General features: G+C 51.3%; 81 protein-coding genes and 2 tRNA genes. 38 read left to right on the plus strand and 45 right to left on the minus strand.

Features of this window, described 5'->3' with window-relative positions:
- Positions 1-912 precede the first annotated feature (912 nt).
- Entirely contained in the window at positions 913-1,644 is a 732-nt protein-coding gene (locus HK11_RS04950) for an SDR family NAD(P)-dependent oxidoreductase (protein WP_086554245.1), read from the minus strand.
- Positions 1,645-1,665: 21 nt separating this feature from the next.
- Positions 1,666-2,577, minus strand: coding sequence for an N-acetyl-gamma-glutamyl-phosphate reductase (gene argC, locus HK11_RS04955; protein WP_086554246.1), 912 nt, complete (start codon positions 2,575-2,577; stop codon positions 1,666-1,668).
- Positions 2,578-2,802: 225 nt separating this feature from the next.
- Between argC and mazG the strand changes: the two genes are divergently transcribed.
- Entirely contained in the window at positions 2,803-3,675 is an 873-nt protein-coding gene (mazG, locus tag HK11_RS04965) for a nucleoside triphosphate pyrophosphohydrolase (protein ID WP_233133322.1), read from the plus strand.
- An 8-nt stretch (positions 3,676-3,683) separates the two neighbouring features.
- Here the strand turns inward: mazG and HK11_RS04970 are convergent, their stop codons facing one another.
- Both HK11_RS04970 and htpG read right to left on the minus strand, forming a co-directional pair.
- A complete protein-coding gene (locus tag HK11_RS04970) occupies positions 3,684-4,919 on the minus strand; it encodes an MFS transporter (RefSeq protein WP_086554249.1) in 1,236 nt (411 codons plus the stop codon).
- A 180-nt stretch (positions 4,920-5,099) separates the two neighbouring features.
- A complete protein-coding gene (gene htpG, locus HK11_RS04975; RefSeq protein ID WP_086554317.1) occupies positions 5,100-6,956 on the minus strand; it encodes a molecular chaperone HtpG in 1,857 nt (618 codons plus the stop codon).
- Between the two features lie 251 nt (positions 6,957-7,207).
- Between htpG and HK11_RS04980 the strand changes: the two genes are divergently transcribed.
- Positions 7,208-8,086, plus strand: coding sequence for a glycosyltransferase family 2 protein (locus HK11_RS04980; RefSeq protein ID WP_086554250.1), 879 nt, complete (start codon positions 7,208-7,210; stop codon positions 8,084-8,086).
- Positions 8,087-8,089: 3 nt separating this feature from the next.
- On the opposite strand, the gene HK11_RS04985 is transcribed toward HK11_RS04980, so the two are convergent.
- Positions 8,090-9,007, minus strand: a complete 918-nt coding sequence (locus HK11_RS04985; RefSeq protein ID WP_086554251.1) for a LysR family transcriptional regulator — start codon at positions 9,005-9,007, stop codon at positions 8,090-8,092.
- Positions 9,008-9,161: 154 nt separating this feature from the next.
- On the opposite strand from HK11_RS04985, the gene HK11_RS04990 reads away from it, so the two are divergent.
- From HK11_RS04990 to HK11_RS05005, 4 genes are read left to right on the plus strand one after another with little or no spacing between them, the layout of a single operon-like run.
- A complete protein-coding gene (locus tag HK11_RS04990; protein WP_086554252.1) occupies positions 9,162-10,811 on the plus strand; it encodes an MFS transporter in 1,650 nt (549 codons plus the stop codon).
- Between the two features lie 18 nt (positions 10,812-10,829).
- Positions 10,830-11,906: an HlyD family secretion protein gene (locus HK11_RS04995; protein WP_086554253.1), complete on the plus strand. Its 1,077-nt coding sequence runs from the start codon at positions 10,830-10,832 to the stop codon at positions 11,904-11,906.
- Complete coding sequence (locus tag HK11_RS05000) at positions 11,893-13,455, plus strand: efflux transporter outer membrane subunit (protein WP_086554318.1); 1,563 nt, start codon at positions 11,893-11,895, stop codon at positions 13,453-13,455. The genes HK11_RS04995 and HK11_RS05000 overlap by 14 nt, the downstream gene beginning before the upstream one ends.
- Positions 13,456-13,474: 19 nt before the next feature.
- Positions 13,475-14,215, plus strand: coding sequence for a pirin family protein (locus HK11_RS05005; RefSeq protein ID WP_086554254.1), 741 nt, complete (start codon positions 13,475-13,477; stop codon positions 14,213-14,215).
- Here the strand turns inward: HK11_RS05005 and HK11_RS05010 are convergent.
- Both HK11_RS05010 and HK11_RS05015 read right to left on the minus strand, forming a co-directional pair.
- Complete coding sequence (locus HK11_RS05010; protein WP_086554255.1) at positions 14,212-15,516, minus strand: histidine-type phosphatase; 1,305 nt, start codon at positions 15,514-15,516, stop codon at positions 14,212-14,214. The two genes, HK11_RS05005 and HK11_RS05010, sit on opposite strands and share 4 nt — an antisense overlap.
- A 2-nt stretch (positions 15,517-15,518) precedes the next feature.
- The gene (locus HK11_RS05015; protein WP_086554319.1) at positions 15,519-16,868 is read right to left on the minus strand and encodes a hemolysin family protein; all 1,350 of its coding nucleotides are present in this window, start codon (positions 16,866-16,868) and stop codon (positions 15,519-15,521) included.
- 514 nt (positions 16,869-17,382) lie between these two features.
- Between HK11_RS05015 and HK11_RS05020 the strand changes: the two genes are divergently transcribed.
- From HK11_RS05020 to fdhD, 3 genes are all read left to right on the plus strand, one after another.
- Positions 17,383-17,799, plus strand: coding sequence for a glycine zipper family protein (locus HK11_RS05020; RefSeq protein ID WP_086554256.1), 417 nt, complete (start codon positions 17,383-17,385; stop codon positions 17,797-17,799).
- A 78-nt stretch (positions 17,800-17,877) separates the two neighbouring features.
- Entirely contained in the window at positions 17,878-18,495 is a 618-nt protein-coding gene (locus HK11_RS05025) for a molybdenum cofactor guanylyltransferase (protein WP_086554257.1), read from the plus strand.
- Entirely contained in the window at positions 18,485-19,294 is an 810-nt protein-coding gene (gene fdhD, locus HK11_RS05030) for a formate dehydrogenase accessory sulfurtransferase FdhD (RefSeq protein WP_086554258.1), read from the plus strand. The genes HK11_RS05025 and fdhD overlap by 11 nt, the downstream gene beginning before the upstream one ends.
- Here the strand turns inward: fdhD and HK11_RS05035 are convergent.
- The 11 genes from HK11_RS05035 to trpB form a co-directional block, all read right to left on the minus strand.
- Complete coding sequence (locus HK11_RS05035; RefSeq protein WP_086554259.1) at positions 19,291-20,946, minus strand: OprO/OprP family phosphate-selective porin; 1,656 nt, start codon at positions 20,944-20,946, stop codon at positions 19,291-19,293. The two genes, fdhD and HK11_RS05035, sit on opposite strands and share 4 nt — an antisense overlap.
- Positions 20,947-21,092: 146 nt before the next feature.
- A complete protein-coding gene (gene pstS / locus HK11_RS05040) occupies positions 21,093-22,109 on the minus strand; it encodes a phosphate ABC transporter substrate-binding protein PstS (protein WP_086554260.1) in 1,017 nt (338 codons plus the stop codon).
- A 109-nt stretch (positions 22,110-22,218) separates the two neighbouring features.
- Entirely contained in the window at positions 22,219-23,481 is a 1,263-nt protein-coding gene (locus HK11_RS05045) for a cell wall metabolism sensor histidine kinase WalK (RefSeq protein ID WP_086554261.1), read from the minus strand.
- A gap of 28 nt (positions 23,482-23,509) precedes the next feature.
- Positions 23,510-24,205 (minus strand): phosphate regulon transcriptional regulator PhoB, encoded by a 696-nt coding sequence (phoB, locus tag HK11_RS05050; RefSeq protein WP_086554262.1) that lies wholly within the window; start codon positions 24,203-24,205, stop codon positions 23,510-23,512.
- Between the two features lie 230 nt (positions 24,206-24,435).
- Complete coding sequence (locus tag HK11_RS05055; RefSeq protein ID WP_086554263.1) at positions 24,436-26,049, minus strand: Hint domain-containing protein; 1,614 nt, start codon at positions 26,047-26,049, stop codon at positions 24,436-24,438.
- 462 nt (positions 26,050-26,511) lie between these two features.
- The gene (locus tag HK11_RS05060; RefSeq protein WP_086554264.1) at positions 26,512-27,801 is read right to left on the minus strand and encodes an adenylosuccinate synthase; all 1,290 of its coding nucleotides are present in this window, start codon (positions 27,799-27,801) and stop codon (positions 26,512-26,514) included.
- Between the two features lie 72 nt (positions 27,802-27,873).
- Positions 27,874-29,031 (minus strand): ATP phosphoribosyltransferase regulatory subunit, encoded by a 1,158-nt coding sequence (locus HK11_RS05065; protein WP_086554265.1) that lies wholly within the window; start codon positions 29,029-29,031, stop codon positions 27,874-27,876.
- A 73-nt stretch (positions 29,032-29,104) separates the two neighbouring features.
- Positions 29,105-30,583: an ATP-binding protein gene (locus HK11_RS05070; protein ID WP_086554266.1), complete on the minus strand. Its 1,479-nt coding sequence runs from the start codon at positions 30,581-30,583 to the stop codon at positions 29,105-29,107.
- A gap of 22 nt (positions 30,584-30,605) precedes the next feature.
- A complete protein-coding gene (locus HK11_RS05075) occupies positions 30,606-31,865 on the minus strand; it encodes a TIGR03862 family flavoprotein (protein WP_086554267.1) in 1,260 nt (419 codons plus the stop codon).
- A gap of 5 nt (positions 31,866-31,870) precedes the next feature.
- Positions 31,871-32,701 carry a tryptophan synthase subunit alpha gene (trpA, locus tag HK11_RS05080; RefSeq protein WP_086554268.1) on the minus strand — a complete coding sequence of 277 codons (831 nt, stop codon included), beginning with the start codon at positions 32,699-32,701 and terminating at the stop codon, positions 31,871-31,873.
- A complete protein-coding gene (gene trpB, locus HK11_RS05085) occupies positions 32,698-33,924 on the minus strand; it encodes a tryptophan synthase subunit beta (protein ID WP_086554269.1) in 1,227 nt (408 codons plus the stop codon). Before trpB ends, trpA begins: the two co-directional genes overlap by 4 nt.
- 403 nt (positions 33,925-34,327) lie before the next feature.
- Between trpB and rho the strand changes: the two genes are divergently transcribed.
- Positions 34,328-35,623: a transcription termination factor Rho gene (gene rho, locus HK11_RS05090; RefSeq protein WP_086554320.1), complete on the plus strand. Its 1,296-nt coding sequence runs from the start codon at positions 34,328-34,330 to the stop codon at positions 35,621-35,623.
- Between the two features lie 64 nt (positions 35,624-35,687).
- On the opposite strand, the gene HK11_RS05095 is transcribed toward rho, so the two are convergent.
- Positions 35,688-35,909 (minus strand): sulfurtransferase TusA family protein, encoded by a 222-nt coding sequence (locus tag HK11_RS05095; protein WP_086554270.1) that lies wholly within the window; start codon positions 35,907-35,909, stop codon positions 35,688-35,690.
- Positions 35,910-36,154: 245 nt separating this feature from the next.
- On the opposite strand from HK11_RS05095, the gene HK11_RS05100 reads away from it, so the two are divergent.
- From HK11_RS05100 to HK11_RS05115, 4 genes are all read left to right on the plus strand, one after another.
- Positions 36,155-36,577, plus strand: a complete 423-nt coding sequence (locus tag HK11_RS05100; RefSeq protein ID WP_233127613.1) for a transcriptional repressor — start codon at positions 36,155-36,157, stop codon at positions 36,575-36,577.
- Positions 36,574-37,434 (plus strand): GNAT family N-acetyltransferase, encoded by an 861-nt coding sequence (locus HK11_RS05105; protein ID WP_086554272.1) that lies wholly within the window; start codon positions 36,574-36,576, stop codon positions 37,432-37,434. Before HK11_RS05100 ends, HK11_RS05105 begins: the two co-directional genes overlap by 4 nt.
- 41 nt (positions 37,435-37,475) lie before the next feature.
- Positions 37,476-39,107 (plus strand): apolipoprotein N-acyltransferase, encoded by a 1,632-nt coding sequence (gene lnt / locus HK11_RS05110; protein WP_086554273.1) that lies wholly within the window; start codon positions 37,476-37,478, stop codon positions 39,105-39,107.
- 78 nt (positions 39,108-39,185) lie between these two features.
- Positions 39,186-39,674 (plus strand): helix-turn-helix domain-containing protein, encoded by a 489-nt coding sequence (locus HK11_RS05115; RefSeq protein ID WP_086554274.1) that lies wholly within the window; start codon positions 39,186-39,188, stop codon positions 39,672-39,674.
- A gap of 65 nt (positions 39,675-39,739) precedes the next feature.
- Here HK11_RS05115 and HK11_RS05120 read toward each other — a convergent pair whose 3' ends face one another.
- Complete coding sequence (locus HK11_RS05120) at positions 39,740-40,540, minus strand: DUF2076 domain-containing protein (protein WP_086554275.1); 801 nt, start codon at positions 40,538-40,540, stop codon at positions 39,740-39,742.
- Positions 40,541-40,816: 276 nt separating this feature from the next.
- Here HK11_RS05120 and HK11_RS05125 point away from each other — a divergent pair, with 276 nt between their 5' ends.
- Positions 40,817-41,701 (plus strand): glycine--tRNA ligase subunit alpha, encoded by an 885-nt coding sequence (locus HK11_RS05125; RefSeq protein WP_086554321.1) that lies wholly within the window; start codon positions 40,817-40,819, stop codon positions 41,699-41,701.
- Between the two features lie 2 nt (positions 41,702-41,703).
- Entirely contained in the window at positions 41,704-43,764 is a 2,061-nt protein-coding gene (gene glyS / locus HK11_RS05130) for a glycine--tRNA ligase subunit beta (RefSeq protein WP_086554276.1), read from the plus strand.
- 53 nt (positions 43,765-43,817) lie between these two features.
- Here the strand turns inward: glyS and HK11_RS05135 are convergent, their stop codons facing one another.
- The 9 genes from HK11_RS05135 to HK11_RS05185 form a co-directional block, all read right to left on the minus strand.
- The gene (locus HK11_RS05135; protein WP_086554277.1) at positions 43,818-45,446 is read right to left on the minus strand and encodes a carbohydrate porin; all 1,629 of its coding nucleotides are present in this window, start codon (positions 45,444-45,446) and stop codon (positions 43,818-43,820) included.
- A 230-nt stretch (positions 45,447-45,676) separates the two neighbouring features.
- Positions 45,677-47,005 (minus strand): MFS transporter, encoded by a 1,329-nt coding sequence (locus tag HK11_RS05145; protein ID WP_086554279.1) that lies wholly within the window; start codon positions 47,003-47,005, stop codon positions 45,677-45,679.
- 1,090 nt (positions 47,006-48,095) lie between these two features.
- Positions 48,096-50,648, minus strand: coding sequence for a TonB-dependent siderophore receptor (locus HK11_RS05155; protein ID WP_233133323.1), 2,553 nt, complete (start codon positions 50,646-50,648; stop codon positions 48,096-48,098).
- Between the two features lie 178 nt (positions 50,649-50,826).
- Positions 50,827-51,843, minus strand: a complete 1,017-nt coding sequence (gene holA, locus HK11_RS05160; protein ID WP_086554281.1) for a DNA polymerase III subunit delta — start codon at positions 51,841-51,843, stop codon at positions 50,827-50,829.
- 43 nt (positions 51,844-51,886) lie between these two features.
- Positions 51,887-52,531 (minus strand): LPS assembly lipoprotein LptE, encoded by a 645-nt coding sequence (locus HK11_RS05165; RefSeq protein WP_233133324.1) that lies wholly within the window; start codon positions 52,529-52,531, stop codon positions 51,887-51,889.
- Between the two features lie 44 nt (positions 52,532-52,575).
- A complete protein-coding gene (gene leuS, locus HK11_RS05170; protein WP_086554283.1) occupies positions 52,576-55,215 on the minus strand; it encodes a leucine--tRNA ligase in 2,640 nt (879 codons plus the stop codon).
- Between the two features lie 48 nt (positions 55,216-55,263).
- Positions 55,264-55,809: a DUF3576 domain-containing protein gene (locus HK11_RS05175; protein ID WP_086554284.1), complete on the minus strand. Its 546-nt coding sequence runs from the start codon at positions 55,807-55,809 to the stop codon at positions 55,264-55,266.
- A 174-nt stretch (positions 55,810-55,983) separates the two neighbouring features.
- Entirely contained in the window at positions 55,984-56,964 is a 981-nt protein-coding gene (locus HK11_RS05180) for a lytic transglycosylase domain-containing protein (protein WP_233133325.1), read from the minus strand.
- Between the two features lie 77 nt (positions 56,965-57,041).
- Entirely contained in the window at positions 57,042-57,578 is a 537-nt protein-coding gene (locus tag HK11_RS05185) for a DUF721 domain-containing protein (protein WP_086554286.1), read from the minus strand.
- A gap of 10 nt (positions 57,579-57,588) precedes the next feature.
- Between HK11_RS05185 and mutY the strand changes: the two genes are divergently transcribed.
- Both mutY and hemH read left to right on the plus strand, forming a co-directional pair.
- On the plus strand, positions 57,589-58,653 hold the full coding sequence (gene mutY / locus HK11_RS05190; RefSeq protein ID WP_086554287.1) for an A/G-specific adenine glycosylase: 1,065 nt from the start codon (positions 57,589-57,591) through the stop codon (positions 58,651-58,653).
- Between the two features lie 59 nt (positions 58,654-58,712).
- Positions 58,713-59,750: a ferrochelatase gene (gene hemH / locus HK11_RS05195; RefSeq protein WP_086554288.1), complete on the plus strand. Its 1,038-nt coding sequence runs from the start codon at positions 58,713-58,715 to the stop codon at positions 59,748-59,750.
- A 101-nt stretch (positions 59,751-59,851) separates the two neighbouring features.
- Here hemH and nth read toward each other — a convergent pair whose 3' ends face one another.
- Positions 59,852-60,544 (minus strand): endonuclease III, encoded by a 693-nt coding sequence (gene nth, locus HK11_RS05200; RefSeq protein WP_369822919.1) that lies wholly within the window; start codon positions 60,542-60,544, stop codon positions 59,852-59,854.
- Positions 60,545-60,763: 219 nt separating this feature from the next.
- Between nth and HK11_RS05205 the strand changes: the two genes are divergently transcribed.
- Positions 60,764-62,572 carry an ABC transporter ATP-binding protein gene (locus HK11_RS05205; protein WP_086554290.1) on the plus strand — a complete coding sequence of 603 codons (1,809 nt, stop codon included), beginning with the start codon at positions 60,764-60,766 and terminating at the stop codon, positions 62,570-62,572.
- A 55-nt stretch (positions 62,573-62,627) separates the two neighbouring features.
- Here the strand turns inward: HK11_RS05205 and pgm are convergent, their stop codons facing one another.
- The 4 genes from pgm to HK11_RS05225 all read right to left on the minus strand — a co-directional run bounded on the left by pgm (position 62,628) and on the right by HK11_RS05225 (position 68,092).
- Positions 62,628-64,274, minus strand: coding sequence for a phosphoglucomutase (alpha-D-glucose-1,6-bisphosphate-dependent) (gene pgm / locus HK11_RS05210; protein WP_086554291.1), 1,647 nt, complete (start codon positions 64,272-64,274; stop codon positions 62,628-62,630).
- Positions 64,275-64,449: 175 nt separating this feature from the next.
- Positions 64,450-66,825, minus strand: a complete 2,376-nt coding sequence (locus HK11_RS05215) for a TonB-dependent siderophore receptor (RefSeq protein WP_233127612.1) — start codon at positions 66,823-66,825, stop codon at positions 64,450-64,452.
- Between the two features lie 191 nt (positions 66,826-67,016).
- On the minus strand, positions 67,017-67,436 hold the full coding sequence (locus tag HK11_RS05220) for a helix-turn-helix transcriptional regulator (RefSeq protein WP_086554292.1): 420 nt from the start codon (positions 67,434-67,436) through the stop codon (positions 67,017-67,019).
- Entirely contained in the window at positions 67,433-68,092 is a 660-nt protein-coding gene (locus HK11_RS05225; RefSeq protein WP_086554324.1) for a peroxiredoxin, read from the minus strand. The genes HK11_RS05220 and HK11_RS05225 overlap by 4 nt, the downstream gene beginning before the upstream one ends.
- Before the next feature lie 196 nt (positions 68,093-68,288).
- On the opposite strand from HK11_RS05225, the gene HK11_RS05230 reads away from it, so the two are divergent.
- The 8 genes from HK11_RS05230 to arsC all read left to right on the plus strand — a co-directional run bounded on the left by HK11_RS05230 (position 68,289) and on the right by arsC (position 77,176).
- Entirely contained in the window at positions 68,289-69,215 is a 927-nt protein-coding gene (locus HK11_RS05230) for an MBL fold metallo-hydrolase (protein ID WP_086554293.1), read from the plus strand.
- 24 nt (positions 69,216-69,239) lie between these two features.
- A complete protein-coding gene (locus HK11_RS05235; protein WP_086554294.1) occupies positions 69,240-70,028 on the plus strand; it encodes a sulfite exporter TauE/SafE family protein in 789 nt (262 codons plus the stop codon).
- A gap of 229 nt (positions 70,029-70,257) precedes the next feature.
- The gene (gene cydD / locus HK11_RS05240) at positions 70,258-71,949 is read left to right on the plus strand and encodes a thiol reductant ABC exporter subunit CydD (protein ID WP_158092783.1); all 1,692 of its coding nucleotides are present in this window, start codon (positions 70,258-70,260) and stop codon (positions 71,947-71,949) included.
- Complete coding sequence (gene cydC, locus HK11_RS05245) at positions 71,946-73,631, plus strand: thiol reductant ABC exporter subunit CydC (protein WP_086554296.1); 1,686 nt, start codon at positions 71,946-71,948, stop codon at positions 73,629-73,631. Before cydD ends, cydC begins: the two co-directional genes overlap by 4 nt.
- Positions 73,632-73,681: 50 nt before the next feature.
- Complete coding sequence (locus HK11_RS05250) at positions 73,682-75,280, plus strand: cytochrome ubiquinol oxidase subunit I (protein WP_086554297.1); 1,599 nt, start codon at positions 73,682-73,684, stop codon at positions 75,278-75,280.
- Positions 75,281-75,308: 28 nt separating this feature from the next.
- Complete coding sequence (gene cydB, locus HK11_RS05255; RefSeq protein ID WP_086554298.1) at positions 75,309-76,448, plus strand: cytochrome d ubiquinol oxidase subunit II; 1,140 nt, start codon at positions 75,309-75,311, stop codon at positions 76,446-76,448.
- Between the two features lie 11 nt (positions 76,449-76,459).
- Positions 76,460-76,651 (plus strand): hypothetical protein, encoded by a 192-nt coding sequence (locus HK11_RS05260; RefSeq protein ID WP_086554299.1) that lies wholly within the window; start codon positions 76,460-76,462, stop codon positions 76,649-76,651.
- Between the two features lie 162 nt (positions 76,652-76,813).
- Positions 76,814-77,176, plus strand: a complete 363-nt coding sequence (gene arsC, locus HK11_RS05265) for an arsenate reductase (glutaredoxin) (protein WP_086554300.1) — start codon at positions 76,814-76,816, stop codon at positions 77,174-77,176.
- 73 nt (positions 77,177-77,249) lie between these two features.
- Here the strand turns inward: arsC and HK11_RS05270 are convergent, their stop codons facing one another.
- Positions 77,250-78,365, minus strand: coding sequence for an S-(hydroxymethyl)glutathione dehydrogenase/class III alcohol dehydrogenase (locus tag HK11_RS05270; RefSeq protein WP_086554301.1), 1,116 nt, complete (start codon positions 78,363-78,365; stop codon positions 77,250-77,252).
- Between the two features lie 218 nt (positions 78,366-78,583).
- On the opposite strand from HK11_RS05270, the gene HK11_RS05275 reads away from it, so the two are divergent.
- Positions 78,584-79,186 (plus strand): GcrA family cell cycle regulator, encoded by a 603-nt coding sequence (locus tag HK11_RS05275; protein WP_086554302.1) that lies wholly within the window; start codon positions 78,584-78,586, stop codon positions 79,184-79,186.
- Between the two features lie 58 nt (positions 79,187-79,244).
- Here HK11_RS05275 and HK11_RS05280 read toward each other — a convergent pair whose 3' ends face one another.
- On the minus strand, positions 79,245-79,949 hold the full coding sequence (locus HK11_RS05280) for a polymer-forming cytoskeletal protein (RefSeq protein WP_173559115.1): 705 nt from the start codon (positions 79,947-79,949) through the stop codon (positions 79,245-79,247).
- 200 nt (positions 79,950-80,149) lie between these two features.
- Between HK11_RS05280 and HK11_RS05285 the strand changes: the two genes are divergently transcribed.
- Entirely contained in the window at positions 80,150-81,148 is a 999-nt protein-coding gene (locus tag HK11_RS05285) for an adenosine kinase (RefSeq protein WP_086554303.1), read from the plus strand.
- Positions 81,149-81,180: 32 nt separating this feature from the next.
- Here the strand turns inward: HK11_RS05285 and rnd are convergent, their stop codons facing one another.
- Positions 81,181-82,380: a ribonuclease D gene (rnd, locus tag HK11_RS05290; RefSeq protein WP_086554326.1), complete on the minus strand. Its 1,200-nt coding sequence runs from the start codon at positions 82,378-82,380 to the stop codon at positions 81,181-81,183.
- 125 nt (positions 82,381-82,505) lie between these two features.
- On the opposite strand from rnd, the gene queF reads away from it, so the two are divergent.
- Positions 82,506-82,976, plus strand: coding sequence for a preQ(1) synthase (gene queF / locus HK11_RS05295; protein ID WP_086554304.1), 471 nt, complete (start codon positions 82,506-82,508; stop codon positions 82,974-82,976).
- A gap of 70 nt (positions 82,977-83,046) precedes the next feature.
- Here queF and atpC read toward each other — a convergent pair whose 3' ends face one another.
- The 6 genes from atpC to HK11_RS05325 form a co-directional block, all read right to left on the minus strand.
- On the minus strand, positions 83,047-83,460 hold the full coding sequence (gene atpC, locus HK11_RS05300; protein ID WP_086554305.1) for an ATP synthase F1 subunit epsilon: 414 nt from the start codon (positions 83,458-83,460) through the stop codon (positions 83,047-83,049).
- A 27-nt stretch (positions 83,461-83,487) separates the two neighbouring features.
- Positions 83,488-84,960, minus strand: coding sequence for a F0F1 ATP synthase subunit beta (atpD, locus tag HK11_RS05305; RefSeq protein ID WP_086554306.1), 1,473 nt, complete (start codon positions 84,958-84,960; stop codon positions 83,488-83,490).
- A gap of 32 nt (positions 84,961-84,992) precedes the next feature.
- A complete protein-coding gene (locus HK11_RS05310; protein WP_086554307.1) occupies positions 84,993-85,880 on the minus strand; it encodes a F0F1 ATP synthase subunit gamma in 888 nt (295 codons plus the stop codon).
- Between the two features lie 13 nt (positions 85,881-85,893).
- Positions 85,894-87,429, minus strand: coding sequence for a F0F1 ATP synthase subunit alpha (gene atpA, locus HK11_RS05315; protein ID WP_086554308.1), 1,536 nt, complete (start codon positions 87,427-87,429; stop codon positions 85,894-85,896).
- The gene (locus HK11_RS05320; protein WP_086554309.1) at positions 87,429-88,049 is read right to left on the minus strand and encodes a F0F1 ATP synthase subunit delta; all 621 of its coding nucleotides are present in this window, start codon (positions 88,047-88,049) and stop codon (positions 87,429-87,431) included. Before HK11_RS05320 ends, atpA begins: the two co-directional genes overlap by 1 nt.
- A gap of 299 nt (positions 88,050-88,348) precedes the next feature.
- A tRNA-Gly gene (locus HK11_RS05325) sits at positions 88,349-88,422 on the minus strand.
- A 224-nt stretch (positions 88,423-88,646) separates the two neighbouring features.
- On the opposite strand from HK11_RS05325, the gene HK11_RS05330 reads away from it, so the two are divergent.
- The 3 genes from HK11_RS05330 to nusG all read left to right on the plus strand — a co-directional run bounded on the left by HK11_RS05330 (position 88,647) and on the right by nusG (position 89,585).
- Positions 88,647-88,723: transfer RNA gene (locus HK11_RS05330), tRNA-Trp, on the plus strand.
- 127 nt (positions 88,724-88,850) lie between these two features.
- Complete coding sequence (gene secE / locus HK11_RS05335; RefSeq protein ID WP_086554310.1) at positions 88,851-89,045, plus strand: preprotein translocase subunit SecE; 195 nt, start codon at positions 88,851-88,853, stop codon at positions 89,043-89,045.
- Between the two features lie 9 nt (positions 89,046-89,054).
- The gene (nusG, locus tag HK11_RS05340; RefSeq protein WP_086554311.1) at positions 89,055-89,585 is read left to right on the plus strand and encodes a transcription termination/antitermination protein NusG; all 531 of its coding nucleotides are present in this window, start codon (positions 89,055-89,057) and stop codon (positions 89,583-89,585) included.
- Positions 89,586-89,682: 97 nt separating this feature from the next.
- On the opposite strand, the gene HK11_RS05345 is transcribed toward nusG, so the two are convergent.
- Complete coding sequence (locus HK11_RS05345; protein WP_086554312.1) at positions 89,683-91,674, minus strand: prolyl oligopeptidase family serine peptidase; 1,992 nt, start codon at positions 91,672-91,674, stop codon at positions 89,683-89,685.
- 175 nt (positions 91,675-91,849) lie between these two features.
- Between HK11_RS05345 and HK11_RS05350 the strand changes: the two genes are divergently transcribed.
- Positions 91,850-92,512 (plus strand): DedA family protein, encoded by a 663-nt coding sequence (locus HK11_RS05350; RefSeq protein WP_086554313.1) that lies wholly within the window; start codon positions 91,850-91,852, stop codon positions 92,510-92,512.
- Entirely contained in the window at positions 92,509-93,459 is a 951-nt protein-coding gene (locus HK11_RS05355) for an SDR family oxidoreductase (RefSeq protein WP_086554314.1), read from the plus strand. Before HK11_RS05350 ends, HK11_RS05355 begins: the two co-directional genes overlap by 4 nt.
- Here the strand turns inward: HK11_RS05355 and HK11_RS05360 are convergent.
- Positions 93,440-95,839 (minus strand): helicase-related protein, encoded by a 2,400-nt coding sequence (locus HK11_RS05360; protein ID WP_086554315.1) that lies wholly within the window; start codon positions 95,837-95,839, stop codon positions 93,440-93,442. The genes HK11_RS05355 and HK11_RS05360 overlap by 20 nt on opposite strands.
- A gap of 298 nt (positions 95,840-96,137) precedes the next feature.
- Here HK11_RS05360 and HK11_RS05365 point away from each other — a divergent pair, with 298 nt between their 5' ends.
- The 3 genes from HK11_RS05365 to HK11_RS05375 form a co-directional block, all read left to right on the plus strand.
- The gene (locus HK11_RS05365) at positions 96,138-97,052 is read left to right on the plus strand and encodes a ferredoxin--NADP reductase (protein ID WP_369822918.1); all 915 of its coding nucleotides are present in this window, start codon (positions 96,138-96,140) and stop codon (positions 97,050-97,052) included.
- A 49-nt stretch (positions 97,053-97,101) separates the two neighbouring features.
- Positions 97,102-98,499: a glutathione-disulfide reductase gene (gene gorA, locus HK11_RS05370; RefSeq protein WP_086554316.1), complete on the plus strand. Its 1,398-nt coding sequence runs from the start codon at positions 97,102-97,104 to the stop codon at positions 98,497-98,499.
- 42 nt (positions 98,500-98,541) lie between these two features.
- Positions 98,542-99,355: amidohydrolase family protein (locus HK11_RS05375; RefSeq protein ID WP_143216351.1), on the plus strand; the 814-nt coding region annotated here is incomplete at its 3' end.

A 99,355-nucleotide genomic window follows, 5' to 3' on the forward strand; every position in this document is an offset into this window, starting at 1 on the left:
GACATGGTAGGGGTCGTAGGTTCAATCCCTGCTGCGCCCACCATTCCTGTCGCAGAAAACTGGGTATTTTTAAGACATTCCCCAAAAATTTATTACCAATACTAACCTAAATTCATTCATGGCTATTTGGTATCATATGAAATGACTGACTGATGACGCCATGTTTGGTTCTGCCTTTGCAAAAACAAGAACCGGGTCATGCAGAGATTCCGCCTTCCCGGCGACTTTCAGTTTTGTATCTCAGTGTTGTCTGCCGTGTTGTCTGCCGTTCGTAATTTCTTTATTCCATCCGCGAAAATATCATCCTCTCTCAGCAAACATATCCATCGTCTTGAGGCATTCGTCCAACACAACAGCACGAGCCCTCTTTCAGCCCGATACTTCCCCGCTCCGCGGCCTCCTCAACTCTTAAGACTTAATAAGAAAGAACCCTTCTGCTTTAAAATTGCGCGTCTTTACACAGAGATTAAGGCCGGGCATTTATAGAACCTTGAGTAGTAGATCATAGTAACTACTATAAGGATAAATCCAAAACCTGAATGGCTAGTGCCATGTTATTGTCGAGGCTATCACGTATTCAGTTTCTTAGTATCAAACCGACTTTACAGCCTGCAAACAAAAACCAGGAATAGAGCCTTTTTTATCGGGACTTGAAAATTAATATTTTCTCACATCAGATTACGAAGTAATTATAAAGAATATCAGAAGGCGGGCTATTAAATCTCATCTGGTTATTCTTCTATGACCCGCGAAACGTATATTATGGGCGCATATACATCATTACCACTTTGATCATTATAAAGCTACACACAGGGGTGTGTTTTTATATTTTTAAACTTAATGAAGCAAAAACTCAGCACATACCACACTCAATAAACAGGGGCGGCGCGTGACCACCCCTGACAAATATGCTCAGGCTTCTAAACCACCATCCACTGGCAGGGCTGCACCCGTAATATAACCGGCTTTAGGGCTGGCCAGGTAAGACACCATGTCAGCAATGTCCTGCACCGTGCCATAGCTGCCAGTTGCTGTAAAACTGCCAATCAGCCTGGCAGACTCACCTGTAGCCGGGTTCAGATCTGTGTCAATCGGGCCCGGCTCAACCACATTGACTGTAATACCGCGTGGCCCGAGGTCACGGGCAACACCCTGTGCAAAACCGCGCAGCGCAGCTTTTGTCGCCGCATAAAGTGAAACACCAGGGAAAGGCGCACGCGCACCAAAAGCAGAGCCAATGTAAATAAGGCGACTGCCTTTTGTCATGTGCTTCACAGCTTCTGATGTTTCAACCATCACACTGCGCACATTCAGGTTAAGCACCTGCTCAATCTGCTCAACGCTCATTTCATCAATCGGACCATAAGGATAAATACCGGCATTACACACCAGCACATCAAGACGACCAAAGATTTTCACTGTCTCAGCAATAACGTGCTTATTGCCGGCTACTGAGCCACCATCAGCCTGGACAGGAACAATTTTACGGCCCGTAGATTTCAGCTGTTCAACTGTCTCCAGCGCAGCTTTTTCATTGCGGGCATATGAAAAAGCGACATCATACCCATCTCTGGCCAGCTGCCCGACAATGGCTGCGCCAATACCACGACTACCACCAGTCACCAGGGCTACGCGTGTTGTCATTTTCACTCTCCTTCGAAACGATTACAGGCCAAGCATCAAAGCAATATTCTGCAAAGCAGCACCCGATGCACCTTTACCAAGATTATCCAGACGTGCCGTCAGCACAGCCTGCCGGCTATGCGTGCTGCCATGCACACGCAGCTCCATGCCGTCATTGCCCGCCAGTGCGGAAGCCGACAAAGAGCCCTCAGCCGGCAAAACCTTAATTTTATCCTGTCCGGCATAATGAGCCATCAGAGCTGAGTGCAGATCTTCAGTTGTCACATGGCCTTTAAGGTCATCAAGATGCAGCGGCACTGACACAATCATGCCACGTGGAAAATGCCCAACTGACGGTACAAACACAGGGCGGCGCTTCAGCCCTGCATGAAGGTGAATTTCTGGCACATGCTTATGCTCAAGCCCCAGACCATACAGTTCAAAAGCCGGGCCGCCCTCCTGCTCATGCGCCTCAATCATGGCCCGGCCACCGCCTGAATACCCGCTGACAGCATTAATACTGACAGGATAATGAGCATCCAGCACACCAGCATCAATCAGCGGGCGCAGCAGAGCAATCGCTCCGGTTGGGTAACAGCCGGGATTTGAGACACGCTGTGCCGAGGCAATTTTTTGTGTCTGACCTGGCGTCAGTTCAGGCAGACCATAAACCCAGTCAGACGCTGTACGAAAAGCAGAACTGGCATCAAGCAGACGTGGTGCACCTGCACCCTCCTCTGCCATCATCTCCGCAGCTTCGCGTGAGGCTGCATCAGGCAGACACAACACAACCAGCTCTGCCGCCAGCATCGCCTCCTTGCGGGCTGCCGGATCTTTACGATGTGCCGGGTCTATCGTGTGCAGCTGCACAGGCAGGTCCACAAGGCGCTGTCTGATCTCAAGGCCTGTTGTGCCAGCTTCACCATCAATAAAAATAACCGGATTCTGCGTCATGCCGTATGTCTCTGTGAGGTGTGTCGAAAAAAAACCCTCATACTCTGCTCAGCATCAGGATCGTTGTCTTGTCGGCAGACTATTCGTCATGCATCTTCCTGGCATTATAGGGTGTGACGCTCCACAGATGAAGAGGGCAACGGAAATAAGAGCCATCTGCACAATGCAAAGGGCTACAGCCCTCGGGAGCTTGCACAAAGTATCATGAGAGGAAAGGCACTCTTTATGGCGTCAGAACACTTACCTGCCTCTGCCAGCGAAGCGGAGCAAACTGCTGCACAGGAAATAACACGTCTGGCAGCGTTAATGGCACGACTGCGTGACCCGCAGGGCGGCTGCCCATGGGACCTGGAACAAACCCCCCTGACCATTGCCCCCTATGCTATTGAAGAAGCCTATGAGGTACTCGATGCCGTTGAACGGCAGGACTGGCCTGCCTTTGCTGATGAACTGGGAGACCTTTTGCTTCAGGTGGTCTATCAGTCCCGCCTGGCAGAAGAAGCTGGTCTGTTCTCGCTGGCCACAGTAGCCCGCTCTGTCACTGAGAAAATGATCAGACGCCACCCTCATGTTTCCTTCAGTCGCGATGTACTGGGAAAGGAAGCTTTTGAGGAAACCGATACAAAACACAGAGCTGACACTGACCTGCCTGCTCAATGGGAGAGTCTCAAAGAGCTGGAACGCCAGAAGCAGGGCGTGTCATCCGGTGCGCTGGCAGGTGTGCCGCCGGCTCTGCCTGCTTTACTGCGCGCCTCAAAAATTGCCGGGCGGGCCGCACGCGTCGGGTTTGACTGGCCGGATGTCGGAGGTGTTGTCGCCAAGGTTCATGAAGAAATGGATGAATTTTCGGTTGAAATGGCAGCCGGTGACAAAGATCGTATGCAGGATGAACTGGGAGATGTGCTGTTCTCTCTGGCCAGCCTGGCCCGCCGCCTGAAGCTCGACCCTGAAGCCTGCCTGCGCCAGGCCTGCGATAAGTTCACACGTCGTTTTGAAGCCGTTGAAGCCAGGCTCTCAGCCCGGGGGCTGTCTATGCAGGACAGGCCGGTTGAGGAACTGGATGAGCACTGGCAGGCCGTAAAAAAAGAACAGGGCTGACACACAAATTATATATCTGTGCGCACCTCTGACTGACCGCTTCTTTTAAGCAGCAGCAGCGCAAAGAGAAAGACTGCTATACCACCGAGAGAGAGTAACGCCCCTCCCTGCCCCAGCGCACCATAACCAAAGTGCCTGGCCAGCAGGAAACTGCCCATTGAGGCACCAAGTGCATTCGCGATGTTAAAAGCGGAGTGGTTAAGCGATGCGGCCAGTGTCTGGGCATCTCCAGCAAAATCCATCAGACGGGTCTGCAAAGCAGGTCCCAGCCCGTTCACAAACACCGCAATTGCCAGCATATCCACCAGCAAAGCAAACTGGTTATGCAACACAAACGGAAACATCACCATAGCCACGGCACTACCGGAAAGAGACAATAAAGCTGCAAAATTAATACTGCGGTCAGCCAGCCATGCCCCAAAATTTGTGCCGCTCAGCATAGCAACACCCCAGGCGACCATAAAGCCCATCACTTCCCACTCTGGCACGTGTGTCACCTCAACCAGAACCGTTGTCAGATAGGTGTAAATACCAAACATGCCTCCAAACCCGATCGCCGCTGTCAGCAGGGTCAGCATAACCTGCACATTACGCATCACGGCAATTTCACGCAGTGGAGAGTTTTTCCGGTTTGGCCAGTCAGCAGGAATACAAAACCACACGCCGGCAAATATACATAAACCCAGCAGGCCTATTACCAGATATGAAACCCGCCAGCTGGCATGATTAGCCGTAAATGTTGCCAGCGGAGCCCCAATAAGCGTTGAAATCGCAATACCTGACAATACCTGCCCTACGGCCTGACCGCGCTTTTTACGCTCTGCCATAGAAGCGGCAACCAGAGCCGAAATACCAAAAATAGCACCATGAGGCAGACCGGTAACAAAACGTGCAGCCATGACAGCCGAAGGCGATGAAAGAGACACGCACAGAATATTACCAAACGCAAACAGCAAGAACAGCAAAAGCAGCAGTTCCCTGCGCGACAGGCGCGCGCCAAGAATGGTGATCAGCGGAGCACCAATGACAACCCCTATTGCATAAGCCGTGATTGCATACCCGGCTGATGATGCAGAAAGTCTGAGGGATTCGGCAAATTCCGGCAGCATGCCCATAATGGCAAACTCACCTGTGCCGACAACAAAAGTGCCTGCCGTCAAAATCAGCATAGCCACTAATCTGCCATGAGGGGCCTCAACAGGAGGCATAGCACTACTGATGGGCGGTATCGGTTCTGAGGACATAAACAGAGCTCTGATGACATAAAAAGAAGCGGCAGCTCAAAATATATTACTGCCCGCCACAAAGAAGGGCTGTGTGCCTATCATCTTTTTCGTCACCATTCGAGTCTGAGACGTAACGAAAAATGCCCGGCCACAACAGACCGGGCATTTTTACAACATTTTTCCTGACAATTAAAAAACTTAGACTGCTTTTTTAGCAAGATAACCCACCAGACGACGAGAAAAAGCATTCACGTCTTTAGGAGGTTCACCGTTCTGGATGCTTGCAACATCAAGCAAAATCAGTGCCAGCTCATCAACCGACTGACCCGCCTTAGCCATATCTGCCAGATGATGCACTACAGGATGTGTTGGATTCAGCTCAAGAATCGGCGTCACACCGGGCATACTCTGATTGCTGCGCTGCATCAGTTTTTGCAGCTGCAGGTCAGGTCCTCCTTCAGGGGCTGTCAGCACCATCGCGCTGTCAACCAGACGGTTCGTCGCTCTGACATCTGAAACCGCTTCACCCAGAGATGCCTTGAGAGCCGGAATAAGGGCTTCCATTTCAGCTTTCTCAGCATCACTCTCAGCTGGTGCACCAAACTTCTCAAGGTCACTCTGCCCCTGCGCCACATTACGCAGCGTTTTTCCTTCATAAGAGGACAAACGATCAGGCCAGAATGAATCTACAGCATCAGAAAGCAGCAGAACCTCAATACCACGCGCCTTGAAACCCTCGATCTGAGGTGAGGTCTCAAGAGAGGCTGCACTATCACCTGTCAGATAATAAATTGCTTCCTGCTCAGGCTTCATGCGACTGATATAGTCATCAAACGAGGTCAGCCCCTCAACAGCACTGGAACGGAAACGACACAGTGCTGCAACTTCATTACGATGCACCGGGTCATCCCACATGCCTTCTTTCAGAACCGGACCGAAGTTCTCCCAGAAAGAGGCATAAGACTCGCTGTCCTTCGCGCGGGTTTTCAGCTCAGACATAACTTTGCCTGTGACTGCTTTGCGAATACGGACCAGAACAGGTGTTGCCTGCAGCATCTCACGTGAGACATTGAGAGGCAGGTCTTCTGTGTCAACCACACCCTGCACGAAGCGCAGCCAGGGCGGAAGAATCTCTGCTTCATCCGTAATAAACATACGGCGCACATGCAGTTTCACGCGGCTTTCGCGGGTCTGTTCTGCAAATTCAAAGGGGCGGCTGCCTGGCACAAACAACAATGCTGAAAATTCAATTGTACCTTCAGCACGCCAGTGCAGGGTGTCCCACGGTGTGTCGAAATTATGCGTTGTATGGCGGTAAAAGTCGTTCAGCTGTTCCTCAGTAATCTCGCTGCGTGGCTTCAGCCACAGCGCGGTTCCTTCGTTCGCTGCTTCTTCTTTCCCTTCACGCATAATGGTCACAGGCCATGAAATGTGATCAGACCATTTTTTAATTATGCTCTGCAACCGCCATGGATCAAGAAACTCGTCCGCATCCTCTTTAATATGGAGCGTAATATCTGTGCCGGGCTTATCTCGCCTAGCAGGAGAGAGCGTATATGCGCCCTTACCTTCTGAGGTCCAGCGCCATGCCTCGTCAGAGCCGGCACGGCGTGACACAACATCAACCTTATCTGCCACCATAAAGGCTGCATAAAAGCCAACACCAAACTGACCAATCAGACTTGGGCGATCTTCTGGTTTTGCATTAGACAACTGGGCACCAAAAGCGCGTGTGCCAGAACGGGCAATAGTGCCAAGGTTGGCAACCAGCTCGTCGCGGGTCATACCGGTGCCATCATCGCTGATAGTCAGCGAGCGGGCCTCTTTCTCAGGGTTAATGCGAATACCTGCGCCGTCTGGCAGGGAAAGAGCACCATCTGTCAGAGCTTCAAAGCGACGCCGGTCAGTGGCATCAGCCGCGTTAGCGACCAGTTCGCGCAGAAAAATCTCACGCTCTGAATAAAGTGAGTGAACAACGAGGTCGAGCAGGCGCCCTACTTCTGCGCTAAATTCCCGTGTTTCGGTTCCTGCTGCGCTGCTGGCTGCATCTGTCATAATCATAGATCTCCGCGTTTTGCGTCCTGTATGCATCACAAGCACAAAAGCCCCTGCCCGCAGGCCAGAAGCTTTCACCTTCTGCATCACAGGCAGAGATGAGGAGAGAAAAGAGAGTTTTCAATATGCCTGTTTCATGTTTCTCTGACTTTATTCTCTTTTAGCCTGCTCTGCCTTTATATGAGGCCAGCCAGGGCAAAGAGTAGCACGCAAAAACAGAGTAGATCAGCCCAGACATTAAAGGCCCGAACATGCTGCAACATCTCAAAGCTCTGGTGCACAAATGGTTTCGAAAGGCGACGGGCCGTAATCCTTCTGCCGCAGGCAACCCTCCACTGGCCGTTTTTACAATGGCTTATAATGAGCATGATATGCTGCCCCTGTGGGCACAACATTACATCCGTCAGGTCGGGGCAGGACACGTCTATATTCTTGACCACGGAAGCGATCATTTACCGCCTCTGCCCGGATGCAGTGTTATAACACTCAAACGGGATGAACTGGATGAAATTGAACGCACAAAAATCGTTGAAAATTTTCAGCAAAAACTTCTTCAAAACTATCGCTTTGTCCTGTTCACTGACTGCGACGAATTTCTGATTGCCCGGCCTCAACAGTACCTCTCTTTGCGCGATTATGCACAAAACTGCCCTTACAAAACGGTACAGTGCGTTGGTGTTGATATTATACAACAGGAGGCGGATATGCCACCTGTCCGGTGGCATCAGCCAGTCCTGCACCAGCGCCCTTATGGCGCCATACGCCCGTGGTCATGTAAGCCCTTACTGTCATCTGTACCTTTATCCTGGCAACCAGGTTTTCACACATGCGATCAGCCTGCGACACTCGACACCAGTCTCTGGATGATACATTTAAAATATGCTGATCAAAAAAGAACATTGCAGAGGTTATCTCTGACACGATCTCTGCAATGGAGCCAGCAGGCAATCCGACTCAGGCACGGAGACTCTCACCGCATCAGCGATGAGCAACTTATTGATTTTTTCAATATTTTTCAAAAAAATAAATCTGAAAAAAACCTGGATAAACTTGACCTCAGAAATATTATACAGTCCGGCCAGGAAAGCAGCCTTTACCGCATTCCCCATGAATTTATAAATTCACTATAAAAATTATCCGATATTATCTATCTTTTTTGCTACTTTATATACCGTCTCTCTCAGCCAGCTATGCACGGGGTCATTATCCCGTCGAGGGTGCCACGCCTGAAACGCATCAACATAGGGCAGCGCAAAAGGATAATCAAAAGTCGCCAGTCCCGTTTCTGCTACCGGGACATGATTAATAACCATATCGGGTAATGTTACAATCAGATCAGTATAACGGATGCTATCAACCATCGCTTTGTAATTTGGCACAACAAGAACAATGCGTCGCATTAAGCCATATTGCTCCTGCAATATTTTATCTATCGGGCCGCGGGCACGCCCTCTGCGTGACACACTGATATGATCATAATGTGTCAGGCTTTCAGGTGTAATTCCTTCTTTAAAAATGGGATGATCCTTACGCACAAGCGCCTTCATCATATTATGAAAAAGTGTCTGACGTCTTATCTCTGATTTGAGCATATCTGTAGCTCCGATATAGAGATCTACAGAATCCTTACGCAAGGCAAGGTCGGCCTCATCATCAAATTCAGGAGCAAAAACCAGCTCGCAGTTCGGGCAGTCACGCCGCAGGGCTTCAAGCAAAGGCAGCGCCAGGACAGAAATCACCACATCATTCGCCCGAATAACAAATTTAGGCGACATAAGGTGAAGGTTATCAAGCACACGGGTTTCAACCAGTGTATCTGCAGCTCTTACAACCTCCTGCACCCGGTTTAAAATACCCAGAGCAAAGGCGGAGGCAATCAGATGTCGTCCGCAGGGCACCAGAAGGGGATCACCAAACACAACACGCAACTTAGCCAGGTGACGGCTCATAGCCGGTTCGCTGACGTTCATACGCTGTGCTGCCACAGAAACACTCTGTTCTTCTATCAGAACCTGAAGGAAGCGCAGCAAATCAAGATCATATCCTCGCATGCCGGCACCTTATCATTACACCTAACGAAAATGAAATTTATAATCATTCCGGAAAGTGGAATCCTGAAATAATCAGAATGAGGGTTTTCTTCATTTAAGTTCCAGTGATTATTCCACCATCTCTCTTCAGACCACCGGAAGCCGGAAAATCACTATGGACGCAGCTACAACACATATCAGTCCTGCCCCTGAGGCTGCTGCGCCTGTTATCCATGCGGCCCCTCCTGTGCCCTCCTACATCCCGCCTTTTGGGCTGCGTACTGTTATCGGGTGCCTGGGGGTACTGATGGCAGTACATATTGTAGGGTTTAACGAACACGTCACACAAATCGGCCTAGCAGATATCAGGGGAGCCATGCACATAGGCCACGACGAGGGCACATGGTTTATCACTATATACGAAGCCTTTAATATTGCCTCTATGGCCTTCACCCCATGGTTTTATGCAACTTTTTCTATTTATCGTTTTGCCATTTTCATGACGGCGATTGCCGCTTTACTGGGCATCCCGGCCCCGTTTATGCCTGATGTCACCTCGCTGTGCGTGCTGCGTGCCTTTCAGGGGCTGGCATCAGGTTGTCTGCCCCCCATTCTCATGACGGTCATGCTCAAATACCTGCCACCTCAGATCAGAGTATTCGGCATTGGTGGCTATGCCATGAGCGCAACATTTGGCCCCAACCTTGGTCTGCCTCTTGAGGCATTCTGGTTTGAGCATGTTGGCTGGCACTGGCTGTACTGGGAGGTTATTCCTATGTCTGCCGTCGCTGTTGCAATGATGGCTTATGGCCTGCCCCGTGACCCGGTGCACCTGGAACGCTTTGAAAAATTCAACTGGCTTGGTGTGTTAACCGGCCTGCCTTCCATCTGTGCGCTGGTCACAGTGTTGTATCAGGGTGATCGGCTTGACTGGTTTCGTTCCCCGCTGATTATCAACCTGACATTCTGGGGTATGGCCGCTTTTATTGTTTTCGTTATTAACGAAGCCTATCACCCCAGCCCTTTCTTTAAGGTGCAGTACTGGAAATCCCGCAATATTCAGTCTGCTCTGCTGTCGCTGGTCGGTATCCTTGCTATTTGTAGTCTCCTCTCAGAAATACCGGCGACATACCTTGAAGAAATAAGAGGCTACAGACCTATTCAGACTGCCCCGATTTCTCTGGTTGTGGCTCTGCCACAGCTGATTATGCTGCCTCTGATTGCCGCCATATGCAACAGTCGCAAAGTAGACTGCCGCTATATTCTGGCAGGTGGCATGCTGTGCTTAGCCGCAGCATCATGGCTGGGTACCTGGCTGACACCTGACTGGGTGCGTGACAATTTCTACATTATCCAGATCCTGCAGGTCTTTGGTCAGCCTATGACTGTCATCGCTACACTGATGCTGGCAGCACTAACCCTGGGGCCGGCAGATGGTCCTTACATTTCGGGTATGGTGAACATGCTTAAAGGGCTGGCTAATGCCGTGGCTTTTGCCATTTTCTCAGTCATGACACGTCGTCGCGAGCAATATCACTCTGCCATGCTGCTCGACCATCACGGGAATAATGGCCTGGCTTTACAGGGTATGGGCAACCCGATTGGTCAGCAGCTTTCAAATACATCGCCCGATGCAGGGCATGTCACCCACAATACACTGGAGGTTTTTCATACCTTCATCCACGAGCAGGCACTCGTGCTCGGACTGGCAGATATTTACTATGTCCTTATCTGGGTCTGCCTGTTCTTTGCTGCGCTTAATCTCATCCTGCCGCGCCGCATTTACCCGCCCAGCGCCCCTGCTGCGACGGCCCCTGCACACTAACTTTTGCGGAACAGACACATGCTTTATAAAAAACCTCTGCTTTATGCTGGTGGTGCGGCAATCGTGCTCACTGCCGCCGCCTGGGGCGGTGCCCGCCTGGTAACGGGCAATGGCGTTGACCAGTATACAAATGATGCCTACATCACTGCCGATTTTACGGCCGTTGCCCCTAAAGTCGCAGGGCGTATTGACCGCGTTCTGGCTGAAGACAACGAAGCCGTTAAAGTTGGCCAGGAACTCGCTCATATTGAAGATGATGACTACCGGGCAGCTCTTGAGGCAGCGCAGGGCCGCCTGAAAGCCGCTCAGGGTTCTGTTGATAACCTTAACGCTGAGCTGACACAGCAGGATTCTATCATCGCTCAGGCAAAAGCTGCCGTTCAGGCTGATGAAGCGACTTTGCTGTTTACACGCCAGAATATGACACGGTACCGCACCCTTTCATCAGGTGGTGCAGGTACAACTGAGCAAAAACAAGCTGCTGAAGCCCATGAAAAAGAAGCTGAAGCCACCCTGCTGCGCGACCAGGCTGCCACGACCAGTGCTATCAGCCAGATTGACGTTTTAAAAGCACGCCGCACACAGGCTGAGGGGGAGCTGCTTCAGGCGCAGGGAGACGCGCATCAGGCTGAGCTGAATCTGTCTTACTGCACCATCCCGGCTCCTGTTTCAGGCATTGTGGGTGAGCGTGGCGTACGTGTAGGGGCATATGTGCACCCGGGCACTGCAATTCTTGCCATTGTACCCACAGATAAAGCCTATGTTCTGGCAGATTTTCAGGAAACACAGCTTACTCACGTGCAAACGGGGCAAAGTGCAACAATATGGGTTGATACCTTCCCTGGCCATCCGCTCAAAGCACATGTTGACTCCCTTGCCCCGGCAACCGGCGTCGCCTTCGCGCCTATTCAGCCCGACAACGCCACCGGCAACTTTACAAAAGTTGTGCAGCGTATTCCGGTAAAGCTGACATTTGACGATGGCCAGCCCCTCGCCTCCAAAGTGCGCGTAGGTATGTCAGTCGAAGTCAGCATTGATACTGCTTCTACCCCTTCAGGTCCTCATGCCGGTGATGCTCGCTATGTCTGGCACTGATTTTTCTCATGCACAGCGCAGTGTGCGCCTGCCACTGCGTTATGCCCTGGCCTCTGTCTGTCTGGCAGCTTTAAGCGCCTGCACAGTTGGCCCTGACTATCACAAAACAGCTATTAAAACGACGAACGCATGGCACCAGAGTGTTACTCCGCAAAACAGCCATCCCGTCACAGCATCTGCTGACCCGCAATGGTGGAAAGAGTTTAACGACCCTACCCTGACAGCACTGGAGCAGGAGGTTGCCAGCGCTAACCTTGACCTGCAGGTTGCGTCTCTGCGACTGCAGCAGAGTGAAGCTGAACGCAAAATTGCGAGTGCGGCACAAATGCCCCATCTCGGTGCAAATGCGTCTTATGCCCGTGAGCGCGCCAGTAGCAATGGTATTCTTGGTTTGCTGGGAAAAATGGAGCAATCCACTCCTGGTGACATCGCCAGCGGAGCCCAGGGCTTTGGCCCCGCAGCACTGCCCGGCAGCGTTGGTAATCCCTCATTCAATCTGCCGCAATATGGTATGAATGCCTCGTGGGAGGTCGATCTGTGGGGACATGTACGCCGACAGGTCGAGGCAGCAACAGCAGCCCTGCACGCAAGCGAAGATATGCGGCGTGACGTGATTGTCTCACTGATGGCGGAAACGGCACAAAATTACATAGACCTGCGCGGCGTACAAGCGCAGATGGCTATTCTTGACCATAATATCAATATTGCCCGCAACAGCGTGAAACTCACGAACATGCGGTTTGCACAGGGTGCTGCAACCAGGCTGGATGTCGCGGATTCAACCGGGCAGCTCCGTGGATTTGAAGCCCGGCGTGCTCCGCTTGAACGCCTGCAGGTGCATCTGCTCAACGCACTAAGCTTTCTGGTCGCACGCGAACCAGGCACTCTGAACGAACGCCTTGGCAAAGCCGGGCCAATTCCGCCTGTTCCTGCAAACCTGCCTGTGGGCCTCCCCTCTCAGCTGGCAGAAAGACGCCCTGACATTCGTATGGCAGAAGAACGCCTGCATGTTGCTACCGCCAGCGTTGGCGTAGCCGTCGCTGACTTCTTCCCCCGCATCACGCTGTCAGGCAGCCTTGATATACAGGCTCTGCAATTTAGCGGCCTGGGGTCATGGGCTTCACGTCAGTATGGGTTTGGGCCAACGGCAACTTTCCCGATTTTTGAGGGTGGACGCCTGCTGGGTCAGTACAGACTACGTAAAGCACAGCAAAGAGAAGCTGCTATTATGCTGCACCGCACCGTGCTGAAAGCATGGGAAGAAGTGGATAATGCCATGGCTGACCTTGCCACAGCGCAGTCTGAACGGGACAGGCTACGCGAAGCAGTAGCCCAGAACGAAATTGCCGTTGAAACAGCTCAGGCACAGTATAAAGCTGGTTCTTCAGACTTTCTGTCTGTGCTGACGGTGCAAAATCAGCTTCTGGCCTCACAGGCCCGCTTTGTTGAAGCCACCACCGAAATTTCACGCTCAGTCACCCGGCTCTACCGTACCCTTGGCGGTGGATGGGAAAATGCTTTTCCTGTCACCCGGTCTTCACACAGCTAGGTAAAAAGGATCATACCTCATGTTAAAAGTCAGGCGTGCAGAAACACTTGGTCAGGTCACAGATGGAGAAGCACACCTGCACTGTCACTTCGCATTCGGAGCGTATAACGACCCCGCACATATGCACAATGGCCGGTTACGGGTAGTAAACCAGATCAGCCTGCCTGCTCAGGCACAGTATGTGGCGGGCCCCGAGAAAAATGTTGATATTGTAACCTGGGTTACGCAAGGCTCAGTTACAACACAGTGCGAGCACTTTCACGCTGAGACCATCAACAAGGGTGATATACAGGTGTTGTGTACTGCTACCGGGTGCACCGGCCTGAGCTGGAAGGCTGGTGCAGAAGCAGCACAGCTCCTGCAGTTCTGGTTTTTGCCTGACTGTAAAGGCGGCATCCCCATGCAGGAAATCCGGAATACCAGCGGATATCCTGACACAACAGGGTTTCGTATTATTGCCTCCGGTTTTCCCGATGACGACCCCGAAGAAGAAGAAACGATCAGAGATGGTGCACCAGCAGCCTTACTGGGCAGCGGGCGCCTTTTGCACACCACTCTCAGCGCCGGTGAGGGGGCCCGCTACCAGACCACACCAGGGCGCTCGCTCTTTCTGCTCGTTGTCAGCGGGACTGTCACACTTGAAGGTACCACACTTGATGCTGGTGACAGCGCCGCCATTTCTGAGCAGCAGGAGCTCCTCATCATAGCACAGAGCGATGCCTCCGTGCTGCTTGCCGACACAGCATACGACGCTTCTTAACCGGCGTGCGCGATATGACGGGCCAGAACCTCTGGTGTACAAACGGTCTCAGCCTGGCAGAGCCTGCTCTGCAGCACCTGAGGCTGACCATGATCTGCCCTGTCTGCGACCGGTAAAGTTTCACGCAGCTGCTTCAGGCTCTGATGGAAAATAACGAATTTAACCTGATTTTTTCCATCTGGCATCTGCCAGAGTTCAAACCCCAGAACAGTGTCTGGTGCTGTTGGGTCAGGCTGATCTTTAAATGACCAGTCAAGGCCAAATAGAGCTGACAGCATATCAAGTGTGGTATCATGCCCCGCAAAAACAACAACTTTTGCATCCTGCGGGAAAACTGCCTCAGCAGGCGACGGCGGCACTTTATTATCGAGCAGAGCAAGAATGGCTGAAACCAGAAACTGACCACGACGCGCAGCCAGGGCCGGCATACGCCTTATAGTTTCACTCTGATAATTATGAGCTGGCAACACCATGTTAAGCAAAGCAATCTGACTATCATCAGATGATGAGGCCGGCAGGCTGACCGTTGCAGGCAAACCCTGTGCGTATTCTAACAGCAGATTTTCAGAAACTGTTGCTGAAAGTGCCAGACCACCAGAGGCGTGAGGGGCACCTTTTTTCCAGGTCAGGCGTGCAGGAGCTGTAAAACATATAGCTGGCGTATGCCCGCACCCTTCAGGATCAAAGAGCTTTTGCAGCGTCTCCTCAGCCTCTCTGACATCCTGGGGTAAAGCACCAGCCTCATCATGACGGTAAACTGCCTGTAAAATGGCAGAAATATTATGCTGATCAGCATAAGCATGACCGCTTGCCAGGGCATTAAACAACGGATCTTTCTGACCCGGAGCCAGAGAATGTGCCTGGGAAACACATCCGCCGCTCATACTCTGCGCAAGAATATCTCCTGTTTGACGCGTACGGGTATCCGCCGCATCAGCCCAGACAAAAAGTGATGATGTGTGCGGGCATACCTGTTTTTCTGCCCCACCCAAACCAGAAAACGGGGCATAATAATGCCTGATAAAATCACCCATCAGGTGCAGGTCTGCCCGGCCATGGTCCGTCAGCTGCCCTGGAGGCACAGGCCAGGGGCTCCATGAACGACCGGTTTTTACGTTAAGCGTCTCAATTTTTTGTGTCGGGCTGCGAATACCATGGCGGGCCACCAGTACAACACGCTTAAGAACCGCTCCGGAAGGCGGCGCACTCTGCTTACTGGCAGCAGCGGACGACACTGATAAAACAGAAAAAAGGGCAGCACACAGAGCGCCCTGTGAAATACGAGAGAAAAAAGCAGACAAATTCAGCCCTTCGGAAGTGCCCGGGCAGCCTTCTCGCTCAGGCGTGTCACAAGCAACTGGTTAATACGAAACCCTTCAACATCGACAACTTCAAAACGATAGCCAGCCTGGTCCACTCTGTCCGTCTTGCGTGCCATGCGCCGCAGACGGTGCATAACAAACCCGCCTATCGTATCAAACTGTGTGCTGTCGGGCAGATCTGCCAGATGGAGCTCACGCATGACATCACCAATCGGGGCAGCGCCGTCAATCAGCCACGAGGTTTCATCACGACGCACGATGGCCTGCTCGTCAAACGGGTTAGCCAGACCGTCCATCAAAGCACCCATAATATCTTTAAACGTGATAAGCCCGACAACCAGGCCATATTCATTCACGACCAGAGAAAAACCGACACCATGCGTATCAAACTGCGCAAGCGTGTCCCACAAATTCAGGGTTTCAGGAACAGAGAGGACATCACGGCGCATTCTGAAGATCGGATCAGCCGGTATTGTCTCCCCCGGAACCGGAGGGATTGTCGGGTCAACGACTGAGGCCAGAACGTCCTCCGAACGGATAGAACCGACAACCTTATCAAGCCCGCCATTACATAGCGGGTATCGCGAATAAGGCTTTGCTCTTACTTTTTCATGGTTACTACGGGCAGTGTCCTGCGTATCGAGAAAAACAATCTCATCGCGCGGGGTCATTGCTGATGTCACGGAGCGATCCTGCAAACCCAGCACATTTTCAATCATCTGATGTTCCTGCTCAAGCAGAACACCCGAAGCCGTACCAGCGGCTAAAATAGCGCGTAAATCTTCAGGTGTGACAGGTTCAACAGCAGAAGCTGCCGGAATTTTAAGAGCACGCAAAACCGCATCAGAAATTTTAGAAAAAATCCAGACAACCGGATAAAGAACACGCAGGGCAAATTTAGGAAACCAGCCTATGCTCAAAGCAACTTTATCAGGAGCATTCATTGCCACACGTTTTGGCAGCAGGTCAGCAAACAGAACAAAAACACCAGTAACAAAAATAAAACTGGCAGCAGAACCAAGCTTTTCAGCAAGCCCTGGCCCGACACCCCAGTATGTCAGCAAAGCGCCAAAGGGCGGAGACAGCATTTCTGAGCTGACAATCCCCCCCAGAATACCAACACCATTAAGACATATCTGCAGAACCGTCATGACCTGTCCGCTATTGCGGCGCAAAGCAAGAAAAGCCTGAGCCCGATGATCACCTGCCTCAGCACGCGAGCGCAGCCTGACCTCACGCGCAGCAGCGAACGAAATCTCAGACAGAGAAATCAGAATACTAACCGCAATAAGAAGAAAAAGGGTCAGAAGCCCCAGTAAAAAAAGGATCAAAGGAATGCTCTGGATAAGATAATGCACGAAGTGCTTCGCGGCTGACTATACCCTTTATAACCTGTAATGCCTAGGCTTATGACCTGCGAGACAAATGAGTTGTTAAGCAGTCAGGCATCATGTTTTTAATATACGAAGCATGTTACGAAACAAAATTACACAGGATATAAACCATAAATGATAAAAAAAATATAACAGAATAAAACGATTTAAAATATAAAATTAATAATAACCTCTTTTAATTTATAAAAATCAAAATAAATATATAAATATTAAGCCATAAATAAAAATATAAACTTCATAATTTATAATTATATTATTTTTTTTGATTATTTTTAAAAAAAATACCAAAAAAAACCACAATATAAGAAATTGTTATTTTTTATAACAGGTTGCACTGTTTTCTTTTTTGCTTATGGCTAATAAGCATGGTTTTATGCAATAGTCTAAGAATTAGTTCAGTCACCAGCTGTCATACCAAAGGGATGGCAGTCACAAAACCAGAGAGTCGTCTATGAAGCTGAAACAACTCCCTCTCCTCATGGCCCCTGTTCTGATGCTGGCCGCCTGTGCGCAGACGCCCATGGGACCAACAGTGATGGTACTGCCAGGCAAAGATAAGTCTTATGCAGAATTTGCTCAGGAGCAGTCCTTCTGCAAATCGCAGGCAAACTCTGCTGTAAGCGGGCAGGCTGAAAACCAGAACCATCGCGCCCTGTTAGGTGGCCTTGCCACAACCGCACTGGGTGCTGGCCTTGGTGCTGCTATTGGCGGCGGCTCAGGCGCTGCTATTGGTGCTGGTGCAGGCGCACTGGGTGGCGGCCTTGGTGGAAGCATGTACACCAACAACCAGCAAGGCGGCATTCAGACCCAGTACAACAATGCCTATGCACAATGCATGGTTGCCTATCACAACGTACTCGGCCAGTAAGTCGTCAGTATAACAGAGCAGGTACAAAACCTGCTCTGTCTCTCCCGGTAATTCCGGCCGGGAAAGGCTCTTTACCCCATGCCCTCCTCCTCTTCTGTTGCAGCTGTTATTCTGGCGGGTGGCCATGGAACCCGCATGGGCGGGTGTGAAAAGCCCCTGCTATCCCTACAGAGCACACCAGTACTCTCCGTCATTCTCAGGGCGTTACAATGCTCTTTACCTGCAAGCTCCATAGCACTCAGCACTAACAGCCCGGCCTCGCTATATGCCGCATGGAAGTTACCTTTGCTGCGGGATGATACAACAGATACCGGCCCTCTGAGCGGACTTCTGGCAGGATTAAAATGGGCGAGACAATCAGGCGCTGATACATTAGTGACAATACCGGGTGATACACCCTTTATTCCTGACACATTAACCTCTGACCTCACTCCCGCTCCGGCGGCGGCTATATCTGATGGCCGGCGGCATCACCTGGTTGCTTCATGGCCCGTAAGCTGTGTCGAAAATTTACAAAACTGGCTTTCAGACAAAGAGAATAAATATAAACGCCGCGTACGCCTGTTTGCAGATACCCTCGGCATGAAAGAGATTTCTTTCTCTGCTTCACCTTATGATCCATTTTTTAACATCAATACACCCGATGATTATGCAACAGCATGCCAGATTATGCAGAGTATAAAAAATGATTTCTAAATCACTTGTTTTTTCATGGGATACGAAAAAAATTACAGGTCATGGCGTTTCAGAGCACTCTTTAAAACTGGCAGATGAAACACCCGTCACTTTTATTATCAACAGCATTTCTTATGCAACAATGATGATAACAGCTGAAAATATTGAAGATTATAGTTACGGTTTTTTAAAAACAGAACGCCTTGTTTCCTCACCGGATCATATTCGCTCGCTAACCATAGATACAACAGAAAATGGCATAACAGTTAACGTGCTTATAAAAGGAAGCGATTTTAAAAAAATCCTTCAATTACAAAGAAACATGACAGGACGCACCGGTTGTGGCGTTTGCGGCACGCAGGATCTTGAAACACTGCACACGAACCTTCCTTCCGTTGCACAAAAACCACCTGTAACGCAGGCTGCTCTGCTTAAAGCACTCAATGAGCTCCCTCACCTGCAAATATTAAACAAAGCTGTGCATATGGTTCATGGTGCCGCCAGATGCAGCGTAAATGGTGATATCCTTGCCGTACGCGAAGATATTGGCAGACACAACGCACTGGATAAGCTGATCGGAGATGGTTTAAGAAATAATATTGATTTTTCAGAAGGGTTTTGCCTTATTACAAGCCGCTGCTCATATGAAATGGCACAAAAAGCCATTATTGCCGGCTTTACAACACTGGTTGCCATCTCTGCACCAACTGTGCGTGCACTACACCTGGCACAACAGGCTGGCCTGACACTCATCGGGCTTGCCCGACCAGAAAGCCAGTTTATCTTTACACAGCCTGAGGCTACTCACCCACCAGCTTAAAATGCAGCCTGAAGGCGCGTCACAACAGAATTCCCATTACGACCGGATATATTATAAGGCAGCTGATTTCGTGTCACAATAAAATGGTTATAATCAAGCATAACCCTGAAGTGACGATTAGGGTACCAATTCACACCACCAGCCCATACTGTTTGCTTTCCCCCTCTTATACCAGCCGATAAATCATTAAGATCTGCGACACTATATCGCCCTGACACCTCAAGCGCGCCCCACTGACCATGCTGAGGATCAAAATCTGCCTCAACACCAGGAGCAGAAAAAGCTCCCTGCCTGATGTCATAAGCACGCGGCTTACCCAGTATAGTATAAGTTACTTCACCATAGTACCCGTCAAAATTAACGACAGGCAGACCACGCTCGCTGCGCTGTACACCAATATGATAGTACTCCCCTATCATAATCAGTCGTCGCCAGCGCAGGCCAAGCTCCGGGCCTGCCGCCCAGACAGGCCCTGTATTACTAACCGTAGCAGAAATAAGCTTTGTACCTGTCAGACCTGCCTCTGTCGCCTCTCCCGGAGAGTAACGTCGGCCGGCAGAGTTTTGTGTCGTTTTAAATGCACTCAGTGCTGAAATTCCAATATGTATATCGACATTTTTTGAGATATAAGGACGGCCGGCTACACGCAGGGTTGCACCAGTCTGGCTGTCAGAAACTGTAGAATCGTTCCCTCTGGTTCCATAACTCTGACCCGTAAAATATCCTGCTATCCACCAGCGTTTTTCATAGTGCAAAGCTCCCGCACTAAAGCGGGAATCTCCTGCAGCTATGTTACGCACAATATTAGTAATGCCCGGCCGCTCAAGCATCTGAAAATTGTTGGAACTTTGTGAATCATAAAATGTGACGCGTGGCTGAAAATAGCCAACTGTTACATAAGTATGAGAAAAACCTGTATAATTTATATTTGCTTCATATAAACTGACTTTTCCGTCTGAACTGCTTGATCCCCAGTCGGGAGTAACATTCGCTATCCAGTTTTTATATCGAAAAGAAACTGGCAGCCTGAGACGACGTAAATTTTGTGTCAGTCCAGGAAAATTTCCCTTCGTTTCACCAGGGCGCGGAGACATACCAAAAAAACCACCAATATCTTCATGCAGGGCGAGCCCCACTGAAAAAGCATAAGCGGCATCAGCAGAAGCAATAGTAAACCGCCCACGAGGAAAACCTATAATCATGCCTCCCACGCGTACGTTTTCATCTTTCTGTGTAGCCCAGTGAAAATGCTTCCACGACTCAACAACACCACGGTCAGAAGGTGGCGTACCAATTTCAGATAAACGCAGAATATTATACTGTGAGGCACTATCAGAAAATTTTATTGCAGGGTCAGATGGGCCAGACACGACATGACGCACTTTTTGCTCAGACAACTCAGCAGCCGGGAGCGGAGCAGCAGGTGCCGCTATTTTTTTCTGATTATTACGATTAGTCCGGGCTTCACTTTTTGCCAGACGCACTTTGAGCGATGAGATCTGCCCCATCAGCTCACGTCGCATAGCAACCATCTCACGTCTTAACTCCTGTATCTCAGCAGCATCAGAAGATGCAGCCAGAGCCGCTGACGCATTACCTGTTGCCAGACATGAGAACAAAAAAAAGCCTGAAGAGAATACTGTGCGGCGCATCAGACACCATTGTAATTACAAAATCACCTCTTCTTTCGATTATAAATGAAATTTATTTTATTTATATATAATTTTGGTAACTTTAATATAAAAATGGCTCGCCTTTGCAGGCGAGCCACACAGTCTCATGCAATCTTAAGTTTAACTTACTTCCATGAAGACAAAATAGATGTTTTTACAGCCGGTGGCAAAGTTACATAGTCCAGCCCGGTAGCAAGGCTATCGCCTTTTTCAAAACCCCAGGTGAAAAATTTCTTCACAGCTTTACTACGTGCTGCATCAGCCGGAGCAAGCGGCACCAGAACATACGTTGCAGAAACAATCGGCCAGGCACCTTGTCCGGGAGTGTCAAGCAGATCAACCGCGAAATGATCAGCATGCTGCCAGTCTGCTGAAGAGGCTGCCTGGGCAAAGCTCTTCTGGCTGGCTTCTACATTTTCACCGGCATGATTACGCAGCAATACGGTCGTCAGGTTATTTCTGCTGGCGTAAGCAAACTCAACATACCCGATTGCGCCTTCTGTGTTATGCACCGTAGCCGCAACCCCGTCATTACCGCGTGCGCCCAGACCACCAGGCCATGAGATTGACGTCGCTGCCCCCTGATTTTCTTTCCAGCTGGCAGATGACCGTGCGAGGTAAGACGTAAAAACAAACGTTGTTCCTGAACCATCAGCACGGTGAATGGGAGCAATAGCCATGTCAGGCAGCTTCAGACCTGGATTCAAAGCTGCAATTTTCGGATCATTCCAGTCCGTAATCTCACCGGCATAAATACCGGCAAGCACCGGTCCACTCAGCTTAAGGGTCGCTGTTTTAACGCCAGGCACATTGATAACAGGAACAATGCCACCCATTACGGTAGGAAACTGAAACAAATGTGCTGAAGCAATTTTGGCCGGAGCAAGCGGAGCATCAGATGCGCCAAAATCAACCGTACCAGCCATAACCTGATTTTGCCCGGCACTTGAGCCAACGCTCTGATAATTAACACTCAGTCCTGTTGCGCTGGCAGCGGCATCACCCCATGCCTGATAGATAGGAGCAGCAAAGCTTGAGCCCGCACCGGTAATGCTCTCGGCCAGCGCCGTACCAGAGCATAAACTACCGGCAAGACCGGCTGCTGCCATCACTGCAAAACATGACCGTAATGAAAAACGCATCTATCTACTACCTTCTGAGTATCAGCTTTTAACCAGAGCCATAACACTCTTTATTTTAGCCTGCTGCTGCAAAGACTATCATAATCTGCTCTTAAGTTGCATGACTGTTTCATGACACATGAGCAGGTAACCAGATCAGGCAATCCGTGCCCTGACCAACAACACTCTCGATCCTGAAGCGCCCGCCATGACGAGCTATAATATGCTGCACGATCGCAAGCCCGAGACCACTCCCCTGCACGACGGCAGATGTCCTGGGCACACGATAAAACCTCTCTGTCAGACGCGGGAGATGGCGGGCAGCTATACCCGGACCATTATCTGACACCCTGATTTCCACACCGGGATGTCCCGGCCACCCTTTACCAGGCTCTGCATCCCTGCAGGTCACTGTAATTTCAGGTTTATGGTCCCGCGGCAAATCAGAATCCTGTGTGGCATATTTCAGCGCATTTTCAACCAGGTTCATCAGCACCTGCACCATCTGATCAGTATCACCGGCAACAGACTGTACTGACAGGTCAGACACTACAACATGCAGTTTTGTTTTTTGCCGGCGACACAGCACCGAAGCCTCACGCTCGAGCTTACGACACAACTCCTCCAGGACAATCTGCCCCCGAGGACGCTGATGCTCAAGCATCTGCACCTTTGAAAGATAAAGCAACCCATCGAGCAGACGCTGCATGCGCTGCCCCTGCTCTGCCATAATGGACAAAAACTCTTTCTGCGCATCAGGATCGCCTGCAGCAGGCCCCTGAAGGGTCTCTATAAACCCAAGCAATGCAGCAAGCGGTGTACGAAGCTCATGACTGGCATAAGCCACAAAGTCCGCATGCTGACGCTCTGCCATCTCCATTTTTGTTACGTCGTGCAAAACAACAAAAGTCAGAGCAATATCGCGTGCAAAGCGCTTTTTTCGGTTCTGATCAACGGCGAGAAAATAAGGCGAAAAAACATGCCGTTGGAACAACGCTCTGACAACACGTCGCACAGGTACGTCCTGAACAATCAGAGCCTCTTCCGGCGCCGCATTTCTGGTAGCGTCTTTTTCCTTCAGTCTGTCGAGGCTGCTCTGGAAAGCGGGATGACGCTCTATCGCATTCAGCCCGCCTGAGAACTCTGCCTCAGCATAGGGCGATGTATGCACTATACGACGTTCAGAATCGAGAACGACCATCGCCACCGGCAGGGCAGCCGCAATCGGCTCAATAACAGCCAGCAGCCTTGACTGCGACATTGGCCGCAAAAAGCGGTCAGATTTCGCACCGGCCCGATGACGGGAGCGCAACATAAGGGCCGTTACGATACCAGTGATACTGCTCCCGGTGACAACACCTCCCGCAGCGTACAGCAAAGCAGCAGAAAGCATCTGTCACCCTTTTGTCAGAAGCACATTCTCAGGCAAACGGAAGATCAAGGGAATAGCCCCGGGCTCTTACCGTTCTGATCAGGTCCTGTTCACTCTCATCATCATTGAGAATCCGCCGCAGACGCCGGATGTGCACATCAACTGTACGAAGCTCTACACAGGAGCTGCGTTCCCACGCGTGCTCCAGAAGTTCCTCACGCGAGAAAACCTGCCCGGGATGCATCATCAGGAACTCAAGGAGACGATATTCCGTTGGTCCGAGAGACAGTTTACGCCCGTTACGCTCAGCCTTATGCTCGACCCGGTCAATGACCATATTTTCAAAGCGCAGTGTTTTGTCTGGCGGCGGCAAACGACGCAGCAGGGCCTTAACACGCGCCAGCAGGGCCTCCATACCAAAAGGCTTAATAAGATAGTCATCAGCACCCGTATCAAGACCACAGACACTATCTGTGTCCTCACCGCGTGCGCTCAGCATAATAATTGGTAAAGATCGGGTTTTAGCCTGACCGCGTACACGGCGGCACACTTCAATCCCTGAAACACCAGGTAACATCCAGTCAAGTAAAACCAGATCAGGCAAACGTGCAGCAATATAATCAAGTGCTGCCTGACCGTCTGCTACAACGTGCACCTCATAACCCTGCTTATCAAGATTGTATGATACGAGGCGAGACAGCGCCGGATCATCTTCCACAACCAGAATATGTGTTTTATGCGTCATAACCTGCTCAACTGCTATTTGGGCGAATCATACGCGTTTATGTCAGGCAAACACAACTCTGGTATGAATAAGTACAAAATTTCATGAAACCAGAGAGAAACATCATAACATATTGATAAATATGTATAATATTTCTGCTTCCCTCCTTTACTGTTTCATGACAGTTTTATGAAAAACATCCGCAGGCTACCTCTCTGCCATGCATAAAACATGACAGAGAGAAGTCAGCATCAGGCACCACAGCAAATAACAAGGTTGTCGTTGTTGGCATCATACAGCAGATAAGGCCCTGCAGCGAGCACCTGCACTGCAAGCATAGCAACAGAATTTGCTTTACGCTCACCCAGAGAAAGGCAGGCGTTACCTGTTGTCCACCGGCAATTCACCTCCTTACGTGTATCCCAGCCTTTAAGCTCACCACTCTGCAAATGTTCGTCGATAACACGCGTATCATTAAGCTGAAACAAACGAATGTCACCAACGAGAACACCAAGGGAACGACGATCATCAACAAACGCACCAATGGCATCACTTGGACGACTGGCACGCGATACCATACGCACATCTGTAACATCCGGCGGAATCATAAAGACATGGTATCCGTTAGCCTCGCGCACTTTGCGAAGTGTTGCCCCACATTCTGAAACAAGATGGAAAGCAGAATCATCTGTCGTAATATGCTGAAGCGGCCTGGAGACACCAATCCCCTCCCGAACAGCCCGTTGCTCAATAGCACGAAAAATAGGCTCAACATGCTCACGCGTCGTTGTCAGTGGCGCTGCTGCATCTTCATCCCAGCTTCTGACGTCACCCCGCTCCATTGTCAGAAGGTTACCATACTGAACAAACAATGAACGGTTACCGGTATCAAGATAGCTTTCCGTCAGCATACCATTCGCCCAGATAACAGAATGAGACTCAGTTTCGATGTGATAATAGGTATAGCCCGTCAGAGAGTGGTCGTAGAATACTGAACGGCCATTAACGAGCATCCGAACCGGTACAAAATTCCCGTCAAAGAACATGCAGTGTTCACCCGTCACCAGCAGATCTTTATACGGCACACCCGGCGCAATAGCATCCTTAAGCACCCTTACCGGATAGCCCGCAAGATCTTCTGCCAGACCGGGACGGACAAGCATATCTTTCTGCCCGGCCCAGGTAATTTTGCTTGTGCAGATTTTACCGGTCTCATGGTCAAAAACATTAACGATGTCACCGGGCCTGAGTTCTTCAACTGCACGATCACCCTCGGGTGTCGCGATCATAGAACCCGCAAGAAAGCAGACCTCAAGCAACAAATAACCATTAGCTGAGTTTGAACTTAAAGAAACACCGGAAGCTTCAATGCCAGTAATATTCAGAACAAAACTTGTTCCATTCTGAAGTGACAGCTGAATCTGATCAGCAGACGGAAAGCTCATTGCAACAATATCTGACTGCAACACGCCGGCAATTTCAATACGATCTGAATCTCCTGAACCATGGCCATTAAAGCCCGATATGACAGTCGAAGCAGTACCGCCACTGGCCAGCCCTGAAATAATCAGCCCGCTGTTATTGCTCCCATCCATATAGACTGTCCCGCCACCATCAGGCCAGATGAAAAGCTTTCCACCCTCATAAACTGTATTGACCCCTGAAAGAACAGACCCGCTATCCATGACAACAATGCCACCACTACTAACGGATGCATCTCCGAGAGTGCTGCCTGACTGCATAATAACCTTAATACCGTAACTAACCGGCGCATTCAGAAACTTACTTCGGTCACCATAAACCATCGTAAGCGGATCACTGCCGTCTGCCGGATTTTCTTTATCATCATTATTATAGCTTGACATAACTTCCACACCACAACTGCCAGGAAAACCAGAATTATTTCCATTATTCCATTTAATGAAATTAAAGTTAATATGTTTTTTATTTATATGTCAAAGTTTATACTTATTAATAAAATATATATTAAGTTGTTATAAGAAAACATTTTTATATATTTATTAACAAACACATTAATTTTAAATAGTTTTAATAAATAATGAAATTTAATATAAAATTAATACATTTATTTACAAAAAGTTATTATTATTTACAAATAAATTCAATAAATACAAAAACTTAAAATGAATTATGGCAATGAGGATTATAAAAAATAATATATAACTTTTCTATCGTGAAAACTATAAAGATAAAAAATGGATTATTAATAAATATAAGAAAAGTTATAAATAAATACATAAAAAAAGCCGGTACATAATGCACCGGCTTTTTTTAGTCATCAAAAATCTCTGCTGCAGAAATTCTTTTTAGCCCTCGAACGGGTCACGTACCAGAATGGTATCATCACGATCAGGGCTGGTTGAAAGCAATGTAACCGGCGCCCCGACCAGCTCTTCTATACGGCGCACATATTTAATAGCCTGAGCAGGCAGATCAGCCCAGCTGCGGGCACCCCGGGTCGTTTCTTTCCAGCCTTCAATCTTTTCAAAAACCGGCTTTACGCGCGCCTGTGCACCAGGAGCTGAAGGAAAACGATCAATCTGCTGACCATCAAGCTCATAGCCTGTACAAATGGCAATTTCATCCAGCCCGTCAAGCACATCAAGTTTTGTCAGGGCAAGACCGTTAACGCCACCAACCCGCACTGCATGGCGCACGAGAACAGCATCAAACCAGCCACAACGACGCGGACGCCCCGTCACCGTACCAAACTCATGACCACGCTCGCCAAGCTTACGGCCAGTGTCATCAAACAGCTCTGAAGGGAAAGGCCCTTCACCCACACGCGTGCAGTACGCTTTAGCAATACCAAGAACAAAACCAGCAGCAGCAGGCCCCATACCTGAACCCGTACCTGCATTAGACGCTACAGTGTTTGAGCTGGTCACAAACGGGTAGGTGCCATGGTCAACATCAAGCATCACAGCCTGTGCACCCTCAAACAGAATCCGGCTGCCAGAACGACGGGCATCATCGAGAATATCCCATACAGGCGCCATATAAGGGAGCACCTTCGGAGCAATATCTGTCAGAAACGCCAGAAGTTCCTCTTTACTGAAAGTCTCTGCATTCAGCCCTTTGAGAAGAGTGTTATGATGCAGCAGCAGCTCATCAAGCTTCCAGTCCAGTGTTTCCGGTTCGGCGAGATCGCACAGGCGAATAGCACGGCGTGCGACCTTATCTTCATAAGCCGGACCAATACCGCGACCGGTTGTGCCAATTTTACGCTCACCACGAGCAGCCTCACGCGCACGATCCAGCGCACCATGGACAGGCAGAATCAAAGGCACATTTTCAGCGATTTTGAGAGTCTCAGGCGTAACCTTCAGCCCCTGTTCCTGGATACGGCCAATCTCAGACAGCAGGGCCTGCGGGTCAACGACCACACCATTGCCGATGATACCCAGCTTACCGTTTACAACACCTGAAGGCAGCAGAGACAGCTTATAAACCTGGTTACCGACAACCAGCGTATGCCCTGCGTTATGACCACCCTGAAAACGCACAACAACGTCAGCGCGGCTGGCCAGCCAGTCAACGATCTTGCCTTTACCTTCATCGCCCCACTGCGACCCGATTACAGTGACATTAGACATAACACTCTGCTCCTGGAAAAAACCTGCCTGTCATCGTCATCGGCAAACATGAACGATGAAGAGAAATAAACCTCAAACCAGCTCGATGCAGCTCGCATCGAGAAGAATATGACTACACCCAAGGCGCCGTGCCTCAGCATAATAAACAGCCTCACCCTCTGCCGGAGCACACAGGCTGTTAATTGCAGCAACGCCGCGCCCGCGCAGGGCATCTGCGACATCTGTGCTGGCACCCGGGGCAACATACACGCGCTGCATCACCGGCACATTAGGCACAAGGCGAAACAACACATCAGGACGAAACGTCAGGCCACAGGCCGGCTCGTCATCATTACACAGATAACGCCCGCCACGCCCCAGCTCTTCAGAGCAGCCCTGTGCAAACACCGTAACACATACGCCGGTATGGTATTTCCAGCCTCTGAACTCAACCGGATCAATCGTCAGGCGCAGGTCAGGTGACTGAGCCTTAATAGCCGCAACAACTTCTGTCAGACGCTGCAGCGCAGCGCGCGCGCGCGCAGGCAAAGATACCCGGGCCAGCAAAGGCAGCACTCTGTCAGCCGGGCCTGCGGCCTGCAGAAGGGCTGTCAGGATCTCTGACAACCTGCCTCCCAGAGCAGACACCGCAGCGGCGTCTTTACGGTCAAGTGCGCGCATAAGAGCCGGACGCTCCGCCTCTGGCACCGCTGCCTCTTCAAGCAATGCGGGAATCAGGGACGGCATAGTCAGATCAAAGGACACGCCGGGAATGTCGAGCTGCTCAAGAGCTTCAGCTGCAACGCAGATCACCTCAGCATCAGCCTGGGGGCTGTCAGGGCCGATCAGCTCTATGCCAGCCTGCATGATCTGGCGGCCACTCTCATCAGCTGCTGATGGCAGCACAACAACGCATGACCCGGCATAAGACAGACGCAGGGGGCGCGGAAGACGCTGCAGACGAGTCGCAGCCATACGCGCAATCTGCGGTGTAATGTCAGGGCGCAGCACCATCATCCGCCGGGTCTCAGGGTCCATCACGCGAAAACTCTGATCCGCCAGGGAGAGACCTGATCCACTGAGAAGCGTTTCTTCAAACTCCATCAGAGGCGGGCGCACATGGTCATAACCATATGACGCAAACACGCGCACAAGAGCTGCAACGCCCTCAGCCTCGGTCCGTGCCTCGGGAGGGAGCAGATCAACAAAACCGGTCGGCAACAAAGCCGGGCTATATGGGTCTTCCGTCATAAGGGCCTCTATACATTGCCTGTGACACCCGTCATACCCGCAGGCACTCACTTTTCATACACTCAACAGTTAATTATGCCTCACCTGGCAGGGTTTCCCACCCGGGACCAATCACTGTAAGAATTCTCCGCTCCACGCCATCTTTGCGCAACACAATGATATTGCGGTCTTCAAGCCACTCGAGCACACGCCGTGCGCGCCCCTGTGACACCGTACCATAAACCCTGGCAATTTCTGCATCAGCCGGACAAGGCTGCCGGGCAATAGCCGCACGTGCAAGACACAGAAACACGGACTGAACATCCTCAGGTAAAGCCTGAGCCAGAGACTGAGCCTCCTGCCATTCAGGCGTGACACTCATATCCTCGCTTACACCGCTCCGTGCCGTAGCCAGTGCACGGTTAAACCTCTTAAGGTCAAGCGCGTTGCGTCCAAGGCCCGCTATACGGCAGCGCACCAGAAAGTCCTGATACAACACAGGAGCAGGCCGAAACGTGTTCTCTGCACTCTCAAGCATTTCACGCAGCACGGCCATCATACGGGCTTCCCGCTCCTGCTGGCTCTCAGGCGTTTCTTCCTGCTCAGGCTCTGTGCGGGCCGCAGCCTGTTGCTGGGCCTCACCATGCGCGGCAAGACTTGAGAGCAGATCAGGTGGCGGGGCAGCGGCAATTTTCGCAGGCCGGGAAGCCACCTCAAACGTAGTAAGAGGAGCAAGAATCAGGTCATGCACCGGTGCTGATGGCGGCTCAAACGGCGCCAGAACAGGCCCGGCAGAACGACTTTCTGTTTCAACTGCACCGATTCTGACAGAAACAGGGCGACGACACAAAGCCGGACCCAGTGCAACAAATGTGCCTCGTGCAAGGTCACGGAAAGCCTCAGCCTGCCGGCGCTCCATCCCCAGAAGGTCAGCAGCACGGGCCATATCAATATCAAGAAACGTACGGCCCATCAGAAAATTAGAAGCCTCAGCCGCAACGTTTTTTGCAAGCTTGGCCAGACGCTGGGTCGCGATAACTCCAGCCAGCCCTCTTTTACGACCACGGCACATCAGGTTGGTCATCGCCCCGAGCGAAGCTCTGCGCGCCTCATCTGATACCTCGCCCGCTGCGGCAGGCGCGAAAAGCTGCGCCTCATCAACCACAACAAGCACAGGGTACCAGTATTCACGCGGCACCTCGAACATGCCGCCCAGAAAAGCTGCAGCCCATTTCATCTGCTGGTCTGCATCAAGCCCTTCCAGATTCAGGACGACAGAAGCACGATGCAGGCGCATACGCTCACCAGCAGCGTGCAGCTCCATCTCTGAATACTCAGCACCATCAATAACCAGGTGACCAAATTTCTCCGCCAGGCTTACGAAATCACCTTCAGGATCAATAATCGCCTGCTGCACGAGACGCGCCGACTGTTCAAGCAACCGCCTGAGCAGATGTGACTTACCTGAACCCGAATTGCCCTGCACCAGAAGACGGGTCGCAAGCAGCTCCCCCAGATCCATCTGTGCCGGACCACCGCCGGGTACATCGCCGATTGTAATCATATTGCTCATGAAAGAGCAGATACCGTCAGGATCATGGTTGCTGCAACCACTCCAGCACACCTTTTGCAGCTGCACGCCCTGTTGCGAGGCAGGCATGCAACAGATAGCCGCCTGTCGGGGCCTCCCAGTCGAGCATTTCACCTGCGACAAAAACACCGGGACGGGCTGTCAGCATAAAATGTTCATCACACGCGGTATGCATCACACCACCCGCAGTCGAAATAGCCCTGTCGCGTGATTCTGTGCCGACCAGACGCACCGGCACAGCTTTAAGACGCGCGGCAAGCTCTTTTGATGTTGCAGGTACATCACCAGTCTCGCGCAGTAATGCGCCGGCCAGCGGAGGCAGGCGCAATGCCTTGCGCAAACGATTGGAAAGACTCTCACGCTGGCGCACGGCTGAAAGGCGGGCAGTCAGGTCCGCCTCACTCATCCCGGGCCTGAGATCAAGCATCAGCGTAGCAAAGCCATCGCGCTGTATGGCCTGACGCAACGGTGCTGAAAGCGCATAAAGCGCCCCCCCTTCGAGGCCCGTCGCGGTTACCACGATCTCACCCTGCACGGTACGTCCATCAAAGGTCAGGGCAACAGGCTTAAGCGGCGCGCCCGCAAAACGCTCACGAATCACCTCAGACCAGGCGACCTGAAAGCCGCAGTTAGAGGGCACCAGCGGTGCAAGCGACACACCCTGCCCTGCCAGAACAGGTGCCCACGCACCATCACTGCCAAGGCGTGGCCAGCTTGCCCCGCCTGTAGCCAGCACAACAGCATCAAACTGAAAAGGAGAAGCAAGCTCTGGTGACAAAGAATGTCCGGGACGCGCAGAGCTGAAAACCGGCTGCCCCTGAGCATCCCAGCCTTCCCACCTTGTGAGCGTATGCAGCTGCACACCCTGCGCACGCAGGCGGCCAAGCCATGCCCGTAATAAAGGGGATGCCTTCATCATCTCAGGGAAAATACGCCCTGAAGACCCTGTAAAACTCCTGATACCCAGCCCCTGCATCCACTGAGTGATATCTTCAGTAGTCCATGCAGCAAGCGCAGGTGCCAGCCAGGGAGCAGCCTCTGCATAGCGCGTCAGAAACACATCTTTTGCTTCGGAATGGCTGATATTTAACCCGCCACGGCCCGCCATAAGCAACTTACGCCCCGGGCTTGGCATCTGCTCTACAATATGAACCTGACACCCCGCCGCAGACAAATACTCCGCCGCAGCCAGGCCGGCAGGACCACTGCCAGCCACACACACACGGGCTGTCTTTGTACCTGCTTTTTCTTCTGAAACAGACACCCGGCTCAGCCTGCGCTACCAGCTGCCCGCACAGCAGCGGCCAACTCTCTGATCTGCTGTAAAACACGCGGCAATGTCTGCTCTGTCGCCCTGCCTTCTGCATCAAGAGTATCTGCCAGCGTTGCCAGCAGCGCTGATGCAACAACTGCTCCGTCAGCAATGCTGGCAGCAGTTGCGGCCTGCTCTGGCGAGCGAATACCAAAACCAATAGCAACCGGCAGTTTTGTTGCCGCACGCAGGCGCGGCAGCACCTCACGCAGGTCAGCAGCACTTGCGGTACGCGTACCGGTTATGCCCGTAATACTGACATAATAAACAAAGCCTGATGCATGAGAGAGCACATAGCGCAGACGTTCATCTGACGTGGTCGGTGCAACCAGACGAATAATATCAAGACCGGAAGCATCAGTATGAGGTTCAATAACGTCAGCTTCTTCAGGTGGCAGATCAACAATAATCAGACCATCAACACCCGCGTTAGCCGCATCCTTACAAAAACGTTCATAGCCGTACGTTTCAATCGGATTGAGGTAACCCATCAGGATAACCGGCGTGTCCTGATCTTCTTCTCTGAACTGCGCCACCATTTTCAGCACGCCGGTCATTGTTGAACCGGCCTTAAGGCCCCGCAATGCTGCCTGCTGAATAACCGCCCCGTCAGCAGAAGGGTCAGAGAATGGCACACCAATCTCAATCAGGTCGGCACCGGCAGCCGGCATCGCCTTAAGCAATGCCAGTGCTGTATCATAATCAGGGTCAAATGCCTCAAGATAAGGAATGAGCGCACCACGCCCCTGAGTGGCGAGAGAAGCGAAGCGGGCGGCAATACGGCTCACAGTTTTACTCCCAGATAATCAGCAACAGTAAAGATGTCTTTATCACCCCGGCCGGAAATATTGACGACCAGAAGGGTATCTGCAGAAAGTGTCGGAGCCATTCGGGCCGCACAGGCAATCGCATGCGCTGACTCAAGAGCCGGAATAATACCCTCAGTGCGGGTACAGAGCTGAAATGCGTCGAGTGCCTCCTGATCGGTAGCACCTACATATTCAGCACGACCAATGTCATGCAGCCATGAATGCTCAGGCCCGACACCGGGATAGTCAAGCCCGGCACTGATCGAATGTGCCTCGGTGATCTGACCATCTGAATCCTGCATCAGATATGTACGGTTCCCGTGCAGGATGCCAGGACGCCCACGCTCAATAGAGGCAGCTGTCTTGCCACTGTCGAGTCCGTGCCCGGCGGCCTCAACGCCAATCAGCCGCACAGATGCATCATCAAGGAACGGATGAAAAATACCCATCGCGTTGGAACCACCACCAATAGCGGCAACGATCAGATCAGGCAGACGCCCTTCGGCAGCCATAATCTGCTCTTTGGTTTCATCACCTATGACACTCTGAAAATCACGCACCATCGCCGGGTAGGGATGCGGTCCGGCCACCGTACCAACGAGAAAATACGTGTCCGCTACATTTGCCACCCAGTCGCGCATCGCTTCATTCATAGCGTCTTTCAATGTGCCGGCGCCGGCTGTAACTGGCACCACCTCAGCGCCGAGCAGACGCATACGAAATACATTAGGCTGCTGACGCTCAACATCGGTCGCCCCCATGTAAATCACGCATTTCATGCCAAAAAGCGCACAGACTGTGGCCGTTGCCACCCCATGCTGACCGGCGCCGGTTTCAGCGACAATACGCTTGCGCCCCATGCGACGGGCCAGCAAAATCTGCCCCATAACGTTATTAAGCTTGTGCGAGCCTGTATGATTCAGCTCTTCACGCTTCATATAAATTTTTGCGCCACCCAGCTCTTCAGTCATGCGGCGGGCAAACCACAACGGACTGGGACGACCGACGTAATCCTTCAGATAATAAGCCAGCTCTTTATGAAACTCAGGGTCAGCTTTCGCAGTATTATAGGCCTGGTCCAGCTCAAGCAGCAGTGGCATCAGGGTTTCAGCCACATAACGTCCGCCATGCCACCCACCAAAGTGCCCGCGTTCATCAGGGCCCTGCCGGAGGGAGTTCGTCTGTGCTGCATCTGCTATCATCTGGATTCTGCCATCTACTGTCTGTGCATGCTGCTCACGAAGCCATAAAACTCCGGGAGCAGGTTCTCTGGCTTACCAGATTCTGCTGGTATTTGCACAGAGGCCTGCAGACTGTTTCAGCATCAAGTGAGGTCACTTCATGAGAATACATATAATTTCAGGCAAAACAGTTCTTGCGGATGATTGACAGCGTTTAGCGATAGCTCTACATAGTTCAGTCAGTTACTGGCTGACTTCACCTGCCCAGTACTCTCCCCGTCCTTTTATAGTCAGGATCTTCCTGCGTCGGTTTTTGCAGAGTATCTGCATCACTGGTGTTTTAAATACCCTGCCCGTCACAGGATCTTTATTACGATCCCGGCTTCCCTTTTCTGCTCACCTTGCCAACTCAGGGCATCTTTATATGCAGCTTGCAGAACTCAAGGCCAAATCTCCGGCCGATCTTCTGGCATGTGCCGAAGACCTTAATATCGAAAATGCCTCCTCTCTGCGCAAACAGGATATGATGTTTGCCATCCTCAAAGCTCTGGCCGATAACGACCAGGCAATTTATGGCGATGGTACACTTGAAATCCTGCATGACGGATTTGGCTATCTTCGCTCTCCGGAATCGAACTACCTGCCAGGACCGGATGATATTTATATCTCCCCTCTTCAGGTACGACGCTTTGGTCTGCGCACGGGCGATACAGTTGAAGGCCAGATTCGCGCACCACGTGATGGCGAACGCTACTTCTCACTGCTCAAAATCAACAGCATTAACTACGAGCCTCCCGAGGCCGTTCGCCACCGTATCAACTTCGACAACCTGACACCGCTCTACCCTGAGCGTCGCCTGCAGATGGAAGTTGAAAACCAGGCTCCTGCTGTCAGCGAAACCAGGGGTAAAAAAGGCAAAAGCACGCAGGATTTTACTCCGCGCGTCATTGACCTGGTAACGCCCATTGGTATGGGCCAGCGTGCGCTGATTGTTGCACCACCCCGTACCGGTAAAACCGTCATGCTGCAAAGCATTGCGGCATCAATCTCAGCAAATCATCCTGATGTCTTCCTGATTGTTCTGCTGATTGATGAACGCCCTGAAGAGGTCACTGACATGGCTCGCTCTGTACGGGGCGAAGTGATTTCTTCCACCTTTGATGAACCAGCACACCGCCACGTGCAGGTGACAGAAATGGTGCTGGAAAAAGCCAAACGCCTGGTTGAACATAAGCGTGATGTTGTTATTCTGCTCGACTCAATCACGCGCCTGGCCCGCGCTTACAACACTGTTGTGCCATCATCAGGTAAAGTGCTGACAGGTGGTGTGGATGCTAACGCCCTGCAGCGCCCCAAACGCTTCTTTGGTGCCGCCCGTAATATCGAAGAAGGCGGTTCACTGACCATTATCGCCACCGCTCTGATTGATACCGGCAGCCGTATGGACGAAGTGATTTTTGAAGAGTTCAAAGGCACAGGTAACTCTGAACTGGTACTTGATCGTAAGCTGGCGGATAAACGTACGTTCCCCGCAATCGACATTACCAAAAGCGGCACCCGTAAAGAAGAACTCCTTGTTGACCGCGCCACCCTCTCTAAAATGTGGGTTCTGCGTCGCATCCTGGCCCCTATGGGCACGATGGATGCCATGGACTTCCTGCTTGATAAGCTCAAATACAGCAAATCAAACAATGACTTCTTTGAAGCCATGAACAACTGACGGCTTTACAGCTCTGAGGTTACAAAAACAGGAGGCCTGGGGCCTCCTGTTTTTTTATAAACGGTTATCCGCCAGCTTTCTGAATACGCAGCACAACCACATCTTCTGCCTCACTATGCTCATCTAAAACCTGATGACCAAGCTGCCGCACAGAACGAGTGACATTAGTATAAGTCTCCCCTGCTTTAAGGCGCACCTGCAAATGTCCCCCCGGCGCCAGAGCGTCAAGTGCAAGGCGGGTTCTTACAAATGTCATGGGGCATTTTTCCCCGGTAATATCGAGCATTATATCCTCTGCGGTTATAAGTCAGGAAGGCGATTTCCTGCCATCCTGGCGAACTGCCACACATCAGACCACTTAAATTTTACGCAGCAAAACATGTGGAAAAGGTAAAATTGGACAAACACCGCCAAATTCGGCTACCTGATGAAGAATAACGCAGGTGATCACAAACAGGATTTTTACCTTTGAAAGCGCAACCGGCAGAAGAGTCACGTATCGCACAGCTCTGTATTGAACGCGGCCTGAAAATGACAGGGCAACGCCGGGTTATAGCACGCGTATTATCGGACGCAGATGACCACCCTGATGTCGAAGAGCTTTATCGTCGTGCATCTGTACTCGATTCACGCATTTCAGTTGCTACTGTTTATCGTACCGTTCGTCTTCTTGAGGAAAAAGGTATTCTTGAACGTCGTGACTTTGGTGGCGGTCGTGCACGCTATGAAGCAACCGAATCAGGACGGCATCACTATCATCTGATTGATGTTGATAACGGGAAGGTTATTGAGTTCGAAGACCCTGCCCATGAAGAATTTATGCGGCGCGTGGCTGAGCGTCTTGGGTTTGAGTTCGTCTCTATGAGACTGGAGCTCTTTGGTAAAAAGCTCAGAAGCCCGGCCAGCACTGATAAAACAACCCGGCATGACAGGGAGAAGGAAAAACACTCATGAGTTCAGTTCTCAGACCTGGCAATACCTCTCTCTCCACTCTCGAACTGGAGCGCAATGGCTTTCCTGAGCTGCGCGGGGGCAACCTCAGCGTGCGTCTTGCCACGACAGATGCTGAACGTGATGCAGCTCATGCGCTGCGCTATAAAGTTTTTTACGAAGAAATGGGCGCAAGCCCCGATGCCGAAACCTTACGGCTGAAGCGCGACACTGATAAATTTGATGCCGTGGCAGACCACCTTCTGGTCATTGATAATGATATCGCTTCTGACGCACGCGGAGTTGTTGGCACCTATCGCCTGGTGCAAAGTGAGGCTGCCGCTAAAATTGGTCATTTTTACTCCTCGAGTGAATATAATATCTCCAAACTAACCGACTTCCCGGGGCGCTTGCTCGAAGTTGGCCGCTCGTGCGTTGATAAAAACTATCGGGGGCGGGCAGCCATGCAGCTCTTATGGCGCGGCATTGCCTCCTATATTTTCCTTTACCGAATCGATATTTTGTTTGGATGCGCCAGCCTGCCGGGCACCAACCCTGACAATATCAGCAATGAACTAACCTATCTTTACCACAACCATCTGGCCCCTCCTGCCCTGCGCGTTGAGGCCTTATCTGAACGCAAGGTCGAAATGCTGCGTGCAGACCCGCAAGCACTAAACTACCGTGCCTGCCTTGCCGGCCTGCCACCTCTTATCAAAGGGTATCTGAGACTTGGCGCGTATGTGGGAGATGGTGCGGTGATTGATCCGCAGTTTAACACGACGGATATTGCAATCATCGTCAAAACAGAACTTATGGCTGATAAATATTACAGACATTATGAGCGCCGTCTGCGTGATGCGCTGGATGAAAGAGAATAAACTCTGATACGACCAGCCAGGCCAGCGCACGTGATACTCAGATGAAGTATTTTGCCTTTTTGCGCAAACTTCGCCCCCGACATCTTATTCCCCGACATACGGGCATAATGCTGAGTGCCGGTGCTCTCTCTGCACTGGCCTTACCGCCGGTGCACTGTCTTTTTGTACTACTCCTGACTTTTCCTCTCCTGGCCCGCACAATCGACAAAAGCTCTGACTGGAAACGAGCAGCCTGGGCAGGGGCAATGTTCGGATTTGGGTTTTACGCCACAAGTCTTTACTGGCTGGTCAACGCAGTAATGATCCGCGCAGCCGATTTCTGGTGGTTTGTGCCCTTTCCCTCTCTGGGGTGCGCTCTCATTCTCGCTCCGGTTACAGCCGCACCAGCCGCTTTGTGCCGGTTAATCAGACCAGGCCCGCTACGTATGATCGCTCTGGCCGCAGGCTGGACACTATGCGACATGGGGCGTGTTTTTATCTTTAGCGGCTTTCCCTGGAACCCCCTGGGCAGTGCACTGGCTATACCCGGCAGCGCAGGGGATATACTGATACAACCTGCCGCATGGATGGGTGTGGACGGCATGACATTTGTCATCGTTCTTCTCAGCCTGTTCTGCGGTGCCGCTTTGCAGGATGGCTGGCGGCAGCGCCACAACAAAAGCGTTTTGCTGCAACAGGCAAAAACCAGATACCGAACTTTACTCGCTGGCAGTCTGTTTATCATAACCTGGGTAAGCGCGAGCTTTCTCAGACTTCACACTGTGCACCCTCAGGGAGTAAACGGCCCGATAGCCGTTATTGTACAGGGCAATATTCCCGAATCAGAAAAAGTGGAAAATCTGAGCCCCCAGAGTATTTTTGAACGCTACCTGACACTAACCCGTCAGGGTGTGCAGCAAGCACTGATGCAGCAGAAATCAAACCCTGGCGCGACAAAAGATCCGGTAGTTTTTTTATGGCCTGAAACATCATTCCCTGGCTACACCCTGCTACAGGACAGTCCCCGTGCCCGTCAGATTATTATGGCCTGGGCCGAGGGTGCTCAGGCAGGCCTGATCGGTGCGCTGCGCGAAGACCAAAACGGGCAGTACCGCAACTCAGTCATGGCCCTGTCACCTGATGGAGCTATTGCAGCAACCTACGATAAGGCAAAACTTGTACCTTTTGGTGAGTACCAGCCCGCCTTTATCCCTCTTCAGATTGTACCCGGTGGCGGTATAGCTCCCGGCCCTGGGCCACAAACCTGGCACCTGGACAATGTTCCTGCCACAGGCCCTCTCATTTGCTATGAAGTCATTTTCTCAGGTGATGTTGTTAACCAGCATGATCGCCCCCGCTGGCTGGCGAACGTGACGAACGACGCCTGGTTTGGCAACAGTGCCGGCCCGCGTCAGCACCTCTCCTCCGTCAGGCTACGCGCCACTGAAGAAGGTCTGCCTGTCGCCCGCGCTGCCAATACAGGAATTTCTATAGCCTATGATGGCTATGGCCGTGAAATAAAACACCTGGGATGGGATAAGACCGGTTTTCTGGTTGTTAATATTCCGCCGGCACTTCCTTCAACACTTTTTTCAAAAGCAGGAAGAATTTCATATTTTTCATTGATTTTATTGATTTTCATTAGCTGTTTAATTATTTCTAAAATAGATAATAAAAATAAACATCTTAACTAATTTATTACCAAAATATTTTTTATATGCCATTAGATAAATAATAATATATTTTATCTAATCTAAGCACTGGGTATAATTGTGACAAATTCTAAAAAAGCTCCCTGCGTTCAGGACGAAGTACGTTCTACTGTCTCTCGTGCAACTTCTACCGATGCACATGTTGGTAAACGTATTCGCCTGCGTCGTACATTACTTGGGTTCTCGCAGGAAAAACTCGGTGAGCTTATAGGCATTACATTTCAGCAAATTCAAAAATATGAGCGAGGCACCAACCGCGTCGGTGCCTCACGCCTCTATGACATTGCCAGAGCACTGGAAGTCCCGATTACTTTCTTCTTTGAAGACCTTACCCCACCTCAGCATGCAACATCTTCCGCCCGGACATTTGGCTTTAGTGAGACACGATCACCTTTTCACAGAGAATATGCCAATGCTTCACCGAACAGGGGGGCTCCGGACCTTTTATCAAGCAAAGAAACGACTGATCTTATCAGGGCTTACTACAGTATTACGGATATAAAAGTTCGAAAAAACGTTCTCGAACTTATCCGCTCAATGAACAACTAACCGACATAAAAAAAGCGGGGCACATTATTATGCCCCGCCATAATCTTCAGCCTCAGAAGCACAGATCAGAAAGAACTGTCACCCCAGTCACCGCCACCAAAATCATCACCACCGCCGGCATCCCAGCCGCCATCATCCGCCGGGCCGACATCAAAATTCGAATCGGCTGCTGTACCAGCACCAGAAAACGGGTCAGAATTATCCCCGTAGTAGTTATTAATAGTCTCGCTTTGTGGCACACCTGCACCAAACCCGGCACCACCCGCATCATGATGACCACTAAACAGACTGGTCAGAGCATTAGCCGCCAGCATACCACCAGCCACACCTGTTGCCGTTGTCAGGGCTGAACCAAGAAAACCTGTACCACTGCGCTGGAACATGCCAGGCTGCATACCATAAGGCATCTGCTGATACTGCGGGGGGGCAGCCTGATATTGTGGCGCGCCCCCAGCCGGGCGGCTGCCACCCCAGCCCGGAGGCGGAGCCCCCTGTGGTGGCTGCTGCTGCTGAGCACCACGGCCACCGCCGAACAAGCCCCCCAGGAAACCACCACCTGATGATGGCTGCGATGACTGCTGCTGCGCCTGCTGTAAAGCCTGCTGGGCCTGCTGAAGCTGAAACTGAAGCTGCTGAATACGATTTTGCGCCTGAACCAGAGCCGCTTCCTGCACAACTGCCATCTGCGTGATGCGATAACGGGCTTCAGGATATTGCTGAAACTGCTGCCCGATAAACTGGTCTGCCTCAGGGTCAATAGCAGGCAGGGCGGGCTGTGTGTTTGGCACACTGCCAAAACCACCCTGCCCCTGGCCGCCTACCCGCGCGACAAATTTCGAAATCAGATCGCGTTCTTCGTTGTTCATTGCCTGCCTTCCTGCTTCTGATTACTTCGCCTGGCCCGAAGCGCCGTTACCTGACGCTCCATCTACTGCTTCTCCAGACGGTAAACATACTTTCTGACCAAGATGTGGCGTACCACCCGGGCTCTTACAAGAAGTAACACACACACCAGACAAGTTAATTTCCTGCCCTTCCTGTCAGGTCCATACCGCTGTATGGTGCAGCGCATATGCACAGGGGTTCTGCTTCTGCTGCTTTTTTCTGTTCTGACCTTATTTATTGCGGAGTTTCAGTCTGATATGGACCCGGTGTCTTCCCGGCCAGCTGAGCGGCCACTTTCTTTTCAGGATCTCATCCTGACTCTTCACCAGTTCTGGTCTCAGCAGGGATGCGCCATACTCCAGCCTTATGACCAGGAAATTGGTGCTGGCACACTTTCCCCGCACACGACTCTGCGGGCATTAGGCAACACACCATGGAAAGCAGCTTATGTACAGCCATGCCGCCGCCCTTCTGACGGGCGCTATGGTGAAAACCCAAACCGGCTTCAGCATTACTACCAGTACCAGGTGCTGCTCAAACCCACACCTGAAGAAAGCCAGAAACTGCTGCTCGACAGCTACCGGGCTATTGGTATTGACCCGGACCTGCACGACATCCGCTTTGTTGAAGATGACTGGGAAAATCCGACCATCGGGGCCTGGGGTCTGGGCTGGGAAGTCTGGTGTGACGGAATGGAAGTCACACAATTCACTTATTTTCAGCAGGTCGGCGGTATTCCGGTTACGGTCCCCTCAACTGAGCTGACATATGGCCTTGAGCGTCTGGCTATGTATGTGCAGGGTATCGAGAACGTCTATGACCTCGATTATAACGGCACAGGCCTGACCTATGGCGATGTATTTTTGCGTGCTGAACGCGATTATTCACGTCACAATTTCGAGCTGGCTGATACTGACCTGCTTTTTCTTCACTTCGCTAATGCAGAAAAAGAAAGCGCAGCCCTGGCTGAAGCCGGCGTGGCCCAGCCTGCCTATGACCAGTGCCTGAAAGCCAGTCACCTGTTTAACCTGCTCGATGCACGCGGTGTTATCAGCGTAAGCGAGCGTGCCTCTTACATTGGTCGCGTAAGAACTCTGGCAAAACTCTGCTGTGAAACATGGCTGGCCGGAGAGGATAAATAATTATGCCTGAATTACTGACAGAACTGTTTTCTGAAGAAATTCCAGCCCGTATGCAGGGGCAGGCCGGCGAAGCCTTTCACCGCCTGATGAGCGATATGCTCGCTCCGCTCACACCACAGGACATAAAAATCTTCACCGGCCCGCGCCGTATTGCCCTGAGCTGCCAGATTAACACTCAGGTTCCTGGCCGGGTTATCTCCGAACGTGGCCCGCGCGAAACAGCACCGGAAAAAGCCCTTGAAGGCTTCACCCGCAAACATGGTGTCACCAAAGACCAGCTGACCCTGCAAAATGGTTTCTGGGTGCTTGAGCGCAACGAACCTCCGGTTGATGCTGCCACTCATATTGCAGCACAGCTACCCGACCTGTTGCGCCGCTTCCCCTGGCCACGCTCGATGCGCTGGGGCTCTGGCAGCGGTTTTACCTGGATCCGCCCTCTGCGCCGCCTGCTTTGCGTATTTGATGGCAAAGTCGTACCCTTCTCTCTGGCACAGGACAATGACAACGGTCATCACCTGAGCAGTGATGCCATTACCGAAGGCCACCGCTTTATGGCCCCGGGCCCGGTAAGCGTCAGCAACACGGCAGAATGGCTTGATGCGCTGCGAAGCCGCTTTGTTATTCCTGAAGCCTCTGAGCGCCGCACACTCATCAGTGAAGGGCTTGAGCGCCTCGCCACTGAAAAAAACCTGACCCTGGTGCCTGATGCCGGTCTGGTCGATGAAGTCTCAGGCCTGGTGGAATGGCCGGTGCCTTTTCTGGGGCAGATCGACGACCAGTTTATGGACCTGCCCGCTGAGGTGATGCAGGTGTCAATGCGCATCAACCAGCGCTATTTCGCCCTGAGAGGCACTGACGGCAAAGCCGCTCCCTGGTTTGGCTTTATTGCTAACATTGCCCCCACCGATGATGGCTCACTGGTGGTTGCCGGTAATGAGCGCGTCCTGCGGGCCCGCTTTGCCGATGCGCGTCATTTCTGGGATCTGGACCGCAGGAAAACCCTCGCAAGCCGACTGCCTGCACTGGATAACATTACCTTCCACGCAAAGCTTGGTTCACAGGGTGAACGCACACAACGTATGATGCGTCTGGCCGGGCTGATTGCTGACATGACCGGAGCAGACAAATCTGCCGCCATACGTGCCGCAGAGCTGAGCAAAACAGACCTGACAACGGGCATGGTTGGCGAGTTCCCCGAACTTCAGGGCATTATGGGGGGATATTATGCCCGCCATGATGGCGAAAATGATGCTGTCGCCCAGGCCATAACCGAGCAGTATCAGCCACGTGGCCCAGGCGACGATGTACCGACAGCACCAGTGTCTGTTGTTGCTGGCCTGGCAGATCGTTTTGACATGCTGACGGCCTTTTTTGCAGCTGGCGAAAAACCATCAGGCTCGGGCGATCCGTTTGGTCTGCGTCGTGCAGCGCTGGGCATTATCCGCCTGATTCGTGAAAACGGGCTGCGTCTCGACCTGGTGAAGATCTTCACCCTCGCCGCTGAAGCCCTGCCCGCTGATCTGCAAAATGCACCTGACCTCGATTTGCTGCCGCAATTTATTGCTGAGCGTCTGCGCGTACAGCTACGCTCTGAAGGGGCACGTTACGACTGCCTGGCGGCGATTTCGACCGGTAACACCGACACGGATATTGTGCGCCTTCTGATGCGTGCACAAGCCCTGCAGGACATGCTGGAAACAGAAGATGGTAAAAACCTGCTGGCTGCCACACGTCGCGCTGCCAATATTCTGCGCATTGAAAACAAAAAAGACGGTCCGCACGAAAAAACACCGCAGACCACGCTTTATGCTCAGGCTGAAGAACGCGCACTGGCAGACGCACTGGATAAAGTTGAACCTGCAGTTGAGGCTGCCTTTGCCAGGGAACATTTTGCCGATGCGATGAAAGACGCAGCCAGCCTGCGTGGCCCGCTCGACAGTTTCTTTGAAGAGGTCACGGTCAACGCACCTGAACCAGACTTAAGGCTGAACCGCCTTTATCTGCTGGCACGTCTGGAGCGTATGATGCGTCTTATTGCTGACTTCAGTCAGATCGAAGGGTAACTCCTTCACGATGCAGGCCTGTTACACACGTAACAGGCCTGCATAACGCCACATTATAAGGTGGCCATAACTTTCAGACCCAATAACGCTGCATCGGGAATTCTGGATGTTTCGCCCGGGCGAAACATATATTCAAACACAGGCTGGGCTACGAGACCCGGTATAACCGGAATACCGTAATAGACCTCAAGTGTTGCAGTATGGGTCTGCGGGCCATTTACAAAAGCTCCCATAGACATACCCGCATCACGACGCAGTCTCTGCCCTTCTGACAATCTGTTACTCAGTTTATAGTAAGAATACATCACACCAAAGCGATCAAATGGCCGGTAAGGAATAATACCGAGCAAAGATGCACCCACATAAACCTGGTCAGAAAACACCGAAACGCTGGGTGTATTATGAATATACCCGGCCATCAGATAGCCACCTGCCATCTGATGATTACCCTGTTTACGGTAAATCATCTGATCAGCTTCAATATAAAACGTATCGCGCGGCCTCGGTTTTAACACTTTCATACTGTTACGCAGCGCAGGTGGAAGAGTGCCAATCAGATCAGCATAAGGGCTGGTGTCGTGCGCAAAGCCAACCTTATAATGGCCGGGTAGTTTTCTGCGCCCAAAAAACGGCTGCCAGGTCAGCTCGACTGGCAGCATAACGCCCGTACCGTGCTCTGCCCCCCAGGCCCAGCCACTGGGATTCTCCGCAAGAGGAGAAGACTGATACACGCCGGTAATCAGCACCAGGTCACGCGCTGGCCTGACACGAACAGTGCCACCCCAGGTCGCTTTTGGGTAAACACTCCAGCCCTGTTGTGACTTAATACCAACAGGGGCAGAGCACTGAATAATAAAGGTGCACAGCAACACAGATGTTGCATAAGTATGCGTAAGCGTTATACGGCCGGCGTGAACATTCACCCGATTATGAAAAAACGTTTTCTCAAGATACATATCGGCCAGATGCGCAGCAACACTGCCTGAAAGGCTATACACCTCAGACAGCAAAATACGATGTTCGCCGACATAGTCATAAGAAACCTGACGGCCTGCCCGCTCAAGCATAACGGCATTAAAATACCAGCCACTCAGGTCAAACAGCTTACCCAAATCAAGCCGGGTAATCAGCGTAATTTCATGTGCATAATCCATACCACGGCGCACCCCGCCGGCAACATTGGCTATTCCCTCCCCTTTATAAGAAAGCTGGAGAGAGATGCCTTTATTCTCAAGCCATTTTCGTGGCCCATCGAGCTGTGGCACAAGATGACCAAAAGTCTGTGCTGGCACATAATATCCCGCCGAGACATCACTGACACGCAACGCATCGACTGAGCTGTTCAGAAGTGCCGAAATACTCTCAGTCTTAAACAGGCTTTCAAGCGTTGGCGATGTCACCTGCACAGATGTGACTTTAGCCTTATTTGCAGGTGAGTGTCCCGGATCAACACGAGCCTGCTCAGTTACCGGCTGCGCAATATGTGAAGAAGCAGGAGTATCCTGGGCACAGGCTGGGTACGCTGCCACACAACACACTGCACTCACGACAAACCACACCAGACAGCACCTGCCTCTGATAACAACAGTCCGGGCTGATATAATGAGGAACGATACGACGAAACAAAGCAACAGGCGCAGCCCCTCGGGAACCGCGACCGTAAGGTGCAGGTTATAAGTCATAAGAAAGATCCGTCTGCTTTATAGATTTTTTATTTTTTGAGTCAGAACGAAAAAATCTTTTATTATAATTCAAAGCATTAGGCCAGTCACAAGAGCGTATTCCGGTTTCAAAAATACAAACTGCTCCTGAGGTCATAAAAAAAGGCCGCCTCTCCTGCTGGAGAAACGGCCGTAAAAAACGTCTGCTCTGAAAGCGCACAGGGAAGCACCCTGGCGCTCAGATGAAGTTTTTAGTGCGAAAGCACCATATCTGCATTTTCGCGCTCTTTGCGATTACGCGCTTCGAGCATTTGCGTATGGCGGTGCGCTTCAGGAGAAATGCTCAGGCACAGTGTCAGCACTGCTGCAATGAAATACAGACCAACAAAAGTCCAGATCACACCCTCAAGACCCATGCCAAACGTTGCTTCACATATAGCCACGACTGCAGGACCGAACCATGTGCTGGCACCAGCACCCAGACCCAGAATAGACAGAGCGGCAGCTTTCTCTTTCGGGCAGATCAGCGGCATCAGGCCAGACATCGGGACGAACGCAGCAACCGTACCGCCATAGATAAAGCCTGCCAGCATAGCCAACGGGAAGTTACCCGGATACCAGATGGGAACATAGTAAAACATCGGAATGGTAAGGCAGCAGCCCAGACCGCCACCAACAGCCACAACGAAGCGATGCCCCAGACGGTCAGCTATCATACCAGCAACAAGGTTGAAAAGGATGTTGCCCAGGAAGATCACAGACAAAAGGTCAAGCCACTGCCCCTGTGAGAAATGGAGTTCATCAACAAAGAAGGCCGGCATAATAGCCAGAAACGCATATTCTGAAGACGTGTTAATAGTACGGATAACACCAGCAACAAGCGTTTTTGGCTCACGCCACATGATGCTGATTGAGCCAAAGAAAATAGCTTTTTTATCAGCATGTGCCGGTGCCAGACGTTTGCTGCCTGTTGGCTCACGCACAAAGAGCAGAGCAACCAGACCACCCAGAATAACCAGCCCGAGAGAACACCAGAATGTTGCCAGCTCACCAATCGCAGGGATGGTATAGCGCGCAAACTGCGAACCAAGAGTAGGCAGACCGGCAGAGAACGAGAACCAGAACCAGCCGGCAGCCGAACCCAGCATACGTGCGGGCGTTGCAGCAGCGATCCAGACCAGGAAGCCATAAGCAAACAACGGATAAGCAAAACCACGCAGCGTATAAAACAGCAGCGTCATAGTCAGATTATCAGGACCAAGGCCAAATGTAAGAAAACCGACCTCCAGCACAGCCCACAGCAGCAAACCAGCCCACATTGTGCGGCGTGGCCCGAACAGGTCAGATAATGGCCCTGACAACCAGGCAGAGATCATAACAGTCACACCATAGGTGGTGAACATCAGGTTCACATCACCCTGGGTATGACCATGGTGGAGCATATATGTATCAAGATACCCTGCTTCTACACCGTCACCGACCATAAAAAGCAGCAGGCCCACAAAGCCAAAGAAAAGAGGCTGAGGAATACCGAGAAGGCCAGCAAGCCCGCGCCGCTGACCGGAGGACGTCTCTGACAAGACACAATCTCCCTAACATCTGGACAGCAGCCCACAGAGCATAAAAAACCCTGAAAAAACGGGATAAGGACTGCGTCATGCATGATCCCTACGAGAGCGCTTGGGATCATTTGGACAGGCGCGCGAACGAGGCTTCGCACGCAACGAAAATATAGACATATATAAGGTGATGCCTGACACAGTACTACCAGAGAATTTCCATATTTTCAACCGTATATTTTTTCATTTTGTCAATATTGATTTACAAATAAAAATAAAATATTCAGATCATATTCTCATATTTTACTTTTATTTAAAAAAAACATACGAAATAATTCATAAGAAAAATAAAATTTTTTCAGAAAATGTTATTTTTTTATGAAGATGTATTTATTTTGTTTTTTTTATTATTTTATAAGAGGGTATCTTTTGCCCTCCTTTCAACCGGCTGTATCCCGCAGTATTCTGCGCTTTTAAAATAATCAGGCTAACAAAAATCTGCCTGCCGCTTTTTACCTGCAGCCAAACACATAAAGCATTTTCATTTTGAAACAGAAAAGTGACAGAATACCTGATTCTGCACGCTCTATTACAAACAGAGTCCCGCCTGAATTACAGCACATATACTGACCGTATTTTATAGTTTCTGCAGACGTAATTATAAAATTATCTGCATGGCTTTTTCCAGGACCAGTTTTCTCAGTCTGTATCCGATCAAAACTTTAAGGAAAAAGGTATGTCCGCGGCGGGATTCGAACCCACGGCCCCAGGATTCATACCACTTCGGTTTTCACCGCCACCTGCGGCGCAGATGTTCGTGGTCTGGACTGTCCCTTTGCCCTGGGTATGGCTACCTTTAGGCACCGCCCATCCAGTCTCTACACCTTCCGCTCTCCATACAGAGAACGGCTTGGCTCGGGATTGGCACGGTCATAGCAGACCGGAGCGTTCCCCGAATTTGAGCGGATACACCATGCAGTTTCCCGACATGGCGCCCAATTGCATTAGGAATCCTGTGCTCTATCCTGCTGAGCTACGCGGACATACTAGCCCTCTTTTATACTGCAACACTCACACAGAGCAAGTGCAGAAATTGAAGAGAAACAACACCTCAGAATGTAATATCCCCACGCAGATAGTAAAAGCCACCATTAATACCAAGCTGAGATGTGCTCATATAATACTGCGGCACACCCAGGTAACGATTACCGTCAGGGACACGGCGCGGCATGACATTAAAAAGGTTGTTTCCACCAATCGTCAAAGCCAGATGCGGCGTTGCACGATAGGTAACTTCCATATTCGTAATAAACTTTGGTGTATTCTGAAACTGTTTGTACACAGTATTCGACAGCGAGTTTGTGTACCCTGCGCCACCATAATACGTAACCTGCGACGTAACCTGCCCATATCGTATTTCATGCAGGCCGACCGTCCATTTACCGCTGGTCAGGCGTCCGCCGAAAATAATCTTACTTCTGGGATAAGCTGTGGTCATATACGCGACACTCTGCGCATTAAGTAAAGGCAGGCCATTAGCCCCCATTGTCTGATGCGAAAGGCGGGTACGGTTAAGATTCATCGCCACATCCCAGTCAATACGACCAATGTCACCAAGACGGGTCATGTAAGTCGCTGTCAGGTCAAGGCCCTGCGTGCGGGTGCTTGCAACGTTTGCAAACCAGTTGGCAGAAATAGAATGCTCAGACCATGAATGATAATCTGACGGCAGGGTAAAACCATTCATCTGCAATGCGCTGGCAGCCTGCGCCCCATACACCTGGCCGCCTGGCATGATCTGATCGCGCAGATTAATCTGATACACATCCACCGTCACATGCAGCCTGCGTACAGGCTCAAGCAAAATACCACCGCTGATATTTGTTGAACGCTCAGGTTTCAGCTGGCTGGCACCATTAGCCAGAGCCCCCGGTGAGCTTGATGCAATCAGACCACGTGCCGCAGTCGGAGAAACGGGCAGTGAGCTATAGTGCATCTGCGCCAGGGTAGGCGCATGAAAACCATTAGAAATTGTTGCTCTGAAGGACAGACGTGACGATACATCATAGCGCATGGCGACTTTACCCGTCTGGGTATCACCCACATCAGTGTAATGTTCATAACGCCCGGCAAGATCGACCTGCCAGTGCTTTGTAAGGTGGGTAGAAATATCAAGGTAACCAGCGACAACATCACGACTGTAATTGCCGGCATTACCCTTATTGGTGCCAGAAAGTGCATCTGACCCGCTGCCAGCTGTTGAGTCAGGCGAGCCGGTGCCAATCGAATAACTCTCATAACGATAGGCCGTGCCAGCCGCTACGTTAACGGAATGTGGCCAGCCAGAGAAACGAAACTGACGCGAAATATCGAAGCTACTGCTCCACTGAGAGTCATTAAAACCCTGAACCTGATTAAACTTCGTGGGGGTGCGCCCCTCTGTTTTTTCAAGGTAGGTATTAGCTGAATTTTTCAGTCCGATATTATCGTAATCGCGCCCGTAAACGGTTGCGAGATCCCAGTTCCAGCCATAAAAAACGCCTTTAACGCCGGCTGTCAGCCCGAAGTCATTTTCATCAAGCGTTTCAAGGGGTGAATATCCCCATGGATAAATAGCCTGATACCCCGGATACCCGCTGAGCGATGAAGGCAGGCGGTAATTCTGATATGATTCAGCGTGCCTGTGCGCATAGGTCGCTGTAGCATACGCCTGTATGGTGTCCGTAATATTATAACCGGCATTTACCGCTATACTACCACGGGTCTGCTCTGGCTGACCAAGCACATGGTTGATCTTACGACCAACACGGGCATCCGGGGCACTGCGATATGTATGATCTGTATGAAAATAATCACCGCTCAGATGCACGAAGCCGCGCGAACCGAGCTTCATGCCGCCATCCATATAAACGCCTTGCTGAAACCCGTCACCCGCAGCCGTAATGCCGGTTATAGACTGCGCGTGAAAACCATGATCCTGTTTTTTGAGAATGATATTCACCACACCGGCTACAGCATCTGACCCATACTGTGCTGAAGCACCGTCACGCAGCACCTCGACATGATCAATCGCCGCCATGGGAATCATATCAATGTCGACCGGGGTTGAGCCTTGCTGTGGCCCCGGATTAGCATAAATATTAGCCGTTGTGTGCCGGCGCTTACCATCGACCAGCACCAGCGTCTCATTTGGGTTTAACCCGCGCAGACTGATCGAATCTGTCAGTGCACCCGTATCAAACCCTGCTGTAGGCACAGTCAGTGACGGAAGAAGCTGTGCCAGAGCATCACGCAAAGTCGGCTGCCCTGTCTGACTCAGCTGTTTAGCTGTTACCACATCGATGGGTGATAAACTCTGGCGGGCTTTGCGCCCTGTTTCACGGGTGCCAGTAACAATAACACTCTCTTCGCTCGTGCTTTCTGTTTCAGCCTGATGCGGCGCTGCCACTGAAGCAGATTTGACTGCTACCCCCTTAACAGGCGGATGTGATGTTTTCTTTTTTACAGTGTGTGCCGCACCTGCCGCAGCATGCCTGACATTGACAGACTGCGCCTGTGCAAAACCTGCCTCAGAACAAAAAACAAGCGCCAGAGAAGCAAGACTAAAATGCACTTTCTTATTTTGTACTAATTTAGTTTTACCATAAAAATCAATGTTTCTCATATGAACGCCCAATAAAAACAGCCAACACATGTGAAATAATGACAGATATCGTTCAAAAAAGAACGCATGGTTTTTGTACAACATGCATGTTTCGTCACACTGTTGTACGAATAACGCAATCGTACAATCATTACGATACCAATACAATCTATTTTTTAGCTAAAAAAGACCCGTGTTCTCAGCGACGTCTGGCGGCCTGAGCCGCCCTCGCGGCCAGTGTAGCGACATAACGCTTACACAGCAGCTGGTCAGGTGCTCCGGTCTGCTTACAGGCAAGTTCAAGAGCCTGCGTCTCTCTCAAAGCCTCAGCCAGAGCTGGCAATGACCAGACATCAAGCGAACGGTTGAAGTCAGCAGTACGTTTAAAAAATACCGGCGGGCGCAGCAGCTTTAATGCATCAGCCCGGTTTGCACCCTCTCTGATTGCCGCCTGTACACGCTGCAGACGATGTAGATGACTTAAAAAAGCCCTTGCCAGAGAAACACAGTTTGTCCCCTCAGCCAGAGCCCGCTCTGTTGCAAGGTCGGCTTCTGCACGCCGTCCTGTTGTCGCAGCAAAAGCAGCATCCTCAGCCGATACGCTGGCTGCATCACCAATACAGGCCTGAATATCATGCAGGGTAAGCTTACCTGTATCAGCTGCATAAAGCGCGAGTTTTTCAACTTCGCTGCGTGCCGCTACACGGTCAGCACTCAACTGCCCTGTCAGCCAGTGCAGGGCATCACGGTCAATGTTGATTTTATGCTGCGCCAGAATGCGCGTAATAGTTGCCTCAAGCGAACGCCCCTCCTCAGGGTAACAGCCAAGGCTCGCACAGTCAGGGTGCTTTTCAATAAGAGCTCTGAGACGCGAACGTGAAGGCAGGCCTGGTGCCTCCAGAACAACCAGCGTGTCAGTTTTCATCTCAAGCAGGGCCGTCACAGCCTTCAGTAACGTGTCACCGGCTTCACGCACGCGAACAACCCGCCGTCCCCCCATAAGAGAGAGCGCAGCAGCCTCTTCCTCCAGCCTGTCATGCACAGATTTATCAAGCACAGCAACCAGAAACGGATCATCAACACTACCGGCAACCTGGCGTGTAGCATTCTGCGCATGTTCATAAATCATACCGGTATCTTCACCGTGCAGCAAAATCACACGCCATGCGCCTGGATTGTGCGTAACACGGGAGAGAGAACGTGCATCAATCTTCAAACTGAACGTCTTTCCGGTACAATAACACTCTCAGATATCATAGTTACTGGCTGTTGCCATTGGTTGGTGAACGCCCTGTTGCCATGTTCGGGATAGCGTCAGCACCTGCCTCCTCCTGCGGGTCGCCCTGATCCGAATTGTTAGGCATTGTATTGACCAGAGGATAATAGGTTTTTGGTCCCTGCTGAGAAGCACCCTGAGCAGGCTTTGTCTGCGTACGAAACCATATTGCAACCTGCTGGGTAATCTGATCACCCAGAGCCTGCGCTACGCGTCCCAGGGCTGTTTCATTATTCATGGTCTGAGCAAAATACTGCTCATAAACAGTGGTATAACCATCGAGTGATGTCGCATCACCCTGAGCCAGCAAAACCGGATGCTCAGCAACCGTCATAAGCTGCCAGTGCGCGTGCGCGTTGATACGCGTGCGCCCTGAGGTATTATCCGCATGGATATCAATCGCCTCCTCTCCGAAATATGGCGAAACATACAGCGTATAACCATCAGGGGCCTCAGGGCCGGCTCCTGCCATATTCTGCTGCAGGGCCAGACGAAGCTGCTGACCCGTACGCTCAGGAATATTCGCAACGTAAACACGCTTCAGCTCAGCGCTGACATCTGCCGCCCCTTTCTGGCTTTGCTCCCCATACAACGGCTGAAAACCACACCCGTTAAGGGAAAAAATCATGCCGGACAGAGCCAGCGCGGAGCAAAAGAGACGGAGATTACGCATTAGCCTGCCGTTACAAAATTGACGATACGATTAGGAACATGCACCCGCTTAACAATACGCTTGCCCTCAAGCAGACGAGCCACATTAGGCTCTGCTTCAGCACGGGCAATCACATCATCTTTATTTTCATCAGGAGCAGCCTCAATCGTGCCACGCAGTTTGCCCATAATCTGCACGGCAATAGTCACCTGCTTTGCTGTCAGCAGCTCCGGGTCGGCTTCCGGCCAGGGCTGAGTTGCCACAACCGGGCTGCCAGGCTCAAGCTGAACAAACATTTCTTCTGCAAGATGCGGCATCATAGGTGCAGACAGGAAACACAGCACACGAGCGGCTTCGCGGCGGGCATAGGCCATACCAGGCATATCAGCGGCTTTTTCAGCATCAGCCAGAGCTGACGTCAGCTCATGAATACGCGCCACAGCGACGTTAATCACGAATCCTTCAAGCGCTTCTGTTACCGCCGCAACCGTACGGTGTGTCACACGGCGCAGATCATCAGCCTGTGCAGCAATTTCACCCGGAATATCAGCCTGTACCGGAACAGTCTGCGCCACTGTGCTGACAATGCGGAAAAGACGCTGAGCAAAGCGTGCAGCCCCGGCCACACCGGCTTCAGTCCATTCCATATCCCGCTCAGGCGGGCTGTCAGACAGCACAAACCAGCGTGCCGTATCTGCCCCAAAGCGCTCAATAATGGCTGAAGGAGCCACGGTATTACGCTTTGATTTTGACATCTTCTCAACACGGCCAACCGTTACAGGCTCACCGGTCTCGCGTTTCACTGCACCCTGCCCTGTGATCTCAACCTCTTCAGGATAGAGCCAGTGACCTGAAGCATCCTTATAACTTGCATGACTGACCATGCCCTGAGTGAACAGCCCTGCAAAAGGTTCGCTCAGATTCAGATGCCCTGTTTCTTTCATGGCACGCGTAAAGAAGCGGGCATAAAGCAGATGCAGAATAGCATGCTCAATGCCACCAATATACTGATCAACTGCCAGCCAGCCATCTGCTGCACTGCGCACAGTCGGGGCCTCAGCATGAGGGGCTGTAAAGCGGGCAAAATACCACGAACTGTCTACAAATGTATCGAACGTATCCGTCTCGCGCGTGGCAGGGCTGCCGCAGTGCGGGCAGTCAACATGCTTCCATGTCGGGTGATGATCCAGCGGGTTGCCTGGCTTATCAAAGGAGACATCCTCAGGCAGTCTGACCGGCAGCTGAGCATCTGGCACAGGTACAGCACCACAGCTTTCACAATGAATAACAGGTATAGGGCAGCCCCAGTAACGCTGACGGGAGATACCCCAGTCGCGCAGGCGCCAGTTCACCACACCTTTACCAACGCCCATACCTTCAAGGCGGGCTATCGCTTCACGGCGGGCATCCTGTGTGCTCAGCCCGTCAAGAAAGCCTGAATTAATCATTGTGCCATCGCCGGTAAAGGCATGAGCCGCAATACTAAAATCAGCCTGGTCTTTACCTGCTGGCAGCACAACGGGCACAACGGGCAGGTTATATTTATGAGCAAAGTCAAGGTCGCGCTGATCGCCTGACGGGCAGCCAAACAACGCACCGGTGCCATAATCGGTCAGTACAAAGTTGGCGATCCAGACCGGAAAATCTTTATCCAGAAACGGGTGTTTAACCCGCAGACCCGTATCAATACCGCGTTTTTCAGCTGTTTCAACAGCTTCTGCTGATGTGCCGAGACTGTGACATTCTGCAATAAAGGCCGCAGCATCCGTATTACTCTGTGCCACCCATGTTGCCAGCGGATGATCGGGCGCAATCGCAAGGAAAGACATCCCAAACAATGTGTCAGGCCGGGTTGTGAATACCTCAACCGCATTCAGGTTGGTGTCGAGACCGGCAGGAGGCGCATGCAGAGCAAACGTCACGCGCGCGCCCTCCGAACGACCAATCCAGCGCTCCTGCATAGTGCGCACACGCTCAGGCCAGCGATCAAGAGTTTGCAGCTCGCTAAGCAGGTCATCGGCAAAATCGGTAATTTTAAGGAACCACTGTGACAGCTGTTTTTTCTCAACAGGAGCACCTGAACGCCAGCCCTTGCCATCAACCACCTGCTCATTTGCCAGAACAGTCTGATCAATCGGGTCCCAGTTCACCCAGCTTTCGCGACGGTCAACCAGGCCAGCTTTCATAAAATCAAGAAACAGCTTCTGCTGCTTACCGTAATATTCAGGCAGGCAGGTCGCAATTTCCCGGTCCCAGTTCAGCGAAAAGCCAAGACGCTGAAGAGTCGTGCGCATAGTCGCAATATTTTTCAGCGTCCATTCCTGCGGGTGTACACCGCGCTCACGCGCTGCATTTTCAGCCGGCAGACCAAAAGCATCCCAGCCCATAGGGTGCAAAACCGCATATCCTCTGGCGCGTTTATAGCGTGCCACCACATCGCCAAGAGCATAATTGCGCACATGCCCCATATGGAGCTGCCCTGACGGATACGGGAACATCTCCAGAACATAATATTTAGGTTTATCGGCCGGAGGGGTATCCGGCACGCTGAAAACATCACCGCTGTTCCAGACCTGTTGCCAGTGTGGTTCAACCGTTTCAAAATTATAGGAGATGGCAGAAGAAGCCTGAAGGTCAGATTTGCTGGCGGACTGTGTCATGGAACTCGTACAGATTATCAGAGAAAGAAAAGAGAACGACCTGAGCCGTTAGTTATCGTTATTACCGTTATTTGCGCGCAGTTTACGGGCACGCGCGAGAATACGCGCAGCAATATCTGACGCTGTATTGCCGGCAGCAGGTGTATCAACCCACTGACCATCCTGCTTAATCTGTCGGAAAACTGACAAACGCAGCGCATCAGAGCGAAGGCGGCGATCAAGAATAAACGCCGTAATTTTAAAACGCTCATCCTGAGTTGCGGGCGGCGTGTACCAGTCTGTCAAAATAAGACCACCCTGTGCATCGGCCGTAGCAATAGGCATAAAGGAGAGCGTATCAAGTGAGGCGCGCCACAGATACGCATTCACACCACCTGCCCTGAGCGTATCTTCTCCCCCCGATGCACCACGGTCTTCCATCGCAAGGTGACTGCGTGGTGACGCAAGGTCACTGGCATTTTTAGGTGAATCTGAGCAGGCCGGCAATGTAGCCAGAGCCAGAAAAGAGGATGCGAGCACCCATGATGAGGCTCTGCGCGGGCTCAGAAAAGCACGACCTGAAACAAGTGAACTGGGCATGAGACGACGGGGCATTGTGTTAATACGGCTCCTTCGGCGCGAGGCGTCGATAGTTCAGGGCCTGCCCTGTAGAATGAAGCAGGCACCGGTTTATGATCACAAGCATAGGCTCATAATGCCTTTCTTACCGTGTCGGAGCAGTCCCGCCAAGCATATGATGCAGTAAGACTGGCCAGGGACAGGATTTTTTCACGGCTGAGAGACAGGTATACACGCTATGCTACGGCGATGCAGAGCCGCACAGACTGAACTAATCTGCGCCGCTGGCACACCAACAAAGCGCACACGCCACACAGCAGAGCCGGAGAGACGCTCAATGCGCGTAGCGCTGCCTGCAAGAGCGGGGGCACAGCGACGCGCAAGGTTACTCACAGCCACAGCCCGCTCCTGCGTTGAAAAAGCACCTGCCTGCACAATGCCTGACTCTGAGCTGACAGCAGCCCAGCTGGCCGAAGACGATACAGCCCGGGTCACTGCGACCGGAACTTCAGCTGACGTATACCCGCCTTTAACCGGAGCGGGCGGTGGTGGCGTATCATCTGGCAATGCCGGCGCTACGCCGTAGGCACTCTGAGACGAAGTACGGGCTGATGCTGTATCTGACACCACCTGCACCGGCATAACCGGCGCCGCAGGAAAAGACAGCGAGGCAGGCTTTAACATAGCCGGGATAGGGTCATTCAGATGAGGTTTAATGGATGCCATGTAATGCCGGGCATAATCAGGCAGAGAGCTGCCCCGTGACCGGTGATTCTCTGCACATTGTGGCCCGCAGTTATAAGCCGCCAGAAAAAGCGGAGAACCAAACCGGTCTGATAATTCACGAATATAGCCGCTGCCTGCCATAATATTATCATGCGGGTCGTACGGGTCAGAGCCAAGGTGATAACGTCGTGCCAGCTCATGATAAGTATCAGGCTTAATCTGCATCAGTCCCACAGCACCATGCACTGAGCGAATTTTACGCCCGTGCAGATACTGATGACCACCCGACTCCTGCTGCATAACAGCTCTTATCCATGATGGAGGAACAGAGAATCGCTGTGACGCATCAAGAATATACCCGTTCCAGTGATCAACTGCAGACCCGGCTGAGGAACCAGAGGAAGTATTATACTCTGATGTCGTGCTGCGATGCCCCGCACAGGCCGAGAGTAAAGCCAGCGACACAAAGCATAGCAGCCGGAATATACCTTTTTTACTACAAAAAAAGTCCGGCAGTTGTGGAGGAGCTGGCATGCAGAGTTTCAGCGCCTGTTATCCTGCAATACGCGCGCTCCAAGCGCTTCAAGTGCTGTACGCAAAGGCCCCTCCTCCATATCCGGCAGCTCATAACGTGGCGGCGGCCGCAGGGAAAATTCAGGGAGCGCCGCAGAACGAGGCTTTTCTGGCTGGGTATCCTGCACAAAACGCAAACGCGATACCAGTGACTGCCCACACCAGGTATTAATACGCGATATCAGACTATCACTCATATACTGCAACTCCATCGCGACAGGCCCTGCGCAGGAAATAACCAGTGTACCTGCCGTAAGACGCTGCGGCCTGGTACGTGCAGCATATGCCGGACCAATAATTTCAGCCCAGTCCGTTATCAAACGCATATTTAAAGAAGAATGACGACGCAAAACAGGCTCTGTCACTGCGGGTAAAAGCGCTGCAAGGCTACGCGCTTTAAATGCCCGCCTTACAGGCTGATCAGCTTTTGGCTCGGCATACCAGCGCGAAGACGTTTTTGTAAAACGTACGGCTTTGGTCTTGTCGGCAGAACTGTCCTTCGTCATAACACTCTCCGTGCAAATACCATCCGCTTATGCCCTCCTTGACTGGTACGACCGTCACCGGCGCACCCTCCCCTGGCGTTCTGGCCCTGGTCAGAGTGCTGACCCTTATCATGTCTGGCTGAGCGAGATTATGCTGCAACAGACAACCGTCAAGGCGGTTATACCCTATTACCTGCGTTTTCTAGAAAAATTTCCTACTATTGAAGCCCTGGCCGCAGCGGAGCGTGATGATGTGCTGGCCGCCTGGGCCGGACTTGGCTATTACTCACGTGCTCGCAACCTGCATGCCTGTGCCGCTGCTGTTGTAGCGCTCGGGGGTTTTCCAGACACCACTGAGGAGCTGCTGAAACTACCCGGGGTGGGATCATATACCGCGGCAGCCATAGCAGCCATAGCATTTAATGTGCCGGTAGTACCGGTAGACGGAAATGTTGAACGCATAACCTCCCGTCTGTTCGCTGTAGAATCCCCCCTGCCAGGAGCGAGAAAAGAGCTCACCCGCCTGGCACGCGAACTCAACAATGCACAGGAAGCGCAGCAACGCCCCTCTGATTTTGCACAGGCCTTGTTCGACCTCGGTGCCTCTCTGTGCTCACCCCGCTCTCCAGCCTGTGGCCTGTGCCCCTGGCAACCGCACTGCGAGGGGCAGCGTACAGGCCTGGCTCCGTCCCTGCCCCGGCGTGCTGCCAAAAAAGACAAACCTGTGCGCTATGGTGTGCATTTTCTCGTGCTCGATAATGCTGGCAATATATTACTACGCAAACGCCCTGAGACCGGATTACTTGCCGCAATGACCGAGCTGCCTGGCACAGACTGGCTGACAACCCCCTGGACCTGGCCTGAAGCTGTCAGGCATGCCCCCCTGGATACCGGGTGGAAAAAAAGTGATGACGTACAACATGTTTTCACACACTTCACGCTACATCTTCATGTTTATGCCGCACATATAGACAAATTTTCCAACTCGTCCTTAAAGTCAGGGTTTCTGGCACAAAAAAATATGCTTGCTGATGTATCATTGCCATCTGTGATGATGAAATGTATCAGATCCGGGTTAAAAGTTCTCTCACCATAAGTGACATCAGATAACAACCGACACGCGATGTGTCATGCCGTCACAGTCAGGAGGGTTTTATGGTTTTTCACTATATTCCATCACGCCGCACGCATGACCATGCAGACGCGTCTCCCCGGAAACCAGGAATTTTGCTCCTCAACCTGGGAACACCCGAAGATACAGATTATCGATCTGTACGCCGTTATCTTTCAGAATTCCTCTCTGACCGCAGAGTTATTGAAGCCTCTCCTGTCGTATGGAAGCCCATTTTGCAGGGTGTAGTACTGACTGTACGACCAGGAAAAAGCGGTAAAGCCTATAAACGCATATGGGATAAAGAAACCAATGAAAGCCCGCTGCGCCGCTATACGCGCGATCAGGCTGAGGCTCTTGCCAGACGTTTTGAGGCCGATAATGTGCCGGTAGTGTGGGCTATGCGTTATGGCACACCATCTGTCGCTCAGGGGTTAAAAACCCTGCTTGAGCAAGGGTGTGATCGTATTCTGGCTGTGCCGCTTTATCCACAATACAGCGCAACCACGACAGCCACCGCGAACGATCAGTTTTTTCGTGCACTTATGCGCCTGCGCAATCAGCCTGCGATAAGAACGCTGCCCGCCTTCGCAGACCACCCGACCTATATAAAAGCCCTGGCTGACTCTGTGCGGGATACAATAAGCAAACAGACTGAAGCCCCGCAAATGGTTGTGGCGTCTTTTCATGGTCTGCCCAAAGCCTATATCAACAAAGGCGACAGCTATCTGACTGACTGCATACGCACAATGACAGCCCTGCGCGAAGAACTGGGTATGACCGAAGACATGCTGCCAATGACGTTTCAGTCACGCTTTGGGCCGGCCAAATGGCTGGAACCTGCCACGGCCAGTTTTATTGAGGAACTTCCTGCCAGAGGCATTAAAAATATTGCTGTTATTACACCAGGTTTCATAACTGACTGCATCGAAACCCTGGATGAAATTGGCAATGAAGTATGTGAAGAATTTATGGCTAAAGGTGGAGAGCAGTTTACGCTCATCCCCTGTCTCAACGATAGTCCTGCCTGTATTACCTTACTTGAAGAACTTACCAGGCAGGAGCTGCAAGGCTGGCTTTAAAAATACTTTCACACTATTTGGACAAAAACAGCCTGCCTTTTTCAGGCAGGCTAAATCAGACAAACGTGAAACTCTTATACATTATCAAAAAAGATTAATAACTATATTTCCGGCCTGTCAGTTTTATCAGGATAAAGACAGTCATTCGCCGCAACGCAACGCCAGCATTCCGGCTTGCGTGCTTTACACACATAACGCCCCTGCAAAATAAGCCAGTGATGAGAGTCACGAATCATCCGGGTCGGAATAACTTTTTCAAGCTTCTTCTCAACAGCCTCTACGGTTTTTCCACGCCCAAGCCCTGTACGGTTAGCCAGACGAAAAACGTGAGTATCAACCGGCACAGTTGGCTGATGAAATAAAACACTCAGAATAACATTAGCTGTTTTGCGGCCTACACCGGCAAGAGCCTCAAGGTCATCACGCGTGTCAGGCACCTCTCCCCCATGGCGCTCAACCAGCTGACGTGAAAGCTCAACAATATTCCTGGCCTTATTACGCCACAGCCCGATAGTGCGAATATAAGCTCCGGCCTCCTCTTCACTCAGCTGCATCATCACCTGCGGGGTCGGGGCAGCTGCAAACAAGGCAGGAGTCACTTTATTAACGGAAGCATCGGTTGCCTGAGCGGAAAGAACCACTGCGACCAGCAAAGTAAAGGGAGTAGTATAATGAAGCTCAGTCTGCGCATCTGGCCAGGCCCCCTCCAGGTCTTTTAAAAAAACCAGTCGCTCCTCAGCCGTCATGTCACGCGGAGCCTGCCCGGCCTGTGGTTTGCTTTTTACCACTTTCATTTTACGGGCACTCACAGCAGAAATTTCCTTATTCGCAGAAACTGCACGCTTACGGGGAGAGGAAGGAGATCGGGCCATACCCTCTTTCTATCGTGCTCTGTCACAAAGTGCCATCATGTGTTGCTTTGTTTGCTAAAAATACTTTTTCTGGTTAGAATTTATATTCATTATGCTCTGACACGCCCCTGCTGTGCGTGACCATTACCTCGGAATTTTGTCATGAATACCCCCTCTTCTGCGGATAATAAAACCGCAGGGAAGCAAAGTCTGTTTGTCGATGTCCTGAAATTTGTCATGCGGCGCTGGCTGGATTTTCCCTGGCCACTCTGGGTCACTGTCATCGGCATTATGTTTGCAACTGTACTTGATGTTCTGATGCCCGTTCTTGCCGGACGCCTGGTCTCTGACGTCGCGCAGCCTGCGGCACAATCCTCCCTCACCCATGATGCTTTATGGATGCTGGTTGCTATGGCAGGTTGCGGCATAGGTAATGTGCTGGGCAAACGTGCGGCCTATCTGGGCATTACCCACCTGACAACACGCGTTATGCAGAAAATTGTTATTGAAGCCTTTGCGCATGTGCAAAGGCTTTCAACCGAATGGCATGCTAACAGCTTTGCAGGTTCGACTGTCAGAAAACTGACACGCGGCATGTGGGCCGTGGATATGCTGAATGACACGCTGCTGCTTATGCTTATTCCTGAAGCTGTACTGCTGATCATGACAACACTCGTGCTTGCCTGGCACTGGCTGTTTATGGGTATTGTGCTGGGAGTGATTGCCGCCCTTTTTATTGCTTCATCGTGCCTGCTGACACTCAATTATGTTGCCCCCTCTGCCCGTACAGCCAACCAGTGTGACAGTCGCGTGGGTGCTGCTCTGGCAGATGCCATGACCTGCAATGCTGTTGTTAAAGCCTTTGGCGCAGAAACACGTGAGGAAACACGCCTGGAGACAGCTGTTGCAGAATGGAAAAACGCCACATGCCAGACATGGGTACGTGGCACAAACAGCGCCGGCATTCAGAACCTTCTTGTCACCTTAATGCGTATTACACTGGCCGGTGCCTCTGTCTGGCTATGGCTGACAGGCCGGGCCGGGCCGGGTGACGTAGCTTATATTCTGACCATGACGTTTCTGGTGCAGGGCTATCTGCGCGATATCGGGCAACAGGTTTCCGTTGTTCAGCGTTCAGTCAATGAGATGGAAGAACTGCTTATGCTGTGGCGTATGCCGCCTTCGGTGCAGGACGCCCCACACGCTCTGCCCTTTAAAGCAAAGGCTGGTAAAATTGAATTTGAGCACGTCAGATTTCTTTATGCGGCACAGAAAAAAGAAATTTTTTCTGATCTCTCCGTCACGATTGCGGCCGGAAGTCGTGTCGGGCTTGTTGGCCCGTCCGGCTCTGGAAAGTCAACTTTTACCCGTTTACTGCAAAGGTTATACGAACCCGATAGCGGACGTATTCTGATTGATGGAATTGATATTACCACAGTGCAGCAATCAACCCTGCGCGCAGAAATTGCGATTGTTCCGCAGGAGCCTATGCTGTTTCACCGCACTCTGGCAGAAAATATTGCCTATGGCCGCCCTGATGCAACACAGGCTGAAATTGAAGAAGCAGCCCGCCTGGCCAATGCCTCTGACTTCATTGCCCGCCTGCCTGATGGTTATAATACTCTCGTTGGGGAGCGTGGTGTTAAACTCTCAGGCGGCGAACGCCAGCGTGTCGCCATTGCCAGGGCTTTTCTGGTCAATACACCTGTGCTGATTATGGATGAAGCCACAGCCAGCCTTGATTCCCGCTCTGAAGTTCTGGTGCAGGAGGCCATGCACAGGCTTATGCAGGGGCGCACTGTTGTGGTCATTGCACACCGCCTCTCTACCGTTGTGGATCTGGATCGTATTCTGGTGTTTGAGCATGGTCATATCGTTGAAGATGGCAACCATGCTCAGCTGATTCAGCAGGAAAACGGGCTATACCGCCGCCTGTATGAACTCCAGTCTCTGGAAGTGGACCAGCAATAACAAAAACGATAAAATACTGACGGTGCCACCAGTGAACACCGTCAGTTTTATATAATCAGGCTGACAGAACCTTTGTAATGACAGTCTGAGCCTCTTCCTGAATTTCTTTTAAATGTTCAGGACTTTTAAAGCTTTCAGCATAAATTTTATAAACATCTTCTGTGCCGGAAGGACGTGCCGCAAACCAGCCATCAGCTGTTGTTACTTTCAGGCCACCAATCGCGGCACCATTACCTGGTGCTCTGGTCATTCTGGCAGTAATCGCTTCACCTGCGAGGGTCTCACCCGGATATTGCTCTGGCGAAAGTTTAGACAGCCGCACTTTCTGATCGGGCGTCGCTGGCGCATCAATACGCTGATAGTACGGCGTGCCAAGGCGCGCGGTCAGCTCATGGTAATGCTGCACCGGGTTTTTGCCGGTTTTTGCGGTAATCTCCGCAGCCAGAAGGCTAAGGATGATCCCATCTTTATCGGTTGTCCAGACCGTACCGTCACGCCGCAGGAAGGTCGCTCCTGCACTTTCTTCCCCTCCGAACCCCAGAGAGCCATCCATCAGACCGGGCACAAACCACTTCAGCCCAACCGGCACCTCAACAAGTTTACGACCCAGCTCAGCGGCAACACGATCAATCAGACTACTGCTGACCAGTGTTTTACCAATACCCAGTTTCGGGCTCCACTCAGGCCGGTTTTGATAAAGGTATGAAATCGCTACAGCCAGATAATGATTAGGGTTCATCAGCCCGTCAGGGCGGGCTACGATACCGTGGCGGTCAGCATCAGTGTCGTTTGCAAAAGCCACATCAAACTTCTCACCCATAGCAATAAGACGCGCCATAGCATAAGGCGACGAGCAGTCCATACGAATCTGGCCATCCCAGTCGGCTGTCATAAAGCCAAACTGCGGGTCTACCTCATTACTAACAATCGTCGCGTTCAGAGCATATGCATCGACAATGCGCTGCCAGTAGCCAACAGCAGCCCCCCCCAGCGGATCGATGCCAATTTTGATACCTGATTTGCTGATTGCCTGCATATCGATAACAGATTCAAGGTCAGCAACATAAGGTGTGACAAAATCATAACGTGTGACACAGGGCTGCTTTACGGCCTCATCATAAGGCAGGCGTTTAACCTCTTTGAGGCCATTTTCCAGAAAACTGTTAGCCATATCCTGAATGGCTTTTGTAATAGCTGTATCAGCCGGGCCACCATGTGTCGGATTATATTTAAAACCGCCATCAGCCGGTGGGTTATGCGAAGGTGTGATAACAATACCATCAGCCAGACCAGTTGTGCGGTCCTTATTATAAGTCAGAATAGCGTGGGATATAACGGGTGTTGGCGTATAGCCATCATCCTTATCAATGTGCACTCTGATCCCGTGAGCGGCCAGCACCTCAAGCGCTGTGCGCTGTGCCGGTGCTGAAACGGCGTGGCTGTCGATGCCCAGAAATAACGGGCCATCAATACCCTCAGCCTTACGATGACGAGCAATTGCCTCGCACATAGCCAGAATATGATTTTCATTGAAACTGCTGTGCAGCGCACTGCCCCGATGGCCTGATGTTCCGAAAGCAACACGCTGTGTTGCCACTGACGGGTCAGGTTTGCGGTCATAATAAGCCGCAAGCAGAGCTGAAATATCTGTCAGATCTGACGAAGGAAGACACTTTCCTGCCTGTGAACTGATCATGACCATGGGTGTTATAATCCTTAACTCAGAGTAGAATAACCTGAGTGTGATAGAAACACCCCGCAGCCCGGCGGTCTACCCCTCTTTGCACACAATTTTACAGTAATAAAAACGAAACAAAGCAAAAAGCAGATTTTGTATGAGAGGTTTACAATCCCCTCATACAAAATAACGGACTGTTTTAGTAAGTAAAACTCACCTCTCCAAGGAACATACGCCCGGCTGACGGCGTAGCCCTGTTCGAGAACAGGCTCTGATAGTTCAGTCTGTTTGCGAGGTTATACCCGTTCATTGAAATCTTCCAGTGACGGTCAAAGCGGTGAGAGATCATCGCACTGAAATCAAGGTTAGCCGGCACTTTTGCCGTGTTCGTGTTATTCAGCCAGACGTGCTGGCGCCAGGTTACACCACCGCCGATCATGATATTATAAGGCTTATTAGCGAACGCGTTATACGCCGTCCACAATGTTGCCTGATTATGTGGCACATATTGCAGATTTTTACCGACTGAAGCAGCCGTAGCGGACGACATAACCTTACTGTCATACAGGGCATATGTTGCTGAAATATTCCAGCCTGGCAGAATAATACCACCCACAGACAGCTCCATCCCCTGGTTTCTCAGGCGGTCTGATGAGCCACTGACATTACCAGTCACCGGGTCTGTATAATACGCATTGCCTTTATCAAGACGGAACAGAGAAACTGAAGCGCCAAGCCTGTCATGCAGCAGGCTGTACTTTGCACCTACTTCATAGAGCTGCGCTTTTTCAGGTGCTGCAAAAGAGCTGGTACCCGGACGAATAGGCACAGACCCGTTTGTTACATACATACCTGTAGGAGTGGTCGAATTTGCCCAGGTGAAATAATAGGTCTGATGTGCATCAGGCGTAATAATCAGGCTCGCGTTAGGGTTAAAGACCCCTTCAACACTACGCATGTGCTTGTCGGGATATTTAGCCGTATCGCCACCTGTCAGACTGTACGCCGTCTGCCAGCGGTCCCAGCGGAAGCCGCCTTTAACAGACAGCCAGTCTGTAAACCATATCTGGTCATATAAAAACAGACCCGTATCAAAACCATAACCATTACTATGTGGTTTTGCGCCCAGACCATTAAGGTTTACAAGCCCGCCAGGGTTTGACTCACCGGGCACAAGCCCAAGGTTACCAACATAAGGGTTAGGGTTAACCAGGCTGGCATAGGGCTTTGCTTTTGTATAGGTCGATTGTGAGCGCACATCGTTCACGCGCTCAATATCAACACCCGCAACAACCTGATGCCTTAAGAAGCCCGTATGAAAATTGGCGAGCATAGAAGCGACGTTCTGCACAGACCAGCTTCTCTGCTCATAAGGCAATGGGGCGTAAAATGTACCGGCACCCAGGCCGGCACCGGCTCCCGTCGGGCCTGAACGCGCAACAAGAGCGGCCGCCGGGTCACCATTGAAATAATTATTCACACAGGTTGTATCGCAGGTCGCCTTAGACGCTGCGAATGTACGATAATACTGGCCACCACGCAGATCGTCATAAAAAGTAATATGACGATTAAGCTTATAGGTAAAACGTGCTGTTTCCATATTATCATTGGTCGCATTCTGATCGTTATCAGTGCCATACCAGTTCGTGCGTCTTATACCGTATTCAGTAATCGGCTTAGCAACAGATGTTCCCGGTTTTGTAACAACAGGAACACCAAAGTCAGGAATAGAATTTTCCTGCTGGTGCATATACTGCAAAATCAGCGTTGCGCGCTTACCAAGACCAAATGCTATTGATGGCGCAACACCCCAGCGATGTGAATAAATGAAGTCACGCCCGACAACATTATTTTCGCTGCCCATACCCGTGATACGGATGGCTGTAGAATCATCAAGCTTCTGGTTAAAGTCGAGCGTGCCACGGTAAAAACTGCCTGAACCGCCTGTAAACTCTGCTGCGTAACGGTTATCAAGGCCTGGGGTTTTAGTGGTCATGTTAATAGCACCACCTGTCGTGCCATTACCAAACACTTCAGAAGACGGCCCCTTAATCACCGACACCGATTCATAATCAAATGAATCACGTGAATACACACCGAAATCTCTCAGACCATCTTCATAAATATCATTCTGAGCCTGGAAGCCTCTGATCAGAAACTGGTCGCCATTCATGCCACCCGCACCCTCACCGATAGAAGCTGTAACGCCGGGTACATTACGCAGAGCTTCAGTCAGTGATTTAACGTTTTGCTGACGCATCAGCACCTGAGGCACCACGTTAATGTTTTGTGGTGTATGCATCACATCCTGCGGGAGACGGGACATCCCGAGAGACTGATGCATCGTATTAAAGCCGTGCCCTGTGACAGTCAGCCTTTCTTCTTCACCGGCAATACCTTCTTCCTGCGGGGCAGCTACATTTTTTTTTGCAACTTTGTGAGCATGGGCGCGTTTAACATCACGCTTTTTATCAATTTTTGCAGCATCATTGCTGGCAGCTACAGCCTGCACAGAAAACAAAAGGGCACCAATACACGATACTGGTGCCAGATAACCCCGTTTTATCTCACTCATTCTACCCGCCTCAGAAAGCAAACACATCTCTAATTTCTGATGCAGGCCTTAGCAAATAATGATAATCATTTGCAACTGGCGGAGTTGAGAGTTTTTCGCAGAAACTAAACTTCCACCACAATCCGTTGCAAAATTAACACGGCTATCACTGACCTGGCAGATTTATCTGAATATCAGCAGAAACTGACAATTCATTTTTTAGAAGGAGAGCAAATATATGCAAACTGCGCCCCTCCTCCGCCATTTTTATGAACTGACTGAGTGGCCGGCATCGCAGGAGAAGTTGCCGGCTGAACCTGCGGCAAAACCGTATCCTGATCAGCTCGTAAAAGACCAATCAGGGCGCGCGCCCTCCGCTCTTCCTCTCTGCTGGCCAGACTATAATAAATAGCCCTGGACTCACGACGCGGCACTATAATGTCCGCCCGACGCAATGTACCCAGCTGCTGGCTTAGCGTCGGCTGGCCTATACCAGTGCGTACTTCAAGTTCACTTACAGCAAGGGGACCTCCTCTAAGCAGTACATCGACAATAATGAGGCGCTGTGGCTGAGCAAACAATTTAAGACGCTCGACAACAAGCCTGGCTTCTTCCAGCAGCAGCGGTGTCATTTTTTCTGTTCCCCTTCCATTTTCATAAACCATTCCGGGCCGATAGCTGTGATGTCCTGCTGCACCTGAACCTGCGGCTGCAAAACATCATCTCCGGGCTGCCAGCCTTCAGGTGTCAGAGCATCCCCTCCGGCGACCCTCTGCAAAGCCTGCAAAAGCCGCAGCATCTCCTGCACACAGCGCCCTACGGCATAAGGGTACCATGTCATAGCCTGCACAACGCCATCAGGATCAATCATATAAACCGCCCTGACCGTAACACTATTCTGTGATGAGCTATCAAGCATGCCATACGCGCGGGCAATCGCCATTGAAGGATCTTCAATGATAGGAAATGGAATCTCCACCCCAAAACGTTCTCTGATCGATTCGACCCACGCAATATGCGAAGGAAGACTATCAACAGAAACACCAAGTAATACACAGTTAAGAGCAGAGAACTGCGGCGTCATACGCGCCAGAGTAATAAACTCACTTGTGCAGACAGGGGTAAAATCAGCCGGATGCGCAAAAAGCATCACCCATTTCCCACGCAATGCGCTTAGCGTAAGCTGGCCATGATTGGTTCTGGCAACAAAATCCGGTGCCAGCTCACCTATTCTGAGAGACGAGCCTGAATGATAAAGAGGGCATGTGTCCTGTAAACTGTCATTCATACGGCGTCCTTCGTTCATCTTAAACTTAATATCTTTTAGCTTTTACTCAGGAAGTGTACCATCACAAGAGATTTTCTGTATATTGCTACAGGAGATTTTCTTAACCATCATAACATCTCCTTGACGGAGCATGTTTTACTCTTTAAAAACACCAAAATACATACTTAATTTAATTCTTTAACTAAGGATGCTTCTGATGACAGATACCTCTCTGAATTTAGCAGCCAGCCAGATTCTTAATGCACTTGCAAACAATGAGCTGCGCCCGGTTGTCAGAACATTCTTTGACCAGGCAACATTTACAGCCAGCCACGTTGTGCACGACCCGTCAACAAAATCTGCAGCCATCATTGACAGCGTACTCGACTATGACCCCGCTTCGGGGCGCACCAGTTTCAGTTCAGCACAGAATATTGTCAGCTACGTCAAAGAAAATGACCTGCACGTTGAATGGCAGCTCGAAACCCATGCCCACGCAGACCACCTTTCAGCAGCCCCCTGGCTGCAGGAGCAGCTTGGCGGAAAACTGGGAATAGGCGCTCAGATCATCACCGTTCAGGAAGTATTTGGTAAAATCTTTAATGCTGATACGCGCTTTGCACGCGACGGCTCTCAGTTTGATAAACTATTTCATGATGGCGATCAGTTCAGAATTGGCAATCTGAATGTTACCGTTCTGCACGTTCCGGGTCATACACCAGCAGATATGGCCTTTGTTATTGGCGATGCCGCTTTTATTGGCGACACTCTGTTTATGCCTGATTATGGCACTGCCCGCGCGGATTTTCCCGGAGGCAACGCGACGACTTTGTTCCGCTCCATCCGCCGCCTGCTCTCTCTGCCCGGTAAAACCCGTGTTTTTCTATGCCATGATTATAAAGCTGAAGGCCGTGATCAGTTTGCCTGGGAAACAACAATTGAGGCAGAACGGGCACACAACATCCATGTGCACGACGGCATTACGGAAGAAAATTTCGTTAAAATGCGCACTAACCGCGATGCTACACTCAACCTGCCAACCCTCATCATGCCCTCAGTCCAGGTGAATATACGCGGCGGTCATATGCCTGAACCAGATGATAACGGCACCAGCTATATCAAAATTCCTGTTAATAAACTTTAATTTCAAGAACTATATACCGTTAGCATGACCGCCCCCTTCTTCCATATTCTTCTTGAAATTTTTTCAGGAACACTCGTTGGATTCACCCTGGGACTCATCGGCGGAGGCGGCTCAATTCTGGCTGTCCCGTTAATGGTTTACCTTGTCGGAGTCTCAAACCCGCACGTTGCCCTGGGCACCAGCGCGCTTGCCGTAGCGCTTAATGCTCTGGTTGGCCTCGCACAGCATGCAAAACAGGGCACCGTAAAATGGCGCTGCGCTGCGATCTACGCATCATGCGGCATCCTTGGTGCTTTTGCAGGAGCAGCGGCAGGAAAAGCCGTTAACGGGCAACACCTTCTGCTCTGCTTTGCAATACTTATGGTGATCGTTGGCGGCATCATGCTGCACGGCAGACGCAAAACCGGCACCCCGGGAGCAAGCTGCAACCGCCATAATATCGGGAAAGTTGCCGGATTTGGTATTGGCACAGGCATACTGTCTGGCTTTTTTGGTATTGGCGGCGGCTTTCTGATTGTTCCTGGCCTGGTGGCCTCAACAAATATGCCTATTCTTAACGCTGTTGGCACATCTCTTGTCGCGGTGGCTGCATTTGGGCTTACAACCGCTGTCAGCTACATGCTCTCAGGCTACATAGACTGGCAACTTGCAGCACTCTTTGTTCTGGGGGGTGCACTTGGCAGCGTTGGCGGAATGCGCCTTGCCAGACGCATGGCCGGCAAAAGCGGGCAACTGACAACATTATTTGCCTGTATTATTTTTATGGTTGCAGCCTACATGATCTGGCAGGGCGTAAGTGCATTATCATTTTAATTAACAATATGTTACACTTTACCTTACTGCACTTTAAAAACAAAAATAGTACTTGCATGTAACCAAAAAACTTAACAAAATAATAAAAGTCGATTTTTTATCGAAACATTAGCCCCTGGCAACAGTTTATGACAGCGCCTGTCTGGCCGTTAATTTTTAATTATTTTATTTATTTATTTATTTATTAAATTATAATACCATTATGGTCTGTTTTACAGGATGGCTCTCCATGCAAGCGACTCAGCAACAAACAGGATCATATCTCAAAGACCTGACACGCCGGGCCCGCACATGGCTGATGCTTTCTGCTGCAACCAGCAGCATTGCCTGTATACTCTTCATTTTACAGCTCTGCGATCTTGCCGCTCTTGTCGATAATCTGACATTCAAAGGGCAGCCTCTCGACACATCAGTTACAGACTGCATCATCATTCTTGCTCTCTCTGTCAGCAGTTTTATTTTTCAGTGGCTGGCAGATATGACCGGCAAAGAAGGAGGGCTGCACATCAGCGCTTCCGTTCAGCGCGATGCCCTCATTCATCTGACCAAAGCCGGCCCTGCAGGGTGCGCCAAACAGCCAGCCGGGCAGCTTATCACCACCATGACAGAAGCTGCCGAAGCGCTTGAGCCTTATTTTTCACAATATATTCCACGCGCGGTCATGATGGTCGTGCTCCCCATCGTGATTCTTGGCATTGTGTTTCACTTTGATATCTGGAGCTTTGCAATTCTGGCCTGCACCGGGCCCCTTATTCCTTTTTTTATGGTTCTGGTCGGCTACAACGCACAAAGCATAATGGACCGCCAGTGGACACAGCTTGTGCTGATGGGGTCATCCTTCCTTGACTCTTTGCGGGGGCTCATGACCCTGCGCCTGAATGGACAGACAACAAACAGTATCACCCGTCTTGAACGTCAGACCGAAGCACACCGCCACGCAACATTTTCTGTCATGCGCGTCGCTTTTCTGACATCTGCAACTCTCGAATTTTTTGCCAGCCTTTCTGTTGCGATGGTTGCAGTTATCTTTGGCTCTCGCCTGCTGGCCGGCACTGCTGATTTTCGTTCAGCCTTTATTGTTCTGGTCCTGGCACCTGAATATTTCATTCCTCTGCGCAATTTCTCATCCAGCTATCACGCCAGACAAAATGCTATGGCCGCAGCAAAACAACTCCAGACCCTTTTTACTCTGCCTGAATATGCGGTCGCGCGTCAAAGCACCTCAGAACCTGTGTCATCAGCAGCACCTGTTACGATGCTAAAGCTTAATGATATTTCTGCATCTTATGAAAAAGCACTTATCCTGAAGCAGATCAGTGCAGAAATAAGAAAAGGACAGCTCACTGCAGTGAGTGGCGAAAGTGGCAGCGGTAAAACCACATTACTCTATACTTTAATGGGTTTTTTACCTCTCCGTTCAGGTTCTGTTGCAGCATACGATGCTGGAGGGGCACAACACCCCCTGACAGAAGAAAACATAGCATGGGTTCCCCAGCGCCCGCTTATGGCCTTTGGCAGCATTGCTGACAACCTGCGCCTGGGCGCACCGGAAGCCACTGATGATGACCTGAAAAATGCCATGCGGCAGGCTGGGATTTTCGATTTCATCATGACACTGCCAGAAGGCTTTAATACTCAGGCCGGTGAACGGGGCGCCCGTCTTTCCGGCGGGCAGATCAGACGCCTCAGCCTGGCCCGGGCCCTGTTGCGTAACCCCGATATACTCTGCCTGGATGAACCAACAGCGAACCTTGATCCCGATACTGCTGACATCATTATTGAGATGCTGAAAAGCTGTGCGAAAACGCGCATCGTTCTTGTCGCTACACATGATCAAAAACTCATTTCTGCAGCGCAGCAGGTTTTACATATCAACGAAAAGGGCAGTCTCTCCGCACTTACTGAGAGGGCAGTCGCATGACCCCCCTGCGTCGTCTGCCTTCACTCACAAAATCCGTCCGGCTTTACATGATATTTGGCATAATGCTGGCGTGTCTTGCCGCACTGGCAAGCTTTGGGCTGCTCTTTTTATCAGGGTGGTTGCTGGCCGGAGCTGCTGTAGCAGGCATAAGCGGAGTTGCTGCACAGCAGGCTTTTAATATTTTGCTACCCGCGACAGGTGTGCGCTTCTTTGCAATGCTGCGCATTCTCTCGCGCTATGGTGAAAAACTTATCACTCATGATGGTGCCTTGAGAGTTATGGGCCAGCTGCGTAGCTGGTGCTACCACTGCCTGGCACCACAGGCGCCTGCAGGGCTGCATAACCGCCGGGGAGGTGACCTGCTTTCACGCTTTGTAACTGACACAGACCTGATAGGGCAGCATTATACCAGCACTTTGTTGCCTTATATCAGAGCAGTCGTCTGCGGCAGCCTGTTCGTGCTCATAATGGCTATTTTTTCTCCACAGGCAGCGTTGTGCCTTGCAACGGGACTACTCTTCAGTGGCCTGATCCTGCCTTATATTACCGGCCTGATTTCTGACCGGCTGGCAGTCACCCTGACTACCCTCCACAGTCAGAACCGTACCGACCTGGCCGACCTGATTGCTGCAACAGGTGAATATCTGGCGCCTGCCGCCACCCGCCATCTGCACATACAGTTTACTGAAAAGCAGCTCAAACTTAATCGTTCACATCGCCTTATGGCCGCCACCGAAAGTGCCGCCCGCGGGTTAACGACACTATGCACCACGGTGACAAGCCTTGCTGTTCTTCTTGTCGCAACAAATTCTTTTCATAAAAGCTACCTGTCATTACCAGAAGTGCCCATGCTGGTTCTGGGGTGTCTTACCGCATTTGACATCATCACTCCTCTGCCTGCGGCCAGGCAACTGCTAAGCCGCACAAAGCTCGCAGCACAACGACTATATGATGCCTGTATGACCCCCCCTCTTGTGACAGCTCCCATTCACCCGGTTCATCCTGACAATGCCGATTTTCTGGAAATTTCTGATCTTTCATTCCGCTACCCCGGGTCAGAACAGTGGATCTTTCGGCATGCCAGCCTGAATATCCAAAAAGGAGAACGTGTTGCACTGATCGGCCCTTCTGGCACCGGGAAAAGTTCTCTCATTCAAATTCTTTTTCGCTTCTACCCCTTTGAAGCAGGCAGCTGTCATGTAGGTGAGCATGATATCTGCGATATGCAAAGCGAAACACTGGCTGAAAAAATCAGTGTTGCTCCACAGAATTTTCACCTTTTTAATGGCACGGTTCGTGACAACATGCTTCTGGCAAGCCCACAGGCAACCGAATCCGACATAATGCAGGCGCTGCAAACTGCAGGCCTGACAGACTGGCTTAACAATACACCACATGGACTGGAAACTGCCGTTGGTAACGAAGGTTTTCAGATATCAGGAGGTCAGGCGAGAAGGCTCTGCCTCGCACAGATACTACTGCGCAAAACCCCATGGCTCATTCTCGATGAGCCTACAGAAGGGCTTGATGCAGAAACGGAAAAGACTGTTCTGACAAACCTCATACAGGCAAGGCCGGATATGACACTGATCTGCATAACTCACAGACGATCAGTTCTGCCGTTTATGACCAGAGCGATTCAGATCAGAAACGGTCAGTTTCATCCGGCAGAGGAGATATAATCATGCCTTAAAAAATATTGTTTTTTATGATTTTTAAAGGATTTTTTTAAATGGATATGATCGACCCAACCGTTGTAGAGCTTTCACGGTTTCAGTTTGCACTTACAGCTCTCTATCACTTTATGTTTGTTCCTCTGACACTGGGACTGACATTTATGCTTGCTGCCATGGAAACTGTTTATGTCGTAACCGGCCGCAAAATTTACAAAGACATGGCAATGTTCTGGGGAAAGCTCTTTGGTATCAATTTCGCACTTGGCGTTGCTACCGGCATCACCATGGAGTTCGAATTCGGCACCAACTGGTCCATGTATTCACGATATTTTGGCGACATGTTTGGTACACCACTTGCCATTGAAGGTCTGATGGCCTTTTTTATGGAGTCTACCTTTGTCGGCATGATGTTTTTTGGATGGGACCGCCTGAGTAAACCAGCTCACCTTGCCATAACATATCTGGTTGCTTTGGGATCAAACCTCTCAGCTTTGTGGATTCTGATTGCCAATGCGAGCATGAACGTCCCTGAAGGCACGCACTTTGACCCTGAAACAATGCGTTTGCAATTCGACAGTTTTGTAAAAGTTGTTTTCAACCCTGACGCGCAGGCTAAATTTGTTCATACGTCAGTTGCTGGTTACGTATGTGCCTCCTTATTCGTCATGGGTATCAGCTCTTTTTATCTTTTACGTAAACAACACAGACAATTCGCTGCCCGGTCTTTTCGTATGGCTGCCTTGTTTGGCATTATTTCAACTGTAGCTGTAATCACTCTGGGTGATGTTCTTGGCCGCATGGATTACGAAAAACAGCCGACAAAAATTGCCGCTATTGAAGGGTTGTGGGAAACCAGCCAGCCACCTTATGCCCCCTGGCTTCTTTTTGCTTTACCTGATAATGAAAAGCAGACGAACTACCTTGAAATCGGTGTCCCATACGTTCTGACACCACTAATTACACATGAGTTTGATAAGCCGATTACCGGCATGCATGAGCTACAAAATGAAGCCGAGCCTCATATTCGCTCTGGCATCGAAGCGCTCTCGGCTTTAAAACGCTATGGTCAGACACATGATCAGACTGATCTGGATGCTTTCCGTCAGCACAAAGAAGATCTTGGGTTTGGTTTCCTGGCCACACAATTTGCACCAGGTCAGGATGTCACCAACATCTCTCCGGACGAAGTAAATAAAGTCGTAGAAGCCACAAAACCTGCTATCCTGCCTAATGTTTTTGTTGTTTTCTGGTCTTTCAGACTTATGGTTTTTCTGGGTCTGTCCTTCTTTCTTTTGTTTGCTGTGTCTGCCTATCTCAGCCTTAAAAAACAACTCGAACGCAACCGCTGGATTTTACACCTGTGCATGTGGTCTATCCCTCTGCCTGTTCTGGCTACCGAGTTTGGATGGATTACGGCTGAAGCCGGCCGTCAGCCCTGGACAGTTTTTAACAGACTGCCAACCTTTCTGTCATCATCCACGCATAGCGTAACATATATGGCCATTTCACTGGCTGGCTTTGCCCTCCTTTACAGTATCTTCATCGCGGCTGAACTTTATCTGATGTTTAAATTTGCCCGCCTTGGACCTGATGAGCACGATACACACGGCACATCTGCTCTGTCACATAACGCCGCCGCTCCCGCAGCACACTGAAAAACGTGAGAAGGGAAAGGACTTTATTATGGATATTTATACCATTCTCAAGCTGATCTGGGGGGGCATTCTGTGCCTTCTCATGATTGGTCTCGCCCTTATGGTTGGGATGGATATGGGCGTTGGCACGCTTCTGCGCTTTGTGGGCAAAGATGATGCTGAACGCCGCACGATGCTGAACATTATTGGCCCACACTGGGACGGTAATCAGGTCTGGTTTGTCTTAGGTGGCGGCGCAATTTTTGCGGCATTTCCCACTCTTTACGCCACTTCTTTTTCAGTTTTTTATCTTGTTATGATTATGCTGTTATTCAGCATGATTCTTCGTCCTGTCGCATTTGAATACCGCTCAAAAGCAGATAGCACCCGCTGGCGGGCCAGCTGGGACTGGACCTTCCTGATCTCTGGTTTCTTACCAATGTTTATTTATGGTGCTGCCTTTGGCAACATCCTTAGTGGTGTTGGTTACCATTTCAGCTGGACAGGCCAATATTACCAGGACAGCTCTTTTATTTCTTATCTGCTCAACCCTTTTGTCATTCTGTGTGGTCTGCTCTCTGTTTCTCTGAGTGTTTACCAGGGTGGCGTTATGCTTATGCTGCGCAGTAACGACCCTATTTATAGCCGGGCCAGAAATTTCTCACGGATCGCAGGTGTACTGGCAGCATTTTTATTTGCCGCCGGTGGTGTATTTATCTGCTTTATGCAGGGTTTTATGCTTACAGAACCTGTGAATACCGCCATGCCTGCAAACCCGCTGCATGGACAGCATGTTGCAAGAGCAGCAGGAGCATGGCTGCTTAACTACTCAGCACACCCTGTGCTGTGGCTTCTGCCTGTTGCAGGGCTGGCCAGCATGATATGTGGCTCGGCTTTGGTTACACTCAAAAAAACCGTTCTGGCATGGTGGTGCGGCATGAGTGCCTGGGTTGGCGTTATCGGCACTGTGGCTGCGGCAATGTTTCCGTTCCTCATGCCTTCCACAACAAAGCCTGATCAGAGTCTGACATTATGGAACAGCACCGGCAGCCTTTACGGGCTTACATGCATGTTAATTGTCAGCACCATTTTCATACCACTGATCATTACTTACACCTCATGGTGTTATTATGTCATGCGGGGCAAGGTCAGCACAGCTGAGGTCGCCAACGATCCACACAGCTATTGAGGAGACATACTATGCAATTTTTACGCCTGGCAGGTCTTGCAGCTGTTCTGGTTGTTGCACTGCTTTTTGCTGTTTTTGTAGGTGATCAGGGCCCCTGGTATTTTGCCTGGGTCATTGGCACTGTAATGATTATTCTCATCTCTGGTGCCGGCGCTATCCTGTTCGATGCTCAGGAAACCGCCTCAGATGATCAGGAGGTTTAGTAATGCTGACAGATCCTGAAAATATTATTTTCTTTATTCCTTTTCTTTATCTTTCTTTTTACGGAATCGCCTATTTTATTATGCGACGTTTTTTCCGTTAACAGTCATTCGACTCTCTGAGAGTGCGTGATATGCTGCAATGATAAAGAAGGAAAATACCTTATGACTGTTACTCTTTATCACAACCCTGCCTGCAGCACGTCACGCACCGTTCTCAACATGATACGTGAAGCAGGTACAGAGCCTGAAATTATACTTTACCTGAAAACCCCGCCTACACGCGAACAACTGAATACCATGCTGGCGACAAGCAACCAGCCGGCCCGTACATTTGTTCGCCCTAAAGGGGAGCTATATACCTCTCTGAACCTGGCAGACAAAAGCCTCTCTGATGAAAGTCTGCTCGATGCAATTGCACAACACCCTGAGCTATTGAACCGTCCTGTTGTGACAACCCCCTTAGGCACCCGTGTATGCCGCCCTAAAGAGTTACTTTTCGAAGTGCTTTCAAACGCTGAAAAATAATTTTTTTCAGATATAAAAAAAGGAAGCCCTCTTTCGGGGGCTTCCTTTTTTCTAAACTCATGCTCGCTGCGGCTTAGTACTCAACAACGGTACGAATTGTTTCGCCTCGTGTCATCATATCAAAACCCTCGTTAATCTGCTCAAGAGGGATTTTATGGGTGATAAGATCGTCAATATTGATCCGGTTTTCCATATACCAGTCAACAATTTTCGGCACATCAGTACGCCCGCGTGCACCACCAAAAGCTGAACCAATCCAGCGACGGCCTGTTACCAGCTGGAACGGACGGGTGCTGATTTCCTGCCCTGCACCGGCAACACCAATAACTGTCGAAACACCCCAGCCACGGTGTGCACATTCAAGAGCCTGACGCATCAGAGTCGTATTACCCACACACTCAAATGTATAATCAGCGCCCCCGCCGGTAATCTCGATAATATGTCCGACAAGATCACCACCAGGGCCAAGATCTGCCGGGTTTACAAACTCGGTCATACCGAATTTACGGGCAATCTCTTCACGGGCAGGGTTAAGATCGACACCGATAATACGGTCGGCACCAACCATCTTTGCACCCTGAATAACATTCAGCCCGATACCACCCAGGCCAAACACAACGACGGTAGAACCTGCTTCAACCTGCGCTGTGAACAAAACGGCACCAATACCGGTTGTTACACCACACCCGATGTAACAAACTTTATCGAAGGGTGCATCCGGGCGAATTTTAGCCAGTGCAATTTCAGGCAGCACCGTATAATTAGCAAATGTGGAACAACCCATATAATGATGAACCGGTTGCCCCTTAAACGAAAAGCGTGATGTACCATCAGGCATCAGGCCTTTGCCCTGGGTAGACCGAATTGAAGTGCACAAATTTGTTTTACGCGACAGGCACGACTTACATTCGCGACACTCGGGCGTATAAAGCGGAATAACATGATCACCGGGTTTGAGATGCCTGACACCTGGCCCGGTCTCCACAACAACCCCTGCCCCTTCATGCCCCAGGATCGCCGGGAAAAGCCCTTCAGGGTCAGCCCCTGACAAAGTATATTTATCAGTATGGCACAAACCGGTAGCCTTAATTTCAACCAGCACTTCACCCTCTCTGGGTGCACCAAGCTGCACGGTTTCAATTCTGAGTGGCTCTCCTGCCTTAAAGGCAACAGCAGCTTTTACGTCCATTATTCTACCCTTACATTCTGACAGTGTAACAAACAAAATAAACACATATTATGGCAGGTATTTTCAGCTTTGCCAGAAAACCATATATCTGTATTCTGATAACTGTCTGATGATTTTACGGCTTTCAGCTTGAAGAAAAAACCATTCTGACACTACTATGCGCTAAAGAGAAATATGTTTCTCTGTCTGGTAACACGACAATTTTAAGGTGAGCATAAATGGAGTGGACCGAGGAAACAATCTCCCGGTTGAAAGAACTTTGGACAGAGGGGCTCTCAACAGCCGAGATTGGCCGTCGTCTTTCCATCACAAAAAATGCTGTAGTTGGTAAAGCACACAGGCTTGGTCTGCCTGCTCGTCCTTCTCCCATTCGTCGCAGCGAGAAAAAACCCGTCTCTGCTTCGGCAGACGATTCAACAGCGGATAAAACAAAAACTGCTAAAGCAGCTGAACCTGCGGCTGCTCAGCCCCGGCCTGAGCCAAAAGCAGCCCCCAGGCCAGCAGCGACTGAACCAAAAGCCCCTAAAGAAATAAAACCTGCTCCCGTTGCAGCGCCTGTACAGGTCGCCGCACCTAAAGCTGTAAAGCCTGAGCCTGTACAACGTGCGCCAGTGCGCCCGGCAACAAAACCTGCGCTCAGCCGTATACCAGACCCCGATACGAAAAAACGCCGTGGTCCGTCATGCTGCTGGCCTATAGGTGACCCCGGCACCCCGGGTTTTCATTTTTGTGGTGCGACACCTTTGCCTGGCAAGCCCTACTGCGGTGAGCATGCTCAGATCGCCTATGTCAAACTCCGCGACAGGCGCGATAGTCACTAATCGCCCTTCGGACATCACCTCTTTCCTTTAAAAGGAAAGAGGTGATGCAGTCGGAATATCAGCCTGCTGAGCTATTTTTATCAGCAGAGAATGAACTTTTGCTGCTGTCATCAGACAGCATTTCCAGCTGACCTGTAATCTGACCACCGTCTTCAACTTTCAGACGACGGCAGGCTGCTTTACCCAGTAAACGGCCGGTTGCACGCAGGCTCAGGCTGCCACGTGCTGTTAATGTGCCATCAACTGTGCCTGCAACTTCAGCACTTTCAACTTCTACGCTGCCGCGAAAAAGGCCACCAGGCATAACGATCAGCTCTTTCGCTGCGATCATGCTGGATTCAACTGTGCCTTCAACAACGAGGCGTTCAGCTTCCTGCACCGTGCCCTGAACGCTGATGCCACGACCAACAACCAGCGTACGCTGTTCAACAGGTTCTTTTTTAGGCTGCTGCATCTGGCCCTGTGGCTGAGGCATACGCGATGCACCCGGAATAGGAGGAACGGCAGCGCCAGGAGAGAGCGGAGAGCCAGGAGGAAGAGGAGCACGACCCATAGGGGGTTCCTTTACTTGTTTTGAAGTAGAATCTGACGTTCCATTGCCGCCAGGGGCGTACGGCTTTGACCCGCCAGAAGGAGAAAAAATAGTATCAAAAGACCCTTTAGGCCCGCCAGGTGCAGACTGATCAGTCTGCTTATCTGTACCAGCTGTCCCTGGCCTGGTTTCTTCTGGTTTGCGTCTTCTAAACAAAAACACCCCCGCCATACTGACTGCCCGTTATCAGACAGTTTATTTCAATAAAGCCCACCGTTCCCCTGCCTGCAGAGTAAAGATGAACCTTGCTCATTTGTTATACAGCCACATACTCAGGCGGCAAGAACAGCTTACGTCTTTCTGTTGCCCTTTTTGTGGCGGCAGGTATATCGATACAAACTTTCAGCTCTTTTTCGGGATATTAGCGTATAATGAACTCAGAACAGATTAAATACGATATCCTCGGGATCGGTAATGCGATCACGGATATTTTAGGTACTGTCTCACCTGCTTTCCTCGAACAGCAGAATCTCATCCCGGGCAGCATGACGCTGATTGATGCAGAACGAGCCGATAACCTCACTGCCAGCTTTAATGCAGAACGCACTATGGGCGGTGGCTCAGTTGCTAACAGCTGCGTTGTTGCGGCGCAGCTGGGCGCAAAAGTTGCTTATCTTGGCAAAGTAGCCGGCGATACAGCCGGTGTGCAGTTTGCTAAAGATCTGAGTGAAAATAATGTCGCTTTCCCTTCAGCTCCGCTTGATGGACGGACCAGCGAAAACCTGCCTACAGCGCGATGCATTGTCATGGTTACACCCGACGGGCAGCGCACCATGGCAACTTACCTGGGGGCATGCACGCAATTTACAGCAGATGATGTATTGCCTGATGTCATCGCTGCTTCACGTATCGTTTATCTTGAAGGGTACCTGTTTGACCCCCCGCACGCGCAGGAAGCTTTTCGCCGGGCTGCTACCCTGGCCCATGAAAACAATCGTCAGGTTGCGCTTTCCCTGTCTGACCCGTTTTGCGTGAGCCGTCACAGAAAAGCTTTTCTCGAACTGGTACGTAACCATGTCGATATTCTTTTTGCCAACGAAGACGAAATCTGCTCACTTTACGAAACTGAGAACTTTGACGTTGCTGCACAGCATGTACTGAAGGATACAAAATTTGCCGCTCTGACACGCTCTGCTGAAGGCAGCGTGGTTATTCACGATGGCACTATCACCAAAGTGTCACCCGTCCCGACACAGGTGGTTGATACAACCGGTGCCGGTGATGCCTATGCAGCAGGTTTCCTGGCAGGCCTGACATCAGGCCGCACATTACCAGAGTGCGGACGCCTGGCCTCTGTCGCTGCTTCTGAAATCATTTCACATGTCGGGGCAAGGCCACTGGCCAATACCTGGCTTGATACAAGCATCTGAAGCAATCAGCCCTTTGTGATCCTTCCTTCTGTTCAGGATGAAGGATCACAGGGAATCTGAACAACTTTCCCTCCTTTAATTGCCAGGGCAACTTCACCCTGACAAAGAGAAAGAGCCGCCTCGCCAAAAATTTTACGGCGCCACCCCGCCAGTAACGGATTAGGCTGCGAGGGGTCCAGTGCCAGTGCCTCCAGCTCATCAGCAGAAGCCACAAGTCGTGGTGCAACATCATGCTGCTCACATGCCGCAGCCAGAAGGACCTTCAGAAGAGCCATAAGTGCACCGGAAGGACGATTAGAATCTTTACCACGCCCTTTAGGCAAAGATGGCAGGTCAGCATCAGGCAGTTTCTGTGCCTGTTTAACAGCCTCAATTAATGCAAGCCCGGTACGCCCTTCTGCCAGCCCGCGCGAAACACCTCTGACCCGCGTAAGTGCATCAGTTGAAAGAGGCTGCGTCGCTGCAATTTCGAGCAGGCTTTCATCTTTAAGAAGGCGCTGACGTGGCACATTAACACGTTGTGCCTCACGCTCGCGCAATGCAGCCACCGCACGTAACACGCCAAGCATACGACGGTTGCCGGTGCGGGCCCGCAAACGTTCCCACTGCTTTTCCGGGTCAGGACGAAACGTCTCAGGCAGAGCCAGCTCAGCCATTTCATCAGCGACCCAGTCAAGCCGGTCTTCATGCGTCAGTTTACTGATCAGTTTTTCATATACCAGTCGTAACCAGGTCACATCGCCTGCGGCATAACTCAGCTGAGCATCAGAGAGAGGGCGCACTGACCAGTCTGTAAAACGGTGGCTTTTATCAATACCATACCCGGTTAGTGACCCCACAAGGCTGTCATACCCCACCTGGTCACCATACCCCGCGACCATGGCCGCCACCTGCGTATCGAATACCGGTACAGGCAGAGCATCAAACAAATGGAGAAAAATTTCCAGATCCTGACGGGCAGCGTGAAACACTTTAATCACTGATGTATCAGCAAACAGCTCTGCCAGAGGCGCAAGATCTATGCCTTCAGCCAGAGCATCAATCAAAATAACTTCAGCGGCACCACCAATCTGAACAAGACATAGCTCAGGCCAGTAGGTGTTCTCACGCATAAATTCGGTATCAACCGTGAGAAAAGGCTCCTGACGCAGGCGGGCAACGGCTTCGGCCAGTTCGTCCGTCTCAGAAATCAGGCGAGGGGCAGGAAAATCAGAAACTGAAAACTTGTGCATAGCCTCTTTTCGCATAATTCATATAAAAAAAGAAGTTATGTAAGCCTCTCATTTTTCCCCGATCACGTGAAAGAGAGAGGCAATATGCGTCTTTCTGACTGAAGTAACAAAAAAGGAAATCAGTTATGTCAAACTCTGATGAAAATCACTCAGCACTGACACAGTTAGGCCGGCAGATACAGGCAGCGGCAAGCCCTGAGGAAGCTGTGCTTGAACGTGTTGCTGCACCCCACCCTGACAAGAACTATCTTGTGCGCTTTACGGCCCCTGAGTTCACTTCGCTTTGCCCCGTAACAGGGCAGCCTGACTTTGCACATATCGTTATCGACTATGTGCCGGAGCAGTGGATTGTCGAAAGCAAATCACTCAAGCTCTTTCTGACCAGCTTTCGTAATCATGGTGCATTTCACGAAGCCTGCTCTGTTCAGATCGCAACAACTCTCGTTGACCTGCTTTCTCCTGTATGGCTGCGTATTGGTGCCTACTGGTACCCACGCGGCGGTATGCCCATTGATGTTTTCTGGCAAACCGGCACCCCACCTGAAGACGTGTGGATTCCCTCACAGAATGTCCCGACCTATCGCGGCCGTGGCTAAATATTTTCAGGAAGTTATAAAAAAAGCCACCTTGCGGTGGCTTTTTTTAACAATACCAGAACGACAGACCTCAGTGAGCAGCAGAAGCTGCATCAATTTCAGCACGGGCTGAAAGAATCTGCGCCTGAAGGGCGTCGATACTCTGTGGATCATCGTGCTTATCAGAACGGCCCCACAATGTTGTCAGCTCTTCAAGACGGGCTGTTGCCTCATCCACTGAAATCTCTGAAACCGGGACTGCCCTGTCAGCCAGAACAGTGCAACGGTCAGCCGTAATGTCAGCAAAACCGCCTTCGACAAAAAAACGATCTGTCACAACACCGTTCTCATAAAGAGAAACTACACCGCCGCGCAGCAAAAGCATGACAGGAGCATGCTCTGGCATTGCTGCGATATCACCCTCTGCACCGGGGATGACAGCCATCTCAACTTCACGCGACACCAGAACTTTTTCAGGACTGATGATATCCAGCTGGACCGGCATGAGTGCGCTCCTTTCGAAGAACCGGTATTAAACCGATTCTTTCAGTTTTTCAGCCTTAGCAACAGCTTCCTCAATGGTACCAACCATGTAGAAAGCTGCTTCAGGAAGATGATCATACTCACCAGCACAAATCGCTTTGAACGAACGAACTGTGTCAGCAACGGCAACCAGTTTACCAGGAGCACCTGTAAAGACTTCAGCCACATGGAAAGGCTGTGACAGGAAGCGCTGAATACGACGGGCGCGTGCAACCAGACGTTTATCGTCTTCTGACAGCTCATCCATACCCAGAATAGCAATGATATCCTGCAGAGATTTATAGGTCTGCAGAATACGCTGCACTTCACGGGCAACAGCGTAATGCTCTTCACCTACGATTGAAGGATCGAGAGAACGCGATGTCGAATCGAGCGGGTCAACAGCAGGGTAGATGCCCATTTCAGCAATCGAACGGTTCAGAACGGTTGTTGCATCAAGGTGAGCAAAGGTTGCTGCAGGAGCCGGATCGGTAAGATCGTCAGCAGGAACATAAACAGCCTGAACGGATGTAATCGACCCTTTTTTGGTCGATGTAATACGTTCCTGCAGGGCACCCATCTCTGTTGCCAGAGTTGGCTGGTAACCCACAGCTGACGGAATACGACCCAGAAGCGCAGACACCTCTGAACCAGCCTGTGTGAAACGGAAGATGTTATCAACGAAGAACAGAACGTCCTGATTTTCTTCATCACGGAAATATTCCGCAAGAGTCAGGCCGGTCAGTGCAACGCGGGCACGGGCACCTGGTGGTTCGTTCATCTGACCGAACACAAGAGCCACTTTAGAGCCGTCTGTGTTGTTTTCTTCATCCAGTTTGATAACGCCGGCATCCTGCATTTCATAATACAGGTCGTTACCTTCACGGGTACGTTCACCAACACCGGCAAATACAGACACACCACCATGCGCCTTAGCAATGTTGTTGATCAGCTCCTGAATAATAACGGTTTTACCAACACCGGCACCACCGAACAGACCAACCTTACCACCTTTGAGGTACGGGCAGAGAAGGTCAACAACCTTAATGCCGGTCATCAGAATTTCAGAAGCAGCAGCCTGCTCTTCAAAAGAAGGCGCGTCACGATGAATAGGGGCGCGACGTGTTGCTTTAACCGGGCCTTTTTCGTCAATTGGCTCACCGGTAACGTTCAGAATACGGCCAAGCGTTTCAGGACCAACAGGCACAGAAATCTGCGCACCTGTGTTGATCACCTCTGCGCCACGTACCAGGCCATCTGTGGTGTCCATCGCGATGCAGCGTACTTCGTGCTCACCAATTTCCTGAGCAACTTCGAGCACAAGGGTCTGATCGCCAAGTTTAACATGAAGGGCATCAAGGATCTTTGGCAGATCACCTTCAAACTGCACGTCAACAACAGGACCTCTGATCTCGGTAACGCGGCCGGAAGCACTGTGTTCCTTGGCGGCAGAGGCCTGGGTCTGAGTTTTAGTATCCGACATAGGTCAGCTCCTGCGGGGCAAAATAAGCGGGCTCAGACAGCCTGTGCGCCCGAAATGATTTCAATCAGTTCGTTAGTAATATTGGCCTGGCGGGTCCGGTTATAAACCTGGCTCAGACTGTCGATAGAGCGACCAGCGTTACGCGTCGCATTATCCATCGCAGTCATACGGGCACCGTTCTCACCTGCGGCTGTCTCCAGCAGCGCAGCATACAGCTGCACCTGAAGGTTTTTAGGGAGAAGCCGGAACAGAAGAGTTTCTTCATCCGGCTCAAAGTCGTACAACGCCTTGTTCTCATCAGCGACAGCCGATGTCTCTGCAGCATCTTCCACAACCAGCGGCACCAGCTGCTGTTTTTGTGGAACCTGTGACATAGCATTGATGAACTTGTTGAACACGAGTTCACAGACATCAATTTCGCCGGCTTCGAGCAGAGCGTTGATTTTTACGCCCAGGCCTTCAGCGACAGAAAACGGAACATCTCCGGGAATACCCATGATCTTATCAACGATAAGATCAGAATACTCACGAGAGAAATAACTGATCGCACGACGGCCAACAGGCAGAAGTTTAACCGTTTTACCTTCAGACTGAAGACGGCGGATCAACCGCTCTGTCAGGCGATGTACGCTGGCGTTAAAACCACCACACAGGCCACGATCACTGGTCAAAGGAACGAGAAGGTGAATTTTATCCTTCCCTGTTCCTGTCAGCAGTAATGGACCACCTTCTTCCCCGACGGTCGCTCCCGCCAGTTCAGCCATCATACGACGCATAGCAGAAGCATAAGGTCTGGCAGATTCAGCACGGGCCTGAGCACGGCGCAGCTTTGCAGCTGCCACCATTTTCATAGCGCTCGTGATCTTCTTCGTAGACTTGATACTTCCGATTCTGGCGCGGAGTTCCTTAAGGGAAGCCATAACTCCTCCTGCCTCAGGCGTTGAAGTTACGGTTAAAGGCAGTGAGATATTCTGTCAGACCAGCTTCAGTTTCTTTTGAAACCTGGCGATCGTTGCGAATAGCATTCAGAATATCTTTTCCGCTGCTCTGCAGTTCAACAAGAAGTCTCTGCTCCCACTCCACAACTTTTTTGGTGTCAATTGCATCAATAAAGCCACGTGTGCCGGCAAACAGAACAACAACCTGCTCTTCAACTGTCAGCGGTGAAGACTGAGGCTGTTTAAGCAGCTCAACCAGACGCGCACCACGTGACAGCTGTTTTTGTGTGATCGGATCAAGGTCAGATGCAAACTGCGAAAAGGCAGCCATTTCGCGATACTGAGCCAGCTCCAGTTTAATTTTACCGGCAACCTGTTTCATTGCCTTGATCTGTGCAGCAGAACCAACACGAGACACAGAACCACCAACGTTCACAGCCGGGCGGATACCACGGTAGAAAAGGTCGGTTTCAAGGAAGATCTGACCATCGGTAATAGAAATTACGTTGGTCGGAATATAAGCGGCAACGTCACCAGCCTGAGTTTCAATAACCGGCAGAGCTGTCAGTGAACCACCGCCATGGCTGTCAGCCATTTTTGCAGCGCGCTCAAGCAGACGTGAGTGCAGATAGAACACGTCACCCGGATAAGCTTCACGACCTGGCGGACGACGCAGAAGCAGAGACATCTGACGATAAGCAACGGCCTGCTTAGACAGGTCATCGTAGCAGATCAGTGCGTGCATGCCGTTATCACGGAAATACTCACCCATTGCACAGGCTGCGTAAGGTGCGAGATACTGCAACGGAGCCGGATCAGAAGCCGTTGCGGCCACAACGATAGAATACTCCATCGCGCCTTTCTCTTCGAGAAGGCGAACCAGCTGCGCAACGGTAGAGCGTTTCTGACCTACAGCAACATAAATGCAGTAGAGAGATTTTTTGTCATCACCGAGATCATTAACGCTTTTCTGAGCGAGAATGGTATCAGTAAGAATTGTGGTTTTACCGGTCTGACGATCACCAATAACAAGCTCACGCTGACCACGGCCAATCGGCACCAGAGCGTCAATAGCTTTAATACCGGTCTGCATTGGCTCGCTTACAGACTGACGTGGCATAATGCCAGGAGCTTTGACCTCTGCACGACGCATTTCTACGTCAGCCAGCGGGCCTTTACCGTCAATCGGGTTACCAAGACCATCAACAACGCGACCAAGGAGCGAACGACCTGTTGGCACTTCGACAACGCTACCTGTGCGGGTAACCGTATCACCTTCGCGAATGTCAACGCAGTCACCGAAGATAACGACACCAACACTGTCGCTCTCAAGGTTAAGGGCCATACCTTTCTGGCCAACGGACGGAAACTCAACAAGCTCACCGGCCATGACATTCTGCAGGCCGTAAACACGGGCAATACCATCACCTACGGATAGTACTGTACCGGCTTCTACAACCTCAGATTCTTTGTCAAATGACGCGATCTGCTGCTTGAGGATATCCGAAATCTCTGCGGGACGGATTTCCATCACGCGGCTCCCTTCATGGCGTAATGCAAATGGAACAGGCGGGTCTGAATACTGGCATCGTAAAGCCTTGCACCCACACGCACGACGAGACCGCCGAGCAGAGAGGGGTCAACACTTTCACGCACCACCACCTGGGCGTAACCGGCTTGCGCCAGACTGAGTTTAAGCTGATCACGCTGCGCGTCGGTCAGAGCCTGAGCTGAAACAACTTCAGCCACGCTCTCACCGCGACGTGCGGCTGCCAGCTCACTAAATACCTCAAGAATGCGGCGCAGAATCGGAAGACGACGATTCGTCGTAACCACGCCTGCAAAATTCCTGATTGTCTCGCCAAACCCCTGGCTGGCAAGAACAGCGAAAATAGCTTTTTTCTGAACGGCTGTATCCAGCCTTGTGTCAGACAAAACCGTGCGCAGCGGCGCGCTCTCATCAATAAGGCGCGCAAGAGCGTCAGCCTCATCGAGCACTGTATCAAGCTGCTTCTGCTCTTCTGCAAGCTTATAAAGCGCTGTTGCGTAGCGGCCTTCCGGGCCGGTTGCAACATAAGCAGGAGAGTGTTCTGTCGTTACGCCTGAGGTCACCACGTCCTGGGGGTTCTTTCCATCTCTGCGCGCCGGCATTTCACGTTATGACTCCACTTTCGGGCCTGATGATTCAGACCATCAAGCATCTATCGGCGCGGCCTCTAGCATGAGACACCAACTCGTGCAACCAGCGTAACCCTCAGATCTTACACTTTTTGCAGGCTTCACGCTCGAAATCACGTATCCGCTTCCCCTGAAAAGCTCTGTTTCTCTGGCTCAGCGGGCAGAACAAACTTAAAAGCCACACACAACAGCAGAAAACCCGACAATAAAGCCGCGGCGTTAAAAAACCCATTTTTTAACAGATATGGGATTCGGCTAAATTTTGAGGATTCTGGAGCGGACGGAGGGAATCGAACCCTCCTCGGTAGCTTGGAAGGCTACAGCATTACCACTATGCTACGCCCGCGCTCCTAGAGCACTCCATACTCCCAAAATATATCTCTTAGCAACCCCCTGACCATTCTTTTTGCCGTTATAGCATGTATTAACAGCTGGCGTGATTTTTCCTCTTGACTTTATGTCGAGAAAATATTTTCTTCCGGCGTCCGCCAGACGTTAACGGCTCTGGTCATATAACCCGCTAGCGGTTATAGTACCTGGGGTCGGACACGTTTGTTGCGGCCATTTTGCAGGGGTGTAGCTCAATTGGCTAGAGTGCCGGTCTCCAAAACCGGAGGTTGTGGGTTCGAGACCCTCCACCCCTGCCATTTCGTCCTGAACGAAAGCTGATCTGTCAGAGACAGCCTTTGGTCAGTGCAAAAGGTTCAGTTTTTAGGTTATCTGCTTTGTTCCCGTTTGTGAAACGGGCCGGATAACGTGAAGAGAGGAAGTAACGTGTCGGTCAGTCCCGGTAAGTTTCTGCGTGAAGTACGTGCCGAGGCCAAACGGATTACCTGGCCCACACGACGTGCTACTCTGGTTACAACAGGTGCGGTTCTGGCTATGGCCAGCCTGGCATCGTTATTCTTTTTCGCCGTGGATCAGCTGATTGGTCTTGGTATGCGTCAATTATTCGGGCTGGGAGGCTGAGGAAGCGACATGGCCAAACGCTGGTATGTGGTCCACGTCTATTCGGGCTTCGAAAGAAAAATAGCTGAGCACATTCGTGAGCAGGCTGAGCAAAAAGGCCTGTCTGACCATATTGACGAAATTCTGGTCCCTTCAGAAGAAGTGATCGAAGTGCGTCGTGGTCAGAAAGTAAGCGCAGAACGTAAGTTCTTCCCTGGCTATGTGCTCGTTAAAATGGAAATGACCGACGAATCCTGGCATCTTGTTAAGGATACACCAAAGGTCACAGGCTTTCTGGGTAACAGAAATCGTCCTTCCCCTATCTCTGCCGCTGAAGCAGAACGGATTATCAACCAGACCAAAGAAGGCCTTGAGCACCCTCGCTCTGCTGTCACTTTTGAGGTTGGTGAGCAGATCCGCGTTGCTGATGGTCCCTTTACTTCTTTCAATGGTGTTATTGAAGAAGTCGACGAAGAGAAAGCACGCCTCAAGGTCAGTGTTTCTATCTTTGGCCGCCTTACACCGGTTGATCTGGAATATAATCAGGTCGAAAAACTCTGAACCTGATCTGATCATTCTATCAGTTTCTCAAACCAGGAAGACATTTTGTCCTCCTGGTTTTTTTATGCTCACCTGATAGCTGACAAGGCCTGCCCTCTCAGGAATGAGAGGGAGGGGTGAAGCCAAAAATACGCCCGTAAAAAGCAACTTCTTCAGCCAGAGCGATCCGCAGCGTGCTCTCCTGACGAAAACCATGCCCCTCACCCGGAAACTCGTGAAGAAAACAGGGTGTACCAGCTTCTTTCAGTGCTGCTTCCATTGCATAAGCCTGTGCGGGCGGTACTACTTTATCCTCTGCTCCCTGCAACAACAGCACGGGACTACGAATTTTTGCTGCTACAGTCAGCGGTGAACGCTCGATATAGGCCGATTCGGCTTCAGGCCAGGGACCGATCAGACCATCAAGATAGCGTGCCTCAAATTTATGCGTTTCTGCCGCCAGAGCCCGTAAATCTGTCACACCATAAAGGCTGACTCCTCCGGCAAACAATGATGACGTCGCCAGCGCCACCAGCACAGTCATACCCCCGGCGCTTGAACCACGAATACTGATACGATCCGGGTCAATTTTGCCTGTCGTGCACATAAACTGACATGCGGCAATGCAGTCTGCCACATCAACTACGCCCCATGCGCCCTTAAGGCGTTCACGCCAGGAGCGGCCAAACCCGGTTGATCCACCATAATTCACGTCTAGCACGGCAAACCCGCGTGAGGTCCACCACTGAATTTTAAAAGAAAATCCCTCCTGCGCCCTGGCGGTTGGTCCGCCATGCACAAGCACAATCATAGGTGGGCGCTCCCCTTCAGGCACTGAGGCCTGGCTGCTGGCAGGAGGATAGAAAAATGCATGCCCCACAGGCTCTCCACCGGCTTCGAGCGGAAAACGAACTGTTTGCGCGACTGAAATATCTTCGGGTGCCAGAGTAAGTGACGCCGCACACCGTAGCCTGTGCTGTACTCCCTTAGCAATAGTACCCACAACTACAGCCGGCAATGCGTCAGAAGCCACCTCAAGCCAGGCATATCGTCCGTCACTCAGCATTAACGGGCACTGCTCGGGTGACGCACTGACAGTCCTGCTCTGACCATCAGGAGCTATGAAAACACAGCGTGAACTCCCGTTCTGCACTACCAGAGCGAGAACCCCTCCATCAGGCAGAAGCTGGTAGCTACGCTGGCCAAATACCCAGGCAGGCTGACCAATCTCCCCCTCAGGCACCGGGCATCTGGTCAGTAATGTTTGTGCGACTCGGGTTTCTGCCTCCCATAAAGTCCAGGCACCCTCTCTGTCAGAAAGAACGTATAAGCGGCCATCTTTTGTCCAGCACGGTTCAAGAAGCGACTCGGGGGCACCATTTCCTGCCAGGATTTTTTCGTCACCTAACCCTGTCACATATCCATTTTCATCACGCAGCAGGCTTGCATAACAAAGTTGCGTTGCATCCCAGGGCATATCGGGGTGGTGCCACTCAATCCAGACGAGAAAACGTCCATCAGGTGAAAGAGAAGGCGATGAAAGAAAATCAGGCCCTTCCCGCAGCACAACCTCAACCGGAGGAGCGCTGTCAGGAGTAAAGTTATCAGGGACAGAGAAAGCAACCAGGGCTGCCTTTGGCTCACCCTCAGCGCGATGATCTTCTCTGACAGCAAACAACACTGTACCATCAGACGAGAAGCGCAGGTCAGCATAACGCAGCCCGTCACAACGACTCAGGCATATCGCTTCACCAACACACCCAGCGGGCTGTAACCAGAGAAAGTCTGTGCGCTTTTCAGAGAAAGCAATAACACCCTTACACACGGCATAGGGTGCGCCACCATATTCATGAACACGCGTGCCAACATCATAAGAAGCACCCAGTGCATCTGAAATACCCTGCTCATCCTGCCAGCAGCACAGAACTGTTCGTCCTTTTTCTGAAGGACGACGCTCAAGCCAGTAAACTGAAGTGCCATCGACACTAACCTCTGACAGTGCCAGAGCCTTGCCAGCAACCAGATCTACCGTAACCGGAGAGGGCCATGTGCCACACGGCAAAGGTTTCTGATGTGCCTTTTTAAGCAGGGCTTTCGGTAAATCAGACATTCCGTCTCCTCTCATGATACAAAAATCTGCTTAATTTATCACAGCCGGGCACCGTATTTCATAAGGAAACGTACTCTTTCTTACGCTCAGGCTTGACACTCAGCCAGCAAAACAGTTCCTGCTACCTCACCTTATATTAACAAATAATAACGGACCTCAGACCCTGTTACACTCTCTGCACTCTTTTTTCTCTGCTGAACATCTGAGCAGCCTTTTGTTACAGTATGGCTATGGTGCAATTGGCGTCGTTGTCATGCTTGAAAGCATGGGGTTACCTTTACCGGCAGAAACTCTGCTGATTGGTTCAGCTCTGTTTTGTGCAACCACACATAAACTCAGCATAGCCGGTGTCATGATTGCAGGAGTCACCGGCGCCATTATGGGTGACAATTTTGGTTATCTGATTGGCCGCCGGCTTGGGCTGAAACTTTTACAAAAACACGGCCCGAAAATCGGTCTGACCTCAGAGCGGCTTTTGCTGGGGCGTTACGTATTTTTTCAGTATGGCGGCCCGGTCGTATTTCTTGGGCGTTTTGTTGCTGTGCTGCGCATGTTTGTAGCTTTGCTGGCTGGTGCCAATCACATGCCATGGCATACCTTTCTTTGGTATAATGCGCTGGGTGGCGTATGCTGGGCAGGGGGATACACCCTTTGCACTTATCTTCTGGGTAACGAAATTTTCAAACTTTCCGGCCCTCTCGCTATTGTTGCGGGCTGTTGTGCCGTCATCGTAATCGGCACATCGTTTCTGTTTCTCAAGAAGAATGAAAAACGTCTGACGGAGGAAGCCTTGAAAGCAGCTGAACAAAACGAACATCTGCGGATTCCATCCGCATGAGTGTCTGGCATAAATGGTCTGTCACCTCCAGACAGCCTTCTCTGAGCGGGCGCGTTGCGCTGGTCACAGGGGGCAACAGTGGTCTCGGGTTTGAAACAGCCTGTGGCCTGGCAAAAAGAGGAGCAAAACTCCTGCTGCCGGTACGCAACCCAGCAAAAGGGGAAGAGGCTCTTAAAGCTTTATCTCAGCGTTGTCCTGGTGTTCAGGCACAGCTATTACAGCTTGACCTTGCGTCTCTCGCTTCTGTCAAAGCCTGTGCTGATTCTGTGTTTAACCACACTGAGCAGCTCGATTTTTTAATTAATAATGCCGGTGTCATGGCTCCCCCGCGCAGGCAGGAAACACTGGACGGATTTGAGCTGCAGTTCGGAACTAACCATCTGGGGCATTTTGCTCTGACAAGCCACCTGCGCCCGCTGCTTCAGGCTGCCAGAGGAGGCGGTACCGTTGTAACTGTCGCCAGCCTGGCCGCTCACAAAACGCATATTCATTTTGATGACCTGCAGTTTCGTCATCACTACAGCCCATTCACAGCCTATCAGCAAAGTAAGCTGGCAAACCTGCTGTTTGCCCGCGAACTTGCCCGCAAAGCCGGAGAGGCAGGCTGGGCACTGCATTCCCGCGCAGCACATCCGGGCTGGTCTTCAACTTCAATCATTGCCAATGGTCCGGCAGCTTCTACGCCCCCGGCTCTGAGTATACTGCAACGCACTGCCGGTGGTGCTGTGCTTCGCCTTATGGGGCAGTCAGCCGCACGCGGTGCCGAGGCCTCGCTTTATGCCGCCCTCTCTCCCGATGCCTGCGATGGTGATTATTATGGCCCGCAGGGCTCTCAGGAGCGACGCGGCCAGCCAGGGCCAGCCCGCGTGCCGGCCGAAGCACGCAAAACCAGTACAGCTGAACGGCTGTGGGATGTTTCCGAGCGCCTTACCGGCGTGGCATGGTAATTTTTTTACGGCCGCCATCTTTTGGCGGCCCGCGACGCTCACGGCTACTGGCTGTGCGGGTATGACTGTGCTGGCGCAGCACAGTTTCAATCCAATCATTCAGTTTCCGTGTCGTTTCCTCGGCCTCTTCCCGTTCAGGATAAAAATCAGGGAAGCGCAACGCCAGCCACCGCCAGGCCACAAGCCTTTTATGACGTTTTTCTGCACGCTCAAGCTCTTCACGCCCGGCGCGCTCACCCGGAACCAGATGCCCCGTGCCAGGAGGATGCACACGCCGCCCGGCAGCATGGTCAGCAGCCCAGCCAATAAGGCGCTTAATACCATTATCACGGTCATCAACCGGGCACATGGCATAAGACCAGCGCGTTACCAGGTCGAGCCCTTCCACCCCCTCAAGGGCTGAAGCAATCGCAAAAGCCTGCTCCATATCTGCCAGACGATAATTCGGGTCATCTTTACGCAATACAGCCCGATGAATACGAGCCAGCACACCGTAAAGGCTGTCTGAACCAATTTCAGCCGCCACAGCCTTAATAATATCTGCATCAGGCTGCACATAAGGGCGTAAATCATCAGGAAGCTCTGCGCCGGCTTCAAGCTGACGACGCAAAAAAGCCGGGCTACCAGCACCGGCCAGCACGGCCACCTCACCCACTTCATGTTTACCATAACGCCCGGCACGGCCACCAATCTGCTTGACTTCCTGCACACGCAGGTCACGGGTCTGGCTACCATCAAATTTCTTCAGAGCCGCAAAAATAACGCGTTTGATAGAAAGATTAAGCCCCATGCCAATAGCATCAGTGGCAACCAGAATATCTGCACCGCCCGAATTAAAACGCTGTGCCTCAGCACGACGCACTTCAGGGCTGAGTGCACCATAAACTACAGCAACCCGACGACCATGCTGCATAAGCGCAGCCCGCAGATCAAGCACCTCACGACGCGAGAAAGCAATAAGGGCATCACCAGCCACAAGATCAGCCAGCCTGACCGGGTGGCCGGAGGGGTGCAGCGGGCTTTTACGCTCAAGCGTAATTTCATCCAGCGGATCACCACACAGCTCGGCAATACGACGCACCATAGGAATACAGTCAGGCGCACCAAGCACATATAAATGGCGGGCAGGTGCACCCATAATCGCAGCTGTCCATGCCGCACCACGGTCTGTGTCAAATAACATCTGTGCTTCATCAATCACAGCCACATCGACCGGATTATGAAAAGGGCACATCTCAACCGTTGCGGCCAGGTGACGACTCCCCGGCACAACAATACGCTCCTCCCCCGTTGCCAGAGAAGCCTCTACACCGCGTGATGCCAGAGCCTCGCGGAACTCATGTGCCAGCAGGCGCAGCGGTGCCAGAGCAAGGCCGCTTTCAGCCTGAGCCAACGCGTTCAGTGCAGTGTATGACTTCCCGCTGTTCGTAGGGCCGGTCACCAGCGTAATACGCCGGTTAAGCGAGCGGGCTGTACGAAAATGCGCGGCATAGCGGTCCAGAGCCGCCACGCGGGCAATCACCGAGTTGGCAACCTTACGGCCCATATCAGGCTGCACTCTGGGGCTGCCGGCAACAGGAGAACCCTGGTCACGCCACTCACTCAGCTTATCACGCAGGACAATCAGCTCAGCAGGATCAAACTCCCACCGCTCACGCCCGCCCGATTCGCTGACCTTACGCGCAACCGGCAGACGATTCTCAGCAATCCAGCGCAAAGCCTCTTTATGCGAACACCGCAGCAGACGTGGCACGTCTTTAAAAGAGACAAGACTTGCCTCCCACTCAGCAAGACGCTGCTCTTCGCTCTGACGTCTTTCCTGAGCAGTGCGCTCAATGGCATGAGCTGCCTTCTGCCTCTGAGTTTCTTCACGGCGTACCGTTTCAAGAAATGGATCGCCGTCAGGCAGACCAAACGCAACAGCAACAGCCAGCAGCAGCAGGTCAACCTGACCAGGTGATAATACCCGCCCGGTATCAAGCAGGTCAGCCTGAATCGCATCAAATGCCTTACGCGGTGTGCTGGCATAAGCACGCAGGCGCGCCTCAGCCACCGGAGCTAATGCCCGCTCAAGGGCTGCATCGTCGGCATCAGGGTCTGTCAGTGTACTGACAGCTTCTTCTATCTCATCACGGGTGACCCAGATACGACCACTGCGACGTGTCAGATCGATCAGACGGGAGATACGCTTTTTACGTCTGACAACACACAGAATCGAGCGAAAAGCTTCATCAGAAATATCACGGGCACCGGGCTCAAGAGCCCTGGCAACGCGACGCAGAATTTCAGGTTCTTCACGGGCCTCAACAGACAGCCCTGTGCGGGACATAACCTGGACAAAAGCCTCTCGGGCGGGGGACGCATACTGTTCTGATGTCATAGATCACTCATGCGTCATCCTGACGTGAGGAACAATGCCCCTGAGCTCATGCAGGCTCTTTTTTCGAAAAAACTTCATATAAAAATGCATCTCTGGGGCCACATAACGCACACGCAACGGAGAAATTACACTTTAGGACTGGCAGAAACCCGCCTCTGCCCTTAAAAACGCCGCCAGCACCGGAAAAATACGCCCCCGGATTAAAGCTCCTGTGTCATTCGGGCGTAACTGGCCAGAACGCACAGACCAGGTAACCGGGCTTTTTCTTTGATCTGTATAAACGGAGTATAAAGCGGCCATGTCTGTCACCTCATCAGAAACACTGAGCGGACCTTCTTTTGATGCCCTGCCGAAATTCTCTGCCTCTGAAGTGCCTGATGGCGTGCTGCCCGTCGAAGGTCACGAAGGCATGTGGCACCTTGCACCACCGACCAAAGAATATGCGCATCTCTACCCTGCAAAAGTTCTGACCGTTCATCACTGGACAGAGCGGCTGTTCAGCTTCACCACGACACGTGACCCGGGCCTGCGTTTTGAAAATGGTCAGTTCGCCATGATCGGGATGGAACTCAACGGCAAGCCACTGCTGCGTGCTTACTCTCTGGCTTCTCCTAACTATGAAGACGAACTTGAGTTCCTCTCCATCGCGGTTGAAGATGGTCCTCTGACATCACGCCTGCGTCACGTTAAAGTGGGCGATACTGTTCTGGTTGGCCGCAAACCAACAGGCACGCTTATTCTTGATAACCTGCGCCCTGGCCGCAACCTGTATTTCCTTTCAACCGGCACGGGCCTCGCTCCTTTCATGAGCCTGATCAAGGACCCAGCCTGCTATGAAAAATTTGACCGCGTTATTCTGACCCACACCGTGCGCGTGTCAGGCGAGCTGGCCTATGCCAACCACATTCGCCACGAGCTGCCACAGCATGAGTTCCTCGGGGAAGATATCGCCGCCAAACTGCTCTACTATCCGGCTGTAACCCGTGAAGACTTTGCCGTGACCGACCGTATCACAACACTGATCGAAAACGGGCAGATCTTCCGTGATCTCAACATTCCTGAGATCGACCCGGAGCATGACCGCGTCATGATCTGCGGGTCACCGGAAATGCTGGCTGACACCGAGGCCCTGCTTGAGGCACGCGGCTTTGACGAAGGCAACATGTCTAACCCTGGTTCTTACGTGGTTGAAAAAGCGTTCGCAGAACGCTGATAAGCTGTTTTTACCCTGCTACATCTCTGCTGCATAAGGAGCTCACACCATGCCCCACGATTTTGACCTTCTTGTTATTGGTGCCGGATCAGGCGGTGTGCGGTGTGCTCGCATAGCAGCAGGGCATGGTGCCCGTGTGGCGGTTGTTGAAAGCCGCCACTGGGGTGGCACATGCGTTAACCTGGGCTGTGTGCCCAAAAAGCTCATGGTGCAGGCCAGCGAATATGGGGCACTCGTTGACGACAGCGCAGGCTTTGGGTGGTCAAACACCCGGGGCACACACGACTGGAGCAAACTGATTGCCGCTAAAGACAAAGAGATTACACGTCTGAACGGTATCTATATCTCTATGCTCGAAAAGGCTGGCATTACCCTGTTTACGGGTCATGCCCAGTTTGAAGATGCACATACTGTGCGCATCATGCCTTCGGCCCTGGCCCCTGACGCTAAGGCGCAGGCTGTGAGCGCAAAAAAAATTATCATTGCAACAGGCTCAGAACCTGTCAGAGCCGACATTCCCGGTGCTGAGCTGGCCATTACCTCTGACGAGGCTTTCTACCTGAAAGAAAGACCCGAATCCGTCGTTATCATCGGTGGCGGTTATATTGGCCTCGAATTTGCCGGTATTTTTGCGGGCCTGGAGTCACAGGTTGACCTGGTCTACCGTCAGCCTGAACCGCTGCGCGGGTTTGATCAGGATATGCGAACGGCGGTGAAAGAGGCGGTTAACGCAAAGGGGATTCAGCAACACCCCTCCGCCTCACCGCAGGAAATCATACGAACCGGCACCGGATACGCCGTAACCCTGGATAATGGCACAACACTCAAAGCAGACTGCGTGATGTTTGCCACCGGCCGACGCCCTAAAGTTGGTAATCTGGGGCTGGAGAAAGCCGGCGTTAAAACAGAAAAAAGCGGTCGTATTATTGTCGATGATACGCAGGAGACCTCTCAGCCTGGTATTTATGCCATTGGCGATGTGACTGACCGCATTAACCTTACACCCGTTGCCATTGCTGAGGGGCACAATCTGGCCGACAGGCTGTTTGGCAAAGACCCGGCCCGTACATGGTCAATCGACACCACCCCTAAGGCTGTGTTCTTCACCCCTCCTCTGGGTTCTGTCGGACTGAGTGAGGAAGAAGCCGCACGCAATGGTGCAGTTGATATTTATCTCTCGCGTTTTACCCCCATGCGCCACACGCTGAGCGGACGCAGAGAACAGAAAACCGTTATGAAACTGGTGGTTGATCAGGCCAGCCAGAAGGTGGTCGGCGTGCATATGCTGGGCGATGATGCTGCTGAAATTATGCAGGGCTTTGCCGTTGCTGTAACTGCAGGCCTGAAAAAGATCGATTTTGACCGCACGGTTGGCATCCACCCGACCTCGGCAGAAGAGCTGGTAACCATGCGCACCCGCACGCGTGAAACACCACACACACCCTGAGTTATTCTGCCCACCCTTTTTCTTTTTTTCAGGAGCAGCAGCATGCCTCTCTCTCATAGTCATTCTGACGACACCTATGATCTGGTGCTCAAAGGTGGCAGCGTTGTGCTGCCCGATGCCACAGTTATCACCGACATCTATGTCAAAAATGGCCGTATCGCCCGTATTGGTGGCCAGGGCAAAGCTGCCCGTGTGCAGGACTGCACAGGTCTGACCGTTTTACCCGGTGTCATTGATACCCAGGTACATTTTCGTGAGCCCGGTGCGACCGAGAATGAAGACCTCGAATCTGGCAGCCGTGCTGCTGTGCTCGGCGGAGTTACCGGCGTTTTTGAAATGCCCAACACAAAACCCACCACCTCAACCCCTGAAGCCATTGCTGACAAACTCAGCCGCGCGCGTGAACGGATGTGGTGTGAGCATGCTTTTTATGTCGGGGCTACGACAGATAATGCTGATCTGTGTGGTGAGCTTGAAAAATTACCCGGCACAGCAGGCATTAAAATCTTCATGGGGTCATCAACCGGCAACCTGCTGGTGTCAGATGACAGCATTCTTGAGCGGATCATGCGTTCTGGCTCACGTCGCATTGCTATTCATGCTGAAGATGAGGAACGCCTGAAAGAACGACTCGATATTCGTGTCTCAGGTGATCCGTCCTCTCACCCTGTCTGGCGTGATGATGAAACCGCATTACGCGCCACAACCCGTGCTTTGCGTCTGGCACGTAAGACAGGCCGCAGAGTTCATATTCTGCATGTTACCACCCCGCAGGAGCTGGAACTGATTTCGCAGCATCGCGACATTGCCAGCTGTGAGCTTACCCCTCAGCATCTGACACTGGCGGGGGAAGAAA

Origin of the sequence: Acetobacter sp. DmW_043 (assembly GCF_002153485.1) — a bacterium.
Lineage (GTDB): Bacteria > Pseudomonadota > Alphaproteobacteria > Acetobacterales > Acetobacteraceae > Acetobacter > Acetobacter thailandicus.

Excerpts from the sequence above, each read along its gene's own strand:
- HK11_RS04950 (WP_086554245.1), bottom strand. The coding sequence starts at position 1,644 with ATGACAACACGCGTAGCCCTGGTGACTGGTGGTAGTCGTGGTATTGGC.
- argC (WP_086554246.1), bottom strand. The coding sequence starts at position 2,577 with ATGACGCAGAATCCGGTTATTTTTATTGATGGTGAAGCTGGCACAACA.
- mazG (WP_233133322.1), top strand. The coding sequence starts at position 2,803 with ATGGCGTCAGAACACTTACCTGCCTCTGCCAGCGAAGCGGAGCAAACT.
- HK11_RS04970 (WP_086554249.1), bottom strand. The coding sequence starts at position 4,919 with ATGTCCTCAGAACCGATACCGCCCATCAGTAGTGCTATGCCTCCTGTT.
- htpG (WP_086554317.1), bottom strand. The coding sequence starts at position 6,956 with ATGACAGATGCAGCCAGCAGCGCAGCAGGAACCGAAACACGGGAATTT.
- HK11_RS04980 (WP_086554250.1), top strand. The coding sequence starts at position 7,208 with ATGCTGCAACATCTCAAAGCTCTGGTGCACAAATGGTTTCGAAAGGCG.
- HK11_RS04985 (WP_086554251.1), bottom strand. The coding sequence starts at position 9,007 with ATGCGAGGATATGATCTTGATTTGCTGCGCTTCCTTCAGGTTCTGATA.
- HK11_RS04990 (WP_086554252.1), top strand. The coding sequence starts at position 9,162 with ATGGACGCAGCTACAACACATATCAGTCCTGCCCCTGAGGCTGCTGCG.
- HK11_RS04995 (WP_086554253.1), top strand. The coding sequence starts at position 10,830 with ATGCTTTATAAAAAACCTCTGCTTTATGCTGGTGGTGCGGCAATCGTG.
- HK11_RS05000 (WP_086554318.1), top strand. The coding sequence starts at position 11,893 with ATGTCTGGCACTGATTTTTCTCATGCACAGCGCAGTGTGCGCCTGCCA.
- HK11_RS05005 (WP_086554254.1), top strand. The coding sequence starts at position 13,475 with ATGTTAAAAGTCAGGCGTGCAGAAACACTTGGTCAGGTCACAGATGGA.
- HK11_RS05020 (WP_086554256.1), top strand. The coding sequence starts at position 17,383 with ATGAAGCTGAAACAACTCCCTCTCCTCATGGCCCCTGTTCTGATGCTG.
- HK11_RS05025 (WP_086554257.1), top strand. The coding sequence starts at position 17,878 with ATGCCCTCCTCCTCTTCTGTTGCAGCTGTTATTCTGGCGGGTGGCCAT.
- fdhD (WP_086554258.1), top strand. The coding sequence starts at position 18,485 with ATGATTTCTAAATCACTTGTTTTTTCATGGGATACGAAAAAAATTACA.
- HK11_RS05035 (WP_086554259.1), bottom strand. The coding sequence starts at position 20,946 with ATGCGCCGCACAGTATTCTCTTCAGGCTTTTTTTTGTTCTCATGTCTG.
- pstS (WP_086554260.1), bottom strand. The coding sequence starts at position 22,109 with ATGCGTTTTTCATTACGGTCATGTTTTGCAGTGATGGCAGCAGCCGGT.
- HK11_RS05045 (WP_086554261.1), bottom strand. The coding sequence starts at position 23,481 with ATGCTTTCTGCTGCTTTGCTGTACGCTGCGGGAGGTGTTGTCACCGGG.
- phoB (WP_086554262.1), bottom strand. The coding sequence starts at position 24,205 with ATGACGCATAAAACACATATTCTGGTTGTGGAAGATGATCCGGCGCTG.
- HK11_RS05055 (WP_086554263.1), bottom strand. The coding sequence starts at position 26,049 with ATGTCAAGCTATAATAATGATGATAAAGAAAATCCGGCAGACGGCAGT.
- HK11_RS05060 (WP_086554264.1), bottom strand. The coding sequence starts at position 27,801 with ATGTCTAATGTCACTGTAATCGGGTCGCAGTGGGGCGATGAAGGTAAA.
- HK11_RS05065 (WP_086554265.1), bottom strand. The coding sequence starts at position 29,031 with ATGACGGAAGACCCATATAGCCCGGCTTTGTTGCCGACCGGTTTTGTT.
- HK11_RS05070 (WP_086554266.1), bottom strand. The coding sequence starts at position 30,583 with ATGAGCAATATGATTACAATCGGCGATGTACCCGGCGGTGGTCCGGCA.
- trpB (WP_086554269.1), bottom strand. The coding sequence starts at position 33,924 with ATGATAGCAGATGCAGCACAGACGAACTCCCTCCGGCAGGGCCCTGAT.
- rho (WP_086554320.1), top strand. The coding sequence starts at position 34,328 with ATGCAGCTTGCAGAACTCAAGGCCAAATCTCCGGCCGATCTTCTGGCA.
- HK11_RS05095 (WP_086554270.1), bottom strand. The coding sequence starts at position 35,909 with ATGCTCGATATTACCGGGGAAAAATGCCCCATGACATTTGTAAGAACC.
- HK11_RS05100 (WP_233127613.1), top strand. The coding sequence starts at position 36,155 with ATGACAGGGCAACGCCGGGTTATAGCACGCGTATTATCGGACGCAGAT.
- HK11_RS05105 (WP_086554272.1), top strand. The coding sequence starts at position 36,574 with ATGAGTTCAGTTCTCAGACCTGGCAATACCTCTCTCTCCACTCTCGAA.
- lnt (WP_086554273.1), top strand. The coding sequence starts at position 37,476 with ATGAAGTATTTTGCCTTTTTGCGCAAACTTCGCCCCCGACATCTTATT.
- HK11_RS05120 (WP_086554275.1), bottom strand. The coding sequence starts at position 40,540 with ATGAACAACGAAGAACGCGATCTGATTTCGAAATTTGTCGCGCGGGTA.
- HK11_RS05125 (WP_086554321.1), top strand. The coding sequence starts at position 40,817 with ATGGACCCGGTGTCTTCCCGGCCAGCTGAGCGGCCACTTTCTTTTCAG.
- glyS (WP_086554276.1), top strand. The coding sequence starts at position 41,704 with ATGCCTGAATTACTGACAGAACTGTTTTCTGAAGAAATTCCAGCCCGT.
- HK11_RS05135 (WP_086554277.1), bottom strand. The coding sequence starts at position 45,446 with ATGACTTATAACCTGCACCTTACGGTCGCGGTTCCCGAGGGGCTGCGC.
- HK11_RS05155 (WP_233133323.1), bottom strand. The coding sequence starts at position 50,648 with ATGAGAAACATTGATTTTTATGGTAAAACTAAATTAGTACAAAATAAG.
- HK11_RS05165 (WP_233133324.1), bottom strand. The coding sequence starts at position 52,531 with ATGATTTTTTCCCTTAACGGGTGTGGTTTTCAGCCGTTGTATGGGGAG.
- leuS (WP_086554283.1), bottom strand. The coding sequence starts at position 55,215 with ATGACACAGTCCGCCAGCAAATCTGACCTTCAGGCTTCTTCTGCCATC.
- HK11_RS05175 (WP_086554284.1), bottom strand. The coding sequence starts at position 55,809 with ATGCCCCGTCGTCTCATGCCCAGTTCACTTGTTTCAGGTCGTGCTTTT.
- HK11_RS05185 (WP_086554286.1), bottom strand. The coding sequence starts at position 57,578 with ATGACGAAGGACAGTTCTGCCGACAAGACCAAAGCCGTACGTTTTACA.
- hemH (WP_086554288.1), top strand. The coding sequence starts at position 58,713 with ATGGTTTTTCACTATATTCCATCACGCCGCACGCATGACCATGCAGAC.
- nth (WP_369822919.1), bottom strand. The coding sequence starts at position 60,544 with ATGAAAGTGGTAAAAAGCAAACCACAGGCCGGGCAGGCTCCGCGTGAC.
- HK11_RS05205 (WP_086554290.1), top strand. The coding sequence starts at position 60,764 with ATGAATACCCCCTCTTCTGCGGATAATAAAACCGCAGGGAAGCAAAGT.
- pgm (WP_086554291.1), bottom strand. The coding sequence starts at position 64,274 with ATGGTCATGATCAGTTCACAGGCAGGAAAGTGTCTTCCTTCGTCAGAT.
- HK11_RS05215 (WP_233127612.1), bottom strand. The coding sequence starts at position 66,825 with ATGAGTGAGATAAAACGGGGTTATCTGGCACCAGTATCGTGTATTGGT.
- HK11_RS05220 (WP_086554292.1), bottom strand. The coding sequence starts at position 67,436 with ATGACACCGCTGCTGCTGGAAGAAGCCAGGCTTGTTGTCGAGCGTCTT.
- HK11_RS05225 (WP_086554324.1), bottom strand. The coding sequence starts at position 68,092 with ATGAATGACAGTTTACAGGACACATGCCCTCTTTATCATTCAGGCTCG.
- HK11_RS05230 (WP_086554293.1), top strand. The coding sequence starts at position 68,289 with ATGACAGATACCTCTCTGAATTTAGCAGCCAGCCAGATTCTTAATGCA.
- HK11_RS05235 (WP_086554294.1), top strand. The coding sequence starts at position 69,240 with ATGACCGCCCCCTTCTTCCATATTCTTCTTGAAATTTTTTCAGGAACA.
- cydD (WP_158092783.1), top strand. The coding sequence starts at position 70,258 with ATGCAAGCGACTCAGCAACAAACAGGATCATATCTCAAAGACCTGACA.
- cydC (WP_086554296.1), top strand. The coding sequence starts at position 71,946 with ATGACCCCCCTGCGTCGTCTGCCTTCACTCACAAAATCCGTCCGGCTT.
- HK11_RS05250 (WP_086554297.1), top strand. The coding sequence starts at position 73,682 with ATGGATATGATCGACCCAACCGTTGTAGAGCTTTCACGGTTTCAGTTT.
- cydB (WP_086554298.1), top strand. The coding sequence starts at position 75,309 with ATGGATATTTATACCATTCTCAAGCTGATCTGGGGGGGCATTCTGTGC.
- HK11_RS05260 (WP_086554299.1), top strand. The coding sequence starts at position 76,460 with ATGCAATTTTTACGCCTGGCAGGTCTTGCAGCTGTTCTGGTTGTTGCA.
- arsC (WP_086554300.1), top strand. The coding sequence starts at position 76,814 with ATGACTGTTACTCTTTATCACAACCCTGCCTGCAGCACGTCACGCACC.
- HK11_RS05270 (WP_086554301.1), bottom strand. The coding sequence starts at position 78,365 with ATGGACGTAAAAGCTGCTGTTGCCTTTAAGGCAGGAGAGCCACTCAGA.
- HK11_RS05275 (WP_086554302.1), top strand. The coding sequence starts at position 78,584 with ATGGAGTGGACCGAGGAAACAATCTCCCGGTTGAAAGAACTTTGGACA.
- HK11_RS05280 (WP_173559115.1), bottom strand. The coding sequence starts at position 79,949 with ATGGCGGGGGTGTTTTTGTTTAGAAGACGCAAACCAGAAGAAACCAGG.
- HK11_RS05285 (WP_086554303.1), top strand. The coding sequence starts at position 80,150 with ATGAACTCAGAACAGATTAAATACGATATCCTCGGGATCGGTAATGCG.
- rnd (WP_086554326.1), bottom strand. The coding sequence starts at position 82,380 with ATGCACAAGTTTTCAGTTTCTGATTTTCCTGCCCCTCGCCTGATTTCT.
- queF (WP_086554304.1), top strand. The coding sequence starts at position 82,506 with ATGTCAAACTCTGATGAAAATCACTCAGCACTGACACAGTTAGGCCGG.
- atpC (WP_086554305.1), bottom strand. The coding sequence starts at position 83,460 with ATGCCGGTCCAGCTGGATATCATCAGTCCTGAAAAAGTTCTGGTGTCG.
- atpD (WP_086554306.1), bottom strand. The coding sequence starts at position 84,960 with ATGTCGGATACTAAAACTCAGACCCAGGCCTCTGCCGCCAAGGAACAC.
- HK11_RS05310 (WP_086554307.1), bottom strand. The coding sequence starts at position 85,880 with ATGGCTTCCCTTAAGGAACTCCGCGCCAGAATCGGAAGTATCAAGTCT.
- atpA (WP_086554308.1), bottom strand. The coding sequence starts at position 87,429 with ATGGAAATCCGTCCCGCAGAGATTTCGGATATCCTCAAGCAGCAGATC.
- HK11_RS05320 (WP_086554309.1), bottom strand. The coding sequence starts at position 88,049 with ATGCCGGCGCGCAGAGATGGAAAGAACCCCCAGGACGTGGTGACCTCA.
- nusG (WP_086554311.1), top strand. The coding sequence starts at position 89,055 with ATGGCCAAACGCTGGTATGTGGTCCACGTCTATTCGGGCTTCGAAAGA.
- HK11_RS05345 (WP_086554312.1), bottom strand. The coding sequence starts at position 91,674 with ATGTCTGATTTACCGAAAGCCCTGCTTAAAAAGGCACATCAGAAACCT.
- HK11_RS05355 (WP_086554314.1), top strand. The coding sequence starts at position 92,509 with ATGAGTGTCTGGCATAAATGGTCTGTCACCTCCAGACAGCCTTCTCTG.
- HK11_RS05360 (WP_086554315.1), bottom strand. The coding sequence starts at position 95,839 with ATGACATCAGAACAGTATGCGTCCCCCGCCCGAGAGGCTTTTGTCCAG.
- HK11_RS05365 (WP_369822918.1), top strand. The coding sequence starts at position 96,138 with ATGTCTGTCACCTCATCAGAAACACTGAGCGGACCTTCTTTTGATGCC.
- gorA (WP_086554316.1), top strand. The coding sequence starts at position 97,102 with ATGCCCCACGATTTTGACCTTCTTGTTATTGGTGCCGGATCAGGCGGT.